Source organism: Lactobacillus sp. ESL0791 (assembly GCF_029433255.1).
Taxonomy (GTDB): domain Bacteria; phylum Bacillota; class Bacilli; order Lactobacillales; family Lactobacillaceae; genus Lactobacillus.
Genome location: NZ_JAQTHU010000001.1, coordinates 1,383,509 through 1,498,851, shown reverse-complemented (window position 1 = coordinate 1,498,851; position 115,343 = coordinate 1,383,509). Strand labels below are relative to the sequence as shown.

Here is a 115,343-nt window from a genome sequence, read left to right as displayed (position 1 = left end):
TTCGCTGTGCTTGAGGCTTTGACAACAAAATACACAAAATGCCCTATTCTTTTTCTCTATCCGCTCATTATCTTCTTTGGATGATGTATAAGCTACCCAAATACCAAAAACCGAACAGAGTGAAATGATGATTTTTAGGAAGATATTAGTTGATTTATCAGACAAATAAATCAGAAAAACTATGCCGATGAGCAGCCATACCCAAAAGCGTTTATACCAAGGCTTATGCGGTTTTTTATTATGCTTTTTTGTTGATACAACGATGTCGCCTTTGTCCTTATTAGTATCTTTAGTTTTTTGGTTTTGCCGCTCTATTTCTGATTTAATATCAGAAAAATCTTTATCTTGATCAAGATAGTTTTTAAAGTCAGCAATTGTGTGATGAGCGGCCCAAGTGTGAGCATTGCTAGGTGATATCGTAAAATTATATTTAGCCAGACAATCTTCACAAATGTAAGCCGACTTTTTAAACTTTAAGTAATGTTCACTGTGCTTGAGGCTTTGACCGCAAAGAGCACATGTTGCGTTATTCTTTTTATCTGATCGACAAATTCCCCATATCCCAAAAACTGCACAGAGTGAGACAATAATTTTTATGAAAATATTAGTTGATGTATCAAACAAATAAATCTGAAAAATTGTTATAATAAGTAGCCATACCCAAAAGCGTTTATACCAAGGCTTGTGCGACTTTTTTTTACGTTTTTTTGTCGCTACATTGGCTCTGTTTTTATTCTCATTTTTATTGCTTTTTTCTGTTTTTCTAGCCATAATCAAAACTTTCTAAACAATTATATTTAATACGTTTTTATTATAAACCATCTATTCTTATAGATTGGAACAAAATTCGTTTTTATGAGGAAAAAATGCTCCTGCTCATTTCAATGCCAGTCTATTAATTTCTGATAGTTGCCTTTGCGATTTTAAGTAAAACTGCTATTGATTTTGTCTTCACATGTTAAGAGTAAAAATTCGTATATTTATTGTATTTAGTTTGTTTAGCAAGTATAATTTTAACTAAATTAGGGAGGGAAAATTATTATTAATTCAAGTAAACGAAAACTAGCTTTAGCCGGCTGGCTGCAGGCCAATGATATAGTTAGCTATAATGTTCCCTTAAAGTTACAAAAATTTATTTTCTTCTATGAATGTGCATGCAAAATAAATGGCAAATTCTATGAATTTGATAGATTAAAGGGATATAAAAATGGCCCTGTTTTTAGTACAGTATGGGGTGATTATACTAGAAACAGGAATCAGTTTGATATATATGCTGATAAAGAGTATAAATCTGAAAATAGAGATTTCATTAACAATGATATTGTTTTAAAAGTCGGCTTTTTTATAAAGACATGTACTGAGCAAGAATTGTCTGATATAACGCATACAATGAATATATGGAAATGCAAAGAAAATAGAATTTTGGCTAATGAATATCAGGTGCCATTAGATGATGAAGATTTCAATTCTTCAGATGCACAATTGATTAATAATATTCTCTCAATTTATCCAATTAAAATGATAAATAATAGTAAAGTGATTTCTATTAAAGATAAAATTTTCATTTTATCTAAAAAAGATGCAGATGCAATGTCTCCACAACAAATGGATACATTACAAGAGCTGGCTGATATACAAGAACTGGAAAATCCAGTACATATTTCTATTGATAATGAAGATAAGAAAGGACGTTTATTAGTTGATTAACCAACAAGATGTTATAACAATAAAATTGCCTTTCCCTAATATTAGTTCTGATCTTGCAGTAACTGCGCATATGTATATATGTGACAAAAGAAATAAAGATGATTATTTTTTTGTAGAGTGTCAAACATTTAGAAATAAATTTTATCATTTACATAATTATATTATTGAGCGAGCAGATATAACCAGAAATCCATTTAAAAATACCTTTTTAATTGATTGTGATAAACTTTTTAATATTAGAAGTGTTTCAATATCAGAAGATTTATTAACACGTAAAAGACGAGATGTATCAGAAGAATTGTTTAACGAAATTGAGAACAAGTTAATCAAAGAAAGTTACTTAATTAACGAAATAGATAGATTAGATGTTTCAAGATTAAATAGGAAAATAAATTTGTTGCCGCGTTAATTTTATAGATGTTCTCCTAACCGGTTTACTATACCAAATAAAAAATAGCTTCCCACATTATAACTTCAGTTAGTTTGGGAAGCTATTTAGTTAATTTGGAATTCAATCACCGCCTACAATGTGGAGCTGAAGTTCGCCTAAAAAATTGTAAGCATTACTATTATAGAATGAATAGTTATAAAACAGGAAATTTCTACGTTAAATTATGATTTTGCGAATCATCATCCATAGTTAAATTACCAACTGTGCTCATTTCGGTTGCTGATAATGGTAAAATGGTAGAAGATTAATAATTTGAAATTTGGAGCAATGAAATGTTAGATAAGAAAAAACAGATTTGGTTTATTGGGATTAAGGGAACAGGTATGGCCTCTTTGGCACTGTTGCTGCATGACCTAGGCTTTAACGTTGCGGGCAGCGACATCACCGAATACACTTTTACACAGGTGCCGTTGGAAAAAGCGGAAATTGAAGTTAAGCCGTTTGCTGCGGATAATATCAAGGCTGCGGGCCAAGTCGTTGTTAAGGGTAATGCCTTTAAGGAAGATAATGTTGAGGTCAAAGCCTGCAAGGAGCAGGGAGTTGAATGGCAGAGCTACCCCGACACGGTTGAGGAAGTGGTGCAGATGCACACCAGCATTGGCATTTCCGGTACACACGGTAAAACTTCGACAACTGGTCTTCTGGCTCATGTCTTGGGCGAGGCTGCGCCGACTTCTTACCTTATCGGTGACGGTGAGGGCAAGGGCGTGCAAAATTCACGCTTTTTCGTTTATGAGGCCGATGAATACCGCCGCCACTTCTTGGCCTACCACCCGGATTACCAAATAATGACCAATATTGATTTTGACCATCCGGATTACTTCAAGGACCAGGCTGATTATACTTCTGCTTTTCAAACCGCGGCCGAGCAAACGAAAAAGGGTCTGTTTGTCTGGGGCGGCAATAAACGCCTGCAGAATCTTAAGGTCACGGTTCCGAAATATACCTATGGCTTTGCTGCTGACAATGATTTTCAGGCGGTGGCGATTGAGCGCAAGACTACCGGTTCGGCATTTGATGTCCTGGCTCATGGTAAAAACATTGGCCGTTTTGCCATTCGTTTATTTGGTGATCATAACATTTTGAATGCCTTGGCCGTAATTGCGGTTGCTTATACCGAACAGATTCCGGTGGAAGACATTCGCAAAGGTCTGCTTACTTATCACGGAGCTAAACGGCGCTTTTCCGAAAAGGACTTCGGTGATATTAATATCATTGACGATTATGCTCACCACCCAACAGAAATGCGGGCAACGATTCAGGCAGCACGGCAGAAGTTTCCGAATAAGCGCTTGGTCGTGGTCTTTCAGCCGCACACATTCTCCCGTACGAAAAAATATGCGGCTGACTTTGAAGAAATTTTACGCGGAGTGGACAAGGCCTATGTTACACCAATTTATGCGTCAACTCGTGAACAGAGCGGTGACATTTCAAGTGAAGATTTGATTGCGCAAATCCCAGGTGCTGAGGTAATTGATTTGGAAAATATTGCCGACTTGACGCAAAATAAGGACAGCGTGATTATTTTCATGGGCGCTGGCGATATTCCGAAGTACGAGGATGCGTTTGAAAAATTGCTGCAAGGATAAAAAGTGTTCAATTTAATATTGCAATTCTCGAAAAAATATTTATGGTCAAATGATCAATATGACATATGTTTTCGTGAAGGACAGTCGTATTTGAAAAGTTGTCATCAAAATTAGAAAATATCAAGACAGGTTCACCACCTGCCTTTTTTATTGTCAATTTTGAATGATTATGAACTAACTTGAACGATTGCTATAGTTTTTTATAACTAAATGATAACTTTAAGCAAAGATAAATTGTATTAGAGATGTAGAAAAATTTACAATAATAATTTAAATATACAAATTCATAGTAAGTAATTTAAAACTACTAAAGTTTTTCTTTATAACTTGATCATAGAAGTACAAAAAGCTTAATAACAAGATAAATTTTAATTATTAACATTATAAAACATGTTGTTATTAATTGTGATTAAATAAGCAATTAGCAATGATGGAATGCTTTAAAATAAATGAAATATTTGTTAATCATAGCAATTATGTTTATAACTATATCCTTATATAAAAATAAATTTATTATACAAATTTTATGCAAAACGCTTAATCTTTTTAATAATCGTTCTATAATATTTGCTATTAAGCTTATTAATAATATTAAGAATTATTCATTGAATAATTCGGAAAGGACGAAATATGTTCGGAAAGAACAATTTTGATGAAAAATTAAGAAGAATGGAAATGCAGGCCAAGAAAGACCGCTTCTCTATCAGAAAATTGGCAATTGGTGCTGCCTCTGTTTTGCTTGGTTTTAGTTTCATGGGAGTAGCCAGCCAAACGGCTAAGGCTGATACGCTTGCTGCTGGTCAGCAGGAAACGGTTGTTGCTAATAAACAGGAAAATGCTAAAGATGTGGCTAATAAGCCTGAATTATCAACTTTTTCGGGTTTAAGTGCCTTTTTACGGGGCGGCAGTGAAGAAGAGAGTAGCGCTAGCGAAAGTAGCACTGCAAGTCAGGCTTCAGGAGCTTCATCAGCAAGCAGTTCAAGTGCAAGCGAAGCTTCAAGCAGCTCACAGGCAAGCGAGGGCAGTCAAAGCTCAAACGCATCACAAGCAAGTACTGGGTCCACTGCTTCACAGGCCAGTCAGGCAAGTAGCAGCGGTTCGGAAGCAAGTGCTGCTTCAACCGGCTCAGTTAGCTCTGACGGCGCACAAAAGATTAAAACCACACACGCAAATGATATTGTGATTCACCACTTATTAGTGGATGCTTATGGCAACAAGACCACAACACCAGTTAAGGGCTTAGGTGACGAAAAAGGTGATACATACATTGATGGTTATATTGGTGATACCAAGACCATTAGTGCGACTGATCCAGAGCAAGTAGCACCAGATGGTTACAAGATTGTTGCGGATCAAAAGAGTGTGACTTGGACCTTTGTCAAAGATCAGAATAAAGAAATAATCTTTTATTATCAGATAGTACCCACTGTACAAGAGAACCCTGGCATAAGCACTAGAGATGACTATACGCCAGCAACAGATTTTACTTGGCAATATAATTCTGATAATACTGCGTATATGAAAAAATTTAATGGCAGTGAGCAATATGTTAATATTCCACCTACTATTGTCAATCCAAGCAATGGACAAACTTATACAGTAACAAGAATTGATGGTAATTATGGTGGTCAGGGTGATGGTACTAGCACTAGTGAGTCTCCTGCTACTCCGAATGGGTTAATCAATAATAGTCAAATAAAATCATTGACAATACCTGGTACGATAAAGACGCTATATTGTGGTACAATTGGTACCCTGCCTAATCTAGAGAGTTTCACTTGGGAAGAAGGAGGAACTACTATTTCCCAATCAATTCAAGATCTAGGTCCTGGAGTTGGAAATTCAGCTAACGATTACTTTTGGGAAGTATTTTGGAATACGCCAAAGTTAGTTCGTTTGTATTTACCATCTACTTTAGTAAATAAGGTGGATCCCAATAGAAGTAGGCCTGACCAAATAAGTACTCTAATTGGACACTCTACATCTCCGTTAGCTCGTTTTAATAATATTGATTATGTTATGAACAACTTTGCTCATATATATTCTGATGATGGTGGGCAAACTGAAACGCCGCTTTCTGCTTATCGTGATATTAATTATTACATTCCCGATGCTAATAATAATTTACAGGATCCAGATATAGTTCAATATACTACGAGTAAAGGTTATCGTCTTCCAACTTCAATTAGTAACGTACAAGGTGCTACTTATGATGCTACAGCTAAGAATTTCAAACTAAATCCGGGAGTTACTTCAATTTCATATGATACTACGATTGATATGTCATCCTTGAATAAGCCTAATAAAGTTCTTAATATAACGCTTGTAATATTTAGAGGCAGCATTGGGGCAAAAGATGCTACATTAAATGTTGGTGATTCATTTAGTTTAGCTAATAATTATGCTGGTGGTACTACTGCTGATGGCAATACAATGTATTGGGATAATTCTGGTGTGAGTGCAACCATAACTGATAGTAGTGGTAATATTGTTCAGCCTAGCCAAGTAACGCAGCACTCTGGTACGTATAATATTAAGTATACTTATACTTATGGCTTTGATGCTGACACAATTCAGTCGAACCAAGCTACAATTACGGTTAATCAAACTAATAATATTACTGTATCATTAATTGATGCGAAAACTGGTACGCTTATTACCAGTATTCAGCCAACGGTACCTAATTTAGTGACTGGCACTTCATTAGATTTAAGTGCAAATAGTACTATTCTTCAATCAGCTATCCCACAAGATTATCACTATGCTTTACCAAACGAATTGTCTAACGGACAGGTGCAACCGGGCAATCCTGTATATGGCGTTAGTCCACAGAATATAAATGTTTATATCAGTAAAGTTACACAAAAGGCGCCAATTAATGTTCATGCAGTTACGATTCCGGGTGATAGCACAGCAGTAGTTCAGGTCCCACAGTTTGCAGATCAAACAAGATGGGGTGAATTTTTAAATACTACCAATAATGTGATGGGCGTCGCATGGTCTAATCCTGCAGATGTAAATATGGCTAATGGACCACTTGATCCGGCTTCAGCAAGTCATAAGGCAAATATTGCAGTTAAATTAAAGGATAATTCTATACAAACAATTAATGCAGACTTAAATGTAGTAGGTGCAACTGATGCTGGAATTACAACAGGCTTTAATAGTAATAGTGATCGTTCTAAAGATGTGGATGATGCAGATGCTAAGGCTGCTGTAAATAGCAGTGCAATTGCTGATTTTGATGTTACGAAATACACTTGGGCTGCAGACGCAAACGATAGTCAATCAGTAGACACAACTTGGAGTAGCAATTCAGAGCAGCCACATGATGCTTATGTTATTGTTCATTATAAAGATGGAACAAAGCAAGCTGTCAAAGTTCAAGTTAAGATTATAAGTCAAAAAGATCAAAATGCTGCAAGTGGGCATGTTGTCGGCCAGAAACAAAACAAGAATATTGGCATGCATGTCAATGAAACAGAAGCTGGTCAAGATGGCGTAGATGCTTTACAAAAAGACCATTGGAATGATTACTTTGATAACACGGATAATGTTGCGTCAATTAAGTGGCACAATCGGCCTACTGTAAGTAGTGCCACAGAAGATGGAGCGCCTGATACGACCGGCTCATTAGATGTAACCTTCAATGATGGCTCAACGACAACAATTACAGGAGTTAGAGTAGACGTTGCAGGTGCTGAGGCAGATGATAATGCTAAGGCTGATTCAGAAATTCCTTTGAATAATGATGCTGGGTCTTATTTAAGCGAGACTTCTAAAGATAAGATTAAGGGCTTTAATCCAACATATTCGTATGCTGATAAAGATGGTAATCCAGTCAGCACACCGAAGCTAAATTATCATGATGGTGAAAAGCAGACGATTTATGTAAAGGTGACTTACCATGACAATAGTAGTAAAGAAACAGGCAGTCAGCTTGTAAGTGTACCAGTAGCAGTAACTAGTCAAGCTGATAAATATAAGTTAACTGGCAATACTATAACTGTTCATGCTAAAGATGATGTATTGAGTGGTACAGTTGGCAAACCAGCTGATGTGTTAGGCGCGACTGATGGAAAAGGCAATGCAGTTAATGCAGGTTCAATAGTTAATGAAGTTGACTGGAATCCAGGTCAAACACTTAATACGGTGGGCTCATCTACAGCAACGGGAACGGCACATTATAATGATGGTACAAGTACTCAAGTAACGTTTCCAGTTAATGTCATTGGTGCAGTAGCTAAACCAAGCAATACAGTATCTAATAAGCCATTAGACAATGATCCAAGCAAGTATTTAGACACAAGTTCACTAAATGGCAGCAAAGAGCAACCAAGTTATACATATGTGGATGCAAATGGTAAAGAGACCACAACACCCCCGACTTTGACATATACTGATGAAAACAAAGGCAAAGAGGATGTAGTTATTCATGTAAACTATTCAGATGGCAGCAAACAGACAATTAAGGTGCCGTTTACGATAGCTAAGCAATCAGACTCATATAGTTTAACGGGTAAGACAATAATTATTCATGTTAGTGATACAGCACAGAATGGGAAAATTGAGCCAGTAAATGATGTTGTTTCAGTATCGGAAGGGACAGCAGCTGTTAATTCTGCTGATACGGTTATTGATCATGTTGATTGGAATGCCAACCAAATCTTTAATAGGATTGGTGATGGTCAATCTGCAACAGGAACAGCAACATTTAAAGATACTACAACAAAGTCATTTGCTTTTAAGGTAAATGTTGTAGGTGCTAAGGCAGATCCAAATGCGACAGTTGATTCAAAGGTTCAGTTGACTGGTGATGGTTCACAGTACTTAGACAGTGATTCCAAGACAGCGATTGGCAACTATAACCCAACATATAAATATACTGATAAAGACGGTAATGCAGTAGCAGCACCTACATTAAGTGCTGCAGACGGCAAGACAGGTCAGAAGATTTATGTGACGGTAACTTATCATAAAGACAGTACGAGTGGAACTGAAACAGGCAAACAAACAGTTGAAGTACCGGTAACAGTAATTGATCAGAGCAGCCAAGCTATTAATAATGTAAGTCAAGCACACGCTATGACTATGCATGTGGGTGAAAATGATACGAGTCAAGATAGTTACCTTGATAACGCACAATGGGGCAGCTACTTTAATAATACAAGCAATGTGAAGAGCATGGCTTGGGCAACTAGGCCGACAGTTACTAGTGCTACTGCGACTGATACCCCAGACACAACTGGTTCAGTGACAATTACGTTTAACGATAATTCCGCTAAGACGTTGACCGGAATTAAAGTAGATGTAGTTGGTGCAAAGGCAGATTCAAATGCAACAGTTGATTCGAAGGTTCAGTTGACTGGTGATGGTTCACAGTACTTAGACAGTGATTCCAAGACAGCGATTGGCAACTATAACCCAACATATAAATATACTGATAAAGACGGTAATGCAGTAGCAGCACCTACATTAAGTGCTGCAGACGGCAAGACAGGTCAGAAGATTTATGTGACGGTAACTTATCATAAAGACAGTACGAGTGGAACTGAAACAGGCAAACAAACAGTTGAAGTACCGGTAACAGTAATTGATCAGAGCAGCCAAGCTATTAATAATGTAAGTCAAGTACACGACATGATAATGCATGTGGGTGAAAATGATACGAGTCAAGATAGTTATCTTGATAACACGCAATGGGGCAGCTACTTTAATAATACAAGCAATGTGAAGAGCATGGCTTGGGTGGCAAGACCAAAGGTTAGTGATATCACAGCAACTAATACCCCAGACACAACTGGTTCAGTGACAATTACGTTTAACGATAATTCCGCTAAGACGTTGACCGGAATTAAAGTAGATGTAGTTGGTGCAAAGGCAGATTCAAATGCAACAGTTGATTCGAAGGTTCAGTTGACTGGTGATGGTTCACAGTACTTAGACAATAGCTCTAAGACAGCGATTGGCAACTATAACCCAACATATAAATATACTGATAAAGACGGTAATGCAGTAGCAGCACCTACATTAAGTGCTGCAGACGGCAAGACAGGTCAGAAGATTTATGTGACGGTAACTTATCATAAAGACAGTACGAGTGGAACTGAAACAGGCAAACAAACAGTTGAAGTACCGGTAACAGTAATTGATCAGAGCAGCCAAGCTATTAATAATGTAAGTCAAGTACACGACATGATAATGCATGTGGGTGAAAATGATACGAGTCAAGATAGTTATCTTGATAACACGCAATGGGGCAGCTACTTTAATAATACAAGCAATGTGAAGAGCATGGCTTGGGTGGCAAGACCAAAGGTTAGTGATATCACAGCAACTAATACCCCAGACACAACTGGTTCAATAACAATTACGTTTAACGATAATTCCACTAAGACGTTGACCGGAATTAAAGTAGGTGTAGTTGGTGCCAGTCATAAAGACGGCAGTGAACTCAATTCTGAGGAACCTGTGCCAACAGATAGTGATAGCTTAGGCAATTATCTTAATACAGGTACAATCAGTGACTGGTCACCGACGTACAGTTTAGTTAAGGCCGACGGCACGCCAGCAACTAGTCCATACTACAATACGACTTGGACATCAGGCAGCCATGAGTCAGAGGATATTTATGTCAAGGTAATGTATCATAAGCCAGGCAGCGGAATGACCGGAGCAGAAGATGGTTTTCAAATTGTAAAGGTTACAATTGGTTTACGGCAACCACCAACACCTGTTACACCTGTAGTTATTACGCCAAAAGGCGGAATGGTATTTGTAAAACGTGGACAACGGTTAACTGCAATTGAAGCCCAACGTGCGATTTCAAATCATGAAGAATTGGATAAGGCAAACGCAAATTATAGTTGGGTTACGCCATTACCTAATACGCAAATGTTAGGAAGCAAAATTGGACATGTTCGCGTATTTTATAAGGGGCAAACAACGATTGTAATGGTAACAGTTATGGTTACTAATTAATGAAAGGGGAAAGTAAAAATAAGTTACTATTTATAGCTTAAGTTTTGAATATGTAAAAAAGCTAATGCAGTTTATGCAACTGTGTTAGCTTTTTTTGTGGGTGCGCCAAGCATGGGCAATAATTAGACGGTGCAAGTCCGTTGTGAGCCATCGTAGTTGGAATTACTAGCTAAAGGCAGGGGTTTCTATCACTAGTTAGACTTTTCAGTGCGTCCAAGGTAAACTGTTGAACCAATGAACAAGAATTGACTATAAGGCCGGTAATAGTGGATAAGGCTGCTAAACAAGCTAATACTACGTGAAACTATTGTAGGTAGAGCCAGCGGTTAAATGACAGGAAAGTTATTGTTCTTACCCGGGGAGGTCTGTTTGACTGATTTTAGCAGCGGTATATTTGCCCAACAAGAACAGTCTGAGCAGTGATGTTCGGTTAGTCAGACAGAAGTTAGCCAAGGTCATAGTAGCTGGTAACAGTGAAGGACCGAACTACAATTATTATCACTTGATTCAGGAAGTGGAGATTGTACGCTCAACACAGAAAACAGAGAAATCTGGCTGCCAGCAAAGAACAGTTATGGAAGAGCAAGGGTATGCAGGAATGTGCAGCACGGTTTCTGGTGAAAGAAGAAGTGATGAACACTCATTACGAGAGAAAGTGCTAGACCGTAATAATTTAAATGCAGCCTACCAACAAGTAAAACGTAATCATGGTGGAGCAGGCATTGATGGTATGACTGTTGATGGCTAATTCACTTATATAAAGGAACACAAGCAGGAGCTGATGCAGCCTGCGTGATGAAACATATAAGCCAAAACCGGTGAAACGGGTAGAAATTCCGAAACCGGAGGGCGGCATGCGCAAGTCTTAACACCAATTCTGGAGCCTGTGTTTTCAGATAATAGTTATGGGTTTCGACCAGACAGAAGAGCTCAAGATGCGGTGCGAAAGTGGTCGAATAATTACAATCAAGGCTATCACTATGTGGTTAGTCTTGACTTAAAAGCCTATTTTGACAATGTTAATCATGACCTGTTGATGAAGTTCCTTGAACAACATGTTTACGATGAATGGATTCTGCACTTGGTACAGAAGTTTTTAATCAGTGGGGTAATGAATGGGCAGATTCTTTGAGAAAACAAAGGGACGCTGCAAGGCAGCAAGCTCTCCTTTCGCGGTGAGTATGTGAAATTGCCATTATATAAACTCTATCAGTTTTAAAATTATAAGAGTCGCGACTTAACACCGACGTCTAATATTGTTATTCATGGATCTCAATGCTTATTATCAAGATCTTGCTCGGGTACTTTTTCCCAATGCGCAAATTATTATTGATCGCTTTCATCTTGTTCAGATGCTTAATCGTTCCTTTAACCAGCTGCGAGTCCAAACCATGAAACAGTATGAACATAGCGACAGCCGTTACAAACTGCTCAAGTTTTACTGGAAGTTTTATTTAAAGCCGGTAGCTGATTTAAAAGGCGATAAACTCAAGTACTATCACCATCTCAAAAGGATGTCTAATCAAGCTTTTATCGTAGATGAGGGACTTGATTGTTCGCCCAAGCTGAGAAACACCTATAATTTCCTGCAAGGCTTTAGTAAAGCATTGAGAACAAAGAATGTGGGACAAATGTTGGAATTACTAGACTGCAAAGAAGATTTAGGTACACAAATGAAGATTACGGTTAAAACCTTCAAACACAATCGCACAGCCGTTCTAAACGCCGCAAGATTTAAGTATGCCAACGGTTGTGTTGAGGGAACTAACCGCAAGATTAAGCAAATAGAGCGGACAGCTTATGGCTATCGAAATTTTGATAATCTAGTAACCAGAATCATGCTGGAATCAAAAAATAGTGTGCTAAAAGAAAACACTTTAAGCAAGATTGCTTAAAGCATTTAAAATCAAATATTATTTTTCATCAACAGCACTTGACGAAGAGCCGTTATTTTCAGGCAAATATCTACCAATTTCCTTATCATCGTGTGGTTATGCATCCAAGAAAATTAGGGTCACCTTGTTTACGTGTCGTTAAATTACTTGCTGTGACCATTATTAAATCTATATATCTTATTTTGAAGTAGTGTTAACACATGTTATTACTAATGTAATAAGGAATCATGTTGATATCAAGATTTGATGGTTTTAAAAAACTTGATTTTAAGCAAATTATCGAAGAAATTTACTGTAATAATAGTTCCAAAATATTTTTGTTCAGTACTTCATGTGCTTTCATGGAAGACTACCGTATTTGAAAAGTTAATATCAAAATTAAGAAATTATAAAAACAGGGTTAACCCCCGTTTTTTTGCTAGTTATGAATGATTTTGAATTATGATGAACGAATTTGAACTATTTATACAAGTATATCTAATTTAATAATAAGAAATAATAGTGTAAAACAAAAATTAATCATGTTGATGATGTAGCAGAAATTTACGGTAATAATTCAAATATAAAAATCTACACTAAGTAATTAAAAAAAGACTAAAGTTAATTTTTATATCTTTATCATTGAAGCAAAAAAGCTTAATTGTAAGACAAATTTTACCAAATATTTTTAAAAGAAACTAACTATTAGTTGCTTATCAGACATAAAAAATATTGTATTGCAGCATTAGTAAATATAATATTTGATATTATTAAATATATTGCTAGTTAGTGTAAGTGTATAAAATATACTTGACAATAAAATACTTTAAAAACAATAAAATTCTTATTAAGTATAGTAATTATATTTATAGCTATATGTTTATATAAATGCAAATTTGTTATGTAAAGTTCATGAAAATTGTTTAATTTTTTAAAGAATCGATTTATAATAGATAACATTAAGACTAGTAATATTTAAGAATCATTCTTTGAATGATCTAGAAAGGACGAAATATGTTCGGAAAGAACAATTTTGATGAAAAACTAAGAAGAATGGAAATGCAGGCCAAGAAAGACCGCTTCTCTATCAGAAAGCTGGCAATTGGTGCTGCTTCTGTTTTGCTTGGTTTTAGTTTCATGGGTGCAGCCAGTCAAACGGCTAAGGCTGATACACTTGCTGCTGGCCAGCAGCAAACGGTTGTTGCTAATAAACAGGTAAATGCTAAAGATGTGGCTAATAAACCTAAATTGTCAACTTTTTCGGGGTTGAGTGCTTTTTTGCGCGGCGGCAGTGAAGAAGAGAGCAGCGCTAGCGAAGGCAGCACTGCAAGTCAGGCTTCGGAAGCCTCCTCAGCAAGCAGTTCAAGTGAAAGCGAGTCCTCAAGCAGTTCGCAGGCAAGTGAGAGCAGCCAGGGATCAAGTACATCACAAGCAAGTACTGGGTCCACTGCTTCACAGGCCAGTCAGGCAAGTTCAGCTGGCTCGGAAGCAAGTGCTGCTTCAACCGGCTCAGTTAGCTCTGACGGCGCACAAAAGATTAAAACCACACACGCAAATGATATTGTGATTCACCACTTGCTGGTAGATGCTGATGGCAATAAGACGACGACACCAGTTAAAGGTCTAGGTGACGAAAAAGGTGATACATACATTGATGGTTATGTTGGTGACACCAAGACCATTAGTGCAACTGATCCGGAACAAGCAGCACCAGATGGTTACAAGATTGTCACTGACCAAAAGAGTGTGACTTGGACATTTGTCAAAGATCAGAATAAGGAAATAACCTTCTATTATCAGATGGTGCCAACTATACAAAGTAATGATAGTTTTTCGAAGCTATATAACAACAAAGTATTGACTAACGCTGGAGCTAAAGCTGGTAGTATTAATGCTGGGCGTGATAGTTCAGGTCAAGTTAAACTAGCATATTTTAATGGGCTAAATGGACCTAATAATGTTCCAATGACTAATTTCGGAGATATAACTTCCAGTGGTGGTAATACTACAGATGTTGGACATGCTCCTTGGGGCATGTCAGTTGAAAATAGAGTTCCAATTTATTTAGTTCCAGGTATTAATATTGTTAAAGGTGATGGTGAACGGCTAGGCTGGCTATGGCAAGATAAGAGTGATGGCAATGATTATCCATTTATAGCTGGTATTAATAATAAATTTGATGGCGCTACGACTGATACTGGGAGTAACTGGCGGTTGTGGTCGGTTACACAAACACCAACCACAGGATTGACCAATGACCCTTCTAATCCTGATAGAAATGCTACAATTACTTTAAAAACCAGTGGTGACTTTAAGTTTGGGACTCAGAATACATATACTTTAGATATCACAATGACATTAAAACCGATTGGTAACATTGTTGATTATAGCCTAAATGTAAGAAATGTAACGGCAATTGATCATCCAGAGAACCCTAATCCAGATTTGCCGGGATTATGGGTTGGTTCAATGTATGATACAGATTTAGGTGATGGATATAATGGACCGGCTAGTGGGACCCCAGGTACAGCAACTACGCCTGCAGATAAAGTGCCTTTCTTTTATACTGGTGCCAATCAAGGACTATATTTAAAGCATGATGGCTATAAATTAAAGCTTGATTATACTGGAAAATATGCACCGACTGGTTGGGCCGCTGGTGACTGTAATCTTGGTTTTAGTAATGTTAATATTACGAGCCCATCCTCATTGGGACAAAAAACTGCAACATTGGCAACCGCAGCAGCTGCTGATACAGCTGCATTTGATAAAGATAGTGATTCCGCGGTTTTAATGATTTGGAATGGTCAAGATCTGCCTAATAATGGTTCGAGAAACTTAGGCTTTCAAATCACAATTGACTCTGAATCAGCTGTTGTACCATCTGTAACAACCGATAAGAAAGGTGATAATTATACTGGACATGATTATACCGTTACCGGAAAAGTAACTTCATTTGATACAGCGCCTGAAGCATATCCGCTTAGATATTTCTATGAAATTGACGGTGATTCTAATACTACAACTGAATTTACTGGCCCTAGTGTAACTACTGCAGGAACATATAATTATAGTGTAACTATCCCGTCTAATAAATTAACTGTTGGTGATACCCACCAGGTATCAATCTTTGTTGAAGATCAGTATGGGAACTATTCTGTTCCTGCTTCAATTAACTTGACTGCTAATGCTGAAGTTAAAACTAAGGATAAAATTTATTATGTTGGTGATGACTTTAATAAATATGATGGCTTTGCAGGCGGAATGAAAGTTGATACTTCTGATATGACTAGTGGTGACATTAGCTCGGTAGTTATCCAAAATTCTTCAGGACAAACAATTTCTGAAAATAATTATGCAAGTATCACTTCTAATCCAGATAAGTATACAGTTACTTATACTTACAAATACGGTAACGGTAGTAAAGGTGGTAGTACAAGTGCTACAGCTAATATTACTGTTATCCCACGTAAATATATTACGATAAATTATATTGATCAAAAGGGTAATGCGATTTTAGCAAATAATTTAACTGGATTAAGCGGCAATTTAACTAGTGGCAAGCATCAGAATTCTTACGGCAGTGACTTTGCTATATCACCAAATGAAATATTGCCAGGCAATCACTCATACTCTTATGTTAATGCGACCGATGTTAGCGGTAATGCAATTGATCTTACTAATATTAAATTCGACAGTGAGAATCATGTCATCAATTTAGTTTATAAGACAGTAAGCTATAATAATACACCAATTACTGTTCATGTAATTGATAATCCTAGTGGAGCAGAAAAAATACCGGAATTTGTAAATCAAGCTAAATGGTCTTCATATTTAGACAATCTTACTAGCAATGCAACAAGTGTTGAATGGGTTAATACAGTAGCAGAAAAGCAAGCTATTCTGTCAAGCATAGGACAAAAATCAGCAAAAATTAAAGTGAATTATGATAATGCTAATGTAATACTTGATAATATTAAATTAAATGTAGTTGGTGCAGAGCCAAATACGGATGCCAAGGCAAATTCAATGCAATCATTGGATCCTGACGCAGGCAAGTACTTGAGTGATGATTCGAAAGGCAAGATTAGTCCATTCAAACCAACATATCATTATATTGACGATAAGGGGAATGAAACTACTACACCGCCAGTATTTGATGCCAGCAAGAATGATGCCAATGGCAAGCAGACATTACATATTAAAGTAGACTATGATGATGAGACATCACAAACAGTAGATGTGCCAATTTCAGTAGAAAGTCAAGCAAGTCAAAATCATGGAAATGTTTTTGTGAAAAATGATGAAGCTAATCCGATCAAAACGCACGTTAATGCTAAGATAACTAACGATGATCTCAAGGGATTGGTAGTAATTGGTTCATTAGTTGAAGGCAAAGATTATAGCCTAAGTTGGGGAAGTACAGTAGATACTTCAGACACAGGCCTTAATAATGGAGAGAAGAATACTAAATATGCAGTCAAGATAACTTATGCAGATAAGACAATTGATACAGCAGATGTTTGGGTCGATGTGGCCGGAGCAACAGATAAGGGTAATCCGACAATATTTAACAGTGGTAGGATTGTTAACAAAGATACAGATGACCAGTCTGCTAAAGATGCTGTAGACAGCAGTAAAGTAAGTGGCTGGGTAGATAAGTTTAGTTGGGCTGCAGATGCAGGCAATACAACTGCTTTAAGCACTAAATGGAATGAAACATCTGGTCAACCGCATGCTGCTTATGTAATCGTTCATTATCTTGATGGCACTACTCAGGCAGTTAAGACGACAGTTCAGATTGACAGTCAGAGTGAGGAGGCAGCGGGAAGATTACGGTTAAAGCAAAACTTTTTGATGCATATTAACCAAAGTGATGCAAGACAAGATTTGTATCTTGATGCAGCTCATCGTGCTGATTACTTTGAAGATACTGCTGCAAATAATAACGATAATATTATGGATAAGATTGCTTCAATGGTATGGACTACTAGACCGAATGTAAGTGTTCCAACAGATATTATTGGCAATCCAGATCATGCAGGCATAATTAGTTTTGTCCCAGATACTACGGGTGTAATAAAAATCACTTTTAAAGATGGGTCAATTTTATCTTTGCCAAATGTTGCTACTGATGTGCTTGGTGCCAGACCAAATTCTGATGCAGTAGCTTATTCAATGGCTTATACTATATTTCCAGTAGAGCCCGCTGCATACTATTTAAATTCATTAACGGTTGACCGCTTCTTTAAGTCAAACTGTAAATTTTTAGATAATGGTAAAGAGGTAGATAATTTAGTCTTAAATGCTAAAAATAATGACTCGAGCGGTAAGCAGATGGTGCATATTAAGGTAACATATGGTGATGACGGTTCTTCTCAGATTGTAAATGTTCCAGTTAAAGTTATCCCAATGAATGAATCGCAGCATGGTCGTGTTCATGCTGACACGATTAAAACGCACGTTAACGCTGATCCAAATAATGGTTTAGCTGATGCGGTTAAGATTGGTCAATTGGTCGAAGGTACAAATAAAGATTATTCATTAAGCTGGTCGACCAATCCAGATTTAACAGCTAATGGATTGGATAATGGTGAGAAGGGTGGTGAGTATCCAGTAAAGATAACTTATGGAGATAATTCTACTGATACAGTAAATGTTAGAGTTGATGTAGTTGGTGCCAGTGGTAGAGCTGGCAATGAGCTCAATTCTGGGCAACCTGTGCCAACAGACAGTGATAGCTTAGGCAATTATCTTAATACAGGTACGATCAGTAACTGGTCACCGACGTACAGTTTAGTTAAGGCAGACGGCACGCCAGCAACTAATTCAGACTACAATACGACTTGGACATCAGGCAGCCATGAGTCAGAGGATATTTATATCAAGGTAATGTACCATAAGCCAGGCAGCGGAATAACCGGAGCAGAAGATGGTTTTCAAATTGTAAAGGTTACAATTGGTTTACGGCAACCACCAACACCTGTTACACCTGTAGTTATTACGCCAAAAGGCGGAATGGTATTTGTAAAACGTGGACAACGGTTAACTGCAATTGAAGCCCAACGTGCGATTTCAAATCATGAAGAATTGGATAAGGCAAACGCAAATTATAGTTGGGTTACGCCATTACCTAATACGCAAATGTTAGGAAGCAAAATTGGACATGTTCGCGTATTTTATAAGGGGCAAACCACGATTGTAATGGTAACAGTTGTGGTTACTAACTAATGAATGAAGGAGAATTTAATGATAAGTAAAAATAATCAAATAGAGCGGTCAAGAAAAGCAAAAATGCAGAACAAAAAAAATCGATTTTCTATTCGTAAATTAACTATTGGCGCAGCTTCTGTCCTGTTGGGTTTTAGTTTTGTGGCTATGAATGAACAAATTGCTAAAGCTGATACAGTTGACGCAAATAATCAAGAGACTAGTACAAAAACTGAAGAGAAATCAACTTCAAATAAGACTGTTCAAAGTAATACTACAAACAACGCCAATCAGACTGTTCAAAGTAATACTACAAACAACGCCAATCAGACTGAGTCTGATTTAACTACTTATAAGGGTTTGCATAGTTTCTTACGTGATGATTCACAAACAACAGATCCTCAAGATAGTAATACAGCTTCTTCATCTGAAGAAGCTGTAACTGGAAAGCACATAGATCATTCAACTGATTCTGGTGCTTTGGCTGATGCAGCAACTGATTTACAAACGGAAATTAGCAAAGGACATGATTTTGTTGCAACTGATTCATATAAGAATACTACAGAGGATAGACAAAAGGGTGTTACTGATGCAATTGCTGATGGACAGACTACCTTAGATAAATACAGCAAATATCTAAGTACCAATAATGATGCTTTCAAAGTTAATGTAATGGATTTAACTGATGCTAAAATAACGATTGGTTCCATGATTACTGCTGCAACAAATACAGTCAGTACACAAGACCTTAATTCTTATGGTGGTTGGGGTCTGCAATTCGCAGATGGAACTTTGACAATTAAGGCAGTTTCCTCATCTAACAGTACAAATGATCAAAGTGAACCGTTTTATAAATTTTTAAATGATCAGGGACTAGATGCGTCCAACGTGACTAAAATTATTATTAAAGATGATAATGGTGGTATTACTCTTAATCAATCTAACAATAATGTTGAAAATAATAGTGGTGTATTTGGTAATTTAACTGGCTTAACGTCAATTGATGGCTTAAAGAATATTAAGCTTGATACATCTAGTACTCAGGGATTGCATGGCTTGTTTGCAAATGACTCTAGTTTAACGAGCTTAGATTTTCATGGTTTTACTTCTGCTGCGAGACTTATTAATGATATGTCTTACATGTTTTACAACACCACAGCACTAAAGACGCTTGATCTTACTGATCTTAGAATTATCGGGTCAAGTACACTTAACGTGGAAAAGATGTTTGAAAATGCTGGTATAGAAGATGGCTTTAAATTAATTCTTGATGCTGGCAGTATCCCAGAGAACGCCGACATTGGTGAAGGTAGAAATTATGTTCGGGCTTTTAATGCCGGTAAAATATATGTAGGCACTCATGATGATAGTACAACAACAGGTTATGATCAAATAGCTGCTTTACAAGGAGCTATTGCAGGTGGAGTGGCTGCCGATACTTATGTTATGAGCAATAAACAGGCAGCTAGTTTAAGATATAGTATTAGCCCTAACAAAGCCTGGGTGGTAAATCTTCATCCAGGACAAAGAAGCGTTAATGTAACAGATTTAGGAAATAATATGTTATCCGGCGATACTTTGAAAAATCTCGAACAAACATCAGATAAAATATTTACGGATAAAAAAATAATTACTGGTTTAAGCTGGATGACTTTCAAAATGACTACTTCGCCTACAACAAATCAAGGGTATAAAGATAATGATGTAGGCACTACCGCTGGGATTACAAATGACGCTACAGGTACAATTCCTTCTACTTCAGTACCTAATCCAGAAGATACTATTAAAATAAATTTTGCTGATGGCACATACACATATATTAGGGTAAAATTTGTAGTTGCTGCTGCAGAACTTAATTCTGATGCTAATCCAATTTCCAGTCAAAAGGATACGACAATATCACCAACTGAAAAGATTGATCCTAATAACCAAAATAATAGTGACTTAGACAAGGCAATATTGAACTATGTTAATATTCCTAATGAATGGAAAAAGATGGATGAAGGTAAAAGTGAAGCAGATCCTAAATACATTAAATACATTACTATATCTAAAGCGGATGGCAACGCTCTTGATCTTGATTGGAGTAGGCTTGCAGGTAGTGACGATGTAAAATCTGAATCTGCTAAGATAACTATTCATTTTACAGATGATTTTGATGCGAATGGTACTATGCAGAGTCCAGGGCAAGAAATTACGGGTAATGTTCAGATAGCCAGCATGGCTAAAAGTAGTGGATTAAGCTTTACTCCTCAGCAAACCTACCCAACAACTAATGCAAGTGGGATTTTAGCCACTGCACAGGTTGAACTTAGTAAAGATCCTAATGCTATTAGCATGATATGGGATCCTTCTGCGCCAGTACCTACATTTACTACATTAGGTTTACATAGCCCTCAAGTTCAAGTAACTTTTAAAGACGGTTCAACTGGACTGAAGACTGTTCCTGTAACAGTGGTTCCTAATCCAGGTGAATCAAATGCTGATCAGATAGTTAAAGAAATAGTGCAAAATAAGCAGGTAGACTTAGAGATTCCACAATATACTGATTTAACTAATGATCACACATTAGCTGCCAGCGTTGCTGCTGGAGTTAACTTGCCCAAGGGTACAACCTTTGCTTGGGATCAAAGTAAGCTGCCAGATACTTATACTAAAGGTACTAAAGCAACTGCCTTTGTAATTGTCACCTCCCCGGATGGTTCGGTGGCAAATGTTCCAGTTAATGTCACAATTGGTGATCCAATAACTCACGATATCAAGTTAAAGCATAATGCCTATCTTTATAACAAACATGGTGAACGTGCAAATGGGATCAGTTTGAAGACTGGATCGGTAATAACAGTTTTTGGTACAAGAGTAATTGATGGACGTAAGTTCTATTTGACTAAAGATGCTGCATACTACATTGCTGTTGGTAACTATAATCCCGTAACCCGTAAGTTGGATAAAACTGCCCTTACTTATAATGGCAAAGGCAAGAAAGTTGTTAGTGCTAAGAAATTCAAAGGAGAGCAGATTCAGACTTATGGTATTCCGGTAGTAATTAAAGGTAAGGAATATTATGCAATTGGTCATAAATGTTACATGCGCAAAGTAAACTTCCCGCCAACTCCGGAATGGGTTGTTCCTAGATTAACAAAACAGGATTTGGCAGATGGTGTAGTGCAAAGACAGTTAAAGAAAAATGCATTTGTTTACACTAACAAATTGAATCGAGCAAATGAAGTTGTTTTGAGTGCTGGTTCAATTATTAAAACTCGTGGCACTAAGACAATTAGTAATCAGCAATACTATGATTTAGGTAACAATATGTACGTTGATGTGCGGAATGTGAAAAGAGGATAATTTGATGACTAGTAAAAATAATCAGAATGAACGCCTGCGAAAGATATCAATGGAGAATAAGCGAGATCGCTTTTCAATCCGTAAATTGGCAGTTGGTGCCGCTTCGATTCTATTAGGTTTCAGCTTTATGGCTGCTAGTGGACAAATTGCAAAGGCTGATACAACTGATCCAAATAGTCAGGAAACAAGTGTTGACAGCAGAAAGCAAACGGTAGATTCTGAAAAGACAGAGACTGCTGTTCAAGATAAAGGTGCAGCAGCAACTGCTAAAGTTTCCAGTGTTAAGAAGTCAAAAACAGATGTAACTACTTACTCTGGGTTGCATGACTTCCTGCGGGATGGTTCAGAAGAAACAGAGCAAACAGAAGGTCAAGGTTCTAGCGCTCCTTCTTCCTCTGAAACAGAACAAACAGAAGGTCAAGGTTCTAGTGCCCCTTCTTCCTCTGAAACTGAAAATACAAATCCAGAACAAGAAACTGGTGCAGAGCAAACACAACCTGCTAGTGCAGAGGATCTAGCAAATGCTGCAAGTGACTTGCAAACAGAAATTGGCAAAGGCAATGATTTTGTCAAGACAGATCCATATAAAGAGGCTGCAGCTGACAAACAGAAGTCAGTAACTGATGCAATTGCACAGGGACAGGCTACTTTAGATAAATATAATAAATTTATTAGCACAAATGATGATAAATTTAAAGTGAGTCTTTTTGACCTAACTGATGCTAAGGTAACAATTGGTGCTATGATTACGGCTGCTACTAATACAGTGGGAGCGCAAACTATTACTAATATAGGTGATGATGATGGTTGGCACTTGGATTATTCAGAGACATCTTCTGGGGATGCAACACTGATTGTAACTAAAGCAAATAATAGTTACAATGGCGTAGTTAATGATAGCACTACGCTTTATGACTATTTAATAAGCAAATTGGGCACAACTAATGGACGTGATTTGATTAGTAAGATTAAAGTAATTGAGTTTGATGAGCCACGTGATAGCTCAGGTAATGCCCAGCTTACACTTGCACAAAGTGGAACAAACTTTGATGGTAATGCTGAAATAATTTATGCACCTGATGATACTCTTCACGAAACTCCTCTTAATGAAACATCTGTTGCTGGACACGGTTTGATTAAGTATGGACAATTAGGACATTTTAAAAATTTAATAAAAATCAAAGGTTTAGAAAATGTTGATATAGGAGCTACTGCAGGTGCTGGTCTTTCTTACCTGTTTAGTGGTGACACTTCTTTAACCGAGCTGAATCTTAGTAACTTTGATACTAGTCATGTAACAAATATGGAAGGAATGTTTGATTATGATATTAAGTTACAAAAGCTGAATTTATTAGGAAAGTTTTCTACCAATAATGTAACCAACATGAGCAATATGTTTGCATATAATTGCAGCTTAACTGATTTGAACCTTACAAATTTCAAAACCGATAGTGTGTCGGACATGAATGCTATGTTTAAGGGGAACTCTAAACTTCAAACTTTGAACTTAGGCTCTGCCTTTAAGACTGGCGGTGTTAAAGATATGTCTTATATGTTTGCGAATAATAATGCTTTAACAACGATTACGACTAGTGCTGGTAATAATAAGCTTGATTTTAATACTGGTATTGTAAAAGATATGTCTTACATGTTTTTTAATGATAGTTCCTTATCTTCTTTGGATCTTGGCGCAAACTTTAATACCAGTTATGTTGGACAAGGTAGCGACAAAGATACTCCTGTTGGCTCTCCTTATCATACGGGAAATGGAATGGCTAGCATGTTTTACGGTATGGCAAAGTTAAAGACATTAAACCTTGGCTCCCAGTTTGACACTAGGCATGTAAAAAACATGTCTAATATGTTTTCAGGCGATAGTGCATTGCAAAGTTTGTCTAATACCCCAGATGGCAAACTTGATTTTGATACAAGTGGGATAGATAATACTGTCGATGATGGTACAGGTATCCCTGCTGACCCTTCGACAGGTGCTCCAGCCACTCCTGGTGTCACTGGTTTGTATGGTATGTTTACGGGTGATGCTGCATTAACGAGTTTAAAACTAGGTCCTAATTTTCAGTCTCATGATATAAAAAATATGGGCGCAATGTTTAATGGGGATAAAGGGCTAAAGGAGTTGACTTTTGATCCTAATTTTAAAGGAGTCGCAGTTTCAGGTTCTTCAGATGCTCCAAATGATATGTCAACTATGTTTAAAGGTCTTTCCTCACTAAAAAGCTTAGATCTTTCAAACTTTGTCTTTCCTAGCTTCATTAATGTTGATGATATGCTTATTGACCTTGGTGATCCTGAGTATTTTGAATTGACACTTCCTGCTGAAAAAATTCCTAATACATGGACTGGAACTACTGTTTTTCCTACCACTACTGTGCCTGAAGCAGCTGGTATTGGACAATTTTCTAGTTATGACCCGTCAACAAGTAGTCGGAATAATAATACTTCAAAAGGTTATATTCGAGCTGTACACAATGCTTCTGGTGGAGGCAATGTGGATGATCCTCAAGGCAACTCTTATACTGGTTCTGCTATAAATAATTTGTATAATTCTACTGGCCCTGGTGATACTTATATTATCGCTGCTGGAGCTAACAATAAAACTTATCTTCCAGACAGTTCTGTTACGCTCACACTTCATGCTGGTCAGAAGACGGTAGATAAAAACTTAGTCAACAGTAAATTGAACTTTATAGTTAAAGATCCACTTACGAATGAAATTCGTCATAAATATAGTGAATCTCAACTTGAAAGCATGCAAGATAAACTGGCTAAAAGTAAGCACGTTATTGAAAGTACTGAATGGCAACCAAATAAAGATCTAGATGATCCATCGGTTGCTTCTAGTAATTCGCTTGGAATGGTGTCGAATGGCAACAATATAGTAACCACAGCAGGAGATATTATTACTCCAGATCCAATTCCTAATGATGGCACTAGTAATAAATATGCTCTTCTTAAGATTAATTACGGCGATGGTACTGTAAAGTACATTAAAGTAACGTTTGATGTAAAGGGTGCTAAGGCAAAATCAAGCACTAAATTCTTTACTAGCAGCTTGACTCCAATTTTAGCTAATAAGCCGTATACATTTTCGAATAATGATGTTGTATCAGATTATATTGATTTAAGTAATATAAATGGACAGCCCGTTGCTCAGCCTACTTCCTATTCTGTTTCAGCTACTGCTAGTGGTACGGGAGATGTTGACATTAAGTGGTCAGAAACCGGTAGTTCTTCTGATTTCCAACCGGGTGGTGATCATGGTGAAGTTGACGCACAAAGAAAAGTCTATGTAACTGTTAACTATGCAGATAACAGTAAACAAGGTATTTTTCCGATAAACGTACCAATTAAAAGTATGGAAAAAGTTAGTCCACTGACAAGTATTAACAATCAACAAACTTATCCGACTGCTAAAAGCACAAATCTTATAACTAATATAAAAGCTAATGCCATAAGTCAAGACAGTAATATTACTGATGTTGTTTGGAGTGATGGTCCTACACTTACACAAGTAGGTACACAATCTGCTTCTGTTAAAGTAAGCTATGCAGATAATTCTTATAAGATTTTACCAGTACTAGTTCAAGTCATTGCTCAACCAAAACCTGGTATTTATGATGACATTGCGCATCAAGGAAATATGGGGGTTCCACAATATACTGATATAGGTAACGACCAACAAGCTGTTAATGATGCTGCTGCTAGTGCATCTGTACCGAACGGAACAACTGCAAGCTGGGGCGACAATACATTGCCTGATACCAACAGCAAAGGTGATAAGGGTTACCACTTTATTAATGTAACTTACCCAGATGGTACCGCGACTTCAATTCCGATTAATGTTAACGTTGGCAATGCTAACATTAAGGATATAACCTTAAAGCACAATGCTTATATTTATGGTGTGGATGGTAAACGAGCAAATGGCATCACCCTGAAAGCCGGTTCAACAGTTACTACTTATGGTACGAAATTGATTAATGGTCGTGAGTTTTATCTGACGAAGGATGCCGATTACTATTTAGCTGCAGGAAATGATAAGCCAGCAGAGCGAAACCTTGTACAGGATGCCAATGCTTACAATAAGAAAGGTAAGAAGCTCAAGACAGTTAAGCACGCGGGAACCAGGGTTAAGACTTATGGTGCACCAATTCTGATTAAGGGTAAGGAATATTACTCAATTGGCAAGAATAGATACATTAGTAAGGACAGCTTCCCGCCAACTTCGGACTCAACGCTCCCGGGCTTAAACAAGGGCAGCCTGTCAACAACAGGGAGTCGGATGCGCTTGAAGAAGAACACTTATCTTTACGATGAGAAAGGTCAACGTGCAAATAGTTTAATCCTGAAGTCGGGTTCAATTATTCAAACGCATGGTTCAATTCAGATTAATGGCAAGAGCTACTATGCTGTTGAGACTGGTGAATACATTAATGCAAAGAATGTTGATGAGAACTGGCTAGGATAGGTTAAGAAAGAGACAATTTTTTGATTGCCTCTTTTTTTTAATGGCTGTTCGTCAAGGTCAGTTGATGAGAAATAATATTTAATTTGAAATACTTTAGGCAATTGCGCTTAAAGTATTTTCTTTTAGCACGGCATTTTTTGTTTCCAACATGATTCTGGTAACCAAATTATCAAAGTTACGGTAGCCGTAAGCTGTTCGTTCAATCTGTTTAATCTTGCGGTTGGTGCCTTCAACACAGCCGTTGGCATATTTCGATGTTGCTGCATTGATTACAGCCTTTTGGTTGCGATTAAAAGTCTTAAGTGTGGTTTTCATTTGCTTTCCTAAATCATCTTTACAGTTTAACAATCTTATCATCTCTTGCTCGTCGTGTGTTCGCAGGGCCTTACTAAAGGTCTGCATCAGTTCATAGGTTGACCGTAACTTGGGGCTGGCATCTAGGCCTTCATCAACGATAAAAGCTTGATTAGACATTCTTTTGAGATGGTGATAGTACTTCAGCTTATCGCACTTTAAATCAGCCACTGGTTTTAAATAAAATTTCCAGTAGAATTTAAGCAATTTATAGCGTTGATCACCAGGTGCAAATTGTTTCATTGTCTGCGTCCGCAGTTGGTTAAACGACCGATTAAGCATCTGAATGATGTGGAAACGATCGATAACGACTAGAGCGTTAGGAAACAGCTCATGGGCAACATCTTGGTAATAAGAATTAAGATCCATGGTAATAGTTTTTACCTGCTTCCTAACAGTTAAAGGAAAATGATTGAAATAAGCGACAATATCTTTCCTTAAGCGAGTTTCTAATACCCGAATAATGCGATGACTGGCACCATCAATGCAAATAAAGTGCAGCTGTCGTCCAACGCCGCGAAATTCATCAACACCTAAATGTGGCGGTAGGTAATCATAATCATTTGCTCGCGGCTGTTTACCGAATTTAGTCAGAACGCGCAATACTGTATGATTAGAAACATTATTAGCCTGAGCAATTTCTTTCATGGAACGATCGGTAGTCAATTCTTGGAGAATCTTTTGTTTGCCAGGTTTAGCAAAAAAACAGCCCTTGTCAACTAATGAACTGCTGGCCAAGAAGGTCTGATGACAATGACGACAAAACAGCCGCTGTTTGTTCAATTTAATCTGCAAAGGGTGAGAAGCGTTGTAAGCAGGATAATGAACCATTGAAAGATAATGCCCATTATGAACTAACGGGCCATGACAAGTGGGACATTGTGTCAGAGGCAATTTAAGTTCAGCGACTAATATTTTAGTAACCTGATCATCAGCTAAATAAAAATCAAAGAAGATAAGATTTTTATCTTTAACATCAAGCAGAAATTTAATAGAATTAGTAAGAGAGGACATGATAAAACTCCTTAAAATCAAGAGATTGTGGTAGATTAACGGATATTAGGGAAGACAGTTTTAGCTGTCCTCTTTTTTTGCCTTTTAAGCAAAAAAATATCCTGTTAATAAGATACCATAAGGGTACTCATCAACAGGATAAATTGTATAGCCGTTATTTTGTGCTTATGCATGAATTAAGCACTTTAGAGTAAATGGCATCTAATAACAGAAATTGTCTTCAACCAAAAAAGCTGGAAACTGTTGTAATAAATACTTTGAAATATATTACTATAGTCTATGGTGATATAACATATATGATGACAAAGTGATTTAGTATTAATTAGATTTTTGTTAAATATAGGAATGTAATTCATAACTATACTTTTATATATATGCAAGTTTATTATGTGAAATTCATACAACTTGTTTAAATTATTAAAGAATCGTTTTATAATAGATAATATTAAGATTAATAGTAATATTAAGAATCATTCTTTGAATGATTCGGAAAGGATGAAAGAAATATGTTCGGCAAGAACAATTTTGATGAAAAACTAAGAAGAATGGAAATGCAGGCCAAAAAAGATCGCTTTTCTATCAGAAAGCTGGCAATTGGTGCTGCTTCTGTTTTGCTTGGTTTTAGTTTCATGGGTGCAGCCAGTCAAACGGCTAAGGCTGATACACTTGCTGCTGGTCAGCAGGAAACGGTTGTTGCTAATAAACAGGTAAATGCTAAAGATGTGGCTAATAAGCCTAAATTGTCAACTTTTTCGGGGTTGAGCGCTTTTTTGCGCGGCAGTAGCGAAGAAGAGAGTAGCGCTAGTGAAGGCAGCACTGCAAGTCAGGCTTCGGAAGCTTCCTCAGCAAGCAGTTCAAGTGCAAGCGAAGCTTCAAGCAGCTCACAGGCAAGTGAAAGCAGTCAAAGCTCAAACGCATCACAAGCAAGTACTGGGTCCACTGCTTCACAGGCCAGTCAGGCAAGTAGCAGCGGTTCGGAAGCAAGTGCTGCTTCAACCGGCTCAGTTAGCTCTGACGGCGCACAAAAGATTAAAACCACACACGCAAATGATATTGTGATTCACCACTTGCTGGTAGATGCTGATGGCAATAAGACGACGACACCAGTTAAAGGTCTAGGTGACGAAAAAGGTGATACTTACATTGATGGTTATGTTGGTGACACCAAGACCATTAGTGCAACTGATCCGGAACAAGCAGCACCAGATGGTTACAAGATTGTCGCTGACCAAAAGAGTGTGACTTGGACATTTGTCAAAGATCAGAATAAGGAAATAACCTTCTATTACACGCAGGTGCCAACAACGCAAACTGATGCAGCTCCAAGCTTTGCACAGCAGTTTAATAATAAGACTACTAGCTATGAATCTCCCGAAAAGAATACGCTTTATGGTGACATTCCTGTTGGGAATGGCATTAGGTTACGATACTTTTTTGGGACGACTCTTGATGCTCCAATTTCAGGTTCTATGGTTAATTTTAATTATACTGCTTCTTGTGCTATACCAAATTATAATTTAATTAGTGTAAGTACAGATAGTACAGGTCAAGTCACAGAGCACCAAATTAATGGTGGTTACGCATATTATTATAATGGAACTTATTATGGAAATATAAGGCTGGGCATTAATGGGGATATAAATACATTAACGAAACCAATATTTATTAGACTGTGGAATATAACTACCACGGGTTCCAAAGGTAATACTTTAGGTGCTAAATTAACTGCATTATGGTCTGCAGATTATAATATCTATGGTAAGATCTATACAATTGATTATACTTCGGTAATGGAGTCTAATGGGGGGCTGATTAATTATAAGACAACAGCGAGAAATGTTACTGGACTGGTTAATGATAATCACACAATTGATGCTGCGAATAATATTAATCATGCCTTTTTTGGATGGAATATGGATACTAAATTTTTAAACAATGATCAGGTTCCCTTGTTCTATATTGGTAACAATCAGGGAATTTATTTAGAGGGTACCTCTGCCGACACAATCAATGGTGTTCATCATAAGTATCGGCTCAACTTTAACTTTAGTGGTCCAATAGCTCCTACTGGTTGGGCAGGTACATATTATCAGTATAGTTATACTAACCCAAAAGTTTTCGGCCCTAGTTTGAGTACTGCTTTAGGTCAAAAAGTACCTAAAGGTCAAAAAGCTCCTGATGCAGGTGCGCTTGCTTTCGGCGATGCTTCTTTAGCTGATGTTCCCAAAGATACTACCGGTGGCGGAGAAACGGTAGATTCTGGTATATTTACAATTTGGGACAGGCAAGACTTATCGGTTGGAGATTCTCAAGATATAGGCTATCAATCTAGTATTGTAGACGAAATGGCCAGTGCTCCTAAGTTAAAGCTGGACCCTAATGGGGAAGATTATCGTGGTAATGAAATTACTATTCATGGAACGGTTACTGAAGAAGATGCTTCCTTAAGAGATAATTTGACGTACACGTATAATATTGACGGTGATTCGAGTACAACTCACTCTTGGTCAGGCCCTAAAGCTGCTGATTTTGTGAATAATGATGCTGGATTTTCGTTTACTGTTCCAGCTCAACCACAGCTAGTGGATGGTAAAGATCACTCAATTACTGTAACTGTTACTGATGCAAATGGAACAGTTGCAACTCAAACTTATGCTTTACGTGCTCCTGCAGCTAGCATAACAGTCCATCACTATTGGATGATGAGTAATGGTGATTTAACTACCGACAAAGTTAAATCAGATACTTATGTGGGTGGTAAAGTTGGACAATCAGTCATCGTTGGTTTAAATGATCCAGATCAGGCTGCACCAACTGGTTATCATTTAGTTCCTGGCCAAAGTGATTTCAAGCAAGTAATGCCGGCTTCAGGAATTGGTGAAGTTGCCTTTTACTATACGGGTAACGCAACACATGATGCTGATAAGAATAATATTATTGTTCACCACGTTTTAAAGGATTCCGGCCAACTTGTTCCTGGCATGAATGATACTAGTGTTAATGGTATTGTAGGTGAAACTGGTATTGTTAAGGCAAGTGACCAGCCAGCACCTCCTGCTGGTTATAGTTTAGTTCCAAACCAAGCAGACCAAGAATTTACATTTCAACCAACAGTTACACAGGATGCTTACGTTTATTATGTAGCGATTGCTGCAAAACAAGGTAGTTCAATTAAAGTTCACCAGGTAACTATCCCAGGTTCTACCCCTGTTCAAGTCCCGCAATTTAGCGGTGATAAGTGGGGCGAGATATTAGATGGTGATTTGAGTCATGTTAAGTCAGTTGATTGGGCCGATCCGATTGCTGTAAATCAGGCTAATGGCATTTTAGCAACTAGTGGTAATAAATCCGCTGATATCAAGGTAACGTTTGATGATGAAACCACATTTTTGATTTCTGGTGCTCCAGTTCAAGTTGTTGGTGCTACAGCCGGTGATGGACAAGAATTTGACAGCAGCACAACGGCAATTTCTAAAGATCAGAGTTTTACTGATTCAAAAGGTTATGCGAATATCAGTGCCTTAAGTGGCATCGGCGATGTTGACCATTACACATTTTCTGACAGTGCTGATGGTAGTACCAATATGAATATTAATTGGAGTACAACAAATGGTACAGGTCAAAAGCAAGGCTATGTTCTTGTTCATTATAAGGATGGCACAGCACAAGCTGTTCCGATTACAATAAAAATTAAGAGTCAATCGGAACAGTCTGGTGAAGGCGATAATAAGTTAAGCCAAAGCAATCCTATGGTAATGCACGTTGGTGAAAGCATATCTGGTCAGGATAAATATGTAAGTGAAGGCAATCGTGATAAGTATTTTAAAAATACAAATAATGTAAGTTCGATTGCTTGGAATAAACGGCCAAATGTTAATCAGACTGGCACAAATACAACGGGGTCAGTAACAGTAGGATTCAGTGATGGCTCAAGCAAGGTCTTAACGGGAATTACTGTTGATGTAGTTGGTGCAGAGCCGAATGCGAATGCTAGTGCCAATTCAATGAAGCCACTGGATCCTAATCCAAGCAAATATTTAAGTGATGATTCAGTAGGTAAGATTAAGCCATTTAATCCAATATATAGTTATGTTGACGATAAGGGCAATGATATTGTTGATGCAAATGGGAAACCTACTAGTCCGACTTTTGATGCAAGTCAGAATGATAAAAATGGTAAGCAGACTGCTCATATCAAAGTAAACTATGATGATGGAACATCACAGATAGTTGATGTGCCAATTTCAGTAACAAGTCAGAAGGATCAGAATAAGAACAATATTAAAGTTAATAATGGTGAAACCAATCCAATTAGGACACACGTTAATGCCGATAAGAATTATGGCTTGAATACTTCAGTTACTATCCCTGGCTTGACAGAAGGAACAGATTACAGCTTGAGCTGGGCAAGTGCACCAGATGTTACAGCAGCTAACTTAACTAATGGAGAAAAGAAAGCTAAGTATACAGTTAATATAACTTATAAAGATAATACAAGTGATACAGCAGATGTTTGGGTAGATGTTGTTGGCGGTGAAAGTTCAGAAGTAACAACCAACTTTAATGTTAAAGACAATGCTGCATTAACAGCTGATAAAGCTAAAGCTGCATTGAGTACAGCAAGTACAACTGCTATAGGCAAATTAGCTAATGGTAAAAATGTAAAATACAGTTGGGCAAGTGATGAGAATGGCACAGCCTTAAATGTAGATACATCAGATAGCGACGGTAAGACAGCATATGTCATTATTGATTATGGTGATGGAACCAAGCAGGCAGTTGCCGTAAATATTCATGTCAAGAGTCAAAAAGAACAACATAGTGGCAAGATCAAAGTTAATAATGATGAGACTAATCCAATTAGGACACACGTTAATGCCAATCAAAATTATGGATTGGACACTTCAGTTGCAATAGATGGTTTGACAGAAGGAAAAGATTATACCTTAAGCTGGTTAGGTGATGCTTTTTCTGTAACGGATGCTAACTTAACTAATGGAGAAAAAGACAGCTAAGTATACAGTTCAAGTAACTTATACGAAGGATAATACAACTGATACAGCAGATGTTTGGGTAGATGTTGCCGGTGGTCAAAGCTCTGGTGTTACAACCGACTTTAATGTAAAAGACAATGCTGCATTAACAGCTGATAAAGCTAAAGCTGCATTGAGTACAGCAAGTACAACTGCTATAGGCAAATTAGCTAATGGTAAAAATGTAAAATACAGTTGGGCAAGTGATGAGAATGGCACAGCCTTAAATGTAGATACATCAGATAGCGACGGTAAGACAGCATATGTCATTATTGATTATGGTGATGGAACCAAGCAGGCAGTTGCCGTAAATATTCATGTCAAGAGTCAAAAAGAACAACATAGTGGCAAGATCAAAGTTAATAATGATGAGACTAATCCAATTAGGACACACGTTAATGCCAATCAAAATTATGGATTGGACACTTCAGTTGCAATAGATGGTTTGACAGAAGGAAAAGATTATACCTTAAGCTGGTTAGGTGATGCTCCGGATGTAACGGATGCTAACTTAACTAATGGAGAAAAGACAGCTAAGTATACAGTTCAAGTAACTTATACGAAGGATAATACAACTGATACAGCAGATGTTTGGGTAGATGTTGCCGGTGGTCAAAGCTCTGGTGTTACAACCGACTTTAATGTAAAAGACAATGCTGCATTAACAGCTGATAAAGCTAAAGCTGCATTGAGTACAGCAAGTACAACTGCTATAGGCAAATTAGCTAATGGTAAAAATGTAAAATACAGTTGGGCAAGTGATGAGAATGGCACAGCCTTAAATGTAGATACATCAGATAGCGACGGTAAGACAGCATATGTCATTATTGATTATGGTGATGGAACCAAGCAGGCAGTTGCCGTAAATATTCATGTCAAGAGTCAAAAAGAACAACATAGTGGCAAGATCAAAGTTAATAATGATGAGACTAATCCAATTAGGACACACGTTAATGCCAATCAAAATTATGGATTGGACACTTCAGTTGCAATAGATGGTTTGACAGAAGGAAAAGATTATACCTTAAGCTGGTTAGGTGATGCTCCGGATGTAACGGATGCTAACTTAACTAATGGAGAAAAAGACAGCTAAGTATACAGTTCAAGTAACTTATACGAAGGATAATACAACTGATACAGCAGATGTTTGGGTAGATGTTGCCGGTGGTCAAAGCTCTGGTGTTACAACCGACTTTAATGTAAAAGATGACGCCGCATTAACAGCTGATAAGGCTAAGGCCGCATTGAGCACAGCAAGTACAACTGCTATAGGCAAATTAGCTAATGGTAAAAATGTAAAATACAGTTGGGCAAGTGATGAGAATGGCACAGCCTTAAATGTAGATACATCAGATAGCGACGGTAAGACAGCATATGTCATTATTGATTATGGTGATGGAACTAAGCAGGCAGTTGCCGTAAATATTCATGTCAAGAGTCAAAAAGAACAACATAGTGGCAAGATCAAAGTTAATAATGATGAGACTAATCCAATTAGGACACACGTTAATGCCAATCAAAATTATGGATTGGACACTTCAGTTACTATCCCTGGTTTGACAGAAGGAAAAGATTATACCTTAAGCTGGGTAAGTGCACCGGATGTTACAGCAAATCACTTAACTGATGGAGAAAAGACAGCTAAGTATACAGTTCAAGTAACTTATACGAAGGATAATACAACTGATACAGCAGATGTTTGGGTAGATGTTGCCGGTGGTCAAAGCTCTGGTGTTACAACCGACTTTAATGTAAAAGATGACGCCGCATTAACAGCTGATAAGGCTAAGGCCGCATTGAGCACAGCAAGTACAACTGCTATAGGCAAATTAGCTAATGGTAAAAATGTAAAATACAGCTGGGCAAGCGATGCGGATGGCACAGCCTTAAATGTAGATACATCAGATAGCGACGGTAAGACAGCATATGTCATTATTGATTATGGTGATGGAACTAAGCAGGCAGTTGCCGTAAATATTCATGTCAAGAGTCAAAAAGAACAACATAGTGGCAAGATTCAAGTTAATAATGGTGAGACTAATCCAATTAGGACACACGTTAATGCCAATCAAAATTATGGATTGGACACTTCAGTTACTATCCCTGGTTTGACAGAAGGAAAAGATTATACCTTAAGCTGGGTAAGTGCACCGGATGTTACAGCAAATCACTTAACTGATGGAGAAAAAGACAGCTAAGTATACAGTTCAAGTAACTTATACGAAGGATAATACAACTGATACAGCAGATGTTTGGGTAGATGTTGCCGGTGGTCAAAGCTCTGGTGTTACAACCGACTTTAATGTAAAAGATGACGCCGCATTAACAGCTGATAAGGCTAAGGCCGCATTGAGCACAGCAAGTACAACTGCTATAGGCAAATTAGCTAATGGTAAAAATGTAAAATACAGCTGGGCAAGCGATGCGGATGGCACAGCCTTAAATGTAGATACATCAGATAGCGACGGTAAGACAGCATATGTCATTATTGATTATGGTGATGGAACTAAGCAGGCAGTTGCCGTAAATATTCATGTCAAGAGTCAAAAAGAACAACATAGTGGCAAGATTCAAGTTAATAATGGTGAGACTAATCCAATTAGGACACACGTTAATGCCAATCAAAATTATGGATTGGACACTTCAGTTACTATCCCTGGTTTGACAGAAGGAAAAGATTATACCTTAAGCTGGGTAAGTGCACCGGATGTTACAGCAAATCACTTAACTGATGGAGAAAAGACAGCTAAGTATACAGTTCAAGTAACTTATACGAAGGATAATACAACTGATACAGCAGATGTTTGGGTAGATGTTGCCGGTGGTCAAAGCTCTGGTGTTACAACCGACTTTAATGTAAAAGATGACGCCGCATTAACAGCTGATAAGGCTAAGGCCGCATTGAGCACAGCAAGTACAACTGCTATAGGCAAATTAGCTAATGGTAAAAATGTAAAATACAGCTGGGCAAGCGATGCGGATGGCACAGCCTTAAATGTAGATACATCAGATAGCGACGGTAAGACAGCATATGTCATTATTGATTATGGTGATGGAACCAAGCAGGCAGTTGCCGTAAATATTCATGTCAAGAGTCAAAAAGAACAACATAGTGGCAAGATTCAAGTTAATAATGGTGAGACTAATCCAATTAGGACACACGTTAATGCCAATCAAAATTATGGATTGGACACTTCAGTTGCAATAGATGGTTTGACAGAAGGAAAAGATTATACCTTAAGCTGGTTAGGTGATGCTCCGGATGTAACGGATGCTAACTTAACTAATGGAGAAAAGACAGCTAAGTATACAGTTCAAGTAACTTATACGAAGGATAATACAACTGATACAGCAGATGTTTGGGTAGATGTTGCCGGTGGTCAAAGCTCTGGTGTTACAACCGACTTTAATGTAAAAGATGACGCCGCATTAACAGCTGATAAGGCTAAGGCCGCATTGAGCACAGCAAGTACAACTGCTATAGGCAAATTAGCTAATGGTAAAAATGTAAAATACAGTTGGGCAAGTGATGAGAATGGCACAGCCTTAAATGTAGATACATCAGATAGCGACGGTAAGACAGCATATGTCATTATTGATTATGGTGATGGAACCAAGCAGGCAGTTGCCGTAAATATTCATGTCAAGAGTCAAAAAGAACAACATAGTGGCAAGATTCAAGTTAATAATGGTGAGACTAATCCAATTAGGACACACGTTAATGCCAATCAAAATTATGGATTGGACACTTCAGTTGCAATAGATGGTTTGACAGAAGGAACAGATTACAGCCTGAGCTGGGTAAGTGCACCGGATGTTACAGCAAATCACTTAACTGATGGAGAAAAGACAGCTAAGTATACAGTTCAAGTAACTTATACGAAGGATAATACAACTGATACGGCAGATGTTTGGGTAAATGTTGCCGGTGGTCAAAGCTCTGGTGTTACAACCGACTTTAATGTAAAAGATGACGCTGCATTAACAGCTGATAAGGCTAAGGCCGCATTAAGCACAGCAAGTACAACTGCTATAGGCAAATTAGCTAATGGTAAAAATGTAAAATACAGCTGGGCAAGCGATGCGGATGGCACAGCCTTAAATGTAGATACATCAGATAGCGACGGTAAGACAGCATATGTCATTATTGATTATGGTGATGGAACCAAGCAGGCAGTTGCCGTAAATATTCATGTCAAGAGTCAAAAAGAACAACATAGTGGCAAGATTCAAGTTAATAATGGTGAGACTAATCCAATTAGGACACACGTTAATGCTGATCAAAATTATGGCTTGGACACTTCAGTTACTATTCCTGGTTTGACAGAAGGAACAGATTACAGCCTGAGTTGGGTAAGTGCACCGGATGTTACAGCAAATCACTTAATTAATGGAGAAAAGACAGCTAAGTATACAGTTCAAGTAACTTATACGAAGGATAATACAACTGATACGGCAGATGTTTGGGTAAATGTTGCTGGTGCCAGTGATAAAGGCAAAGACTACAATAAGCTCAATTCTGAGCAACCTGTGCCAACAGATAGTGATAGCTTAGGCAATTATCTTAATACAGGTACAATCAGTGACTGGTCACCGACGTACAGTTTAGTTAAGGCCGACGGCACGCCAGCAACTAGTCCATACTACAATACGACTTGGACATCAGGCAGCCATGAGTCAGAGGATATTTATGTCAAGGTAATGTACCATAAGCCAGGCAGCGGAATAACCGGAGTAGAAGATGGTTCTCAAATTGTAAAGGTTACAATTGGTTTACAAAAACCACCAACACCTGTTACACCTGTAGTTATTAAGCCAAAAGGCGGAATGGTATTTGTAAAACGTGGACAACGGTTAACTGCAATTGAAGCCCAACGTGCGATTTCAAATCATGACGAATTGGATGGAGCAAATTATAGTTGGGTTACGCCATTACCTAATACGCAAATGTTAGGAAGCAAAATTGGTCATGTTCGCGTATTTTATAAGGGGCAAACAACGATTGTAATGGTAACAGTTATGGTTACTAATTAATGAAAGGGGAAAGTAAAAATAAGTTACTATTTATAGCTTAGGTTTTAAATATGTAAAAAAGCTAATGCAGTTTATGCAACTGTGTTAGCTTTTTCTGTTCTAAACCTGAAAGCTTAGCAAGCATATACTAAGTAAGCACAAAATAACTGGCCGTCTTCTACTAACCCGTTGGTTTTGCGATAATTAGCTCAAGAAATGATTTTTGAGGTGATTTATTTTGGAAGATAAACATGATTTCGTTGAAGTTAAATTAGATAGCCAACGGCCTAAATTGCCGCCCACTAAGGCACTACAATTAGGGATTGGGCAAAATAAAACCGTAATTGTTTATAATCGGATTCAAGATTATATTTTGCAGGCACTTTTAGAGGCGGTCTTTGATCATGATCATTGACTTACATCAAATTGATCGAATCTACCTAGTTTGCGGTAAAACCGATTTACGCAAGGGAATTGATGGACTAATTACGGTTGTCCAGAATCAATTTAAGCTGGATCCTTATTGTAGTAACTTATTTTTGTTTTGCGGTACGCGTAAAGATCGCTTTAAAGGCTTACTATGGGAAAATGATGGCTTTCTATTGTTGTACAAGCGCTATGAGAATGGTCGTTTGCAGTGGCCGAGCAACCAAGATGCTGTGCGGGAACTATCGGCTAAACAGTTAACTGGATTACTGCAAGGCTGGTCATTGGAGCCGACTATTCATCCTTATCAATTGTCATAGAAGGTGCCAGCTGTTATTGCGTAGCGCTTTCATTTATGCTAAACTCCTATTAATTTACTTAACAGGAGTTTTAAGCATGTCTGAAAAAGATCAAGAACTTATCAAAAAAGATCAAGAAATCGCTGAATTAAAAGCTAGAGTCAAAGAATTAGAAGAAATGGTTAAATATTTAACCAAAAAACTTTATGGAACTAAATCCGAAAAGGTTAATCCAGATCAGCTTTCGTTGTTAACGGATGATGATAGTGTTTTTAACTCAGCAGAGCACCCCGCAGACCAAAGCAAAGCCAACAAAACTGATCAGACGTGCACAAAGCCAGCACAGAAGTGTCAAAAAACGTCCAGAGCAGAAGCCTTAAACAGTAAAGTTGAAGTTAAGGTAACTATCCTCAAACCAGACCAGGATCATTGCATCCATGGTCACAAACTAACTAAGGTTGGCTGTAAACTGCTTCAGACTAAGCTGCGCTATGTTCCGGCTAAGTTGGTCAAAGAAGAAATTTATACCGAAATTTATAAGTGCGAAGATGCAGACGATGAGCAAACTATCTTTTATCAAGCTCAAGCAGCTACAGATTTATTTGCCCATAGCTTAGCAACATCAGATTTAGTAGCCGAAATAATTTATGATAAGCTAGCGTTAGGGACACCCTTATACCGGCAACTGCAGAACTGGCAACGCCTAGGCTGGCAGACTAGTAATGCAACTCTAGCCAATTGGGTAATTAATGGTGCTAAGCTTGTCAAACCAGTCTATGATGCAATTCATAAGCATTTGCTGGCACAGCCATATCTTCAAGGTGATGAAACAACTGTCCAGGTCTTGCGTGAAGCAAAGCGTCCAGCCCAGTTCAAGTCATATGCCTGGGTGATGCGAACGGTTGAAAGAGCTAAGCAGGCAGCAGTTTATTATGCTTATAGCCCCACGCGTGCTAGTAGTTTTGCCCAAGAACTATATCAAGGATTCACTGGCGTTTTGCAGTGTGATGGTTATGCTGGTTACAATCTAGTTGCTAGCAAGGCACGAGTTGGCTGCTGGGCTCATACGAGACGAAAATTCTTTGATGCCTTAAAAACTGACGAGCAAGCCCAAGTGCCATTTGACATTATTCAAAAAATGTTCGCTAAAGAATGAATGTGGCAGAATTTACCGGCAGCCGAGCGTTTAACGATGCGGCAAAAAGAACTGCAACCATTACTAGCTGAATTTTGGAAATGTGTGGTAGAAATCAAGGTATTGCCTAAGTCACGTTTAGGTAAAGCCATTGCTTATGCAAATGGACAACAAGAGTATTTAAATCATGTTTTAGATTATGGTGAAGTCGATCTAAGCAACAATACTTGTGAACAAGCAGTCAAGACTTTAGTGATTGACCGCAAGAATTTCCTTTTTAGTACAAGTCCTAAAGGCGCAGAAGCGAATGCAATTTGGTTAACGCTAATTAAAAGTGCGACTGAAAATGGCATAGATGCACTTGCATATCTAAAGCTTTTATTAGAGGAGCTGCCAAAATTAGGAGCTTTTCCCCCAGAAGAAGCATTGAATACATATATGCCATGGGAACAAAAGTCCACAAATCAAGAAGTCGCTTAAGCAGCAGAAAACGCCAAGAAAAGAAGAATCTTGACGCTTTTGTGCTGCTATTTGTATGCCTTCAAGTACGTGTGGTTATTTTGTGCTTACGTTGGAATCATTAGCTGGAGGTAAAATTTTCAGTTTGCCCAAAGCAAACTGCTCCAACCGATGGACAAGAATTGGCTATAAGACCGGTAATAGTGGATAAGGTTGCGCAGCAAACTGAAGTCTGATACTACGCAAAATTATTGCAGGTAAGCCAGCGATTAGGTGACAGGAAAGTTATTGTTCTTACCCGGTGAGGTCTGTTTTACCAGTTTATAATAGACAGGTTAAGTAGTGATACTTAATTGATAGGATAGAAGTTAGTCGAGGTCATAGTAGCTGTTAAAGCAGTGAAGGACCGAATTACAACAAATTGTATCTTATCTAGGAAGTAGAAGTCTGCATAGACAACAGAATGAGGACTACCAATAAAGAGTAGCTCTAGGAGAGTGAGGGTATGTCTGGAGTGTGCAACAGATTTCTGGTGAACAGAAGGATACAGAGACTTGAAGAGAGTAAAATTGTGCGCCGTATACGGAACCATGTGTACGATGGTGTGAGAGGTCGGTAATGTGAATTACCTCTTACTCGATGGTCAAACTTATTCGAGCAATAAGGTGAGGTCATTCTTAAAATATTAATTTAGTAAAATTTAGTGATTTGAGCTTGTTATTTATATCATGATAATATAAAATCTATGGCTTTAAAAATTTAAAATAGTATTCTTGGCTATAATATAAAATATTGTGCTTGTTAACATTTACAAGAATAAGACTAAAATTAAATAACTATTGTCTAATACAGCTTTTTATAAAATCTATCTATTATCTTTATTTATTACGTAGCGTTTATATATAATGTTTAATTTATTTACCAATGGATATATAATTCCTTTAGTTATGATAATTTTATTAATCTTAAAGGAAGTAATTACTTATGACAATAAAAAATAGTGAACAATTAAGGCAAAATTTGCTTCAAGCTAGCAAAGAACGCTTTTCAATTCGTAAATTAAGCATTGGGGCAGCTTCGGTGCTATTAGGATTAAGTTTAGCTGGTGCTGCTGGAGAAACTGCTAAGGCAGACACTGTTGATGTTCCAGGGCAAACACAAGATTCTGATACAAGCAATCAATCAGCAGTCACTACTACAAGTACAAATAATGACCAAGCATCTCCACAAGAGTCAGTTAATCAAGCTTCACAACGACCGATAGTTCCAGAGAAAGGCACACAATCGTCTGCTAAAGATGAAGATGTGACAACAGCACCAGAAAAGGATGCTTCAGCCAAGAGACAAATTACCCCAACGGCTTCACTACAACGTGGAATGCCTATAGTGGATAAGAGTCAAACAAAAGTGGGGACTTGGGACGAGTTTACGGCTGCATGTGCAGATGAAAAAGTGCGTAAAATCACACTGACAAATGACATTTCCGATAAAGGTGCACATTTTGCACACCCTGATCAACCGTCTGTAGATGTCAATGGTTATAAAATAATTGATGCTAATAATAAAACTATTACTAACGAAAATATTAAGTGGTTGGACATTAACGGTGCTAAAAGTCCACTAATTATTCAAAATGCAACAATCGCTATTGGTTCAAGTGACGCAACTTATCGGGTACAAGGTTTTAGTCATGTATATCTAAACGATTCAAAGCTAACCAATTTTGCTACGAATGATCCAACCAGTTTGTCAGGTAAAATCTCATATACAGCGGCAAATAATATGTATGAATGTTTTAAAAATTCTGTTGAAATAGCTCCTGGTTCCCAGATAGATATGAATATTGATGTTTTATCCGATAATCATCCTGAGCTATTGTGTGGTGGTGGTCTAATAATTGGAAATGGTTCAACAGTCAATATCAAGACTCGTGACCAAGAAACTATAGATACGAATGTGTTTGTAATTGGTGATGATGCTAATTTATCAATTGATTCTGATGCATGTTGGCAAGGTGGAAGCTTAATGAACGGAATTGATTTTCAAGTTGGCAATAATGCCAGCTTTTTAATGAATGATTGGCATTATTTTAATTTTCAAACAGATATAAATATTACAGCGACTAATCCGAGATTAATCAAAACTTATGGAGTTATTGTTGGGCATACCGATATTACTGGACAAAATATTGCGGTAAGTGATGGAGAGAATAATTGGCTGCTGAATCGAGCCACTAATCTTAATTTAGGTTCAGGTTCACCTCGACCTGATTTTGCTGGTACTGTTGATGTTACAACCGATGATCCTTATTCAAATTCAGCGGATGAAATCATTACTGACGGTAAGGCCAATTACATTTATGCTGGTTTTAGTGGTGAAAAAGCGTTAGAAGCTTATAATTTAGCAACACCAGTCTCTTCATTTTGGTTAGGAACGGACGTGGATCAAGTGCTTATAAAGTCTGATGCTGGCTTGTATGATGTTAAAGCAAGTCCAATAACTGTCAATAAAGGGCAAAAAATTTCACTTGCAGATTTGACATCCAGTTTAACCTTCATTGATAATCATGGCTTTATTTATACATTGGAGCAATTACAGGGGAAGGGTGGCACAAGACCAATCGTTGTTGATGCTAATTTACTTGCTGGCAAAGTGATGAATAATGATGGTCAACTGGCAAATCTTAATTTCTCAATTGATGACAATGGAAACTTTGTAAGTGATATTAACAGTTTAGATGGCCGTTTGGGCAATATGGTTCTCCGGGTAATGTACGCTGATGGTACGTATGATGATGTACCAGTTAAAGTGACAATTGCGGATAAGACGGCGTAATCTTGTTGCATATTTGAAAACCTAAATATTTTGTAGAAGTCTCTTAGATTTGAACCTAAGAGATTTTTGTTAGGTTAATCAGCATGGGAAGTAAAGAATGAAGAAAAAGAAGTTGCAAATGATGAAGTTGTCGAAAGTTTGGCTTGGAATTAAAAAATTGGGGAAAGCAATAATTATAGGGTTAGAGATAATTTTGATAGCAGCTGCTGTTTTAGTTGATTACTCTAAAGGATCAAAATTTATGGATTTTATATGGGTTGTTCTTAGCTTGACTCTTTTATTGGTAGTAAGCTGGATTTACTTTTATAAATATGAGACATTAGAAAAATTGATGAATACAAGAAAAAGAAATAAATTTGATTATTGAAGCCAATATGAGAAAGGATTGAATTAGATTAGTCTATTAAGATGAAAGGTACAATTGCGTATTTTTTCTGAATTTCATAATTAGAACGGCTGAGTTTAAAAAATTAAAGCCTATAAAACTAGAATACCGATTTTTACTTTTTGTGAAATAAATAATTTGAAAAAGCATGTTACATTTTCGGGTTCTAAATCGTTAGTATTAGTGTAAGACATCCAGCGCGCAGGTTACTTACATAAAATAGCAACATCAAGAATACGAGAGAGGTTTTTACGATGAATTTTGAACTAATAGCTCAGTCAATCCAATATACTTTCAGCAATGCTAAATACAAAGACGGCAAAAAGTCTCGAATTTTTAAAAATGTGCGTGAACAATCCTCAGCTGATAGCTTAGCCAAAGTTGGCAAGGCGATTGCGGGTCTGCAAGATGATGCCTTGAGTGAAGCAACACTGATTCAGAAGCAGGGCATTCAGCTTAGTGAACAAGAATAGTATCATAGCGATAATTGGCAGCAGAAAATAAGGAGATAAAAAATGACAACGACTACTACACTAAAATTAACTTTTTTGAACAGTAAAAACAAAAAGACCAGCTTATCATTTCCGGATGCGGCAGATAATCTGGGCGCAGATGCAGTGCGCTCGGCAATGAACGTGATTTCCGGTGAAAATGTCTTTGAGAAGGAAGAAACTGAATTGTACAAGGTTCCTAAAGCCGCTGACTATATTAAACGGACGGTTACCAGTGTGTTTGATGATCCGCAGGCTGCGGCGGGCGGAGCAGAATAGCCTTTATAGGTTTCTGGTGATTCTTTAAGCAATAAATATTTTAATTTAGCAGTGAATCGATTTTCAACGAATAATTGATTCACTGTTTTTTTGGCTTAAATTTTAAGCAAAGTAATAAATAGACTGATTCTTATTAAATATGTAAAAGACATTTATACAAATACACTTAAGAAATTTTAAAGGTACTCCTTTCAGCTTGTCTGATATAGCTGAATTTTATAAATAGCTTATCATGGATAGCTTATCAGCGTAAACATATTACTTATTTACTATTGCTATAATTTAGCAGTTATTATTTAAGCGATATATCCATAAAATTAATAATTATAATACTAAATTATAAATTTAATATAGCTAACTTATATTCAACTTGATAAATAGCATATTTATTAACTGATAATATAATTATTAGTTTTGCTTCAAAAAATTAATTTATCAAATCCCTATATGACAATGATTTTATCACGTGAATGATTTGCATATTTATTTAAAATCGCTTGCTCAAATTAACTATCTGCTTATATAAATATTTATTTTAAATTAATGCTACAAAATAATGTTTATTATATTTTATTTAAAAAGTTTGGTTTTTACTAAAATAATGGTAATATATATTTATTAAAATTAATTTTAATGATAAAGGAGAATAACATGCTGGGGAAATCGAATTTTAGTGAAAAGCTAAAAACAGTGGAAATGCAGTCTAAAAGGGACCGCTTCTCTATTAGAAAGCTGGCAGTTGGTACAGCGTCTGTTTTAATAGGTTTTAGTTTCATGGGTGCGGCAAGTCAAATGGCTAAGGCAGATACTGTGGGTTCAGGTAGTCAAGAAGCGGATATTGAAGACAGCAGGCAAACCGAAAGCAAGGAAACAGGTCTGAATATTAGTGATAATGCTGGGGCAACAACTAATAGTAAAAAAGCAAACAATGTGTCTAAAGCTGATGTGACCACATATTCAGGGCTAAAGAGTTTCTTACATGATGGCTCGGAGCAAACTGCTTCAACTAAAGAAATTGAAAGTCCAACTGCGGAATCACGTGCTGAAACTAAGTCCGCAGATAGTGCTGCGAATTTGGCTACCGCTGCTACTGATTTGCAAGCCGAAATTAAAAAAGGCAATGACTTTGTCGCAACTGAGCCGTTTAAGCAAGCTGCAGAGGATAGGCAAAAAGCGGTAACAGATGCGATTACTCAGGGCCAGGATGTCTTGGATAAATACAATAAATTCGTTGATACAAATGATGCAGCATTTAAAGTAAGTTTGTTTGATTTAACAGACGCTAAAACAACGATTAGCGTCATGATCACAGCGGCTACAAATAATGTAGATGCACAAATTACGCCAAGAATGGCTTTGCCTAATTTTGGCGGTTGGGCTTTGGACTACAATAATGGTACTTTGAAAATTAATGCTGTTTCTTCTACAAACAAAGTGAATGGCAGTTCATTGTTGACAACATATTTAAGTACGAATGGTGTAAAATTGGCAAGAACAGGTACATTAAGAAAGATAACTTCCCGCCAACTGCAGGAACATCACTTCCCGGCTTGAACAAGGGTAGCCTGTCAACAACTGGCAGCCGGATGCGATTGAAGCACAATGCTTATCTTTATGATGAAAATGGCAATCGTTCAAACAGCCTGATTCTAAATTCGGGTTCAATTATTCAAACACATGGTTCAAAGCAGATTAATGGTCAGACTTACTATGCGGTTGATACCGGTGAATACATCAATACAAAGAATATTGAAGATAACTGGATAGGATAATTACGAGCAAAAAATATTTAAAACGATGTTCGGCAGTATACTGAATGCTGTTTTTGATTATACGGAAAGCAAATTATTTTAAAATTAAATAACTATTTGCCAAAAATTATCAGCATAAAAAATATTTTCTAATTTAAGCTACAATTTGTTGTGCTTTGATTTATAAAAATGTCTTACAAAATAAAGCCATAACTATAATCTTAATCTTAAGACTAGCTGGTAATTAAAGGAATTATTTAATATTATTTTAAAAAGTTGTTTAAATTTTATCAAATTAATGATAATATAAAGATATAATATTTTTAATGAATTTAAATAACATAAATGATAAATTGTTATTTTATAAAAGGATAAAGACAAATCCTTGGGAGGAGGGATAGCCCCAGAATTAAAGAACGGGCGCTAATACATTAAAATTATTTTTACCGTACATGAAAAGGGGCGCTTGCTTATAGTTGCCTCTTTTTTGCTTGTTAATTTTAATTATCATGTTTGAGGGCACGTTTAATATTTTCGTATTATTCCCCGGGAAATTTTAATCATTGCCTTTATATGAACTTAAGACTGCTAGAAAAGAGCAAAAACTGGTAAAATAGGTAAGAGATTAATTTGTTGTATTAAAGGAGAACAAATGGCTGCTAAAAAATTGCTTTTAATTGACGGAAATTCTGTTTCTTTTCGGGCCTTCTATGCCCTTTATCGTCAGCTCGAAGACTTTAAGAATCCTGAAGGCCTTCATACCAATGCCATTTATGCCTTCAAAAATATGCTGGATGTCCTGCTGAAAGACGTAAAGCCAACTCATGTCCTTGTTGCCTTCGATGCTGGCAAGATGACGTTTAGAAACAAGATGTATAGCGACTATAAGGGTGGCCGGCAGAAGACGCCGAGTGAATTGCTGGAACAGCTGCCCTACATTCAGGAAATGCTGCACGATTTGGGCATTGCTACCTACGAACTTAAAAATTATGAGGCCGATGATATTATCGGTACCTTTGTCAATCTGGGTGAGCAAAATGATTTTGAAACCACAGTAGTCACAGGGGACAAAGACTTAACCCAGCTTGCTTCACCAAGCACGACCATTATGGTGACTAAATCTGGGGTTTCTAAGCTTGAGGCCTATACGCCCGAGCACATGATGAAGGTTAATGGAGTTACCCCGACTCAGTTCATTGATATGAAAGCCCTGATGGGGGATAATTCGGATAATTATCCCGGCGTGACCAAGGTCGGTCCCAAGACCGCTTCCCGTCTGATTGCGCAGTATGGCTCAATTGAAAATTTGTATGACCACGTTGATGAGATGAAGAAATCCAAGCTCAAGGAGAATCTGATTAACGACAAGGACACGGCCTTTTTAGCGAAAAAATTAGCAACGATTGATCGGGAGAGCCCCGTTACAATTGGCATTGCTAACGTCAAGCGCCAAGAGATTGATTATCAGAAGCTGCGAGAATTTTATGAACAGATGAATTTCCGAAAATTTTTGAGCGAATTGCAGGTTGATACCGATCAGGATGACACCGCAGCAGAAAAGATTGCCTACACCGTTTTAGATAAAGAAACACTTGCTCAGGTCAAAGCTGCCCCCAGGAAGAGGATTGATTTTTATTTGGGAATGCTAGGTGATAATTATCACCTGGCTGATTTTATTGGTTTCGCCTTGAATATTGCTGGGCAAATTTATGTCAGCCGTGATGTGTCGCTGCTGCAGGAACAACCGCTGAAGCAGATCCTGGAAGATGAACAAGTTGCTAAAAATGTTTTTGACCTCAAGCGGACCATGGTCGGCCTGAACCGTCTGGATATCAAGGTCCACGGCATTGACTACGACATGCTGCTGGCTTCCTACTTGATTAACAATGAGAACAATTCAAATGACGTCGGCGAAATCTGCCACCTATACGATGATTATTCGGTCAAAACCGATCTTGAGGTTTACGGCAAGGGCAAGAGTATGCGTGTTCCTGACGATGATGCCGTGCTTTACAATCACCTGGCATCGATTGTCCAGGCACTGGCTAAATTAAAGGCCATCTTGCTGGCCAAGCTGAAAGACCACGAGCAGGATGACTTGTTTGACAGCATTGAGATTCCGACGGCTCGCGTATTAGCTGTGATGGAAATGAATGGCATGAAGGTGGAGGCTGGCACGCTGATCCAGCTGCAGAATGAATTTGCAGTCAAGCTCAACGAAATGGAAGACAAAATTTATCAGCAGGCGGGTGAGCGCTTCAACCTTAATTCACCTAAGCAGCTGGGTCATATTCTGTTTGAAAAGCTGGGGCTGCCGCCTCTGAAGAAAACCAAAACGGGTTATTCGACATCGGTTGAGGTCCTAAAGCAGCTCAGCACCCAAAGCCCGATTGTCAACGAAATTTTGGATTACCGGCAGATTGCCAAGATTCAGTCAACCTATGTTAAGGGTTTGCTGGATGTGATTCAAAAAGACGGCCGTGTTCATACCCGTTACCTGCAAACTTTGACAGCAACTGGCCGCTTGTCGTCGGTTGATCCCAACCTGCAGAATATTCCGACAAGGACGGAAGAGGGCAAACAGATTAGGAAGGCCTTTGTACCGACCACCAAAGACGGGTATATTTTTTCCTGTGACTATTCACAAATCGAGTTGCGAGTCCTGGCCCATGTTTCCGGTGATGAAAACATGCAGGAAGCCTTTAAGACCGGCTATGACATTCACTCGCACACGGCAATGAAGATTTTTCACCTTGCTTCTCCGGATTTGGTCACACCGCTGATGCGGCGCCGGGCCAAGGCGGTTAACTTTGGGATTGTCTACGGTATTTCTGATTACGGCTTGTCAAAGAATCTGGGAATCAGCCGCAAGCAGGCCAAGGAATTTATTGATAATTACTTTGAGCAGTATCCGCAGATCAAGGATTACATGGATAAGGCCGTACAGGTGGCCCGGGAAAACGGCTATGCCGAAACGATCATGCACCGGCGTCGTTACCTGCCTGACATTCATTCCAAGAATTTTAATGTGCGCTCATTTGCGGAACGGACAGCGATTAATTCGCCGATTCAGGGTTCTGCTGCCGATATTATCAAAATTGCTATGATTAATATGCAAAGAAAGCTGGACGAATTGCACCTCAAGACCAAGATGGTAGTCCAGGTGCACGATGAGTTGATTTTTGATGTGCCTAAGGAAGAGCTGGAAACAATTAAGAAGATTGTTCCAGAAGTAATGCAGTCAGCAGTCAAGCTGGACATTCCGCTGGTTGCGGATTCCGGCTGGGGCCACAATTGGTATGATGCAAAGTAGAGGTAAGAGTTAATGCCAGAGATGCCGGAAGTTGAAACGGTTAGAAGAACGTTGAATCCGCTGATTACGGGTAAAACAATCAAGAAGGTGACGCTGTGGTACCCCAAAATTATTGCCAGCGATCCGAATGAGTTTGCGGCGGTCCTTCCTGGTAAAAAGATTGTAACGATCGACCGTTATGCAAAGTACCTGCTGATTCGTTTGAGCGGCAACCTAACGATTGTTTCACACTTAAGAATGGAAGGAAAGTACCGCCTGACAACGGCATCTGAACCTAAGGACAAACACGACCATGTTCAGTTTGAATTTACTGATGACACAGCCCTGCGCTACAACGATGTACGCAAGTTTGGCCGCATGCAGCTTGTCGAAAGCGGCACAGAAAAAGTTGTCACTGGAATCAGCAAGTTGGGCTATGAACCTAATTCGCCGGAATTTACGGCGGCCTATTTGGCAGCGGGTCTGCGTCGTAAGAAGAAAAATATCAAAAGTACTCTGCTTGATCAGAGCATTGTCGCCGGTCTGGGCAACATTTATGTTGATGAGGTCTTGTGGCGGACAAAAATTCATCCGCTGAGTCTGGCCAATAAGATTCCAGCGAAAAAGGTCAATGAGCTGCAGCACAATATTAATTCTTTGATCGCCCAGGCAATTACCAAGCACGGAACTACTGTCCACACCTATCTTGATGCCAACGGGCAAATTGGCGGTTTTCAGGAAATGCTGCAGGTTTACGGCCATGCAGGGGAACCATGCAGGTTGTGCGGCACGGTTTTAGAGAAAATCAAGGTCGGCGGTCGTGGTACCACTTTTTGCCCTAGCTGTCAGGTGCTTTACAAATGACTTTGGTTTTGGGTCTAACTGGGGGAATTGCCAGCGGCAAGAGCACAGCGGATCGTTTTTTCAGCAGGCAGGGCATACCCGTGATTGACAGCGACCAGATTGCCCACGATCTTTTAAATGTTGGTCAGCCCAGTTGGCAGCAGGTCAAGAAACATTTTGGCAAAGAGTTTCTTAATGTGGACCAAACGGTTAACCGGAAAAAACTCGGTGAGCTGGTTTTTTCGGATCCTAAGCAGCTGCAAGTTTTAAATGAACTGACGCATCCGCTGATTGATCGTGAGCTGGCTGCTGAGATAAAAATGCAGCGTCAAAAAAGGGCGTCCCTTCTTATTGTCGATATCCCACTCTTGTTTGAAGCGGGAATGAGTGCTCAATTTGACGCCACCCTTTTGATTACGGTGCCGCAATCTGTTCAGCTGGCGCGGTTAATGGCACGCAATGGACTTACAAAAGAAGAGGCCCAGGCACGGATTGCCAGTCAGATGCCGCTTTCGGCGAAAGAAGAACTGGCAACATATGTAGTGGTCAACACCGGTACAATAAAAGAATTAGAAGCTAAACTAACACAGTTGTTAAAACAGATAAAAAAGGAGCCATAATTATGGAGTGTCCAAATTGTCATCAGAATGCTTCACGGGTAATTGATTCCCGTCCCAGCGACGAAAATCGCGCAATCAGGCGCAGGCGTGAATGTGAAAATTGCGGCTTCCGCTTCACGACGTTTGAGCGGATTGAAACCAGCCCCTTGCTTGTCATTAAGAATGATGGCACGCGGGAACCCTTTAGCCGCAAAAAAATCTTGCACGGTGTGATGGCGGCGGGGCAGAAGCGCCCAATTACCAGTGAAGAATTTGAACAGCTGGTCAACCATGTTGAAAACAAGGTTAGGAAACTTGGTGTCAATGAAATCTCATCAAAAAAAATCGGTCAATTTGTGATGGATGAACTGGCTGATTTGGATGATGTTGCCTATATCCGTTTTGCCTCGATTTACCGCGAATTTAAAGACATGTCCAGTTTTATGAAGACAATGGAAGACATGATGGTTAAACGGGAGAAGGAAAATTCATAATGTATTCCAATTCTGATCCCAAGCAGCCATTTTTTATTATCAACAAGGTTGCTTTATTTCCAGATGACATTAAAATTTTGATTAAGTTATACCAGCCGCTGGTTGGTCCCGTTGCTTTGTCCCTGTATTTGACTCTGAACGAGGATTTTTCTGCTAATGCCATTTTGTCGGATGCTACGGGTCTTTACCACTTACAGGAGCAGCTTGACTGCAGCCTACCAAACCTCTTTAAGGCACTGCACAAGTTGGAAGCGGTCGGCCTGATCAAAACGCTGCTGCTGAATAATGAAGTCATGGGACAAGTAATCACGTTTGAATTATTAAAGGTGCCATCCGCGGCAGAATTTTTTGCAACTGCGCTTTTATCCAGTCTGCTGAAAGAAAAAGTGGGGGTTAGTTCCTTTAAGAATTTGAGTCATGAATTTGCTAGTCGGTCTAAGGAACAAAAAAATTTGGTTAACGGCTTGAATTCCAGCAGGGATGTTTCGGCCTCATTTATCGATGTGTTCCGTTTGCCCGACCAGGAAGCCATTAATCCATCGGCAGAAGTTGAGCAGGCCGCTAAGGAAAATCAGGTTGAGCAGGTCAAGGAAGCCCAAGTTAACGATCATGCGGTGGTTGACTGGGACTTGATGAAGCAGCAATTTTTGCTTTACCAGATTCCGGAGAAGCAGGTTGAACTGAACAAAAAGCAGATTCAGGGTCTGATGCAGACCTACGGTTTATCGGAGCAGGAATTCGTTGACGAGACACTGCCGTGTCTTCACGGCAGCTACACATTAAATATGCGGGAGATCAGCCAAAGCCTCGCAGAGAATTACCGTTTGACTGGGCGCCGTCAGCAGGTTAAGCAGGAATTGGCAGCACCGTCAGCTAATAAGCAGGATACTTCCGCATTTAATGGAAAAGAGCAAAAGATTCTGCGGTTGGCCCAGACGTTATCGCCGGCCCAATTTTTATATAAAATGAAAAAGGAAAAGGGCGGTTTTGTTTACGCCAGTGAAAACCAGATTATCAATAATCTGCACAACCAATACGGTCTGCCCGCAGATTTAGTCAACATTCTTATCTATACCTGTCTTGGCTTTAACCCCGCTTTATCTGCTAATTTGGCCTACAGCATTGCCAATGACTGGCTGCAGAACGGCGTGAAGACGGCGGATCAGGCGCTAGCGTACGTGACTAAGCGCCGCGAAGGCAAGAACCAGAAACGGAAGGTTTATAATAACTATCATAAGCGGGTCGAAAAGGGCACAGATTGGTCGAAAACGAAGGCTAAAAATGAGGAAAATGTTTCGTCAGAAGAATTAAAACAATTTTTCAAAAACTTGGAAGATAAGAACGGCATGAAGTAGGTGAAATTATGCAGGCAATTGGCAAGATAATCGAAGAAATAAGCAAAAAATATGACTTAGGGGATCCGGCTGCAATCAAACAAAAGGTCTTGGCGGATTCGGATATTCAGGCTTTTATTAAAGAAAATCAAGCGCGGGTTAATGCTGCCATGATTGAGCGCAGCATGGCCAATTTATACAAGTTTTATTCGCAAAAATACGGGCAAAATAAGGCAATGGCCGGGTATCAGGCTGAGCTGTTTTTGAACAACAATGTAATTGATGTTACGTACAAGCCCACCGCTGCCAAAATTGCCAGCGATCATGAGAAAAGCACGAAGAAGCACCTGCAGCTGATTGATTTGCCGCAGAACCTGCATGATGTTCGCTTAAGCCAGGTTGATATTACTCAGGGACGAAGCGAGGCGATTGCCTTGATCAGTCATTTTTTGGATAAATATGGGGAAAAGCCGCACCAAAAAGGCTTGTACTTGTCCGGTAATTTTGGTGTCGGTAAAACCTATCTTTTGGCCGGTTTGGCTAACCAGGTTGCAGCAATGGGCAAGAACGTGATTTTCCTGCACGTTCCGACATTTATTGCCGGCTTATCCAGCCACTTTGAGGACAACAGCTTGCAGGATGAGATTAAACGGGTCGCCGATTGCGATCTGCTGATTTTGGATGACATTGGGGCGGAGACACTGAGCCAGTGGTCGCGTGATGATGTCCTTGGCGTCATTTTACAGGCACGCATGGACAAAGTGCTGCCGACCTTTTTCTCTTCAAATTTAGCGATGAAAGACTTGGAAGATCATTTTAAGGAAACCAAAAATGCCATTGATCCGGTCAAGGCTGCCCGACTGATGGAGCGCGTGCGCTTTTTGGCAAAGGAAGTTGTGGTTGCGGGTGAGAACAGAAGACGATAAAAAATTTATTTGTAGTGATAATTTGTTCGAATAGTTTTTGCTGCTAAATATTTTTTTAAAAAGTTCTTGCATTAAAAATAAATTTGTTTATAATTAGGTTCAATCAATGAACATGATGATTTCGTTTCAGAGAGAAGAACCTAGTTCTGGAAGTTCTTTACTTGAAGTCACCCCACTCATTTGAACTCAAAATTTGAAAAATGGTTGGATCCCATTACCGATCCGTAACGAGGAGGTTAATTTTAACCTTAATTTTGGGTGGAACCACGTTAATGCGTCCCAGTGCTTAGTGCACTGGGACTTTTTTGTTTTTAAAAATATTTGGAGGTAAACATAAATATGAGTTTTTCAGTTACTTTGCCGGACGGCGCAAAGAAAGATTACGAAGAGACTGTTTCTGTTCTAGAAATTGCCAAGGGAATTTCAACTTCTCTTGCCAAGAGCGCAGTTGCCGGGAAAGTTAACGGTCAACTGAAGCCGCTTGACTATCAAATCAGCGGGGATGCAGAAGTTGCCATTGTAACCGATAAGGATGAAGAAGGGTTAGATGTTTTACGGGCAACGGTTGCCTTTGTGTTTGAGGCTGTTGCCAAGAAGGCTTATCCTGAACTTCGTTTTGGCGAGCATGCAGCTGATAAAGATGGTTTCTTTGTCGACACCGACAAGGAAAATCAAATCAAGATTAACGAGTTGCCACAGCTGGAAAAAGCTTTGCAAAAAGCCGTTAAGAGCGGCGAAAAAATTGAATATGGTGAAATGCCTAAGAGTAAACTTGAAGATCTTTTCAAGGATGATCCATACAAACTCGCTTTATTAAAAGACGAAAAAGATCCGGTTGCGGTTTATAAGCTGGGCGACTTCGTTGATTTCGGCTTCGCAGCCCTTTTGCCAAATACCGGTAAAATTAAACAGTTCAAGCTTTTGTCGGTTGCCGGTGCTTACTGGCAGGGCCAATCATCTAACCCGATGCTGCAGCGAATTTCCGGAACGGCCTTCTTCAAGAAAGCTGATCTGGATGCCGACCTGAAGCGGCGTGAGGACATTAAGGAGCGCGATCACCGGACAATCGGCCGTGACCTTGACCTCTTCTTCGTTGATCCGAAAGTTGGTGCCGGCTTGCCATACTGGATGCCGAAAGGAGCAACAATTCGCCGCGTCATCGAGCGCTATATCATCGACAAGGAAGTTGCCTGGGGCTACCAGCACGTTTACACGCCAGTACTGATGAACCTCGATGCTTACAAGACTTCCGGCCACTGGGCACATTACCGTGACGATATGTTTCCGCCAATGGACATGGGTGACGGCGAAATGCTGGAAATACGGCCGATGAACTGCCCGTCCCATATTCAAATTTACAAGCACCACATTCGTTCTTACCGGGAACTGCCAATCCGAATTGCCGAACTGGGAATGATGCACAGATATGAAAAATCCGGTGCCTTGTCAGGCTTGCAGCGGGTGCGAGAAATGACCCTGAATGATGGTCACACCTTCGTTGCACTTGATCAAGTCAAATCTGAATTTTCTCGAACATTGAAATTAGTGCTGGATGTCTACAAGGACTTTGACATTAAGGACTATTACTTCCGTCTGTCATACCGTGACCCGAAAAACACCAAGAAGTACTTTTCTAACGACGAAATGTGGGAGAGAAGCCAGTCAATGCTGAAAGAGGCCATGGATGACCTGGGACTTGACTATGTTGAGGCCGAAGGTGAAGCTGCCTTCTACGGACCAAAATTAGACATTCAAACCAAGACGGCTTTGGGTACCGACGAGACGATGTCAACGATTCAATTAGACTTCCTGCTGCCAGAACAATTTGAGCTGACTTATGTTGGTCAAGACGGTGAAGACCACCGGCCGGTAATGATCCACCGCGGAATTGTCGGCACGATGGAAAGATTTATTGCTTACCTGATTGAAATATACAAGGGCGCCTTTCCAACATGGCTGGCACCGGTTCAGGTTGAGATCATTCCGGTTAACCCTGATGCCCACAGCGATTACGCTAAGAAGGTCCGCGACGAACTGAATAAGCGCGGTTTCCGGGCTGAGGCAGACCTGCGAAATGAAAAACTGGGCTACAAGATTCGCGAATCGCAAACCCAAAAGATTCCGTACACCTTGGTTCTGGGTGATAAGGAAATGGAAAGTAACGGAGTTAATGTCCGCCGTTACGGTACTGAAGAAGAAATTTCCAAGAGTATGGCCGAATTTATTAAGGAAATCGACCAGGATGTTAAGTCATATTCAAGAGAAAAATAAAATAATTTAGGTAAAATAATTAATTTGTGAAAATGTATTAGTCACTTACAACACTTTTAAATTTAAAAAATCTGTTAATATTTGCACGTCGAGTTACAACTGTAGTGTGGACGGTATGCTCTATTGGATTTTAGCTAGCTGAGTGTTTCAATCTGATACTTAAATTTAATGCTTTTATATAAGGAGAAATTTATGTCGATGATCGAATTCCGCAACGTGCAGAAATTTTACGGTAAATTCCACGCTTTGCATGATATTAATTTAACAATTGATCAGGGTGAAACCGTTGTTTTAATCGGGCCTTCTGGTTCCGGGAAAAGCACCTTGATTCGCACAATTAACGGCCTGGAGTCGATTGAGGGCGGGAAGTTAATCGTTAACAACCGTGATTTGGCCGATCCCAAAACCAATGCCAACCTTTTGCGTCGGGATGTGGGGATGGTGTTCCAGCATTTTAACCTTTACGCTAATAAAAGTGTTTTGGAAAATATTATGCTGGCACCGCGGATTGTCAGCCACATGCCTGAAACCGAAAATAAGAAGCAGGCACTTGAGCTGCTTGAAATGGTTGGACTGAAAGACAAGGCGCAGAATATGCCGTCCCAGATTTCGGGCGGGCAGAAGCAGCGGGTCGCCATTGCGCGCTCGCTGGCCATGCATCCCAAGCTATTGTTATTTGATGAGCCAACCTCGGCGCTTGATCCCGAGATGATTGATGAGGTGCTGCAGGTTATCAAGAAGGTAACAACGGCTAGCGAGATGACCTCGTTGATCGTGACCCACGAAATGGGTTTTGCCAAGGAAGTGGCAAACCGGGTGATCTTTATGGATGAGGGCCGGATTGTTGAAGACGATGACAGTTCAGCGTTCTTCAAGCAGCCGCAGACACAGCGGGCCCAGCAATTTTTGAGTAAAATCATTGCGCACTAGGGAGGCCCATTATGAAGAAAAATTTTTGCTTGCTTTCCTTACTGTTCAGTGTCTTGCTGCTTGTGGGCTGCGGCCGAAGCGTGACCGATGAGTCGGCGTTAAAAACGGTTCGCCAGTCTAACACGATTACCTGGGGCGTTGAGGGTGATAAAAAGCTCTTCAGCCTAATTGATGTCCGTGATGACCAGGTCAAGGGTTTTGACATTGACATGGCCAAAGCTGTGACCCGCGAGGTTTTAGGACCTAAGGGCAAGGTAAAGTTTATTTTAGCAACCTCCCAGTCGCGGATTCCTTTGCTTAAAAACGGCAACGTTGACGCGGTAATTGCCACAATGACAATTACGGCGGAACGGGAAAAAATAATTGATTTTTCTCATTCTTACTTTAATGCCGGAAAAACCTTGCTGGTTCCCAACGATTCCAAGATAAAGAACGTTCATGATCTGAACGGTAAAACGGTGATCGGAATTTTGGGCGACAATTCTGTTGACGTGGTCAAGCGCTTTGCGCCCAAGGCCAAGGTGATTGCCATGCAGGATTACGGTCAGGCGGTTTCAGCTCTAAAGTCGCATCAGGGTGATGCTCTGACCAGTGACAACGGCGTACTTTACGGCTTAGCTGCCGAAAATCCTTCTTTGAAGGTCTGCGGTGGTACATTCACCAAGGAGCCATACGGGATTGCGGTTAACAAACACCAGCGCGGCTTTGAAGCGGCGGTTAACCGTGCGGTCATTAAAATTCAGCGCAGCGGTGAATATAACCGCTTGATTAAAAAGTGGTTCGGCCAGGTACCGGGCTTTAACTATCGGAGGTTGTATTACAAATGATTAATATTTTTGAACATTTTAGCAATCAGTTGCTAGTTGGTTTTGGCTGGACGCTCTTGTCGAGTCTGATTGCCCTAGTCTTTAGCTTAGTGTTTGGTATTTTGCTGGCAGTGTTAGAGGTATTACCCAATAAAGTAGCTAATGTCTTGGGTCACGCCTATGTTGAGCTTTTTCGCAACATTCCTCTGTTGATTATTGTCATGTTTTTCTATTTGATTGTTCCGAAATATTTTACCCAATTGAATGGTTTTACTGCTGGCACAATCGGTTTGTCTCTTTATACGGCGGCATTTATCGCCGAGATAATTCGCTCAGGTATCCAGTCGGTAGCAGCGGGGCAGATGGAGGCGGCCCGGGCAAACGGAATGACTTACGTTCAGGCAATGCGTTATATTGTTTTTCCGCAGGCTTTCAAAATTGTGGTGCCGCCTTTAGGCAACCAGTTTGTTAACCTGATCAAGGATTCTTCAATTCTGGCCTTTGTTGCCGGTTTTGACCTGATGTACCAAGCTAATGCGATTGCTTCAACCACCTTTGACACGATCAATACTTACCTGGTGATCGGTGTCTTGTATCTGGTGATTACCATGCCGCTTAGTTATTACATGAAACACTTGGAAAGAAACTTGGCTTAGGGGGACTGAACAATGCAAACTTGGCTTAACGCTTTATCATGGATTAATATCCGCTTTTTACTCAAGGGGCTGGGCATCACACTTTATATTTCTGTGATTGCCATCATTTTAAGTTTTGTCTTGGGTTCGATCTTGGGCATCATTCGCTATGCGAAAATCAAATATGTTTCAGCCGTTGTCGGCTTTATCATTGACTTGGTGCGCAATTTACCCTTGCTGCTGATTATTTTCTTTACCTACTTTGGTTTACCCAATTTTGGCTTTCGGCCGGATGCCATTTTAGCGGCAATCATTGCTATGACCGTGTTTGAATCAAGCATGATCGCTGAAATTGTCCGCTCGGGAATTCAGTCGGTGCCGTTGGGACAAATAGAAGGGGCGCGCTCAAATGGTCTAACCTACGTTCAGGCCCTGTGGCACATTGTTCTGCCGCAGGCTTACCGGCACATGATTCCGACCCTCATTGGCCAGTTCGTGTCATTGATTAAGGACACGTCACTTGCAACCATCATTGTGGTTCCGGAACTGCTGCAGCACGCGCAGGTAATTTATGGGCAGAATGCCAATTATATCTTGCCGATGTTTGCGGCACTCGCGCTGCTGTATTTCATCGTCTGTTTTACCATCTCAATGGCGGGCAGCTATCTTGGCAGGCACATGGCGTAGATTTAAGCTAACTGACATTTGACAATTTAGTAAAAAACGTGTAACATATCTTTTTAGTTGAGAACAAGAAGAAGCTTCCCGCTTCTCGCCTACGTTAAATAAACCTCTAGGCTGATCAATTTTCGTTGATAAAAGGCGGGCCGTGTTAGTCCGTCTTTTACTTGTCCTCAAATTAACATGGAGGTGAAGAGTCATACCAAAGAATTTGATTTTAAACGATCGGATTCGCGCACGCGAACTGCGTTTAATTAATGAAGATGGTGAGCAGGTCGGCGTTGTAACCAAAACCGAGGCTTTACGGCAGGCAGATGTTGCCGGATTAGACTTAGTTTTGATTTCGCCTAATGCCAAACCACCCGTTGCCCGGATTATGGACTACAGCAAATATCGCTTTGAGCAGCAAAAGAAGCTCAAGGAATCGCGCAAAAAGTCTAAGACTGTCAGTGTGAAAGAAATTCGTTTGAGTCCGACGATTGAGGGCAATGACTTTGATACCAAATTAAAGCATGTGCAAAAGTTCATCACTAAAGAAGGAGCTAAAGTACGTGTTTCGATTAGGTTCAGGGGTCGTGCAATCACTCATAAGGAATTGGGCCGTGATGTACTCGAAAAGATGGCCGAAGCCACATCGGATATTGCTACTGTTATTAGCAAGCCGAAGATGGAAGGACGTTCAATGTTTTTGATGCTTGCGCCAAAGAGTGATAAAAACAAAAAATAGTTAATTGGAGGAATAAATTATGCCAAAAATGAAAACTCACCGTGCTTCTGCAAAGCGGTTTAAGAAAACAGCTAGTGGTGAATTAAAGCGTCATCACGCATTTACTGGTCACCGTTTCCACGGTAAGACCAAGAAGCAACGTCGTCATTTGAGAAAGGCTGCATTAGTTTCACGCAGCGACTTGAAACGCATCAAACAGATGGTTTCTCAAATGCGTTAATTATCATTGTGAACGATATAGTAGCGATATTAGGAGGAATTTCAGATGCCAAGAGTTAAAGGTGGAACAGTCACACGTAAACGTCGTAAGAAGGTTATGAAGCTTGCCAAGGGTTACCGTGGCGCAAAGCATATGCAATTTAAGGCTGCAAGTACACAATTATTTGTATCTTACAAGTATGCCTTCCGTGACCGTAGAAGACGTAAGAGCGACTTCAGAAAATTATGGATTGCCAGAATTAATGCTGCAGCAAGACAGAACGATATTTCGTATTCGAAATTAATGCATGGCCTAAAATTGGCTGGTGTTGACATTAACCGTAAGATGCTGGCTGATATTGCATATAACGATTCAGAAACATTTACGCAATTAGTTACAACTGCTAAAAAGGCTTTAAACTAATTTAAAATGGCGCTTTTAGCGTCATTTTTTTATGCCAGTTTTTGCTCACAAATTTTACGGCTTTTATGTTAAACTTATTTAAAAGGAGGGTTGGCAATGGATTTTAATTTAGGTAAATATTTTCCAGATTTGGCTAAAAAATTTGGAAAAATCAATAATTGCTATGAAAAATTAGTTAAAGAGTTATATGGACCGGTTGAAATTAATTCGCCCGTAATTGGTGGATTTACCAACCAAGATTGGCAGAATATTGGTAATGACCTGAGGCGTAGTATTTTGTCTTATGAAAAAGAAAAATAAAGATTCCGAGGATAAGCAAATAGAAACTGCTGCTGATTTAGATGAAGCTGCTGAAATTAAAAAATTAGATAAAGAAATAGCGGATAAAATCAAAGTAGATCCTAAAATTTCGCCTAAAGAAAAAGCTAATCTTTTGCAGCGAACTATTAGAATTACAGCTGGGCCACTACCAGATCCTGAAATATTAGCTGCATACCAAAAGATATATCCTAAGGCTGCAGAAAAGATTATTGATAATGCGATGGAAGAATCTAATCATCGGAGAAAATTAGAAACTGATCGACAAAAAAGAAGAGGGAAATTAGCTTGGTTAATTTTATTGATCTTCTTTGCTTTAATAATAGCTTTTTTATGTTTTTCTTATAGCTTATTAGTCAGCGATCATGAAGTTTGGGGTTCTATTTTCGGTGTTGCCGGTATTGGAGGATGTATTGGTGCTTTTAAATTATTCTTTAAAAGTATTGATATTCTGTCCGGAAGTTACAATACTAATAAAAAAACTCAAAAATAATTTTATTAGCTGCTTTAGAGACTAATTTCTCTAAAGTTGCTTTTTTCTATGAAACAGATTTAAAGTTATCCAAATAAATTTGTCCAATATTGCTTTAATGATATACTTTTATAATGGATATTGTGAAATGAATTACGGGTGAATGACTAATGAAGGGAAATAAATGTTATTTCGACCAAAATATACGATTGACACTATTTATCATTTAAATGTGGCGCAATTGCAGGAACTGGGGATAAAAGCGGTGTTTTCGGATTTAGATAATACCCTGCTTGCCTGGAACGAATTCGAGACTGCTAAAAAGATGGATCAGTTTAACCAGGTCTTAGCACAAGCGGGAATTAAGCTGGTGGTAATTTCGAACAACAACGCCCAACGGGTTGGCAAAGTGCTTGACCCTTATCACATTAGTTTTGTAGCTAAATCAAAGAAACCTTTGCCGTTTGCCTTGACTAAAAAAAGGCAGGAACTGGAATTACAGCCAGAAGAGGTAATGATGGTAGGTGACCAGTTGATTACCGACATTCAGGCCGGAAATTTAGCCGGCGTTGAAACGGTTCTCGTCGAACCCTTGATCGAAACCGATAAGTGGAATACCCGGATTAACCGTTTCTTTGAAAAAATTATTTTTTTCTTTTTGGCTTTGTCACACCGGGTAACTTTTAAGGAGACTTTGAAAAATGGCTGAAGAAATTATGTGTATCGGCTGCGGAGCGGTTTTGCAGTCAAGCAACGCAGATGCAGCGGGTTTTTTGCCTGCAAGTGCGCTTAAAAAGGCGCAGGAAAACCCTGAAAATGATGTTTACTGTCAACGCTGTTTCCGTCTGCGTCATTATAATGAAATTATGCCTGTCAAGGTTGATAATGATGATTTTTTGGCATTGTTGAATTCAATTGCCAGTAAAAAGGCATTGGTGGTTAACGTGGTTGACCTGTTTGATTTTTCCAATTCCCTTATTTCGTCGCTTAAACGCTTCATCGGCAAGAACGATTTTATTCTGGTGGGCAACAAGTTTGACCTGTTTCCGCTAAATTCGCGGCAGAGTAAAATTAAGGACTGGATGCGTCAGGAAGCCAACCGTGTTGGTCTGCGGCCCAAGAAAATCTTTTTGGTCAGTGCTGCCAAAAAGAAGAATTTAGCTGAGCTAATTTCTTATCTGGGTAAGCAATCTCGAGATAAGGATGTTTATTTTGTGGGAATGACAAATGTTGGCAAGTCAACGCTCATTAATGCTATCATTGATGAACTGGGTGATGTTCAAGATCTAATCACTACCTCACGTTTTCCTGGGACGACGCTTGATAAAATTGAAATTCCGCTTGATAATGGGCACTTCTTAGTTGATACTCCGGGGATCATGACAGAGAACCAACTGGCAACGCACCTTGATGCCAAAGATTTGGCGCTTGTGTCGCCCAGAAAGCCACTCAAGCCCGTTACATATCAGTTAAAACCTGGTAATACCTTGTTTTTGGCAGGTCTTGGCCGGATAGATTATTTAAAGGGTGCACCTGCGAGTTTTACCGTTTATGCGGCACGTGATCTTTATTTGCACCGCACGAAAACAGAGAATGCGGATGAATTTTATGCTAAACATCTTGGCGAATTGCTTGTGCCGCCGAGTGATCCAGATAAAATCGGGCCATTAAAGGGTCAGGAATGGCATACAGAAGGTAAGAGTGATTTGCTTTTTGGCGGCATTGGCTTTGTGACGGTTCCGGCAGATTGTGTCGTTAAAACTTATACACCGGATGGCGTTGGCTTAGGAATTAGACGCGCATTAATTTAGGGGTCATGTTGATGAATAGTTATTCTAAGTGTGTTGAAAATAAACCGGTTGTTAAAGTACAGAAAGAGGAAGTTAGCCAGCAGCAAAAACGGCAGATTGGCCTGATAATCGGCAAATTTGATCCGGTTCATAATGCTCAGTTGCTGGCAGCCCAGCAGGTAATGTGCAAACTTAATTTAGATGAAATTTGGTTTGCGGCGGCCGGTAATGATTGTGCTGCATCTTTTCACGACCGAATTTGCATGCTGGAACTGGCAACGCATACCAACCGCGCGTTCAAAGTCAATGCTTTTGAACTGCTGCATAAGGGCCCAGCTTATGTTACGGATGTTTTGGAATATCTTCAGCAGAAGTGGTCTGCTAACCGCTATTATTTAATTATGGGCAGTGACCAAATTAGCCAGCTGCCGACTTGGCGCAAGCCGGATGTGCTTGCGCGTATAGCAACCTTGGTTGGGGTGCAGCGACCGAATTATCCGGTTAAGGCACAGTATCCGCTTATTTGGGTGGATGTGCCTGCCTTTGATATTTCGGGAACAGCTGTCCGCCAGGCTTATCGGACAGGTGGCTCTTTGCGTTACCTTGTACCCGATCCGGTAATCGAATATTTGCAGAAAAAGGGGCTTTATCATGACTGAGTTAGTTTTTAAGAAAACTTATTCACCGCTTTCCAGCAGTGAAATAATCGCAAAAGAAAAAAGCAACATGGATGAGCAGCGGTTTGCCCATTGTGTGCGCGTCAGCAGCACAGCCCAGAAATTGGCTGAACTTAATGGTTATGACCAAGACAAGGCCGCTTTAGCCGGTTTTGTGCATGATTATGCCAAGCAGGTACCTGTGAGTGAATACCGTGAGGTCATCAAGACGCAGGGCTTTGACCCGGATTTACTTAACTGGAACCGGGCAATCTGGCACGGCATAGTCGGGACTTATTTTATTAAACGGGATTTGCAAATTACCGATCCGGAAATTCTAACCGCGGTTGACCGGCACACAACCGGCGATGTACAGATGACAACGCTGGATAAAATTGTTTTTATGGCCGATTTTATTGAACCCGGTCGTGATTTTCCCGGTGTTGAAGAGGCAAGGAAAATAACTTTTGCCAATCTTGACCAGGGCGTGGCATTTCAGCTTGCTCATAGTCTGGAATTTTTGGTAGAAAAAAGAAGCAAAATTTACCCACGGACGTTTGCGGCTTATAATGTATGGAGTGTTGAGGAAAATTAAGGAGAACAATTTGAAAAATAAAGAAGTGTTAGCTTTCACACTAAAGGCAATTAGTGACCGTCATGGTGAAGACACGGAGGCCTATGATATGCAGGGCATCAGCATTTTGGCTGATTATTATGTGATTACTAGTGCTGGCTCGAACAGGCAGCTGCACGCGATTGTTAATGCGATCATTGATGAGGCACATAAAAATAACTTCACGAATTACCGGATCGAAGGCGGCCGCGATTCCAACTGGCTGCTGCTCGACTTAGGCGATGTTGTTGTCAATGTCTTTACGGAAGAGGCACGTGATTTTTATAATTTAGAAAAATTATGGGCTGACGGCAAGCGGCTGGAAATCAAGGAAGATTAACCAAAAATGAGTGTAGTTGGTGTCATTGCTGAATTTAATCCCTTTCACAGCGGCCACGAATTTTTACTGAATCAGGCGCGATTGCTCGCGGGCAGTAAGTCGCCAATTGTGGTGCTGATGTCGGGTAATTATGTCCAGCGCGGCGAAATGGCAATTATGGACAAGTGGAGCCGGGCACAGGCGGCCCTTTCATGTGGTGCCGACCTAGTATTTGAGTTGCCCTTTTCAACGGCGGTTCAACCCGCTGATTTTTTTGCCTTAGGCGGTATTGACCAACTGGCAAAATTGGGTGTAACCGATCTTGTATTTGGTGTAGAAGATGCCAGTCTTAATTTTAGTTATTTGGGCAAAAAGATTGCACAAATTCCGCCCAGCCACATGGATTTTAATGACTATAGCCAGACATATTCCACGCAATACAACGAAATGGTTGTTAATGAAATTGGCAGTGAAATCAATGAGCCTAACGCGATTTTGGGACTGGCTTATGCGGTGGCCAATCACAACTTGGGGGCGCCGCTTACTTTGCATCCGGTCAACCGAATTGGTGCTAGGCACGATGATCTATTGACGCGTACCGGGGTTATTCAGAGTGCGACCGCGATTCGGAACATCATTGTTCAGGAAACAGGCCTGGAACAGTTAAAGGCTTGGCTGCCCAAGGGGGAAGTTGCCGCTTTAAAAAAGCAGCCGCTGTATCCCAACTGGAATTTATTATTTCCTTATCTGAAGTACCGGCTTGAGTCCGCTTCAATTAGTGAACTGCGGGGAATTTACCAGATGAGTGAGGGCCTTGAATATAAAATGAAGCAAGAGATTCACCTGGCTCATGATTTTACCGAATTTCTGCGGCGCGTGAAATCCAAGCGCTATACCTATTCACGCCTGCGCCGGCTGAGTCTGTATACGCTGCTGAATGTTACTCAGGAAGATATGCTGCGCAGTTTTGACCAGGAGGCGCTGCTGCTTCTTGGCTACAGCAAGCTGGGGCAGCAATATCTCAAGGAAATCCGTAAAACAACGACAGCGGATATTATCTCGAAGGTTGATAAGAAAAATAGTAAAGCAGGAACAATGCGGCTGCAAATTCGTGTTGACCGCTTGTTTGAACAATTAATGAAGGCCGACCAGAATTTTGGCCGCCGGCCGGAGGGAGAATAGCATGTTGACGATTAATTTTTCGCAAATTAAAAAAAGTGCGGCGCCGCTGATCCATCTTGAACAAGAGCTGGAAATTCGTCCTGAATTTTTAGCCCGGAGCAAGAATTTACTTATTTCTGCTAAAAATGTGCGGGTGAGTGCTGATTTGTTTTATAACGAGCCATTTGTGACTGGTGATTTTCATGTGCTTGCTGATTTGGTTGTTCCGTCAAGCCGCAGTTTGACACCGGTAGAATACCATGAAGATTTTCATTTTTCGGAAAACTATAGTGAACGGGATGCGACCAAGGATGAGCTTGAGGAGGATAGCTTGCCAATTGTCAAAGTCGACAATGATCGAATTGATCTGCAGACCGCAATTGAGGACAACATTTTACTGAATATTCCGGTGACCATTCTCACTCCTAAAGAAGAAGCAGCCAACATTTTTCCGGAAGGTGATGGCTGGGAAGTCGTTTCCGAAGCAGATTTTATTAAGGGCAAGGAAAACCAGGTGAATCCGGCTTTTGCGCAGTTAAAAGTGCTTCTTAACCAGGATAAAAGTCAGGGTCAAAAGCGGAAAAAGTAAAGATAAATTTAAGATGGTCGTGAATAGACAAGGTGCTGGACTAAAATCTTGTTTTAAACTCATTTTTAAAGTATCCTTTAATTGTAAAAGAAGTATTTTTAATATGATTTTATTACAAGTAATTGACTTAATTTTTTTATGAGGAAATGATTTAAATGGCAAAAATTTTAATTATCGAAGACGAAAAGAATTTGGCACGCTTTGTCGAATTAGAACTGAAACATGAAAAATATGAAACGGTAGTTGAGGGGAATGGCCGCAAGGGCTTAGAAGAAGCGTTAAACAATGATTTTGATGCGATTTTGCTTGACTTGATGCTGCCCGACCTTAATGGCTTAGAGATTGCCCGTCGTGTCCGCCAGGAAAAGACGACACCCATCATCATGATGACGGCACGTGATTCTGTGATTGACCGAGTTTCTGGTCTTGATCACGGTGCGGATGACTATATTGTTAAGCCGTTTGCAATTGAAGAGTTGCTGGCACGCCTGCGTGCGGTATTGCGCCGTGTTAAGATCGAAAAGAAGACCACGGAAAGTACAATCGAAAAGAAGGTTATCAAGTTTAAAGATCTGACGATTGAAACGGCTAACCGGATTGTGCGCCGCGGTGATGGCAAGGCGGTTGACCTCACTAAGCGTGAATATAACCTATTGATGACCTTGATTGAACACAAAAATAACGTGGTCACAAGGGAAGAACTGCTTAACAAGATCTGGGGACCCGAGTCCAATATTGAAACCAACGTCGTTGAGGTTTATGTTCGCTACCTGCGCAACAAAATTGATGTTCCGGGCCGTATGTCCTACATTAAGACCGTTCGTGGTACAGGCTACATGGTAAGAGATGAGGACGATGAAAAAGAGTAAAGCTAGTAAAAAAGATGAAAAAGAGACCAAGCACTCTTCACTGATAATCCGTGGGGTCAGTATCGTTGCAATGACGATTATGGTCTCTTTTATTGTCTTTTCATTTATTATTTATACAGTTGTCAGTCAGCAGTCGCTGACCCAGCAAAAAGAAATGACGGCCAGTGATTTAACCGAACTGGATCAGCGGCTAAGTCAGATTAAGGGAGAACTTCAGATTGCCAATGTGGTGCCGTCGCTTACGCCGACGACCAGGCGGGCGCTGCAGGGAGAGCCTGAAATTAGTGATGACAATCATTACCGGGATGCCTTTAATGATAACTTGTTTTCGTTTCTTTCTAATCCCGACATTACGGTAGTCGTGTATAACAAGCATGATGAAATTGCCTTTAGCAACGGTAACGGACCGATACCTGCCTACCAAAAATTTAAGGGCGACTGTCAGGTCAAGAAAGTACGTCAGGGTAATCGTGATGTCCTTCTAACTTATAAAAAGGTTAGGTATAAGCGTGACGGCAAGCTGACCGGTTATATCATTATTGCCAATCGCATGTCCTATTATAATGGACTGATGAAAAAACTGCTTTACTGGATGAGTGTGGTTTCGGTAATTGCAATCGTTGTTTTCGTGGCCATTGCGTTTATCATTGTCAGCAACATTGTTAAACCGATTAAGGAAATGTCCAAAGTGGCGCGGGAAGTAAACGATGATCCAAACAGCAGCATCCGGATTCGTGATTTTCACCGCAGTGACGAGCTGGAAGAGCTGGCTACTTCCTTTAATCAAATGTTGGACCGCATGCAGGGGTATATTGATCAGCAAAAGGAATTTGTGGGGGATGTCTCGCACGAGCTGCGTACGCCCGTGGCGGTGATTGAGGGGCATCTAAACATGCTTGAACGCTGGGGCAAGAACGATCCGCAAATTTTGGATGAATCGATTAAGGCTTCTTTGCAGGAAACTAAAAGAATGCAGCATTTGATTCAGGAAATGCTCGACCTAACGCGGGCCGAGCAGATTAACGTGCAGTACCCCAACGCAGTTACAAACGTCACTGAGGTCTTAAAACGGGTAGTCGGTGATTTGCGGCTGGTTCACAAGGACTTTGAAATTGGTCTTGATGTAGATGACTTGCCGCCAAAGACCGAGATTCAAATTTATCAGGGGCACTTGGAGCAGTTATTGGTAATTTTAATTGATAACGGCATTAAATATTCAACTGACCGCAAGCAGATCAATATCTCGGCTGGCCTTTCGCAAAGGGATGTCAGCATTATTGTGCAAGACTTTGGTGAAGGCATTTCCCAGGATGAACAGGATAAGATCTTTAACCGTTTCTATAGGGTAGACAAGGCAAGAACGCGGGAAAAGGGCGGCAATGGCCTAGGTTTATCAATTGCCAAAAAACTGGTTACCAGCTATCATGGCAAAATCAGCGTTGATTCGGTTGAGGGTCAAGGCAGTCAGTTTAAGATGGTTTTCCCGGCTCTGTCTGAAAAAGAGGCGGCAAGGCTGAAAGAACGTTCAGGCAAAACCGAACAAGAATAATTAAAAAAAGCTATTCCAATAAAGGAATAGTTTTTTTAACGCTTAATAGTTAATGTCTTCGCTGCTGCTTGCCTTTATTGCGGTTGCGCAAGTTTTGGTGCAGCTCCTGATTTTGTTTTTTAACTTCAGGATTTACCTTATTTTCGCTGAACAACGCGTCAATTTTGGCCTGGGTAACAATTTCTTTAATTGGCTGCTCTTTCAATTCTTTTTCAACGTTCTTCTTGACTCTAGGCATGATGATATAAGTGACAATCACTTGCTGGATTAGAGAAAAGAAGTTGCCGGCGGCCCAATAGAGCGCAACCGAGCCCGATACCGTCAGTGAAATGAATAGGGTCATAATTGGGTTCATCAGCAGCATAGACTGCATCTGCTTTTTTTGTTCCTTAGGGATGCCCACCATTGATAGGTAGCTTTGCGCGAGAGCAAACACGGTTGCGATGATTGCCACTAATAGCGACCGTTCACTGAGCGAGATGCCCAAGAATTTTGAATTTGCCAAAACCCGTGAATACATCACAGCCTGGTAAATTCCGATCATGATTGGCATCTGGATCAGCAGGGGCAGACAGCCCATGCCGCCGGTCAGGGAAAGATTGTTTTTGGAATAAAGTTCACGCTGCCAAGTAGCCAGGGTCATCTGCTGGTCTTGGGTCATGTCTTTGCGCTTCATGGCGTTTTGAATCAGCAGCATTTGCGGCTGCACCCTGGCCATCTTTTCCTGCTGGGTGGTGCTCTTTTTTTGCTGGTTAAGCATCAGTGGCAACAGGATAGTCCGGACAACCAAGGTCATTAAGATGATGGCCCAGCCGGCACCGTTTGTGCCGCCGATGATGCGGTAGCACTGCAGCATGATGTTTTGCAGCGGCTTGCCGATCCAGGTAAAAATCCAGCCGTAAAAACCGCCACTCGGCGGAGTATAGGCAGAGGTTTTATGTGTTGCACAACCCGTTACAATTAACATGACTGCCACAACCAGGACAGCCGTTCCGATAAATTTGCGATATTTTTTCATTTACTTCACCACGTCTAATCTAAGTTAACCTCTAATATGATACATGAAAGTCATGCATCTTTTCCACATTAGTCAGCTTTTCTTTCTTAATTTTTGTAATTTTGGCAAAACGGGAGATATTTTGCGGCAAATCCCTGATAAATAGATCTACTTTATTTTTGTCAGCCTGTAAAACTACGGTCACGCTGCCATCAAAATTATTTTTAACCGATCCCGGTAAATGCAAATTTTGCGCAAAACTTTGCACGCTCCAGCGAAAACCGACGCCTTGCACGATCCCGGTAATCGTCAGCTGCCAGGTTTCCGGAAAGTCTTCGTTTTGTCCATTGTCTTTTTCTTGTTCGCGCCCTTTACCAAAAAATTTCATTTTGCTACCTCTCTATGTCACTATAATGATTTTAACATTTTAAAAATTGTAAATCTTACTTTAAAATATAATTTATCGAGGAGGTTGAAAAATGCAACAAATTAGTTCAGTTAATAATCAGTTAATTAAAGATTTGGCCAAGTTAAAGCAGAAAAAGTACCGTGAGGAAAGAGGCCAATATTTGGTTGAAGGCTTTCATCTGGTACAAGAGGCGTTAAAAGCCAATATCAAGTTCACTTACCTGCTTGGAACGCAAGAAGCGCTGAATAAACTGGAAGAAGAAACGGGTCTTGATCTTGAAGGACGCAAAATTATTTTGGTTAACAAGGCAATTGTTCATCATCTGCGTGCGGCAAAAGACTCCCAGGAAATTTTTATGGTTCTAAAGATTGCTCAACCAAAAGAATTTCCGTTTAATTATGGCAAATGGGTGTTGCTTGATGACTTAGCCGATCCCGGCAATGTCGGGACAATCATCAGGACTGCCGATGCGGCGGGTTTTGATGGCGTTATTTTGTCGCCGCAAAGCGTTGACTTATATAATCCTAAAACGCAAAGGGCAATGCAGGGCAGCCAGTTTCACCTTAAACTGCTTATCCATGATTTGATGGATGCTGTTGCAGCATTTAAAAATGCCGCGATTCCTGTTTATGCCAGTATGCTTGATGCAAATGCCAAAAAGCTGGCTGATTTTTCACAAGTGCCGCAGCTGGGGTTAGTTATTGGGAATGAAGCACACGGCGTCAGCCAGAAAATTGCTTCTCTAGCCGATGAGCAGCTGTATATTCCAATTAAAGGTCAGGCCGAGTCGCTCAATGCGGCAGTGGCAGCAGGGATAATGATTTACCATTTTGCATAAGAGTAAAAGCACTTGTTTTTAGTAAGCAAATTTCTTATAATAATTTTATTACAAAAATGTCTTAAATAGGGTAGCAGAAAGGAATTTATAGAATGGTTCAAGGTGTAATAGAAAAAAATAAGAAAACTTGTGGTTGTCCGCCTCAAGACTATGAATTGTGTGAGCACTTTATTAATGCTTTTCAGGTAATCGGCAAGAAGTGGAACGGGTTAATTATCAGTTCACTGTGTGATACGAAGTATATGCGTTTCAAAGACTTGGCACGGTGTATTAGCTCATGTTCAGATCGGGTTTTAGTTGAACGGCTGAAAGAGTTGGAGAAAGAAAAAATTGTTAAACGTTCGGTGAATGGTGAAACAAAAATTATTTCTTATGGGTTAACCAAAAAAGGTGCAGAATTAAAGCCTGTTTTTGACCAAATTCATCATTGGGCAGACAGGTGGGTATAATTACTTGTTATTTTTATATTAATATATATAAATTGTAATACCCTTTTATAAGCAAATTGCTTATAAAAGGGTATTTTGTTTGTTAAATATAAAGTTTTCTTTTTATAATATTAAACTTATTTGTTTATTATTTGCTTTATCTTATGATATAATTAATTTGTAAGAAATAAATGTATGTAAATATAGAATTAGCTTTAATGTATTAGACTGTTATGTGAAGAGAATTATGACAAAAAAAAGACATAAGAAACTTTTAAAGAAAAATCAAGTAACTGAAAAGGAAAAAGCAAATGCTCGTAACTGGCTGGCTGCTGGAATTGGCGGTTTACTTGGCGGGATGCTTGGTACACAAAATACCGTGCATGCTGCTGATGTTACTGTGCCCAAAGTTAAGGTTAACAATGCCAAAACTTTGGTAGGCGCACAATCTGCTACAATTCCTGCATCTCAGAGTGTCAGCAAAAATACTGATAGTTCACTTGATAATGAGGTGCAATCACAAAGCACTGCAATTTCTGTTTCTACTACTGCTACCTCCTCTTCTTCTGCAGCAATTAAACCATCAGAAAATACGCAATCTGCTGCTTTCACGTCACAAAGTACTAATAGTAAAGTAACTAATTCGGCTAATCAGCGTACGGCAACATCGCAGGAGTCTGCAGTTTCTGCTTCTGTTACAGTTTCTGCTTCTGCTATCTCTTCTTCTGCAGTCAAAGCTTCTTCACAATCTGCCACTGCTTCTGCATCTCAAAGCACGAGCAGCCTGTCTACCAGGGCGACAGAAGAAAATTCCAATAAAGTATTAACCAGTGCTGCTGCTTTAGGTTTAACCGATGATGACAGTATAAGTCAAAGCAAATCGCTCCTGGTCCAGGGCAATAGTTTTTCTAGTGAAAATTCAAGTTTAACTTCTAGAAATGCTTCAATGTATGAATCAATATCAAAAATTTATTCTTTAAATTTATCTAGTGAAACTGATCCTGCACTTATTACTTCTACCAACGATAGCATCTTAGCTTCACGAAGTGATAGTAATGTACTAGTGAATTCAATTCAAACTAGTCAAAATAGAAGTCAAGATAGTAGTAAAAGTGCTTCAACAAAGCAGAGCACAAGCTTGTCAAAATCAGCTAGTTTGCGACAGCAAATTTATTCTGTTTATTCATCGACATTTAAAACTTGGGTCCAGTCTACTATAAATTCAGATAGTAACTCCATTGCCCTTGCTCAATCAAAGCCGCAATCTAATCCCTCATTAAGTAACAGTCAAAGTCGTTTTTATAGCAGTTTGGCAAGTTATGATTCCAGTTCAATGAATTCTTTAATGAACTACTGGATCTCATCGTCCATGTCTCTTTATGACAGTAAACTTGCGAAGTCAAGCCGTTCAGCTGTATCTTCGATCATTGCCTCACAATCCGATGCTGCGGATAGTTCTCTTTCAGTTTTAGCTTCGCAGAACTCAAGTTTAAGAAAAGATTATGAATCGCTCAGTAATACTCCTACTCCAGCTGTCTCCAAGAACAAATCAACATACACTTCATTATCAATGCAGGATAGTTCTGGTCACCAAATTGCTTCACAATCTGATGCTGCTAGTTTATCGCAAGTAAACGATCCCGTTGCTTATAATTCGGCTAGTGCTAGCATGCAGGCATCATTAGATTCAAGTGAAGAATTTATCAATTCGGTCTCAGCAAGCATGAATACTAGTCAAAATGCTTCAAAGAGTAATGTTGAAGTAAGTAATAATAATTCTTCAATACTGGCTTCTTTAAGCACCCGTTATAGTGAAAATTCCAATGAATCTAATTCAAATCTCTACACTCAAGCTTCAGCTAATATGAGTGCTTCTTGGAGTAATGAGAGTTTATTTACACCAGCTTTGTCTGCCGGCATTTCCAATTCCCAGAATTCTAGTTTGACGAGCGACTTGTCAGCCATGAATTCTTCAGTATCTGCCAAGAACTCAAAATATACTAGTGATTCTCGGTCAAATTCGCAATCAGCAAGTTTAGTTGCGGCCTCTGCTTCTAGGTATTATAGTAATCTTTCTAGTAGCAACAGCAGTCTGCATTCGTATGTTTCCAGTGTAAATTCCAGCAATATAGCCGTAATACAGGATTCTACCGTTTTAGCCTCAGCGAGCGCAAGTTTGTCCGGTCTTGAGAGCACTAACGCTTCAATCAATGCTTCTCATGAAGTAAGTAATAGTAAGAGTAATTCAGTTGTTGATTCTTGGGCTGCGTCTTCAAATGTGAGTCAAAGTATTTCATCTAGTTCGGCTAGTAGAGCTCAAAGCTCAGATTCACAAATAATAGGCGAAATTCCTGCGAACAGTAGATTATCTATCTCGACTTCGTTTGCTAATTCACGGTCAATTTCAACTGTTTTAGCGAGTGGGTCAGCAAGTTTATCGGCTAATGCATCCCTCTCGGAGGCAGTTAGTGCTTCAATATCTGTGATTATCTCTCAAAATACGAGCTTATCTTTAGACAATATAAAGCTTAGCCAGTGGCTTTCAGCAAGCTTGAGTGACTCAGAGAGCAACAGCAAGTCAACAAGTACGTCAGTCAGTGAATCAGAGAGCGACAGCAGATCAATAAGCGACTCAGCCAGTTTGGACTCAGACAGTCTGTCCGAGCTCGACAGTGCATCGACAAGTGCGTCAGTCAGTGAATCAGAGAGCGACAGCAGATCAATAAGCGACTCAGACAGTTTGGACTCAGACAGTCTGTCCGAGCTCGACAGTGCATCGACAAGTGCGTCAGTCAGTGAATCAGAGAGCGACAGCAGATCAATAAGCGATTCAGCCAGTTTGGACTCAGACAGTCTGTCCGAGCTCGACAGTGCATCGACAAGTGCATCAGTCAGTGAATCAGAGAGCGACAGCAGATCAATAAGCGATTCAGCCAGTTTGGACTCAGACAGTCTGTCCGAGCTCGACAGTGCATCGACAAGTGCATCAGTCAGTGAATCAGAGAGCGACAGCAGATCAATAAGCGACTCAGCCAGTTTGGACTCAGACAGTCTGTCCGAGCTCGACAGTGCATCGACAAGTGCGTCAGCCAGTGAATCAGAGAGCGACAGCAGATCAATAAGCGATTCAGCCAGTTTGGACTCAGACAGTCTGTCCGAGCTCGACAGTGCATCGACAAGTGCATCAGTCAGTGAATCAGAGAGCGACAGCAGATCAATAAGCGACTCAGCCAGTTTGGACTCAGACAGTCTGTCCGAGCTCGACAGTGCATCGACAAGTGCGTCAGTCAGTGAATCAGAGAGCGGCAGCACATCGACAAGTAGATCAGAATCTGGCAGTACATCCGAGAGCGGCAGCACATCGACGAGTAGATCAGAATCTGGCAGCACATCGACGAGTAGATCAGAATCTGGTAGCACATCCGAGAGCGAAAGCACATCGACGAGTAGATCAGAATCCGGCAGTACGTCGGAGAGCGGTAGCACATCTGAGAGTGAAAGCACATCGACAAGTAGATCAGAATCTGGCAGTACATCCGAGAGCGGCAGCACATCGACAAGCAGATCAGAATCTGGTAGCACATCCGAGAGTGGCAGCACATCGACGAGTAGATCAGAATCTGGCAGTACGTCGGAGAGTGGCAGCACGTCAGAAAGCGAAAGCACATCAACAAGTAGATCGGAATCTGGCAGTACGTCGGAAAGTGGCAGCACATCGACAAGCAGATCAGAATCTGGCAGTACATCCGAGAGCGAAAGCACATCGACGAGTAGATCGAGAAGCTGATCAGAATCAGTACATCGGAGAGCGGCAGCACATCGACGAGTCAGAATCCGGTAGATCAGAAGGTAGCACATCAGAATCGACAAGCAGCACATCCGGGCAGCACATCCGAAAGTACATCAGACAATCAGATCAGAATCTGGCAGCATCTGGCAGTACATCGACAAGTGGCAGAATACACATCGACAAAGCAGAATCTGGCAGTACATCAGAATCTGGTAGTACGTCGGAGAGCGGCAGCACATCACGAGCAAGCAGAATCTGGAATCTGGCAGCACATCGACGAGCAGATCAGAAATCGAAAGCACATCGACAAGTAGATCAGAATCTGGCAGTACATCGGATACGCACATCGACGGAGATCAGAATCTGGCAGCACATCGACAGCACATCGACGAGCAGATCAGAATCTGGTAGCACATCAATCGACAAGTAGATCAGAATCTGGCAGTACATCGGAGAGTGGCAGCACATCCGAGAGCGAAATCGCAATCGACGGTAGATCAGAATCTGGCAGCACATCCGAGATCGACAGTACATCAGAATCCGGCAGCACATCAGAGAGCGGCAGCACATCGACAAGCAGATCAGAATCTGGCAGCACATCCGAGAGTGGCAGCACATCGACGAGTAGATCAGAATCTGGCAGTACATCGGAGAGTGGCAGCACATCGACGAGCAGATCAGCCGGCAGTACGTCAGAGAAAAGCACATCGACAAGTAGATCAGAATCTGGCAGTACATCGGAGAGTGGCAGCACATCGACAAGTAGATCAGAATCTGGTAGCACGTCAGAAAGCGACAGCACATCGACGAGTAGATCAGAATCTGGTAGCACGTCAGAAAGTGGCAGCACATCGACAAGCAGATCAGAATCTGGTAGCACATCCGAGAGTAGCAGCACATCGACGAGCAGATCAGAATCTGGCAGTACGTCGGAAAGTGGCAGCACATCGACGAGTAGATCAGAATCCGGCAGTACGTCGGAGAGTGGCAGCACGTCAGAAAGCGAAAGCACATCGACAAGTAGATCAGAATCTGGTAGCACGTCCGAGAGCGGCAGCACATCGACGAGTAGATCAGAATCTGGCAGTACATCCGAGAGTGGCAGCACGTCAGAAAGTGAAAGCACATCGACAAGCAGATCAGAATCTGGCAGTACGTCCGAGAGCGGCAGCACATCGACAAGCAGATCAGAATCTGGCAGTACATCCGAGAGTGGCAGCACATCGACGAGCAGATCAGAATCTGGCATCTCCGGTAGCACATCAGAAAGCGAAAGCACATCGACAAGGATCAGAATCTGGCATCCGAGAGCGGCAGATCACGAAGATCAGCAGCACATCCGAGAGTGGCAGCACATCGACAAGTAGATCAGAATCTGGCAGTACATCCGAGAGCGGCAGCACATCGACGAGTAGATCAGAATCTGGCAGTACATCCGAGAGTGGCAGCACGTCCGAGAGCGAAAGCACATCGACAAGTAGATCAGAATCTGGCAGTACGTCGGAAAGTGGCAGCACATCTACGAGTAGATCAGAATCTGGCAGCACATCCGAGAGTGAAAGTACATCGACAAGCAGATCAGAATCCGGCAGTACGTCAGAGAGCGAAAGCACATCGACAAGTAGATCAGAATCTGGCAGTACATCCGAGAGCGAAAGCACATCGACGAGCAGATCAGAATCTGGCAGTACATCCGAGAGCGGCAGCACATCGACAAGCAGATCAGAATCTGGTAGCACATCCGAGAGCGGCAGCACATCGACGAGCAGATCAGAATCTGGCAGTACGTCCGAGAGTGGCAGCACGTCAGAAAGCGAAAGCACATCAACAAGTAGATCGGAATCTGGCAGTACGTCGGAAAGTGGCAGCACATCGACAAGCAGATCAGAATCTGGCAGTACATCGGAGAGTGGCAGCACATCGGAGAGTGGCAGCACATCGACGAGCAGATCAGAATCTGGCAGTACATCGGAGAGTGGCAGCACATCGACGAGCAGATCAGAATCTGGTAGTACATCGGAGAGTGGCAGCACATCGACGAGCAGATCAGAATCCGGCAGTACGTCAGAGAGCGAAAGCACATCGACAAGCAGATCAGAATCTGGCAGTACATCGGAGAGTGGCAGCACATCGACGAGCAGATCAGAATCTGGTAGCACGTCAGAGAGCGAAAGCACATCGACAAGCAGATCAGAATCTGGTAGCACATCCGAGAGCGGCAGCACATCTACGAGCAGATCAGAATCTGGTAGTACATCGGAGAGTGGCAGCACATCTACGAGCAGATCAGAATCTGGTAGCACGTCAGAAAGTGGCAGCACATCGACAAGTAGATCAGAATCTGGTAGCACGTCAGAAAGCGAAAGCACATCGACGAGCAGATCAGAATCTGGCAGTACATCGGAGAGCGAAAGCACATCGACGAGCAGATCAGAATCTGGCAGTACATCGGAGAGTGGCAGCACATCGACGAGCAGATCAGAATCTGGCAGTACATCCGAGAGTAGCAGCACATCGACGAGTAGATCAGAATCCGGCAGTACATCCGAGAGTGGCAGCACATCGACGAGCAGATCAGAATCTGGTAGTACATCCGAGAGTGGCAGCACATCGACGAGCAGATCAGAATCCGGCAGTACGTCCGAGAGTGGCAGCACATCGACGAGCAGATCAGAATCCGGCAGTACGTCAGAGAGCGAAAGCACATCGACAAGCAGATCAGAATCTGGCAGTACATCCGAGAGTGGCAGCACGTCAGAAAGTGAAAGCACATCGACAAGCAGATCAGAATCTGGCAGTACATCCGAGAGCGAAAGCACATCTACGAGCAGATCAGAATCTGGCAGTACGTCAGAGAGCGAAAGCACATCGACAAGCAGATCAGAATCTGGCAGTACATCGGAGAGTGGCAGCACATCGACAAGTAGATCAGAATCTGGTAGCACGTCAGAAAGCGAAAGCACATCGACGAGCAGATCAGAATCCGGCAGTACGTCAGAGAGCGAAAGCACATCGACGAGTAGATCAGAATCTGGCAGTACATCGGAGAGTGGCAGCACATCGACGAGCAGATCAGAATCTGGTAGCACGTCAGAGAGCGAAAGCACATCGACAAGCAGATCAGAATCTGGTAGCACATCCGAGAGCGGCAGCACATCTACGAGCAGATCAGAATCTGGTAGTACATCGGAGAGTGGCAGCACATCGACGAGTAGATCAGAATCTGGTAGCACATCCGAGAGCGAAAGCACATCGACGAGTAGATCAGAATCCGGCAGTACGTCGGAGAGTGGCAGCACGTCAGAGAGCGAAAGCACATCGACAAGTAGATCAGAATCTGGCAGTACATCCGAGAGCGGCAGCACATCGACAAGCAGATCAGAATCTGGTAGCACATCCGAGAGTGGCAGCACATCGACGAGTAGATCAGAATCTGGCAGTACGTCGGAGAGTGGCAGCACGTCAGAAAGCGAAAGCACATCAACAAGTAGATCGGAATCTGGCAGTACGTCGGAAAGTGGCAGCACATCGACAAGCAGATCAGAATCTGGCAGCACATCGGAGAGCGGCAGCACATCGACGAGCAGATCAGAATCTGGCAGCACATCCGAGAGTGAAAGTACATCGACAAGCAGATCAGAATCTGGCAGTACATCGGAGAGTGGCAGCACATCGACAAGCAGATCAGAATCTGGTAGTACGTCGGAGAGCGGCAGCACATCAACAAGCAGATCGGAATCTGGCAGCACGTCAGAAATCGAAAGCACATCGACAAGTAGATCAGAATCTGGCAGTACGTCGGAAAGTGGCAGCACATCGACAAGTAGATCAGAATCTGGTAGTACATCCGAGAGCGAAAGCACATCGACGAGTAGATCAGAATCTGGCAGTACATCGGAGAGTGGCAGCACATCGACAAGCAGATCAGAATCTGGCAGTACATCCGAGAGCGGCAGCACATCGACGAGCAGATCAGAATCTGGCAGCACATCGACGAGTAGATCAGAATCTGGCAGCACATCCGAGAGTGGCAGCACATCGACGAGTAGATCAGAATCTGGCAGTACGTCGGAGAGTGGCAGCACGTCAGAAAGCGAAAGCACATCAACAAGTAGATCGGAATCTGGCAGTACGTCGGAAAGTGGCAGCACATCGACGAGTAGATCAGAATCTGGCAGCACATCCGAGAGTGAAAGTACATCGACAAGCAGATCAGAATCTGGCAGTACATCGGAGAGTGGCAGCACATCGACAAGCAGATCAGAATCTGGTAGCACATCCGAGAGCGGCAGCACATCGACAAGCAGATCAGAATCCGGCAGTACGTCGGAGAGCGGTAGCACGTCAGAAAGCGAAAGCACATCGACAAGCAGATCAGAATCTGGCAGCACGTCAGAAAGCGGCAGCACATCTACGAGTAGATCAGAATCTGGTAGCACGTCAGAAAGTGGCAGCACATCGACGAGTAGATCAGAATCTGGCAGTACATCCGAGAGCGGCAGCACATCGACAAGCAGATCAGAATCTGGTAGCACATCCGAGAGTGGCAGCACATCGACAAGCAGATCAGAATCTGGTAGCACATCAGAAAGTGAAAGCACATCGACGAGCAGATCAGAATCTGGTAGCACATCCGAGAGCGGCAGCACATCGACAAGCAGATCAGAATCTGGCAGCACATCCGAGAGCGGCAGCACATCGACGAGCAGATCAGAATCTGGCAGCACATCCGAGAGTGGCAGCACATCGACAAGCAGATCAGAATCTGGTAGCACATCAGAAAGTGAAAGCACATCGACGAGCAGATCAGAATCTGGTAGCACATCCGAGAGCGGCAGCACATCGACAAGCAGATCAGAATCTGGTAGCACATCAGAAAGTGAAAGCACATCCGAGAGCGGCAGCACATCGACAAGCAGATCAGAATCTGGCAGCACATCCGAGAGCGGCAGCACATCGACGAGCAGATCAGAATCTGGCAGTACGTCCGAGAGTGGCAGCACGTCAGAAAGCGAAAGCACATCAACAAGTAGATCGGAATCTGGCAGTACGTCGGAAAGTGGCAGCACATCGACAAGCAGATCAGAATCTGGCAGTACATCCGAGAGCGAAAGCACATCGACGAGTAGATCAGAATCTGGTAGCACATCCGAGAGCGGCAGCACATCGACGAGTAGATCAGAATCTGGCAGTACGTCGGAGAGCGGTAGCACATCTGAGAGTGAAAGCACATCGACAAGTAGATCAGAATCTGGCAGTACATCCGAGAGCGGCAGCACATCGACAAGCAGATCAGAATCTGGCAGTACATCGGAGAGTGGCAGCACATCGACGAGTAGATCAGAATCTGGCAGCACATCCGAGAGTGAAAGTACATCGACAAGCAGATCAGAATCTGGCAGTACATCGGAGAGTGGCAGCACATCGACAAGCAGATCAGAATCTGGCAGCACGTCAGAAAGCGGCAGCACATCTACGAGTAGATCAGAATCTGGTAGCACGTCAGAAAGTGGCAGCACATCGACGAGTAGATCAGAATCTGGTAGCACATCCGAGAGCGGCAGCACATCGACAAGCAGATCAGAATCTGGTAGCACATCAGAAAGCGGCAGCACATCTACGAGTAGATCAGAATCTGGTAGCACATCAGAAAGTGAAAGCACATCGACGAGCAGATCAGAATCTGGTAGCACATCCGAGAGCGGCAGCACATCGACAAGCAGATCAGAATCCGGCAGTACGTCCGAGAGTGGCAGCACATCGACGAGTAGATTAGAATCTGGCAGCACGTCAGAAAGCGAAAGCACATCGACAAGCAGATCAGAATCCGGCAGTACGTCCGAGAGCGAAAGCACATCGACGAGCAGATCAGAATCTGGCAGCACATCGACGAGTAGATCAGAATCTGGCAGCACATCCGAGAGTGAAAGTACATCGACAAGCAGATCAGAATCCGGCAGTACGTCCGAGAGTGGCAGCACGTCAGAAAGCGAAAGCACATCGACAAGCAGATCAGAATCTGGCAGTACATCGGAGAGTGGCAGTACATCGGAGAGCGAAAGCACATCGACGAGCAGATCAGAATCTGGCAGTACATCGGAGAGTGGCAGCACGTCCGAGAGCGAAAGCGCATCGACGAGTAGATCAGAATCTGGCAGCACATCCGAGAGTGAAAGTACATCGACAAGCAGATCAGAATCCGGCAGCACGTCAGAGAGCGAAAGCACATCGACAAGCAGATCAGAATCTGGTAGCACATCCGAGAGCGGCAGCACATCTACGAGCAGATCAGAATCTGGTAGTACATCGGAGAGTGGCAGCACATCGACGAGCAGATCAGAATCCGGCAGTACGTCAGAGAGCGAAAGCACATCGACAAGCAGATCAGAATCTGGCAGTACATCGGAGAGTGGCAGCACATCTACGAGCAGATCAGAATCTGGTAGCACGTCAGAAAGTGGCAGCACATCGACAAGCAGATCAGAATCTGGTAGCACATCCGAGAGTAGCAGCACATCGACGAGCAGATCAGAATCTGGCAGTACGTCGGAAAGTGGCAGCACATCGACGAGTAGATCAGAATCCGGCAGTACGTCGGAGAGTGGCAGCACGTCAGAAAGCGAAAGCACATCGACAAGTAGATCAGAATCTGGTAGCACATCCGAGAGCGGCAGCACATCGACGAGCAGATCAGAATCCGGCAGTACGTCCGAGAGCGGCAGCACATCGACGAGTAGATCAGAATCTGGCAGTACATCCGAGAGTGGCAGCACGTCAGAAAGCGGCAGCACATCGGAGAGTGGCAGCACGTCCGAGAGCGAAAGCGCATCGACGAGTAGATCAGAATCTGGCAGCACATCGACGAGCAGATCAGAATCTGGTAGCACGTCAGAAAGCGGCAGCACATCGACAAGTAGATCAGAATCTGGCAGTACATCGGAGAGTGGCAGCACGTCCGAGAGCGAAAGCGCATCGACGAGTAGATCAGAATCTGGCAGCACATCCGAGAGTGAAAGTACATCGACAAGCAGATCAGAATCCGGCAGCACGTCAGAGAGCGAAAGCACATCGACAAGCAGATCAGAATCTGGTAGCACATCCGAGAGCGGCAGCACATCTACGAGCAGATCAGAATCTGGTAGTACATCGGAGAGTGGCAGCACATCGACGAGCAGATCAGAATCCGGCAGTACGTCAGAGAGCGAAAGCACATCGACAAGCAGATCAGAATCTGGCAGTACATCGGAGAGTGGCAGCACATCGACAAGTAGATCAGAATCTGGTAGCACGTCAGAAAGCGACAGCACATCGACGAGTAGATCAGAATCTGGTAGCACGTCAGAAAGTGGCAGCACATCGACAAGCAGATCAGAATCTGGTAGCACATCCGAGAGTAGCAGCACATCGACGAGCAGATCAGAATCTGGCAGTACGTCGGAAAGTGGCAGCACATCGACGAGTAGATCAGAATCCGGCAGTACGTCGGAGAGTGGCAGCACGTCAGAAAGCGAAAGCACATCGACAAGTAGATCAGAATCTGGTAGCACGTCCGAGAGCGGCAGCACATCGACGAGTAGATCAGAATCTGGCAGTACATCCGAGAGTAGCAGCACATCGACGAGTAGATCAGAATCTGGCAGCACATCGGAGAGCGGCAGCACATCGACGAGTAGATCAGAATCTGGCAGCACATCCGAGAGTGAAAGTACATCGACAAGCAGATCAGAATCTGGCAGTACATCCGAGAGTAGCAGCACATCTACGAGCAGATCAGAATCTGGTAGCACATCGGAGAGCGGCAGCACATCTACGAGCAGATCAGAATCTGGCAGTACATCGGAGAGTGGCAGCACATCGACAAGCAGATCAGAATCTGGCAGTACATCGGAGACTGGCAGCACATCGACGAGCAGATCAGAATCTGGCAGTACATCGGAGAGCGAAAGCACATCGACAAGTAGATCAGAATCTGGCAGTACGTCGGAAAGTGGCAGCACATCGACGAGTAGATCAGAATCTGGCAGTACGTCAGAGAGCGAAAGCACATCGACAAGCAGATCAGAATCTGGTAGCACGTCAGAAAGCGGCAGCACATCGACAAGTAGATCAGAATCTGGCAGTACATCGGAGAGTGGCAGCACGTCAGAGAGCGAAAGCGCATCGACGAGTAGATCAGAATCTGGCAGCACATCCGAGAGTGAAAGTACATCGACAAGCAGATCAGAATCCGGCAGTACGTCAGAGAGCGGCAGCACATCCGAGAGTGGCAGCACATCCGAGAGTGGCAGCACATCGACAAGTAGATCAGAATCTGGCAGTACATCGGAGAGCGGCAGCACATCGACAAGCAGATCAGAATCTGGTAGCACATCCGAGAGTGGCAGCACGTCAGAAAGTGAAAGCACATCAACAAGCAGATCAGAATCTGGCAGTACATCCAAGAGCGAAAGCACATCGACGAGCAGATCAGAATCTGGTAGCACATCTGAGAGTGGCAGCACATCGACAAGCAGATCAGAATCTGGTAGCACATCTGAGAGTGGCAGCACATCGACAAGTAGATCAGAATCTGGTAGCACGTCGGAGAGCGAAAGCACATCGACGAGTAGATCAGAATCTGGCAGTACATCCGAGAGTGGCAGCACATCGACAAGCAGATCAGAATCTGGTAGCACGTTAGAAAGCGAAAGCACATCAACAAGTAGATCAGAATCTGGCAGTACGTCGGAAAGTGGCAGCACATCGACGAGTAGATCAGAATCTGGTAGTACATCCGAGAGCGAAAGCACATCGACAAGCAGATCAGAATCCGGCAGTACGTCGGAGAGCGGCAGCACATCAACAAGCAGATCGGAATCTGGCAGCACGTCAGAAAGCGAAAGCACATCGACAAGTAGATCAGAATCTGGCAGTACGTCGGAAAGTGGCAGCACATCGACAAGTAGATCAGAATCTGGCAGTACATCGGAGAGTGGCAGCACATCGACGAGCAGATCAGAATCTGGTAGCACATCTGAGAGCGAAAGCACATCGACAAGTAGATCAGAATCTGGCAGTATATCAGTAGTATTGAGCAGCAACCTGAGTTCTCAAGTTTCGGGCGGTTTAAGTGTGCCAGGAACGCCAACTGGTGATGGTTTGATTTCAAATATTTATTCCAATAGTTATAATAACGATAATGTACCGCCGTTTTCATCGGATTCAATTAATTTTGGCAATAATAATTCTGTGCTTCATGATGGTGTAATAAGGAAACTACACCATAATGCATATATTTATAATAGTGCTGGTAAACGTGTCGGTACTCTGATTCTTAAAAAGAAGATTATGATTAGAACTTTCGGAAGAAAAATTTTAATTAATGGCAGATATTTCTATCGTATTAGTGATCATTATTATTTAGCTGCTGGCAATTTTGTTGGGTTTGAAAAAGGAACCACGCATAATGCTTATATCTACAATAAAAAAGGGAAGCGTGTTGGTAAAACTGACATTAAAAAAACCAAAGGATTTAAGACTTACGAAACCATTATGGTAAAGGGCCGCAAATTCTATAATATTCGTCATGGTAAATATATTGCTGCTGGGAATTTTATTGGTAAAGATAAAAAGTTGCATAACAATGCTTATGTTTACAATGGACAGGGTAAACGAATTGGTAATAAAGTTCTTAAGAAAGGTACAAAAGTTAAAACTTACAGTATTAAAAAGATTGGCGGCAGATACTTCTGTTACATAAGAAATGGCGAATTTTTACTACTTAAAAATTTTAAAAAGGGTTAAATTTTAACCATTTTAGCAGTTGTGCTTGCTGGTCTTAGTGAATTCAGTAAGGAAAAATTGCCTACTATTTTTGTAAATATACTTGCAAGTTAATTCAAAATGCATTATTCTTATACTTAATTACGAATTACTAAGACTAGTAACAAGGCGTTGTTAGCAGAGAGGCTTTCTTAGCAGCTGAAAGGAAAGCTGAAGAACAAATTGTGAATTTCATCTTAGAAGTAGAATCTAATCCATTCCGGTATTTCACCGTTAACGAAAAGCGAAAGTGTGGGCCTTTGATGGTTCAAACTAGGGTGGTACCGCGTAGCTTCGTCCCTGAGAGGGGACGGAGCTTTTTTTTGTTGAAAGGAAAAATTAATGGACTTATTTGATAGGCTAAAAGAGCTTCGGGAACGAGGACTGGCTGAGATAGCCAAGGCAAATGATGAGAAAAATCTGAATGATGTGCGGGTTAAGTTAATCGGCCGCAAGGGTGAACTGACGGAAATTTTGCACTCAATGAGTGAGGTTGCGCCCGAAAGAAGACGCGAGGTCGGCCAAAAGGTAAACAATCTGCGTGACTTGTTTAATAACAAGCTTGATGACGCCAAGGATAATATTGTTCAGACTTTGGTAGAGCAGCGGCTCGAAGAAGAAAAGATTGACGTTACTCTGCCCGGCAGAAGAATGCACATGGGTTCGGAGCACCCGATTAACATTATCCTAGATGATTTAGAAGAGTATTTTATTGGCATGGGCTATGAGGTGGTTCAGGGACCGGAAATTGAAACCGACCATTACTGCTTTGAAATGATGAATCTGCCTAAGGATCATCCGGCACGTGACATGCAGGCAACTTTTTATATTGATTCGGAAAATCTGCTTAGATCGCAAACGTCCGGTGACCAAGCGCGGGTATTGGAAAAGCATGATTTTACTAAGGGCCCCTTGAAGATGGTTGGCCCGGGTAAGGTTTACCGCCGTGATGACGACGATGCCACCCATTCTCACCAGTTTATGCAAATGGAAGGCCTGGTTGTTGACCGCCATATTACGATGGGTGACTTAAAAGGGACGTTGGAAATGATTGCTCGTCACATCTTTGGTCAGGATCGCGAGACACGTCTTCGTCCAAGCTATTTTCCGTTCACCGAGCCGTCGGTTGAAATGGACGTTAGCTGTTTTAATTGTGATGGCAAGGGCTGCCCAATCTGCAAGTTTACCGGTTGGATTGAAGTTTTAGGGGCCGGCATGGTGCATCCGAATGTCTTGGAAAATGCCGGGGTTGATTCAAAGAATTATAGCGGCTTTGCATTTGGTGTCGGCTTAGACCGGTTTGCTATTTTGAAATATGGAATTGATGATATTCGTGATTTTTACACCAATGATATTCGGTTCCTAGGACAATTCCGTAAGGAGGAAAGATAATGCTCGTTTCATATAATTGGCTGCAGGATTTTGTAAAATTGGATGAGGATCCTAATAAGTTAGCAGAAAAGATTACCCGTCACGGAATTGAAGTTGCTGGGGTTGCGCATCCGGCTGCAGGGTTAAAAAAGATCGTTGTCGGCCATATCATTGACTGCCAAAAGGTTGAGGGTACCCATTTAAACGTTACCCATGTTGATGTTGGTCAGGATGAGCCGGTGCAGATTGTCTGTGGTGCACCAAATGTGGCAGCAGGCCAAGATGTCATCGTTGCCCTGAATGGCGCGCGTATTGCCGATAATGTCAAAATTAAAAAGAGTAAAATGCAGGGCTTAGAGTCCAACGGCATGATCTGCTCATTACAGGAAATTGGCTTTAACGAAAGTATTGTTCCGCAAAAATATGCTGACGGCATCTATGTCTTTTCAAGTGATGCCGAGGTAAAGCCTGGCGATGAAGCATTTAAGGCACTGGGCATGGACGACTATATTTTTGACTTTGACATTACGCCCAACCGTGCGGATACCCTGTCAATGGATGGTTCTGCTTACGAAGTCGGAGCAATTGTTGACAAACCAGTAAAGGTGGAAGACGTTACACTGAAGGAAGACGGTCCCGATTGGACTAGTGAACTTAGTGCCGATGTTGATCCTACGCTGGCACCGCGAGTTTATTTGCGCAAGGTTACTGGGGTTAAAATTGCCGACAGTCCTCTGTGGATGCAGCGGCGTTTGTGGAATGCCGGTATCCGCCCAATCAACAATGTAGTTGACGTAACTAACTACATCATGCTGCTGACGGGTCAGCCTATGCACACTTATGATGCTAAGACTTTTACCACCGGCAAATTTGTTGTTCGCAAAGCCGCTGTTGGTGAAAAGCTGACTTTGTTAAATGAAAAAGAAGTTGACCTTGATCCTAACGATATTGTCATCACTGACGGTGAAAAGCCGGTAATGATGGCCGGAGTTATGGGCGGTCTCAACTCAGAGATTACCGATGAGACAACCGATGTCATTTTGGAGTCCGCAATTTTTGATCCGACGTTGATTCGCAAGACTGCCTTGCGCCACGCTAACCGGACCGAGGCTTCAAGCCGCTACGAAAAAGGGGTCAACTGGGATAATACTGAAAAAGCTTTAAACATGGCCGCTTTGCTTTTGCGCAATGATGCCTCGGCCACGATTGATACTGGTATCATCAAGGCCAGCGACGAGCAGCTTAAGCCGGTAGTGGTAGAAACTACGATTTCTTACATTAATAATGCTTTGGGTACCGCAATTTCTGCTGAAGAAATGAAGCATATTTTTGACCGGCTTAATTTTAATTGTCAAATTAATGGTGACAAGCTGGTAGTTGATATTCCTAACAGAAGGTGGGACATTGCCATTCCGGCGGACTTGGTTGAAGAAGTTGGCCGTCTGTATGGCTATGATAATATCAAATCAACCCAGCCGGTGCTGGCGGAAACCCAGGGAGGATATTCGGCAGAAGAAAAAATGTTGCGCCGGATTAAAAAAGTGGTTCAGGGCCAAGGCATGACGGAAGCAATTTCGTATTCTCTAACCTCGCCTGAAAAAGCGGTGCTGTTTACCAAAGAGCCGAAATCAATTGCTCAAGTGGAAATGCCGCTTAATTCCAGCCGTTCAACGATGCGGCAGAACTTGATGACCGGTTTGGTTGATGCTGCCAGTTATAACATGGCCCGTAAGCAAAACAGCTTGGCCTTTTACGAACAAGGACGAGTTTATGATCATGAAGGCGGCAAGTTCAACGAACATGAACATTTGGCTACACTGTATTCCGGTAAGATGTTTGCCGAAAATTGGCAGCACCAAAACCAGGATATTGACTTTTACTTCGTTAAGGGCCAACTGGCTAACTTGTTTGCATCGATTGGAATTGATGATCATCAAGTTGTATACAAAGCCGAGATCATTCCGGGAATGCACCCGACAAGGACGGCTGGGATCTACCTTCAAGGTCAGTATCTCGGGATGATCGGGATGATTGCCCACGCAGTAACCTTGACAGACAAGGCTTTGAGTGGCGCAGAACTATATGGTTATGAACTCAATTTGGACGCAATTATTCCGTTAATCCCAACCAAGACGGTGGCGCAACCAGCACCGAAATTCCCTGCAATCGAGCGTGACTTGTCAATTTTGGTTGATGAAAAAGTAAATAACCAGAAAGTTGAAGATATTATTCGTGCAAATGGCGGCAAATATTTGGTCAGACTGCGTGTCATTGATGTTTACCAGGGCTCACATATTGAAAACAATAAAAAGAGCCTGGCTTATAACCTGACTTTCTTAAACAAAGAGGATACTTTGACGGATGAGGTCGTCAACAAGGCAATGACCAACATTACCGGCCATCTTGAAGAAGAGATTGCAGCAAAAATTCGTTAAGGGTTGACTTTATCCTCGGAAATAAATAAGATAAGACAGTGCAAAAAGAAAATTAAACTTTAAGGAGTAGAAATTTTATGCCTGAAAAATCATATCCAATGACTGCTGAGGGTAAAGAAAAACTTGAGGCAGAATTAAAAAATTTAAAATTAGTCAAACGACCGGAGGTTATTCAGCGAATTAAGGTCGCGCGTTCCTATGGCGACCTGTCTGAGAACTCCGAGTATGATGCCGCTAAGGATGAGCAGAGTCACCTTGAGGACCGTATCAACGTGGTTGAAGAAATGCTAAAGTATGCACACGTTGTTGATGCTAATGCCAGTGATCCCGATGAAGTTGCCGTTGGTAAAACGGTCACCTACACCGAGGTTGGTGAGGATGATCCGGAAACTTACACGATTGTCGGGAGCGATGAATCGGATCCGTTAAACGGAAAAATTTCCAATGATTCGCCGATTGCTCAAGCCCTGCTGGGCAAGAAAAAGGGGCAAACAGTGACAATCACTACACCCGGCGGCAAGTTTGATGCGGTCATCAATAAAGTTGAGGACTAATGGAAAGACAGCAAGAAGCTGTCTTTTTTATTATCTATCGTTAGATAATAAAAATCTTAATTATCAGTTGCTAATTACTCCTTTAAAATTTTATAATAATAATGATTGTCTTTTTAAAAGGCAGGATACGTGCAAAGTGCGAAAAAACGTTGAAATTGCGCAATTTTTTAGAAAATAGAGAATATTATGAAAAATGCTGTTATTGCCGAATATCTTATTAAAATAAATGAACCACAACATAATGTAACTAAAAGTTCAGTCGATCTTAATAAACTTTCATATCGGCTAACAAATTCGGTGAGTAAATTTGGGGTTGAAACTGATATCTTAGTTAATTTTAAAAATACGCAAAATTTAGCGCCACTGGTGAAGGCAATTTATCTTGAACCTTTCGGGCATTATCCCAAGAAAGGATTGAAACTGTATTTTGCCAGATGGGAATTGGCGTATGAATATTTACTGCAACATAATGAAATTGAGCAGGCTGCACTGGTGGATATTGGAGATGTGGAGATGATGAATTATCCCTTTACAAAGATTGATGATAATATTTTGTATATTGGGGATGAATATAACGATCTTAATACCTATATTGTGCAAGATGATGCTAAACCAAATTATGTGACAGATTTTATCAAGCGAAATAAGCATTTGCAGCTGCTTAATGCTGGCATTCTTCTTGGTACAAGGGCGGTTTTGCTTGAATTCTTAGGAATTTTTATGAAATTGTATACCGATGATACTGTTCAAGAATATTTGGGACAGGGTGATACTCATTTTGGTAATTTTGAAATGGCAATAGTCAATTATATTGCCTACAATTTCTTTTCCGGACGCTTATGTCATGGTCGTAAAGTTTCTTCAAAGTTTATGTATAACGATCGTTTGATAAAGTCTTGGTTTAAACATAAATAATTTATAAAGGTAAAATTAATGACAGAGGAAGAAATGTTGGCAATCTGCACAGGGCATGATTTTGTCTGTAAAAAAGGTCGACCGGAAATAACGATTTTTATGGGACATAGTAATGCTATTTTAATGATTAGATTTAATTCTGATCATACGCTGGAATTTCCGTCGCATATAGATTTCTATCCACGTGAGCGTCACTGGCATTGGGATCAAAAAAATCAATGTATTCTCTTTACTGACAAAGACGATAAAAAGGTAATTTCGCGCTATTCAGCACCAATTATTGAAAAAAATTACTATATTTCATTAAAGTGTTTAACTGAACCCAACGTAAGATATGTAGCTTACTTAGCGTTTGATATGACTTTTGAAGTAAGTCCGCAGTCTTCTGTTAGTTGGCAAACGGTATTGTTTACCGACAAACAAAAATCAGATGGAGAACAAGCTAAAATAAATTCGTATGTTATTTCTAAACAAGCTGAGACAGTTTGGCTTGACGATCGAGATGAGTGGCAGTTGTTAGATGCTGCCTGGGAAAAAATTGTTAACAATAGTAAGTTGAAAAACGTATGTATTTTGTTAAACGGAGCACCAACTGAAACTGACAACTTATTTAGTAATAAATTGCAATTAAATGTGGACGATACGGAATTACAATTTATAGCCGGTAATCGCCAAGACGTTTTATCGATTTTGTCACAAATGTTAGTTAGACATAACCAGCAGATTATGACAGCAAACGGGTGCTTATCTCCGGTAAAAATGATTAAGGATATTTTACTGTAACAACCAAGAGTAAAATTTTCAAATTTATTGAAAGATACAAAAAAATGATTTTGGTAATGAAATTTATTCCCAAAATCTTTTTTTAATGTATAGTATTTTATTAGTTATGATTTGTGAAGTAGCGGTAATCCTTACTCTTATCATAAATAACCCCGCGAGCATTTTCGCCGTTAGAAATTGAAAATTCTGCCTCAGGGTAGTTGGTATGAATGCGGTCAATCATGAAGTCCCGTAGCATTTGGTTGTTAGCAAGAACTGAACCGGTTAAAGCAATTTTCATCGGCTTCGGCTTCTCGTAGCGGTCAAGACCATTGATGATGTCGCGTGCTAAAAGCAGCGCCTGTTCATGAATTACCGCGGTAGCATCCTTGTCGCCGCTGTCAGCCAGCTTAGCAACATTAACGGCCATGGCGGCAACTTCTGCTGGCACTAATTTATAAAATTTAGCGGTAGCGTCGGAGATATTATCAACTTTGAATAAGTTGTTGAATAGGGGGATGAGTGCATTTTCTTCGCGTTTGTCCCAACTGAGCAGGGCCGACTTCATGGCACTGACAACGATTGCGTAGCCTGATCCCTCATCACCAAGCAGGCTGCCATAACCGCCCGTGGTAATAATGCTGCCCTTCTGAAGGCCGTTAAACACCGAACCGGTTCCCGCAATCACGAGCCCGCCATCTTCGCCCTTAAGCCCATTATATAGAGCCAAAAGCGAATCAGTAATTGCCCTTGTCGGCAAGTTGCCAATTTTGGAAGAAATTGTTGCTGCCACCAGCGGGGCATTACCGACAACAGACAGTCCTGCAATGCCGCATAAAACTCGCATGCAGTCACCGTCGATTTCGTTGATTAATTCGTTAATCGCATCTGCGATATTGCCAATGCCGTGCTCATAATCAGCATTTATTTGTCCTGGGCCGCTTTCTGCGCGATTAAGCTCCCTGCCAGCCGTATCGTAAGCAATCGCGGTGGTATGGGTACCACCAGCATCAACGCCAATTTGATATTTAAGTGTCATGATGATCTTCTTTCTCTTTATTATCTAACAAATTTTTTCACTTTTATTTTATTACAAATTGTCAGGTCAAAGACAATTATTAAAAAAATGTTTAATAACTTGTATCTTAAAATTTACCAAAACTCTCGGTCTAGTCATAGAATTGCCCGCAGCTTTTTGTTAAAATGACTACAGTTTGAGCGAGGATTGATTTACGTGAAATATTTAAAGAAAAATAGGGGGACTGGATCGCGAGAACAGTCCGCAACGCCGATCAGAATGAAAATAATTCTTGGGGTGATTTTTGTATTATTTGCCACTTTAATTGGACAATTGGCATACTTGCAAATCGGTTATGGCTCGCGTTTTAAATCAGAAGTGCAAAAGTCAAGTTCAACCATTGTGTCCAGTCAAGTTCCCCGCGGAATTATGTATGACAGTCGGGGCCGTATCCTGGTGGGCAATCGCGCCAGCAACGCAATTACCTATACTAAGGGTGCTTCAACGTCTACCGATCAGATCTACCAAATTTCGACAACTTTAAGCAACTACATTACGTTAAGCGATGAAAAGCCGACACAAGTGCAGGAAATAAATTATTATTTGGGCAATTCGGATAACGCGCTTAGGGAAGAGGCCAAGTTGCCCAAGTCTGTTCAGGCTAGTGAGGATGAAGATTATAAGACAGACCAAATAGTTGCTCAGGTAAAAAAAGAGGGACTTAAGTTTACGCCGCGGCAAAAAACTGCTGCCTTGATTTTTAATAAGATTTCGGGTGCATATACTCTATCAACAATTTACGTCAAAAATAAGGACTTAACCAACAAGGAAATTGCCAAAGTGGGGGAGCACCTGGCTGACCTGCCGGGTGTCGGCATCGGCACGGATTGGCAGCGGGAGTATCCCAACGGTTCTTCAATTCAAAGTATTATTGGCTCAGTTTCAACGGAAAAGGCGGGGCTGCCCAGTGATAACTTGCAATACTACTTAACCAATGGTTACTCGCGTAATGATCGGGTCGGCACCTCATACCTGGAACAGGAATATGAACCGCTTTTGCGGGGGACAAAGACGACCAGCGAAGTTATTACCAAGGACAATGGTGATATCCAGGATACTAAGACCATTTATCAGGGCCAGGCTGGTGCTAGTTTAATGTTGACACTGGATGCCGCTTATCAAAAAAAGGTGCAGGCAACTCTAAAGCAGGTTTATGCATCAGCTATCGGTTCTGGTGCTGCCAAATATTCGAATGGTGCTTACGCGATTGCAATGAATCCGCAGACGGGTGCTTTGCTGGCGGTGGCCGGAATTAATCGCGATCCCAACAAGAACAAAACAACCGATAATGCTCTGGGGGTTATCAACCAGGCTTTTGTCATGGGATCGGCAGTCAAGGGGGCCACGGTCAGCGGCGGATTAATCAATCACGTTATTACACCGACGGATAACACGTTTCCAGATACGGCTATTTACTTGCCGGGTTCGCCGATTAAAAAATCGGTCTATCCGTTAAATACTTTTGGTGCACTTGATGCGGAAACCGCACTTGAGGTTTCCAGTAACATTTACATGATGCACTTGGCAATGAAGTGGGTACATGCAAAATATGTTCCCAAGGAGTTTATCAGCATGCCCGACAACGCGTTTAATGTTTTGCGGCGCAATTTTAATATGTTTGGTCTAGGACAAAAGACCGGAGTTGACCTGCCTGGCGAGATTTCGGGGATTCAGGGTAAGTCCTTTAACGCTCAAGGACAGATTCTTTCTGGTTCGGTTCTTGACCTTTCTTATGGCAACTATGATGCTTATACACCGATTCAGATGGTGCAGTATGTGTCGACGATTGCTAATGGCGGTTACCGGATGCAGCCATACATTGTGCAGTCAATTGGCCGCACTTCAACCAATGGTCAGCACATCTATACCGGTTACAACAAGCAGCCGAATGTGCAGCTACGGATTCCGTGGACACCAGATGAACTGGATGTTGTCCGTCAAGGTTTTTACCGGGTTGTTCATGGGACTAACGGCTGGGGCACGGCCCACAAACTAAAAGATGTTAAGCCGCAAATTGCCGGGAAGACGGGAACGGCGGAAACTTTTTACTATGATCCTGATAACCCTAATCAGAAGAATCCGCCGGCAGTAGTCAATGCTACTTTTGTTGGTTATGCCCCGGTAAACAATCCCGATTTGGCAATTGCAGTTGTCTTTCCTGGTCTTGACCCGGAGGGCGAGGGTTCATATACCTTGCAGGTCGCAAAAGAAATGGTTCAGGACTATTATAAATTGCATAAACAGTAAAAAATACTCATTAGACTAGCCAAAACTCAAGAAAAATGCTATTCTAATACAGTCAGAATAAAAATTTGTAGGTGGTGAAAGAAATGGCAGATAACATCATTTTGGAATGCACCGAATGTGGTGACAGAAGTTACTTATCTAAGAAAAACAAGCGTAAGCATCCGGAACGTTTAAGTTTGAAGAAGTATTGTCCAGTTGAAAGACACACAACGCTTCATCGTGAAACTAAGTAATAAAACCAAAATAGCAGGGTTGTTTATGCCTGCTATTTTTTGCTGTTTGGAAGAAAAATGGATAAGAAAGATTTACGTAAAAAACAGATAAAACTTTTAGCAGAATATGCCAAAAGTGCCAAAAAGGACGAAGAAGATCAACTTTTGCTTGAGCAGCTTATGGGGAGCGACCTGATTAAAAACAGCCGCTCAATCGGTGTTACCGCGTCACTGCCAAGTGAGGTCGATACCTCCCGACTGATTGCCCGCCTGTGGGATCAAGGCAAGGATGTTTACTTGGCAAGGGCAAATAATGATCACGAGCACACCCAGGATTTTGTTTACTACACCTATATGACCAAATTGAAAAAGTCCCGCTTTGGTGTCAAGGAAGTTGACGATGCGACAGCGCCGATTAATAACGAATTGGACTTGATTGTGGTCCCGGGCCTAGCATTTGCGCTTGACAGCCACCAGCGGCTTAACTTTGGCGGCGGCTACTATGACCGCTTTTTGGCAAAGCACCCCGCTAGCCAAACGGTGGCACTGGTCAATTCAAAGATGAGTTTTCAAACTGCTGTATGGCCGGTTGAAAAAACAGATGTCCCGGTGCAGACAATCATTTTGCCCGACCAAATTTTACGAGGTTAATTAATGAATCAAAGAATGCGGTTAAAAGACAGCTGGGCAACAATCCTGATTTTAGTGGTGTTGCTCGTGGCTTTCTTAATTGAGACCTTTACCGGCGGCTCGGAAAATAATTATGTTTTACTCAAAATGGGCGCAATGAGCAACTATGCAATTGCGGCTGGCGGCCAGTGGTGGCGGCTTTTTACCGCCCAGTTTTTGCATATTGGGATACTGCACCTGGTTTCAAATGCGGTAATTTTTTATTACATGGGCCAATATCTGGAACCGATGATGGGGCACCTGCGTTTTCTTTTTGTTTATCTCTTAGCTGGCGTCGGCGGTAACTTGTTTAGCTTTGCTTTTGGTGATGACCGGGCAATTAGCGCGGGGGCATCGACCGCAATTTTCGGTCTGTTTGGCGCAATGGTGGCAATTGGGCTGCGTAACCGGGCCAACCCGATGATTTCCTATTTGGGCCGTCAGGCCTTTTGGCTGGCGCTGATCAATATTGCATTAGATATTTTTGATCCGGGAATTGACTTGCAGGGGCACCTTGGCGGGCTTATCAGCGGTTTTCTGCTGGCAATTGTCATGGGCGACAAAATGGTGCAAAAATATAGTGTTAAATGGCGTGTGCTGGCAGGAGCGGTCTTGCTTTTATACATTGTTCTGACTGTCAGAATGGGAATGGTAATTAATTTCTGATGAAAACCTTGTATGATGTGCAGCAACTGCTGGAAAAATACGGTGTGCTTGTTCATGTCGGCAAGCGAATTTGGGACATTGAATTAATGGCTCTGGAATTGGATAACATCAACCATGCGGGTCTGCTTGACCGACACGATTACCTGGTTGCCAAGCTGATTCTGCAGCGTGAGTATGAACGTGAGGAGCGGGCCAAAAAAGCATAGCCGACAGTTTGATTTGAGAGTATGATATAAAGTGAGTATTTTTAGAGGAGAGAATTTGCAGCAATGAGCCAATTTATCATTATTTTAGATGTTGTACTGGTAGCAATTATTTTAGGCTTTGTCGGCGTTTGGGCGTGGAATAAAATTCAGGCCAAGCGTTTGGGTAACAATGGCTTGGATAATGACGGCTTTAAGGCTGGCATGCGCAAGGCGCAGATTGTTGATTTACGTGAAAAAGAACCGTTTAAGCGTAAGCACATTGACGGCGCAAGAAGCCTGCCATATACAATGATTAAGTACCAATACAGTGAATTGCGCCCTGACTTGCCGGTTTACCTTTATTCGGATTCGTTGACGGTGACACTGCGTGCGGCCAGGTTTTTGAAAAAGAAGAAATTCACTTCAATTTATTGGTTAAAGGATGGGTTTGATGAATGGGATGGTCGCACCAAGGCATCTAAATATTAAATAAAGAAACATTTTGGGACTCCGCTGAAATGTTTTTTTAGTTTATGATTAACTAGTTGATTAAAAAGGATATGAGTATGCAAAAGGTATTAGCGCTTGTTGGTCCGACGGCAATCGGCAAAACTAGTCTGGCAATTAAACTAGCCCAAGAATTGAATGCGGAAATTGTTTCCGGTGATTCCATGCAGGTCTATCGCGAAGTCAGCATCGGGACGGCAAAGGCAACTTCTGAGGAACAGGCAGCGGTTAAGCACTATCTGGTTGATACCCAGTCGGTTTTTACGGAATTTTCGGTCAAGGACTTTGTTGACGAAGCTACAAATGCAATTGCAGTGATTGCCCAGAAGAAAAAACTGCCGCTCATAGTCGGCGGAACCGGTTTTTACGTTAATGCCCTGCTCAATGAAATGCAGCTGGGTGAAAAAAATCAGATTAATGCTAGGTCTTCACCGATTTATGAAAAGTATTTGGCGGCTAATGGTCCCAATAAATTATGGCAGCTGCTGGAAGAAAGGGATCCAGCAGCCGCCGCGAAGATTCCTGTAAATAATTCGCGGCGTGTTTTGCGGGCACTGACGGTGATTGAACGCACAGGGCAGAAATTTTCCGCGCAGCAGCAGGAGATTTTACCCCGTTATGATTACCTAATCATTGGGCTGAATTCTGACCGGCAGGAAATTTACCGCCGGATTAATTTGCGGGTTGACCAAATGCTGCAGGAAGGACTTCTTGCTGAAGCCAAATTTATCTATGACCACCGGCAGGATGAACACCAAATCTTGCAGGCAATTGGTTACAAGGAATTTTTTCCGTATTTTGCCGGGGAAAAGGACTTGGCTGCTTGTGTTACCGCATTAAAAACGGCTTCGCGGCGTTATGCCAAGCGGCAACTAACATATTTTCGGCACCAGTTGCCGGTCATATGGTTTGATCCCTTAAATGACACCATGTGTGAACAAAAGATTTTAATGAAAGTTGAGGAATGGCTAAATGAATAATTGGCCGGAAAAATTACAAGAAATCGTTAAAGAAGTGGACCAGCAGATTGCTCCTCAGCTGGCAAAAATTGATGATAATGTGCTTTATAACCAAAATAAAGTGCTTGAGGCGTTTAAAGACCAGCAGGTTTCGGAATCAGATTTATTAGGAACTTATGGTTACGGCTCCGATGACAGCGGGCGTGAAAAGTTAGAGCGAATTTATGCAGAGATTTTTCATACAGAAGACGCACTGGTACGGTCGCAGTTTGTTTCGGGGACGCACACACTGGCTGCAGCACTTGCCGGTAATCTGTTTCCGAGCGAAGAGTTAACCTATCTGACAGGGATGCCCTATGATACAATGCAGCAGGTAATCGGCATTGCTGGCGATAAACGCGGCAGTTTGCTGAGTTACGGCGTCAAGTTTTCTTACGTTCCCCTGAAAGACGGTGATATTGACTACGATGCTGCCCGGAATTTGCTGACAGAACACCAGCCAAAGGTAGTTGCGATTCAGCGTTCACGCGGTTATGATCCGCGCCAAAGTTTTACGATTGCCAAAATTAGGCCGATGATTGCCATGATCAAAGAGGTCAGCCCCAAGAGCATTATTTTTATTGATAATTGTTACGGCGAGTTTTCCGAAAAACATGAGGCGACCGAATATGGCGCCGATATTATGGCGGGTTCGCTGATTAAAAATGCCGGCGGCGGCATTGCTAAGGTCGGCGGCTATGTTGTCGGCAAGCATGAACTGATTGAAAATACCGCTGCCCGCCTGACCGCTGCCGGAATTGGCCGCACCGAGGGAGCTAGTTTGAATAATAATATGGATTATTACGAAGGCTTGTTTATTTCTCCGAACGTTACTGGCAGTGCGATCAAGGGCATGATTTATTCTTCTGCCTTGTTAGAAAAAATGGGTGTGGAAGTTTCACCGCATTGGAATGAAGAACGAACAGATCTGATTCAGACAGTTATTTTTCATGATAAGGATAAGATGATTAAGTTTGCCCGTCTGCTTCAAGCAAATTCTCCGGTTAACTCCTTTGTTGAGCCGGTTCCGAGTCACGACAGCGGCTATGAAGACAAGGTTGTGATGGCAGATGGAACTTTTGTCGAGGGGTCAACCGTGGAATTTTCTGGGGACGGTCCAATTAGGCCACCGTACGCAATTTATATGCAAGGTGGGCTGACTTTTGCCCATGTTAAGATTGCCATCACCAACGTGGTTAACGAAATGTTTTTTAAAGATAAAAATTAAGTAGACCAATTTGACTTTTTACATATGCTCTGCTATTGTAATAATCAAGTTCTAAGCAAATTTTAGGACTGTACCAATTTTGTGTTTAGTTAGGCTAGATAGGTGAAAAATTAATGAGTAAAACAATTACTGCAGAGGATATTAAACAAAGCGTGACGGATAACGATGTGCGCTTTTTACGCTTAGCGTTTACCGATATTAATGGGACTTTGAAGGCGGTTGAAGTGCCGACAAGTCAGCTTGATAAAGTTTTGAGTAATGATATCCGTTTTGATGGTTCTTCAATTGATGGCTTTGTGCGTCTGGAAGAGAGCGACATGGTTTTATATCCGGATTTTTCAACCTGGGCGGTGTTGCCGTGGACCGATAATCATGGCGGTAAAATTGGCCGCTTGATTTGTTCGGTACATATGACCAACGGTGAGCCGTTCACCGGTGATCCGCGCAATAATTTGAAACGGGTTACCCAAGAAATGAAGGAGATGGGCTTTTCCGCTTTTAACATTGGCTTTGAAGCCGAGTTCCATCTGCTTAAATTGGATCAGGATGGTAATTGGACGACTGAAGTGCCCGATCATGCGTCATATTTTGACATGACATCAAACGATGAAAGTGCCGCATGCCGGCGCGATATTGTGGAAACGCTGGAAAGTATCGGCTTTGAGGTTGAGGCGGCCCACCATGAAGTAGGTGACGGGCAGCAGGAAATTGACTTTAAGTTCGACAATGCCTTGGCTACGGCCGACCGGGTGCAGACCTTCAAGATGGTTGTCCGTGAAGTTGCTAAAAAGCATGGCTTATTTGCAACCTTCATGGCCAAACCGTTGCAGGGTCAAGCTGGCAACGGGATGCACACCAACATGTCGCTGTTTAAGGGTGACAAAAATACTTTCTATGACAAGGATGGCCAATTTCATTTGTCGAAAACGGCGCTGTATTTCTTGAATGGTATTTTGGAACATGCACGGGCAATTACTGCTGTTGGCAACCCAACGGTTAATTCCTATAAACGGCTTATTCCTGGCTTTGAAGCACCGGTTTACATTTCCTGGGCAGCTAAAAATAGGTCACCGATGGTGCGGATTCCGTCGGCCGAGGAACTAAATACTCGCTTAGAGATGCGCTCAGCTGACCCAACGGCTAACCCATATTTGCTTTTGGCAGCATGTCTTGCTGCTGGTCTTGCCGGCATCAAGGAGAAAAAGCTGCCGATGAAGCCGATTAGCTCAAATCTGTTTGAAATGACAGAAAAGGAACGGGAAAAGCTAGGCATCAAGCCATTACCATCAACTTTGCACAATGCTCTCAAAGCCTTTAAGGATGACCAGCTGATTCAAGATGCTTTAGGTAAGCATTTGACACAGAGTTTTGTATGCTCGAAAGAGTTAGAATGGGCGCAATACACGCAAACTGTCTCTGATTGGGAACGCAACCGCTATATGGGTTATTAAAAAATAAGAATATAATCTTTTAAAGAACATCTGAATATTCAGGTGTTTCTTTTTTGCCTAAAAAGCATGTCTTTCGTACCTTATACTTTTTGTTAATTATAATAGAAACTGAAAATTATTTTTGCGGTTTAACAGCCAATAGAGTAAGTGCTAAAATTAAAAAAGATTGTTTGGGAGGAATAAAAGTGACGAAAAGCAAGGGCAAAATTTATACCAAAGATGTAATTTTAGTGATGGCGGCATCGTTTTTCTTCATGTTTAGCACGATGTTTGTTAATCCGCTGATTAACGGCTACGCCAAAAGTTTGGGTGCAAGCGGCGCTTTTGCCGGCTTGATTGTTGGCATTATGAGCATTGCTGCCATGTTTTTACGGCCGGTAGCAGGAAATTTAACCGATAAATTTTCTAAGTATCGTTTGTCCCTAATTGGCGGGATTTTGATTTTTATCGGCATCCTTGGCTATATTTTTGCTCCTGCCAGTGGCTGGCTCCTTCTTTTTCGCTTGATTAACGGTGCCGGCTACGTTCTGTGCACGGTCTGCATGACTACTTGGCTGGCATTCTTGGTGCCGCGGCAGCATGTCGGGAAGGCGATGGGTTTTTACGGGCTGATGAACGCCTTGGCAATGGCGGTTGCACCGGCGCTGGCCATTAGTATTTATCAAAAAATCGGCTACCGGACCGCGATCATTGCTTCGGCTGTTTCGTCACTGCTAATGATTGTTGCCATTCAGTTTGTTGGCAATCATGCGCAGCCGATCAAAAAAGAGCAGGCGGCAAACAAGACAAAGCATTTTAAAATCATTGAATGGAACGTTTTACCGGTGGCCATGCTCACAACACTTTTTGCTTTGCCGTATTTCTCAACGCAGGCTGACCTTGTAACTTATGTTGAACAGCGGCATTTGCACATCGCCGTTGGTTCATTCTTTCTAATCTATGCCGTAATTTTACTAGTAATTCGGATTGGTTTGAAAGATTTGTTTGATACCGTGCGTTTTGGCGTCTGGTTCTGGCTCAGCACGGTTGCGACCGCATTCTATATTCTTTGTCTTGCCTTGATGAAAAATAATTGGCAGATGATGCTGGGGGCAGCTGGAATGGCTGTCGGCTACGGTGTCATCTATTCGGTTTTGCAGTCAACGGCGCTGCTGCTTGCGCCAATTAGTGAGCAGGGCTTAGCCAGCAGCACTTTTTATTTAGGCTTAGACATTGGGATGTCGCTGGGGCCAATTCTATCGGGCATCGTTGACAGTATCCTCCCGGTAAAATTCTTTTATCCAGTGGAGCTGGTGTTAATTCCATTGATGATTATTGTTTACCTGTGTTACCGCAAACGCTTGAATGCGGCAATCAAACAGCATTAAAGTATATTGCATAAAAAAGCTCATTAAGATGGTTATTCGTCTTAATGAGCTTTTTTAATTTTGAGCTGTATAATTTATTTAAATCTAAGTTGATTCTTTTCGATTATTGGATTTAATTTACTAGATTCTTTTTTCAATTTCACTAGAAGAACGGTAATTATCGAAAAAGATTCATAATATTCTTCTAAAGTTTATTGAATATTGTCAATTAAATTTCTTACCCCATGCCCACGGATCTTGGTGCCAAGTTTTTAAAGCTTCATATTGGTTAGAGCTGATATAATTCAGCTCTTTTTCTTTAGCTAATAATTCGGGATAGGAAAGTAGAGGCGCAAAGGGAACATTTGCTTTTGCAAAATTATTTTTGGCATCTGGCAGATAATAGGTAAAAATTGAGCTGACACCAATGACATTTCCGCCTTCATTTTTGGTTGCCTGAACAGCATTTAAAACCGAACCGCCAGTCGTAATTAAATCGTCGATTAACACAATCTGGTCTTGTTTATTGAAGCGACCCTCAATTTGTCTGCCCTTGCCATGATCCTTCGGCTTCGGCCGAACATAAATCATCGGTAGTTGCAATTTGGCAGCTACCCATGCGGCGTGGGGAATCCCGGCAGTTGCTACCCCACCGATAATTGAAACCTTGGGGAATTTTTCTTTGATCAGTTTAGCCAAGTCACTGGCAATCCAGTCGCGCAGGTCGGGATAAGAAACCGTTAAGCGCAAATCGGTGTAAACCGGTGACAGCATTCCACTGGCATAAGTAAAAGGTTTATCCGGTGAAATAGTGATAATTTTTTCTTCAATTAATTTAGCAATAATTTCTTCCTGATGCATTTTAATTAAACTCCTTTTTGATTGCTTGGTAGGCTGCTTGGGGGTCGCTGGCTAAGGTAATCGGGCGGCCAACAACGATGGCGCTTGCGCCTAATTCTTTGGCTTTTTTCGGTGTGGTTGTTCGTACTTGATCATCATTGGCGCTGCCTTCGGGCCGAATTCCAGGGGTCACATAGAGGAAATCATTGCCGACTTCCTGGCGCAGTTTTGTTACTTCCAGAGGTGAACAAATCACTCCGTCTGCGCGTGCTTTTTTGGCGGTTTTAGCTAGGCTGATTACTTGGTCAGTCATTTCAAGTGAGCAATTTTGTTCGTATTTTAAAATCGTGTCGGAAATTGAGGTCAGTTCGGTGACCGCAAGCAATTTAGGAACACTTTGGTTATTCGGGGTTCCGGCAATTAACCCGTCCTTAGCGGCACCGATCATTTGGCTGCCGCCAAGGGCATGAACAGTTATGCAATAAACACCCAATCCTGCCAGTTGTTTGGCACCGTTATATACGGTATTGGGAATGTCGTGCAGTTTGAGATCAAGAAAAATTTTGTAGCCTTGTGCAACCAATTTTTTAACAACCTGGCTGCCAGAATTATAAAAAAGTTCCATCCCAATCTTGAGATAGGTTTCTTGCGGCGCACCTAATTTAGGCAAAATGCGGTTTAATTTTTCTTCGTCATCTAGATCTAAGGCAACAAAAACTGGTTTTTCCATAAATCCTCCAAATAAAAAATCTACTTGAGCACAGAGAGGGCCGAAGTAGACTTCTAGTTTGATTCTAAGTTAAAGTTAACTTGCGGTCTCTCTGTACCGTTTAAAGTTTGCTGTTATTGAGAATACCATTAGTAAAACTAAAATTCAAATTTTTTTATTTTGCCCGTGTCTGGGAAAAAATTCAAATCAAAAAGGAATGTTAGAATAAAAAACTAACATTCCTTTTCTGATACAATCTTTTGTCTGGATTACACTACAAAAAGTTACAAACTTTAAAGATATTTACAATAATATTTTTGAAAAGCATAGTTTTTTCCCAGACACAATTTTGTTAAAAATAAGTACCTACTGTGGTACAATTACGAATAAGGAGCTGATATTATGGAAGCCGTAGCATTTACAGAATTTAGGAAGAACCTAAAAAGTTATATGACAGATGTTAATGATAATTCGTCAACTATTTTGATTACCAGTCACAACAGCACTAAGAACTCAGCTGTTTTATTATCTAAAACGGATTATGACAATATGATAGAAAATCTTAAAATTATGAGCGATTCAAATTTAATGGAGAAAATTAAACAAGGGAATGCGCAAATTGATGCTGGGAAAGCAAAGTACTATGAATTAATTGATAATTAAGGCATGGACAGATCAGGGCTGGAACGATTACATGTATTGGCACGATCTTAATGACAAGACAATTATTAAAAAATATTAAAAAAATTAATAAGCTAATAAGAGATATTGATCGTCACCCTTACAAAGGACTGGGGAAACCAGAACCGTTAAAATATATCACCAGTAAAAATGTTTGGTCGCGTAGAATTACACAAGAACATCGTCTCATTTATAGAATAGAAGGAGATACTATCTATGTTTTGTCTGCAGCTAAACATTATGAGCATTAGCTGTTAGTAAAAGCAGATAAGCATTTTTGGGATTAAATCGGAATATCTGACCAATGTTTTCTTAAATTTACAAAATTATATTGATTATGTAATGTAAAGGAAGCAGCCGATAATAAGCGAATAAAAAATTTAAAATTCAAATTTCTATTTTAAAATTCCGCAAAGACATGTACAATAATTGCAAAATAAACGAATGACAGTGAGCATTCATTTTGGAGGAAATTATGACAAAAATTAGCGTGAAATTACCAGGACTTGAATTAAAGAATCCTTTGATGCCAGCAAGCGGCACTTTTGGTTTTGGCGATGTTCCGGCTGCCAAAAAGTTTGACCTGAACGAGTTAGGAGCACTAGTAATAAAAACGACGACCCCAAAGGCGAGAAAGGGTAATCCGCAGCCGCAGATTGCCGTGTTAGATGACAGTGTTTTAAATTCGGTCGGCTTGACCAATCCTGGAGTAGACGCAGTTGTTGCAGAAAAATTGCCGGCGCTGCGTCAGCAATATCCCGATTTACCAATTATTGCCAGTGTTGGTGCCGGCAGTGAAGCTGGATATCTAGAAGTAGCACAGAAACTTGCGGCCTCTAACTTAATCAATGCTTTGGAAATCAACGTCTCTTGTCCTAATGTGGCTAAAGGCGGGATGGCTTTTGGCATTCATCCAGAACTGGTCGAAAAATTGACGAAAAAAATCAAGGCTATCGTTGCTGTTCCAATTTATGTCAAATTAACGCCTAATGTGACCGATATTACGGAAATTGCGCGGGCCGCGGAAGCGGGTGGTGCCGATGGCTTATCACTGATCAATACGGTTTTAGGGATGCGCATTGATATTAAAAGCAGAAAGCCGCTTCTTGGTAATAACATGGGTGGCCTATCGGGATCTAGTGTTAAAGCAATTGCACTTCGCATGGTCAATCAAGTTCATCAGGCGGTTTCTCTGCCGCTAATTGGGATGGGCGGAATCAGCAGTGCCGAAGATGTTGTTGAATTTATGTTGGCTGGTGCTAGTGCGGTAGCCGTCGGCAGCGCGCATTTTCACGATCCGCTTGCTTGCCCGCACATTGCAGCTGATTTAACCGAATTACTTGACCAATTGCATGTGAAGGATATTAACGAACTTGTCGGTCAAGTGGAATTTAATTGAGTTTTTGGTTGACAAGTAAAATAAGACCAAGTATATTTAAAACTAATCAATGTCCTTTGAAATTAGTCCTGTGAGGCTAGCAAGGAAAAGTAACTAAAGTTATTTTATGACTTATACTGCTCCTACTCACAAGCGGATTAGGAGTATTTTTATGGGCAGAATTGGAGGTAACAATGGCAAAAGAAATTTGGGATGCTTTGGCAATGAAGCGGGCACTCACGCGAATTACTTACGAGATTATTGAGCGTAATCGTGGAACGCAGGATCTGGTTCTAATCGGTATTAAGACGCGCGGCATTTATCTCGCACAGCGAATTCATGACCGGATTAAAAAACTGGAAGGCGTCGATGTTCCCGTAGGTCAGCTGGATATTACCCTTTATCGGGATGATCGGCATGATGCGAGCTTGAAGCAGGATCCTGTTGTCAATTCGACAGAAATTGACGTAGAAATCAATGATAAGCACGTGATTTTGGTTGATGACGTGATCTATACCGGACGCACGATTCGCGCGGCAATGGATGCGTTAATGGATGTTGGTCGCCCAAGTTCGATTGCGGTTGCAGTTCTAATCGACCGTGGTCACCGCGAGTTGCCAATTCGGGCCGATTTTGTCGGAAAAAATATTCCAACCTCTTCCCAAGAACAGGTTGCGGTCAACGTGCAGGAAGTTGATGGCAGGGATGCCGTTGAACTGAGAGCACTACCAGAATAAAAACATAAAATTAATTCAACCATTTAATTGACTCCAGAGAGGGCCAGAACGGTTGTGCTTTTTCTGATATTATTTTTTAGAAGAAGGAGCCGCTTGTACGCCTAGAGCAATTAAATGCCCTAGGCTTATTTTTTTAGAAAGAAGTAAAAATGAGAGATTATCAGCTAGTTTCATTACCGCATTTTGTCAGTGTCGAAGATTTGCAAGTTGCCGAGGTTCAAGCCTTGATTACCCGAGCCGAGTATTTTAAACGGGGCGGAGCAGTTCTGCAGCTAACCCATCCGGTTTATGCGGTTAACATGTTTTTTGAAAATTCCAGCCGTACCCACACCAGCTTTGAGGTGGCTGAACGCAAACTTGGTTTAACGGTTATCCCCTTTGATGCAGCGCATAGCTCCGTTAACAAGGGTGAAACTCTGTATGATACCTCGTTAACGATGGCATCGTTAGGAATTGATCTTGAGGTGATTAGGCATTCCGAAAATAATTATTACGAGCAGTTAATTCATCCAGAACAAAATCAACACTTGAATATCGGAATTGTCAATGCAGGTGATGGCAGCGGCCAGCACCCTTCGCAATGTTTGCTGGATATGATGACAATTTATGAGCATTTTGGTCATTTTGCAGGGCTGAAAGTGGCAATTGTTGGTGATATTACAAATTCCCGTGTCGCTCGCAGCAACATGGAACTGCTGCATAAATTAGGCGCACAGATTTACTTTTCCGGTCCAAGTTACTGGTATAACCAAAAGTTTGACGAATATGGCAAATATGTTGCGCTTGATGACATCCTTGAAAAAGTTGATGTGTTAATGCTGTTACGGGTGCAACACGAACGCCACAGCGGCGATTTAAACGAGCGCAAATTTGATCAAGCCGCCTATCACGCTGATTATGGCATTAATAAAAAACGTTATGACCGCTTGCAAGAAAATGCAATTATTATGCACCCGGGTCCAATTAATCGCGGCGTTGAATTAGCTAGCAGTTTGGTTGAAGCACCCAAGTCAATGTTTGCCAGGCAAATGCACAATGGCGTCTTTATGCGGATGGCGATGCTCGAAGCAGTTTTACGGGGACGAAAATTAGGAGGCTTATGCTGATGGCGACAGTGATCAAACATGGCTTAGTTTTTCAAAATGGGCGGTTATTACATACTGACGTTCTAATTGCTGACAAGCAAATTCAAACTTTGGGCAACAATCTAACTGCGGAACACATAATTGACGCTAGCAACTTGTTAGTTAGCCCTGGCTTAGTTGATTTGCATGTTCATTATCGCGATCCCGGGCAAACTTATAAAGAAGATGTGATTACGGGCTCGCTCGCTGCTGCCCGCGGCGGTTTTACGACGGTAGGTGCAATGCCCAATGTGCTGCCGGTTCCAGATACACCGGCTTTAATGAGTAAAATGGTGCAAAATAATCAAACCAATGGCCGCGTTCATATTTTGCAGTACGGGCCCATTACCAAAAATGAAGATACAGATGAGCTGCCAGACTACGCTGCTTTGAAACAAGCCGGTGCCTTTGCCTTAAGTAATGATGGCAAAGGCGTGCAGAATGCCCAAACGATGTATTCGGCAATGCAGCAAGCCAGGGAAAATCAACTGCTGGTTGCAGTGCACGCACAAGATGATTCACTGTTTAATCACGGCGTTGTTAATGAGGGCCCGGCTGCTGAGAAGCTAGCGTTACGACCGATCAGCGAATTAGCGGAAACCACGCAAATTGCTCGTGATTTATTACTAGCTCAGAAAACGGGTGTCCATTATCATGTTTGCCATGTTTCGACTAAAACCAGTGTTTGTCTGATTCGTATGGCAAAAAAGCAGGGAATTAATGTTACCTGTGAAGTCGCGCCGCATCATCTGCTTTTGACCGAAGATGACCTTGTAAGTGATGATGCTTATTACAAGATGAATCCGCCCCTGCGCACTAAAAATGACCAAGCAGCTTTAATTGCGGGCCTTCTTGACGGCACAATTGATATGATTGCGACCGACCATGCACCACACGCGTTACAGGAAAAAACTGGCGGCATCGCTAAGGCGGCCTTTGGCATAACCGGCAGTGAAACGGCCTTTAGCGAGTTGTATACCAAATTTGTTAAACCGGGCATTTTTACCTTAACAGAATTGCTTAACTGGCTGACGATTAAGCCGGCGCAGGTTTTTGGCCTGAAAAATGCTGGCATGCTTGAACCAGGCATGCCAGCGGATCTAGCTATCTTCGACCTTGCGCATGTTAAGCGAATTAAGGAGCAGGATTATTGCTCTAAGGCGATTAACTCGCCGTTTACTGGGGATGAAGTTTATGGGCAAACAGTGTTAACCATGGTTGCTGGCAAAATTGTTTACCAAAAGGAGCAAGCTTAATGCGTTACTTAATTTTAGAAGATGGCAGTATTTATCAAGGCGCAGGTTTTGGTGCAGAGCTTGAAACCAGCGGTGAGGTAGTTTTCACAACGGGGATGACCGGTTACCAAGAGGCGATTACTGACCAGTCTTATGCGGGACAAATCCTGGTTTTTACTAACCCCTTGATTGGCAATTATGGGGTTACCTTAGCTGATTATGAATCGCTGAAACCTGGGATCAAAGGCGTAATTTGTCATCAATTAGCCCGTCGTCCTGATAGTTGGCGCATGCAGGCCAGCCTGCCGCAGTTTTTGGAGACTCTGGGGATACCTGGAATTCAGGGTATTGATACCCGGGCTTTAGTGAAAAAATTGCGGGTTCACGGGACTTTGCGGGGCAAAATTGCCGCTTCTGCAGCTGATGCTACTGCAATCGTTAAAGAATTGCAGCATTTACCGGCAATGCATAACATTATCAAACAAGTATCTACCAAAACTGCTTATCCAGTGCCGGGTGCTAAACGCAATATTGTGGTAATTGATTTTGGCCTTAAACATAGTATTTTGCGGGAGCTCAGTAAGCGTGACTGCAACTGCATTGTGTTACCGGAAAGCGCAACAGCTGCGCAGGTTTTAGCCTATCATCCAGATGGCGTGCTGCTGTCAAATGGTCCGGGTAATCCTGAAGACATGCCCCAAGCGGTTAAAATGGTGCAGGAGGTTGAGCAACATGCGCCCTTAATGGGCATTTGCATGGGTCACCAAATTTTTGCTCTGGCTAATGGCGCAAGAACTTACAAGATGAAGTTTGGCCACCGCGGTTTTAATCATCCTGTGCGGGAGATTGCGACCGGCAATATTGGTTTTACTTCGCAAAATCATGGTTATGCTGTTAAGGCAGATTCAGTTGATCCAGCACAACTGCTTATTACACATGTCGAAGTTAATGACGGGACCGTTGAAGGCCTGCAGCATAAACATTATCCGGCGTTTTCGGTGCAGTTTCATCCGGACGCAACGCCGGGGCCGCATGATGAAACATCGTTATTTGATTACTTCATGCAAGTGATTGACCAGAGAAAGGAAGGCTAAAGATATGCCTAAACGAACAGATATTCATAAAATTATGGTTATTGGCTCGGGCCCGATTATCATTGGTCAGGCCGCGGAATTTGATTATTCCGGCACCCAAGCCTGTCTGGCACTCAAAGAAGAAGGTTACGAGGTGGTGCTGGTTAATTCAAATCCAGCAACGATCATGACCGACACAGAAATCGCAGACAAAGTATACCTTGAGCCACTGACTTTACCCTCGTTAACGCGGATTATTCGTCAGGAATATCCCGACGCAATTTTGCCAACATTAGGCGGTCAGGTTGGTTTAAATATGGCACTAGAGTTAGCCAAAAGCGGCATTCTTGATGAATTAAAAATTGAACTTTTGGGAACTAAATTGGCTTCGATTGAACAGGCTGAAGATCGCGAAAAGTTTAAGGAATTATGTCAAAAACTGGGTGAGCCGGTCCCACCATCAAAAAACATTAATAATGTGGCCGCTGCTTTAGCGTTTGGTGATGAAATTGGTTATCCGATTATTGTCCGGCCGGCTTTTACCATGGGCGGCACCGGCGGCGGTATTTGCAAGAACCGTGAGGAACTAGCGCATGTTGCAAAAAATGGCTTGGAATTGTCGCCAGTTACCGAGTGTTTGATTGAGCAATCAATTGCCGGCTATAAAGAAATTGAATTTGAGGTGATGCGCGATCATGATGATAACGCGATGATTGTCTGCTGCATGGAGAATTTTGATCCGGTGGGAATTCATACGGGAGATTCGATTGTCTTTTCACCCTCGCAGACCCTATCTGACAGAGAATACCAGATGCTGCGCGACTGTTCATTGCGCTTGATTCGTGCACTTAAAATTGAGGGCGGGTGCAACGTGCAGCTGGCACTTGATCCCAATAGTTTTAATTATGATGTGATTGAGGTTAATCCGCGGGTTTCACGATCTTCTGCTTTGGCTTCCAAGGCAACCGGCTATCCGATCGCCAAGATGGCCGCTAAGATTGCCGTTGGCCTAACTTTAGATGAAATTAAAAATCCGGTCACTGGCACAACCTTTGCGGAATTTGAACCAGCGCTTGATTATGTTGTCTGCAAAATTCCCCGCTGGCCCTTTGACAAGTTTCCCCGCGCTGACCGAACTTTGGGAACACAAATGAAGGCAACGGGGGAGGTAATGGCTATTGGTCGAACGGGCGAAGAGGCCTTGCAAAAAGCTGTTCGTTCACTAGAAATCAGTGAAAAAGATTTGTTTTCTGAAGAAGCTCATGCTGCAAGCGATGAGGATTTAGAAAATAAATTGGTTAAGGCCCAGGATGATCGACTTTTTTACCTAGCTGAGGCTTTTCGCCGAGGCTATAAGATTAGTGATTTGCATGAGTTGACGAAGATTAACTTTTACTTTTTGGATCTTGTGGCACATTTAATTGAACTAGAAAAAACAATCACAGAAAATGCGGGTAACCTGGAAATTTTAAAAGAAGCCAAAAAGTATGGTTTTAGTGATGAGACGATTGCACGCTTGTGGCGGAAAACACCCGCGGAAGTGCGTAAGCTGCGGCAACAAAACAAGATTATTCCAGTTTATAAAATGGTTGACACATGTGCTGGCGAATTTGCTTCACATACACCGTATTTTTATTCAACTTATGATGAAGAAAATGAAAGTCGAAAAACGGATAAAAAATCTGTCCTGGTGATTGGTTCTGGGCCTATCAGAATCGGTCAAGGTGTCGAATTTGATTACGCAACTGTTCACTGTGTTAAAGCTCTGCAGCAACTGGGTTATGAAGCGATTGTTATCAATTCCAATCCGGAAACAGTTTCGACCGATTTTTCGATTTCTGATAAACTTTATTTTGAGCCTTTGACATTAGAAGATGTGCTCAATGTTTGTGACCTTGAGCAGCCAGAAGGGGTGATTATTCAGTTTGGTGGACAAACCGCAATCAATCTGGCAGCAGGTCTTGAGAAGAATGGCATTAAGATTTTGGGTACCAGTGTTAAGGATTTGGATCGAGCTGAGGACCGTGAACTATTTGACGAAATTGTTAAAAAGTTAGGCTTGAAGCAGCCACAAGGAATCACGGCTACCAGTCATGCTGGTGTCTTGGCAGCGGCAGCTAAATTGGGCTATCCGGTTTTAGTGCGGCCAAGCTACGTTCTGGGCGGACGGGCAATGGAAATTGTCTATGATCAAAGTGAACTGGAAAAATATCTGCGTGAACATGCGGATATTGCGCAGAGTCACCCAATTTTGATTGATGATTACCTTGACGGTAATGAGTGTGACGTTGATGCAATTTGCGACGGAGAGCGCGTCCTCATTCCCGGGATCATGGAACACATTGAGCATGCCGGCGTCCATTCGGGTGACTCAATGGCGGTTTATCCGGCGCAGACTTTTACGCGCAAAATTGAAGATAAAATTGCTAAAATCACCAAGGAATTGGCTCTGGCTCTCAATTGCCGCGGCATCATGAATATTCAATTTATTGAACGCAATGGTGAAATCTATATTATCGAAGTTAACCCGCGGGCCAGCCGAACCGTGCCGTTTTTGAGTAAAATTACCGGCATTGAAATGGCGCAAGTGGCAACTAAGGTAATTATGGGCCAAAGCCTGCAAGAACAGGGCTATGAAGATGGCCTGGCGCCTGAACCAAAATTAATCAGCGTTAAGGCACCGGTCTTTTCTTTCAGCAAGCTGGCCGATGTTGACAGTTACTTAGGGCCGGAAATGAAATCGACGGGTGAGGTCATGGGTAGTGATTATTCTTATCCGAAAGCCTTATTTAAGGCATTTGCTGGCGCCAATATGAAAATTCCGGATAACGGCAGTGTGCTGCTGACAATTGAGGATCAAGATAAAGAAAAAATTTTACCGCTGGCAGAGCGTTTTGCCAAAGTAGGGTACCGAATTTTTGCGACCAAAGGTACAGCTGCCTTTTTACATCAAAATGGTCTGCATGTTACAGTATTAGCTAAGATTCATGAAAATGATGATCGTAATTTGCTAACTAGTTTAAAGAGCGGCAAGATTGATTTGGTAGTTAACACGATGGGACATGATGTGGCGCAAAATTCCGATGGCTTTGTGATCAGGCAAACTGCGATTCAACAGAATGTTCCACTTCTTACCAGTTTGGATACGGTGGCCGCATTATTAACAGCGTTAGAAAATCGGGGCTTAAGCGCGGTCAGTTTGAAGTAGAAAAGCAATTCTGTCTTTATTGCTTTTGTATAAATGAAAGAATTTACTTCTTATAAAATAGTTATTAGGAAGTAAAGCTTATGACTAAAATTAATAAAGTTGTTTCTTTAGGGCATAATAATTATGTTGTTTTAACCAAAGATATTTTACAAAAAACAGGATTGACTGCAGGCTCCAAAGTTAGTATTAGCACAGAAAAAAGGAATGGGCATGTTGCAGTTATAATTGAACCGCTGAGTTCGCCTACTTTGGCTGAAAAATATGCTAAATATCACGGTACACCAACAAGCTATGAATATTCTGACGGCCTGCATGATTGGCAAAATGCTAAACTAAAAGGGAAAGAGCTTTTATGATGAACCCGCTCAGAAATCTCATGATGAGGAATTAGAGAGATAATGGGTGTAATAATTATGCACATGATTTTAAAATAGCTCTAAAAGACTTATACGGCGTTTTAGAGCTATTTGCTTTTGCTGTGAGATAGGGCTTAAATTAAAAATATCGTGTTGCGCTATATTAAGAAAAAGACAAAAATTATCATGAAAAAATCAATTATCAATAAATAGCAACAGTTTCTGTTGCTATTATTACTCTTAGTTCAATGTACTAACTATCGTTACCAATTCAACAATTACTGTCTTAGCTAAAGCACATAAAGCTAAAAAAACATCGCATAAGTAAATCCCAAATTCAATGGATGTTTAATCAGCCTACTAAATCTAAATGGCAAAGAGCTAATAGTCACTACAATGTACCTAAAATCAAGAACTTTACTAAAGCCATCCAAAACAAATATTATTTAATGGGTGGTCGCTGGAACAAAACTAACTTAACATTCAATGATAGTGCTTTACCTTCTAACCAACAATTGTTAGCCGAAGATGCTATTAATAAAATTAATGCTTTAGGTATTTTACACTTAACCAAAACTGCTAAAAAAGCAAATATAACTATTATTAATAAAGTTTTAACGGATGAAACTGAATTAGGTCGAGCTGAAACACCTAAATCTGATCAGCCCGAATATAAAAACTTAGATCATATTTATACAGCTACTATCAAAATAAATAATAATTATATCAAACAAAATGCTGAAACTAACTACAATAACTATTATGAACAAAACATTGCTCACGAATTAGGTCATGTCTTTGGATTAGATCACGATGCTGATCAAAGTGATAACACAATGTCAGCTTTTGGATCACCATTTACAGGCACTTATAAAATTGATAAAGATTACATTACTAGATTAGCCTTACTATATCAAAATTAATCATATTAAAGTGTCTGGGAAAAAACTCAAATCAAAAAGGAATGTCAGAATAAAAAACTAACATTCCTTTTCTGATACAATTTTAATAATTGCTCTTAAACAATATTTTAAAAAAATAGTTTTTTCCCAGACACTTTTTTTGTTGTATAATTCGACTTACAAAGTAACAAATATTAACTTGAAGGGGGTTTTTACGTGAAAGTTAATAATCTAATTAAGCACATAGTTATAAGTACCATGTTAATTTTGCCTATTGCTGGAGTAGCTACAATGAATAATAATGTTCAGCAAGTACAGGCGAGTAAAAAGTATCCATTGTTTACCTTTCCTAAAAAAATAAGAGGTAAGTGGTATTATGTAAGTAAAAAGGGCAAAGTAGGTATTGATAGATTTACAAAGCATACTTATAACGGTGTTAAAGTTTATAAAGATTCACCTAAATTAACCCCGTTGCTAAACAAGTATGGTTGGACTGAGAAAAAATTTATGCTAGGTTCTAAACGTGGTAGTGCCATTTATTTTGGATACCCACAAGTAGACGAATGGTATATGAAAAAAAGTGGGGATCATATTCAGATAGGAATGAATGGTCCAACTTGGAACGAATACCGTAGTTTAGCCAAAGCCAAAAAGCATCCAGTAAAATATTTTTAAAAGCTAATAATCTGTAGGTTTGTTTAGATTATCATTACTATTTAATAATTATTTATTTGATGGTTAACATGATATAATGAATTCGTAAAATACATAATAATTAAGATTTGAGAGCCATGCCTTGTTAATAGCTGATTGCTATTTTTGTATTTTATTTACATTCTCGATTGGATTGCAGCATTTAAGAGTAGTGTCTGGGAAAAAACTAGATACGAAAAGGAACGTTAGTTTTTAATATTAACGTTCCTTTTTGGATATAAATAATTAATCGGATTATGCTACAAAAAACTTATCTAAGTTAAAAATAATTCCAGCAGCATTCGATTTTTATAGATGTGTTTAAAGCATATCTATAAAAATTAGAGTTTTTTCTCAAACACTTTTTGATACAATCTTTTGTCTAGATTACACTACAAAAAGTTACAAAATTTAAAGATATTTACAATAATATTCGACTTTAGTAATTACTCTTAAACAATTTCCGAAGAAGTCTATAGTTTTTCTAACAACGTTACTTTAAACTCCTCTGTCTCCAACTAGAGAAATATTTTAAAATTATTTCTAACCCTAAAGTTGCGATTATGACAATAATTGGGGTAAATTCAATTCGGTATCTGCCCTGAATCTCAATTAGTAAATGAGCAGCAGCGTAGGCAAACATTACTAATAAAAGAAGACAAAATTCTGGTTTAATCTGCTTACCTAGACAGCTTATGGCACCGAAAAATGCCAAAAGTATTTGAAAAGAATTGATTGCAAAGGCGAGTAGTAATAAAAAATTAAAACTTCGTTTACTGTGATTTTTATAAAATAGTGAGAAACCTAAACTGTTAGATGGATAGGACCACATTGACCAAAATTTTTTAATGAACAAAGATAGCCATAAATGATGTTTGTTTAAGTGGTTAATATTTTGTTT

88 protein-coding genes, 2 pseudogenes and 1 other annotated feature (2 of these 91 running past the window's edge) are annotated in these 115,343 nt (G+C 41.1%); of the genes and pseudogenes, 77 read left to right on the top strand and 13 right to left on the bottom strand.

Annotation, left to right across the window (positions count from 1 at the left end; translation table 11 throughout):
- Nucleotides 1–771: the beginning of an SHOCT domain-containing protein gene (locus PT285_RS07320; RefSeq protein WP_277149194.1), read on the bottom strand. It extends 780 nt beyond the left edge of the window; only the first 771 of its 1,551 coding nucleotides appear in the window; the start codon lies at nt 769–771; the stop codon falls past the left edge of the window.
- 651 nt (nt 772–1,422) lie between these two features.
- Between PT285_RS07320 and PT285_RS07315 the strand changes: the two genes are divergently transcribed.
- The 10 genes from PT285_RS07315 (at nt 1,423) to PT285_RS07270 (ending at nt 26,649) form a co-directional block, all read left to right on the top strand.
- Nucleotides 1,423–1,707 (top strand): hypothetical protein, encoded by a 285-nt coding sequence (locus PT285_RS07315; RefSeq protein ID WP_277149192.1) that lies wholly within the window; start codon nt 1,423–1,425, stop codon nt 1,705–1,707.
- On the top strand, nt 1,700–2,116 hold the full coding sequence (locus tag PT285_RS07310; protein ID WP_277149190.1) for a hypothetical protein: 417 nt from the start codon (nt 1,700–1,702) through the stop codon (nt 2,114–2,116). Before PT285_RS07315 ends, PT285_RS07310 begins: the two co-directional genes overlap by 8 nt.
- 314 nt (nt 2,117–2,430) lie before the next feature.
- The gene (gene murC / locus PT285_RS07305; protein ID WP_277149188.1) at nt 2,431–3,747 is read left to right on the top strand and encodes a UDP-N-acetylmuramate--L-alanine ligase; all 1,317 of its coding nucleotides are present in this window, start codon (nt 2,431–2,433) and stop codon (nt 3,745–3,747) included.
- A 630-nt stretch (nt 3,748–4,377) separates the two neighbouring features.
- Nucleotides 4,378–10,728, top strand: a complete 6,351-nt coding sequence (locus PT285_RS07300; protein WP_277149185.1) for a Rib/alpha-like domain-containing protein — start codon at nt 4,378–4,380, stop codon at nt 10,726–10,728.
- 394 nt (nt 10,729–11,122) lie between these two features.
- Entirely contained in the window at nt 11,123–11,476 is a 354-nt protein-coding gene (locus PT285_RS07295) for a hypothetical protein (RefSeq protein WP_277149183.1), read from the top strand.
- Nucleotides 11,477–11,614: 138 nt separating this feature from the next.
- Nucleotides 11,615–11,860 carry a reverse transcriptase domain-containing protein gene (locus tag PT285_RS07290; protein ID WP_277149181.1) on the top strand — a complete coding sequence of 82 codons (246 nt, stop codon included), beginning with the start codon at nt 11,615–11,617 and terminating at the stop codon, nt 11,858–11,860.
- Between the two features lie 133 nt (nt 11,861–11,993).
- Entirely contained in the window at nt 11,994–12,623 is a 630-nt protein-coding gene (locus tag PT285_RS07285) for a transposase (RefSeq protein ID WP_277149179.1), read from the top strand.
- Between the two features lie 993 nt (nt 12,624–13,616).
- Nucleotides 13,617–18,833: a Rib/alpha-like domain-containing protein gene (locus PT285_RS07280; protein WP_277149177.1), complete on the top strand. Its 5,217-nt coding sequence runs from the start codon at nt 13,617–13,619 to the stop codon at nt 18,831–18,833.
- 18 nt (nt 18,834–18,851) lie between these two features.
- Nucleotides 18,852–22,160 (top strand): SLAP domain-containing protein, encoded by a 3,309-nt coding sequence (locus PT285_RS07275; RefSeq protein WP_277149175.1) that lies wholly within the window; start codon nt 18,852–18,854, stop codon nt 22,158–22,160.
- A gap of 4 nt (nt 22,161–22,164) precedes the next feature.
- Entirely contained in the window at nt 22,165–26,649 is a 4,485-nt protein-coding gene (locus PT285_RS07270; protein WP_277149173.1) for an SLAP domain-containing protein, read from the top strand.
- 93 nt (nt 26,650–26,742) lie between these two features.
- Here the strand turns inward: PT285_RS07270 and PT285_RS07265 are convergent, their stop codons facing one another.
- Entirely contained in the window at nt 26,743–28,017 is a 1,275-nt protein-coding gene (locus PT285_RS07265) for an ISL3 family transposase (protein ID WP_277149171.1), read from the bottom strand.
- A 506-nt stretch (nt 28,018–28,523) separates the two neighbouring features.
- On the opposite strand from PT285_RS07265, the gene PT285_RS07260 reads away from it, so the two are divergent.
- The 38 genes and pseudogenes from PT285_RS07260 (at nt 28,524) to PT285_RS07075 (ending at nt 68,619) form a co-directional block, all read left to right on the top strand.
- A complete protein-coding gene (locus tag PT285_RS07260; RefSeq protein ID WP_277149169.1) occupies nt 28,524–33,032 on the top strand; it encodes a Rib/alpha-like domain-containing protein in 4,509 nt (1,502 codons plus the stop codon).
- A complete protein-coding gene (locus tag PT285_RS07255) occupies nt 33,013–34,143 on the top strand; it encodes a Rib/alpha-like domain-containing protein (RefSeq protein WP_277149167.1) in 1,131 nt (376 codons plus the stop codon). Before PT285_RS07260 ends, PT285_RS07255 begins: the two co-directional genes overlap by 20 nt.
- Nucleotides 34,124–35,248 (top strand): Rib/alpha-like domain-containing protein, encoded by a 1,125-nt coding sequence (locus tag PT285_RS07250; protein ID WP_277149165.1) that lies wholly within the window; start codon nt 34,124–34,126, stop codon nt 35,246–35,248. The genes PT285_RS07255 and PT285_RS07250 overlap by 20 nt, the downstream gene beginning before the upstream one ends.
- Nucleotides 35,229–38,084 (top strand): Rib/alpha-like domain-containing protein, encoded by a 2,856-nt coding sequence (locus PT285_RS07245; RefSeq protein ID WP_277149163.1) that lies wholly within the window; start codon nt 35,229–35,231, stop codon nt 38,082–38,084. The genes PT285_RS07250 and PT285_RS07245 overlap by 20 nt, the downstream gene beginning before the upstream one ends.
- A gap of 217 nt (nt 38,085–38,301) precedes the next feature.
- Entirely contained in the window at nt 38,302–38,478 is a 177-nt protein-coding gene (locus PT285_RS07240; protein WP_277149161.1) for a hypothetical protein, read from the top strand.
- Nucleotides 38,468–38,809, top strand: a complete 342-nt coding sequence (gene tnpB, locus PT285_RS07235; protein WP_277149159.1) for an IS66 family insertion sequence element accessory protein TnpB — start codon at nt 38,468–38,470, stop codon at nt 38,807–38,809. The genes PT285_RS07240 and tnpB overlap by 11 nt, the downstream gene beginning before the upstream one ends.
- A gap of 76 nt (nt 38,810–38,885) precedes the next feature.
- Nucleotides 38,886–40,403: pseudogene (locus tag PT285_RS07230) on the top strand (IS66 family transposase).
- A gap of 963 nt (nt 40,404–41,366) precedes the next feature.
- Complete coding sequence (locus tag PT285_RS07225) at nt 41,367–43,217, top strand: YSIRK-type signal peptide-containing protein (RefSeq protein WP_277149157.1); 1,851 nt, start codon at nt 41,367–41,369, stop codon at nt 43,215–43,217.
- Between the two features lie 97 nt (nt 43,218–43,314).
- Nucleotides 43,315–43,584 (top strand): hypothetical protein, encoded by a 270-nt coding sequence (locus PT285_RS07220; protein ID WP_277149155.1) that lies wholly within the window; start codon nt 43,315–43,317, stop codon nt 43,582–43,584.
- 272 nt (nt 43,585–43,856) lie between these two features.
- Entirely contained in the window at nt 43,857–44,075 is a 219-nt protein-coding gene (locus tag PT285_RS07215) for a DUF1659 domain-containing protein (RefSeq protein ID WP_277149153.1), read from the top strand.
- Between the two features lie 42 nt (nt 44,076–44,117).
- Nucleotides 44,118–44,372: a DUF2922 domain-containing protein gene (locus tag PT285_RS07210; RefSeq protein ID WP_277149151.1), complete on the top strand. Its 255-nt coding sequence runs from the start codon at nt 44,118–44,120 to the stop codon at nt 44,370–44,372.
- Nucleotides 44,373–45,023: 651 nt separating this feature from the next.
- Nucleotides 45,024–45,926 (top strand): YSIRK-type signal peptide-containing protein, encoded by a 903-nt coding sequence (locus PT285_RS07205; protein WP_277149149.1) that lies wholly within the window; start codon nt 45,024–45,026, stop codon nt 45,924–45,926.
- Nucleotides 45,923–46,144 (top strand): SLAP domain-containing protein, encoded by a 222-nt coding sequence (locus PT285_RS07200; protein ID WP_277149146.1) that lies wholly within the window; start codon nt 45,923–45,925, stop codon nt 46,142–46,144. The genes PT285_RS07205 and PT285_RS07200 overlap by 4 nt, the downstream gene beginning before the upstream one ends.
- Nucleotides 46,145–46,775: 631 nt before the next feature.
- Complete coding sequence (gene polA / locus PT285_RS07195; RefSeq protein WP_277149143.1) at nt 46,776–49,436, top strand: DNA polymerase I; 2,661 nt, start codon at nt 46,776–46,778, stop codon at nt 49,434–49,436.
- 12 nt (nt 49,437–49,448) lie between these two features.
- Nucleotides 49,449–50,279: a bifunctional DNA-formamidopyrimidine glycosylase/DNA-(apurinic or apyrimidinic site) lyase gene (gene mutM / locus PT285_RS07190; RefSeq protein WP_277149141.1), complete on the top strand. Its 831-nt coding sequence runs from the start codon at nt 49,449–49,451 to the stop codon at nt 50,277–50,279.
- Complete coding sequence (gene coaE / locus PT285_RS07185; RefSeq protein WP_277149139.1) at nt 50,276–50,878, top strand: dephospho-CoA kinase; 603 nt, start codon at nt 50,276–50,278, stop codon at nt 50,876–50,878. The genes mutM and coaE overlap by 4 nt, the downstream gene beginning before the upstream one ends.
- 2 nt (nt 50,879–50,880) lie before the next feature.
- The gene (gene nrdR / locus PT285_RS07180) at nt 50,881–51,351 is read left to right on the top strand and encodes a transcriptional regulator NrdR (protein WP_277149137.1); all 471 of its coding nucleotides are present in this window, start codon (nt 50,881–50,883) and stop codon (nt 51,349–51,351) included.
- The gene (locus tag PT285_RS07175) at nt 51,351–52,706 is read left to right on the top strand and encodes a DnaD domain protein (RefSeq protein ID WP_277149135.1); all 1,356 of its coding nucleotides are present in this window, start codon (nt 51,351–51,353) and stop codon (nt 52,704–52,706) included. The genes nrdR and PT285_RS07175 overlap by 1 nt, the downstream gene beginning before the upstream one ends.
- Before the next feature lie 8 nt (nt 52,707–52,714).
- Nucleotides 52,715–53,611: a primosomal protein DnaI gene (gene dnaI, locus PT285_RS07170; RefSeq protein WP_277149133.1), complete on the top strand. Its 897-nt coding sequence runs from the start codon at nt 52,715–52,717 to the stop codon at nt 53,609–53,611.
- A gap of 339 nt (nt 53,612–53,950) precedes the next feature.
- On the top strand, nt 53,951–55,882 hold the full coding sequence (thrS, locus tag PT285_RS07165; RefSeq protein WP_277149131.1) for a threonine--tRNA ligase: 1,932 nt from the start codon (nt 53,951–53,953) through the stop codon (nt 55,880–55,882).
- Nucleotides 55,883–56,074: 192 nt separating this feature from the next.
- Nucleotides 56,075–56,812, top strand: a complete 738-nt coding sequence (locus PT285_RS07160) for an amino acid ABC transporter ATP-binding protein (RefSeq protein ID WP_277149129.1) — start codon at nt 56,075–56,077, stop codon at nt 56,810–56,812.
- An 11-nt stretch (nt 56,813–56,823) separates the two neighbouring features.
- On the top strand, nt 56,824–57,639 hold the full coding sequence (locus tag PT285_RS07155) for a transporter substrate-binding domain-containing protein (protein WP_277149127.1): 816 nt from the start codon (nt 56,824–56,826) through the stop codon (nt 57,637–57,639).
- Nucleotides 57,636–58,274, top strand: a complete 639-nt coding sequence (locus PT285_RS07150; protein WP_277149125.1) for an amino acid ABC transporter permease — start codon at nt 57,636–57,638, stop codon at nt 58,272–58,274. The genes PT285_RS07155 and PT285_RS07150 overlap by 4 nt, the downstream gene beginning before the upstream one ends.
- A gap of 12 nt (nt 58,275–58,286) precedes the next feature.
- Nucleotides 58,287–58,940 (top strand): amino acid ABC transporter permease, encoded by a 654-nt coding sequence (locus PT285_RS07145; RefSeq protein ID WP_277149123.1) that lies wholly within the window; start codon nt 58,287–58,289, stop codon nt 58,938–58,940.
- Nucleotides 58,941–58,999: 59 nt separating this feature from the next.
- Nucleotides 59,000–59,108 (top strand) — a sequence feature (ribosomal protein L20 leader region).
- A 37-nt stretch (nt 59,109–59,145) separates the two neighbouring features.
- Nucleotides 59,146–59,661, top strand: a complete 516-nt coding sequence (infC, locus tag PT285_RS07140) for a translation initiation factor IF-3 (protein ID WP_277149121.1) — start codon at nt 59,146–59,148, stop codon at nt 59,659–59,661.
- 19 nt (nt 59,662–59,680) lie between these two features.
- Complete coding sequence (gene rpmI / locus PT285_RS07135) at nt 59,681–59,881, top strand: 50S ribosomal protein L35 (RefSeq protein ID WP_277149119.1); 201 nt, start codon at nt 59,681–59,683, stop codon at nt 59,879–59,881.
- 45 nt (nt 59,882–59,926) lie between these two features.
- The gene (gene rplT / locus PT285_RS07130; RefSeq protein ID WP_277149117.1) at nt 59,927–60,283 is read left to right on the top strand and encodes a 50S ribosomal protein L20; all 357 of its coding nucleotides are present in this window, start codon (nt 59,927–59,929) and stop codon (nt 60,281–60,283) included.
- A gap of 96 nt (nt 60,284–60,379) precedes the next feature.
- Entirely contained in the window at nt 60,380–60,583 is a 204-nt protein-coding gene (locus PT285_RS07125) for a hypothetical protein (RefSeq protein WP_277149116.1), read from the top strand.
- Nucleotides 60,567–61,094 carry a DUF2335 domain-containing protein gene (locus PT285_RS07120; protein WP_277149114.1) on the top strand — a complete coding sequence of 176 codons (528 nt, stop codon included), beginning with the start codon at nt 60,567–60,569 and terminating at the stop codon, nt 61,092–61,094. Before PT285_RS07125 ends, PT285_RS07120 begins: the two co-directional genes overlap by 17 nt.
- A 163-nt stretch (nt 61,095–61,257) precedes the next feature.
- Nucleotides 61,258–61,782, top strand: coding sequence for a YqeG family HAD IIIA-type phosphatase (locus tag PT285_RS07115; protein ID WP_277149112.1), 525 nt, complete (start codon nt 61,258–61,260; stop codon nt 61,780–61,782).
- Nucleotides 61,775–62,884, top strand: coding sequence for a ribosome biogenesis GTPase YqeH (yqeH, locus tag PT285_RS07110; RefSeq protein WP_277149110.1), 1,110 nt, complete (start codon nt 61,775–61,777; stop codon nt 62,882–62,884). Before PT285_RS07115 ends, yqeH begins: the two co-directional genes overlap by 8 nt.
- 11 nt (nt 62,885–62,895) lie before the next feature.
- Complete coding sequence (gene nadD / locus PT285_RS07105) at nt 62,896–63,522, top strand: nicotinate (nicotinamide) nucleotide adenylyltransferase (RefSeq protein ID WP_277149108.1); 627 nt, start codon at nt 62,896–62,898, stop codon at nt 63,520–63,522.
- Nucleotides 63,515–64,114 carry a bis(5'-nucleosyl)-tetraphosphatase (symmetrical) YqeK gene (yqeK, locus tag PT285_RS07100; RefSeq protein WP_277149106.1) on the top strand — a complete coding sequence of 200 codons (600 nt, stop codon included), beginning with the start codon at nt 63,515–63,517 and terminating at the stop codon, nt 64,112–64,114. Before nadD ends, yqeK begins: the two co-directional genes overlap by 8 nt.
- The gene (rsfS, locus tag PT285_RS07095) at nt 64,089–64,472 is read left to right on the top strand and encodes a ribosome silencing factor (RefSeq protein ID WP_374211469.1); all 384 of its coding nucleotides are present in this window, start codon (nt 64,089–64,091) and stop codon (nt 64,470–64,472) included. Before yqeK ends, rsfS begins: the two co-directional genes overlap by 26 nt.
- Before the next feature lie 6 nt (nt 64,473–64,478).
- Nucleotides 64,479–65,633: a nucleotidyltransferase gene (locus PT285_RS07090; protein WP_277149102.1), complete on the top strand. Its 1,155-nt coding sequence runs from the start codon at nt 64,479–64,481 to the stop codon at nt 65,631–65,633.
- Nucleotide 65,634: 1 nt separating this feature from the next.
- Nucleotides 65,635–66,201, top strand: a complete 567-nt coding sequence (locus tag PT285_RS07085) for a DUF177 domain-containing protein (protein WP_277149099.1) — start codon at nt 65,635–65,637, stop codon at nt 66,199–66,201.
- 155 nt (nt 66,202–66,356) lie between these two features.
- On the top strand, nt 66,357–67,070 hold the full coding sequence (locus tag PT285_RS07080; protein ID WP_277149098.1) for a response regulator transcription factor: 714 nt from the start codon (nt 66,357–66,359) through the stop codon (nt 67,068–67,070).
- Nucleotides 67,057–68,619 (top strand): ATP-binding protein, encoded by a 1,563-nt coding sequence (locus tag PT285_RS07075; RefSeq protein WP_374211468.1) that lies wholly within the window; start codon nt 67,057–67,059, stop codon nt 68,617–68,619. Before PT285_RS07080 ends, PT285_RS07075 begins: the two co-directional genes overlap by 14 nt.
- A gap of 49 nt (nt 68,620–68,668) precedes the next feature.
- Here the strand turns inward: PT285_RS07075 and yidC are convergent, their stop codons facing one another.
- Together yidC and PT285_RS07065 are read right to left on the bottom strand one after the other, a co-directional pair.
- Complete coding sequence (gene yidC, locus PT285_RS07070; protein ID WP_277149094.1) at nt 68,669–69,637, bottom strand: membrane protein insertase YidC; 969 nt, start codon at nt 69,635–69,637, stop codon at nt 68,669–68,671.
- Nucleotides 69,638–69,668: 31 nt separating this feature from the next.
- Entirely contained in the window at nt 69,669–70,004 is a 336-nt protein-coding gene (locus tag PT285_RS07065; RefSeq protein ID WP_277149092.1) for an acylphosphatase, read from the bottom strand.
- 91 nt (nt 70,005–70,095) lie between these two features.
- Between PT285_RS07065 and PT285_RS07060 the strand changes: the two genes are divergently transcribed.
- Together PT285_RS07060 and PT285_RS07055 are read left to right on the top strand one after the other, a co-directional pair.
- Nucleotides 70,096–70,863: an RNA methyltransferase gene (locus PT285_RS07060; protein WP_277149090.1), complete on the top strand. Its 768-nt coding sequence runs from the start codon at nt 70,096–70,098 to the stop codon at nt 70,861–70,863.
- 92 nt (nt 70,864–70,955) lie between these two features.
- The gene (locus PT285_RS07055) at nt 70,956–71,312 is read left to right on the top strand and encodes a helix-turn-helix domain-containing protein (RefSeq protein WP_277149088.1); all 357 of its coding nucleotides are present in this window, start codon (nt 70,956–70,958) and stop codon (nt 71,310–71,312) included.
- Between the two features lie 2,472 nt (nt 71,313–73,784).
- Here the strand turns inward: PT285_RS07055 and PT285_RS07050 are convergent.
- The 5 genes from PT285_RS07050 to PT285_RS07030 are packed head-to-tail and all read right to left on the bottom strand — an operon-like array spanning nt 73,785 to nt 84,161.
- Nucleotides 73,785–75,161 (bottom strand): hypothetical protein, encoded by a 1,377-nt coding sequence (locus PT285_RS07050; RefSeq protein WP_277149086.1) that lies wholly within the window; start codon nt 75,159–75,161, stop codon nt 73,785–73,787.
- A 33-nt stretch (nt 75,162–75,194) separates the two neighbouring features.
- Nucleotides 75,195–75,428 carry a hypothetical protein gene (locus PT285_RS07045; protein WP_277149084.1) on the bottom strand — a complete coding sequence of 78 codons (234 nt, stop codon included), beginning with the start codon at nt 75,426–75,428 and terminating at the stop codon, nt 75,195–75,197.
- Nucleotides 75,397–75,531, bottom strand: coding sequence for a hypothetical protein (locus PT285_RS07040; protein ID WP_277149081.1), 135 nt, complete (start codon nt 75,529–75,531; stop codon nt 75,397–75,399). Before PT285_RS07040 ends, PT285_RS07045 begins: the two co-directional genes overlap by 32 nt.
- Nucleotides 75,497–76,330 (bottom strand): hypothetical protein, encoded by an 834-nt coding sequence (locus PT285_RS07035; RefSeq protein WP_277149080.1) that lies wholly within the window; start codon nt 76,328–76,330, stop codon nt 75,497–75,499. Before PT285_RS07035 ends, PT285_RS07040 begins: the two co-directional genes overlap by 35 nt.
- Nucleotides 76,331–76,343: 13 nt before the next feature.
- Nucleotides 76,344–84,161 (bottom strand): hypothetical protein, encoded by a 7,818-nt coding sequence (locus PT285_RS07030; protein WP_277149078.1) that lies wholly within the window; start codon nt 84,159–84,161, stop codon nt 76,344–76,346.
- Nucleotides 84,162–84,192: 31 nt separating this feature from the next.
- On the opposite strand from PT285_RS07030, the gene PT285_RS07025 reads away from it, so the two are divergent.
- The 6 genes from PT285_RS07025 (at nt 84,193) to PT285_RS07000 (ending at nt 90,940) form a co-directional block, all read left to right on the top strand.
- Entirely contained in the window at nt 84,193–84,864 is a 672-nt protein-coding gene (locus PT285_RS07025) for an SLAP domain-containing protein (RefSeq protein ID WP_277149076.1), read from the top strand.
- A 360-nt stretch (nt 84,865–85,224) separates the two neighbouring features.
- A complete protein-coding gene (pheS, locus tag PT285_RS07020; RefSeq protein WP_277149074.1) occupies nt 85,225–86,274 on the top strand; it encodes a phenylalanine--tRNA ligase subunit alpha in 1,050 nt (349 codons plus the stop codon).
- Nucleotides 86,274–88,688, top strand: a complete 2,415-nt coding sequence (gene pheT, locus PT285_RS07015) for a phenylalanine--tRNA ligase subunit beta (RefSeq protein ID WP_277149072.1) — start codon at nt 86,274–86,276, stop codon at nt 88,686–88,688. The genes pheS and pheT overlap by 1 nt, the downstream gene beginning before the upstream one ends.
- A 77-nt stretch (nt 88,689–88,765) precedes the next feature.
- Complete coding sequence (gene greA, locus PT285_RS07010; RefSeq protein WP_277149070.1) at nt 88,766–89,242, top strand: transcription elongation factor GreA; 477 nt, start codon at nt 88,766–88,768, stop codon at nt 89,240–89,242.
- 186 nt (nt 89,243–89,428) lie between these two features.
- On the top strand, nt 89,429–90,157 hold the full coding sequence (locus PT285_RS07005; RefSeq protein ID WP_277149068.1) for a hypothetical protein: 729 nt from the start codon (nt 89,429–89,431) through the stop codon (nt 90,155–90,157).
- Nucleotides 90,158–90,175: 18 nt separating this feature from the next.
- On the top strand, nt 90,176–90,940 hold the full coding sequence (locus PT285_RS07000; RefSeq protein WP_277149066.1) for a hypothetical protein: 765 nt from the start codon (nt 90,176–90,178) through the stop codon (nt 90,938–90,940).
- A gap of 100 nt (nt 90,941–91,040) precedes the next feature.
- Here the strand turns inward: PT285_RS07000 and PT285_RS06995 are convergent, their stop codons facing one another.
- Entirely contained in the window at nt 91,041–91,958 is a 918-nt protein-coding gene (locus PT285_RS06995; RefSeq protein ID WP_277149064.1) for an N-acetylglucosamine kinase, read from the bottom strand.
- A gap of 195 nt (nt 91,959–92,153) precedes the next feature.
- On the opposite strand from PT285_RS06995, the gene PT285_RS06990 reads away from it, so the two are divergent.
- From PT285_RS06990 to PT285_RS06945, 10 genes are all read left to right on the top strand, one after another.
- Nucleotides 92,154–94,244: a penicillin-binding protein 2 gene (locus tag PT285_RS06990; RefSeq protein ID WP_277149062.1), complete on the top strand. Its 2,091-nt coding sequence runs from the start codon at nt 92,154–92,156 to the stop codon at nt 94,242–94,244.
- Nucleotides 94,245–94,327: 83 nt separating this feature from the next.
- Nucleotides 94,328–94,477, top strand: coding sequence for a 50S ribosomal protein L33 (gene rpmG / locus PT285_RS06985; protein ID WP_081945351.1), 150 nt, complete (start codon nt 94,328–94,330; stop codon nt 94,475–94,477).
- 57 nt (nt 94,478–94,534) lie between these two features.
- Nucleotides 94,535–95,107 (top strand): 5-formyltetrahydrofolate cyclo-ligase, encoded by a 573-nt coding sequence (locus PT285_RS06980; protein ID WP_277149054.1) that lies wholly within the window; start codon nt 94,535–94,537, stop codon nt 95,105–95,107.
- Between the two features lie 3 nt (nt 95,108–95,110).
- Nucleotides 95,111–95,791: a rhomboid family intramembrane serine protease gene (locus PT285_RS06975; protein ID WP_277149052.1), complete on the top strand. Its 681-nt coding sequence runs from the start codon at nt 95,111–95,113 to the stop codon at nt 95,789–95,791.
- Complete coding sequence (locus PT285_RS06970) at nt 95,791–95,997, top strand: YqgQ family protein (protein ID WP_277149050.1); 207 nt, start codon at nt 95,791–95,793, stop codon at nt 95,995–95,997. Before PT285_RS06975 ends, PT285_RS06970 begins: the two co-directional genes overlap by 1 nt.
- Before the next feature lie 63 nt (nt 95,998–96,060).
- A complete protein-coding gene (locus tag PT285_RS06965) occupies nt 96,061–96,465 on the top strand; it encodes a rhodanese-like domain-containing protein (protein ID WP_277149048.1) in 405 nt (134 codons plus the stop codon).
- A 77-nt stretch (nt 96,466–96,542) separates the two neighbouring features.
- Nucleotides 96,543–97,463, top strand: coding sequence for a tRNA (adenosine(37)-N6)-dimethylallyltransferase MiaA (gene miaA / locus PT285_RS06960; protein ID WP_277149046.1), 921 nt, complete (start codon nt 96,543–96,545; stop codon nt 97,461–97,463).
- A complete protein-coding gene (locus PT285_RS06955) occupies nt 97,456–98,709 on the top strand; it encodes a methionine gamma-lyase family protein (RefSeq protein ID WP_277149044.1) in 1,254 nt (417 codons plus the stop codon). The genes miaA and PT285_RS06955 overlap by 8 nt, the downstream gene beginning before the upstream one ends.
- A 113-nt stretch (nt 98,710–98,822) precedes the next feature.
- Nucleotides 98,823–100,160, top strand: coding sequence for a type I glutamate--ammonia ligase (gene glnA / locus PT285_RS06950; protein ID WP_277149042.1), 1,338 nt, complete (start codon nt 98,823–98,825; stop codon nt 100,158–100,160).
- A 185-nt stretch (nt 100,161–100,345) separates the two neighbouring features.
- Nucleotides 100,346–101,527, top strand: coding sequence for an MFS transporter (locus PT285_RS06945; RefSeq protein WP_374211467.1), 1,182 nt, complete (start codon nt 100,346–100,348; stop codon nt 101,525–101,527).
- 204 nt (nt 101,528–101,731) lie between these two features.
- Here the strand turns inward: PT285_RS06945 and pyrE are convergent, their stop codons facing one another.
- On the bottom strand, nt 101,732–102,367 hold the full coding sequence (pyrE, locus tag PT285_RS06940) for an orotate phosphoribosyltransferase (protein ID WP_277149040.1): 636 nt from the start codon (nt 102,365–102,367) through the stop codon (nt 101,732–101,734).
- 1 nt (nt 102,368) lies between these two features.
- A complete protein-coding gene (gene pyrF / locus PT285_RS06935) occupies nt 102,369–103,076 on the bottom strand; it encodes an orotidine-5'-phosphate decarboxylase (protein WP_277149038.1) in 708 nt (235 codons plus the stop codon).
- Between the two features lie 381 nt (nt 103,077–103,457).
- Here pyrF and PT285_RS06930 point away from each other — a divergent pair, with 381 nt between their 5' ends.
- The 11 genes and pseudogenes from PT285_RS06930 to PT285_RS06880 all read left to right on the top strand — a co-directional run bounded on the left by PT285_RS06930 (nt 103,458) and on the right by PT285_RS06880 (nt 114,424).
- Entirely contained in the window at nt 103,458–103,718 is a 261-nt protein-coding gene (locus tag PT285_RS06930; protein WP_277149036.1) for a type II toxin-antitoxin system Phd/YefM family antitoxin, read from the top strand.
- Nucleotides 103,711–103,987: pseudogene (locus PT285_RS06925) on the top strand (Txe/YoeB family addiction module toxin). The gene PT285_RS06930 and the pseudogene PT285_RS06925 overlap by 8 nt, the downstream one beginning before the upstream one ends.
- A 224-nt stretch (nt 103,988–104,211) precedes the next feature.
- A complete protein-coding gene (locus tag PT285_RS06920) occupies nt 104,212–105,135 on the top strand; it encodes a dihydroorotate dehydrogenase (RefSeq protein ID WP_277149034.1) in 924 nt (307 codons plus the stop codon).
- Nucleotides 105,136–105,308: 173 nt separating this feature from the next.
- Nucleotides 105,309–105,851, top strand: coding sequence for a bifunctional pyr operon transcriptional regulator/uracil phosphoribosyltransferase PyrR (gene pyrR, locus PT285_RS06915; RefSeq protein WP_277149032.1), 543 nt, complete (start codon nt 105,309–105,311; stop codon nt 105,849–105,851).
- A 149-nt stretch (nt 105,852–106,000) separates the two neighbouring features.
- Nucleotides 106,001–106,957 (top strand): aspartate carbamoyltransferase catalytic subunit, encoded by a 957-nt coding sequence (locus PT285_RS06910; protein ID WP_277149030.1) that lies wholly within the window; start codon nt 106,001–106,003, stop codon nt 106,955–106,957.
- Nucleotides 106,957–108,231 (top strand): dihydroorotase, encoded by a 1,275-nt coding sequence (locus PT285_RS06905; protein ID WP_277149028.1) that lies wholly within the window; start codon nt 106,957–106,959, stop codon nt 108,229–108,231. Before PT285_RS06910 ends, PT285_RS06905 begins: the two co-directional genes overlap by 1 nt.
- Nucleotides 108,231–109,304 carry a glutamine-hydrolyzing carbamoyl-phosphate synthase small subunit gene (carA, locus tag PT285_RS06900; RefSeq protein ID WP_277149026.1) on the top strand — a complete coding sequence of 358 codons (1,074 nt, stop codon included), beginning with the start codon at nt 108,231–108,233 and terminating at the stop codon, nt 109,302–109,304. The genes PT285_RS06905 and carA overlap by 1 nt, the downstream gene beginning before the upstream one ends.
- 4 nt (nt 109,305–109,308) lie before the next feature.
- A complete protein-coding gene (gene carB / locus PT285_RS06895) occupies nt 109,309–112,491 on the top strand; it encodes a carbamoyl-phosphate synthase large subunit (RefSeq protein WP_277149024.1) in 3,183 nt (1,060 codons plus the stop codon).
- Between the two features lie 80 nt (nt 112,492–112,571).
- Nucleotides 112,572–112,847 carry a hypothetical protein gene (locus PT285_RS06890; protein WP_277149022.1) on the top strand — a complete coding sequence of 92 codons (276 nt, stop codon included), beginning with the start codon at nt 112,572–112,574 and terminating at the stop codon, nt 112,845–112,847.
- Between the two features lie 344 nt (nt 112,848–113,191).
- A complete protein-coding gene (locus tag PT285_RS06885; protein ID WP_277149020.1) occupies nt 113,192–113,770 on the top strand; it encodes a reprolysin-like metallopeptidase in 579 nt (192 codons plus the stop codon).
- A gap of 195 nt (nt 113,771–113,965) precedes the next feature.
- Nucleotides 113,966–114,424, top strand: coding sequence for a hypothetical protein (locus tag PT285_RS06880; protein WP_277149018.1), 459 nt, complete (start codon nt 113,966–113,968; stop codon nt 114,422–114,424).
- 511 nt (nt 114,425–114,935) lie between these two features.
- On the opposite strand, the gene PT285_RS06875 is transcribed toward PT285_RS06880, so the two are convergent.
- Nucleotides 114,936–115,343, bottom strand: partial view of a hypothetical protein gene (locus tag PT285_RS06875; RefSeq protein WP_277149016.1) — the end only. The gene runs 1,062 nt beyond the window's last position; 408 of the gene's 1,470 nt are visible here — the last part of the coding sequence; its start codon lies beyond the right edge, outside the window — the gene reads right to left on this strand; the stop codon is at nt 114,936–114,938.

What these genes read in the sequence shown, in the direction of transcription:
- PT285_RS07080 (WP_277149098.1), top strand. Translation starts at nt 66,357, where the DNA reads ATGGCAAAAATTTTAATTATCGAAGACGAAAAGAATTTGGCACGCTTT.
- PT285_RS07120 (WP_277149114.1), top strand. Translation starts at nt 60,567, where the DNA reads ATGAAAAAGAAAAATAAAGATTCCGAGGATAAGCAAATAGAAACTGCT.
- PT285_RS07075 (WP_374211468.1), top strand. Translation starts at nt 67,057, where the DNA reads ATGAAAAAGAGTAAAGCTAGTAAAAAAGATGAAAAAGAGACCAAGCAC.
- yqeK (WP_277149106.1), top strand. Translation starts at nt 63,515, where the DNA reads ATGACTGAGTTAGTTTTTAAGAAAACTTATTCACCGCTTTCCAGCAGT.
- polA (WP_277149143.1), top strand. Translation starts at nt 46,776, where the DNA reads ATGGCTGCTAAAAAATTGCTTTTAATTGACGGAAATTCTGTTTCTTTT.
- PT285_RS06955 (WP_277149044.1), top strand. Translation starts at nt 97,456, where the DNA reads ATGAATAATTGGCCGGAAAAATTACAAGAAATCGTTAAAGAAGTGGAC.
- PT285_RS07250 (WP_277149165.1), top strand. Translation starts at nt 34,124, where the DNA reads ATGGAGAAAAAGACAGCTAAGTATACAGTTCAAGTAACTTATACGAAG.
- PT285_RS07055 (WP_277149088.1), top strand. Translation starts at nt 70,956, where the DNA reads ATGGTTCAAGGTGTAATAGAAAAAAATAAGAAAACTTGTGGTTGTCCG.
- PT285_RS07255 (WP_277149167.1), top strand. Translation starts at nt 33,013, where the DNA reads ATGGAGAAAAAGACAGCTAAGTATACAGTTCAAGTAACTTATACGAAG.
- nadD (WP_277149108.1), top strand. Translation starts at nt 62,896, where the DNA reads ATGAATAGTTATTCTAAGTGTGTTGAAAATAAACCGGTTGTTAAAGTA.
- PT285_RS07225 (WP_277149157.1), top strand. Translation starts at nt 41,367, where the DNA reads ATGACAATAAAAAATAGTGAACAATTAAGGCAAAATTTGCTTCAAGCT.
- PT285_RS07160 (WP_277149129.1), top strand. Translation starts at nt 56,075, where the DNA reads ATGTCGATGATCGAATTCCGCAACGTGCAGAAATTTTACGGTAAATTC.
- PT285_RS06920 (WP_277149034.1), top strand. Translation starts at nt 104,212, where the DNA reads ATGACAAAAATTAGCGTGAAATTACCAGGACTTGAATTAAAGAATCCT.
- PT285_RS07115 (WP_277149112.1), top strand. Translation starts at nt 61,258, where the DNA reads ATGTTATTTCGACCAAAATATACGATTGACACTATTTATCATTTAAAT.
- yqeH (WP_277149110.1), top strand. Translation starts at nt 61,775, where the DNA reads ATGGCTGAAGAAATTATGTGTATCGGCTGCGGAGCGGTTTTGCAGTCA.
- PT285_RS06890 (WP_277149022.1), top strand. Translation starts at nt 112,572, where the DNA reads ATGACTAAAATTAATAAAGTTGTTTCTTTAGGGCATAATAATTATGTT.
- pyrE (WP_277149040.1), bottom strand. Translation starts at nt 102,367, where the DNA reads ATGCATCAGGAAGAAATTATTGCTAAATTAATTGAAGAAAAAATTATC.
- PT285_RS06905 (WP_277149028.1), top strand. Translation starts at nt 106,957, where the DNA reads ATGGCGACAGTGATCAAACATGGCTTAGTTTTTCAAAATGGGCGGTTA.
- pheT (WP_277149072.1), top strand. Translation starts at nt 86,274, where the DNA reads ATGCTCGTTTCATATAATTGGCTGCAGGATTTTGTAAAATTGGATGAG.
- yidC (WP_277149094.1), bottom strand. Translation starts at nt 69,637, where the DNA reads ATGAAAAAATATCGCAAATTTATCGGAACGGCTGTCCTGGTTGTGGCA.
- thrS (WP_277149131.1), top strand. Translation starts at nt 53,951, where the DNA reads ATGAGTTTTTCAGTTACTTTGCCGGACGGCGCAAAGAAAGATTACGAA.
- carB (WP_277149024.1), top strand. Translation starts at nt 109,309, where the DNA reads ATGCCTAAACGAACAGATATTCATAAAATTATGGTTATTGGCTCGGGC.
- PT285_RS07300 (WP_277149185.1), top strand. Translation starts at nt 4,378, where the DNA reads ATGTTCGGAAAGAACAATTTTGATGAAAAATTAAGAAGAATGGAAATG.
- PT285_RS07150 (WP_277149125.1), top strand. Translation starts at nt 57,636, where the DNA reads ATGATTAATATTTTTGAACATTTTAGCAATCAGTTGCTAGTTGGTTTT.
- pyrF (WP_277149038.1), bottom strand. Translation starts at nt 103,076, where the DNA reads ATGGAAAAACCAGTTTTTGTTGCCTTAGATCTAGATGACGAAGAAAAA.
- pyrR (WP_277149032.1), top strand. Translation starts at nt 105,309, where the DNA reads ATGGCAAAAGAAATTTGGGATGCTTTGGCAATGAAGCGGGCACTCACG.
- PT285_RS07000 (WP_277149066.1), top strand. Translation starts at nt 90,176, where the DNA reads ATGACAGAGGAAGAAATGTTGGCAATCTGCACAGGGCATGATTTTGTC.
- PT285_RS07145 (WP_277149123.1), top strand. Translation starts at nt 58,287, where the DNA reads ATGCAAACTTGGCTTAACGCTTTATCATGGATTAATATCCGCTTTTTA.
- carA (WP_277149026.1), top strand. Translation starts at nt 108,231, where the DNA reads ATGCGTTACTTAATTTTAGAAGATGGCAGTATTTATCAAGGCGCAGGT.
- PT285_RS07265 (WP_277149171.1), bottom strand. Translation starts at nt 28,017, where the DNA reads ATGTCCTCTCTTACTAATTCTATTAAATTTCTGCTTGATGTTAAAGAT.
- rpmG (WP_081945351.1), top strand. Translation starts at nt 94,328, where the DNA reads ATGGCAGATAACATCATTTTGGAATGCACCGAATGTGGTGACAGAAGT.
- PT285_RS07245 (WP_277149163.1), top strand. Translation starts at nt 35,229, where the DNA reads ATGGAGAAAAAGACAGCTAAGTATACAGTTCAAGTAACTTATACGAAG.
- PT285_RS07260 (WP_277149169.1), top strand. Translation starts at nt 28,524, where the DNA reads ATGTTCGGCAAGAACAATTTTGATGAAAAACTAAGAAGAATGGAAATG.
- PT285_RS07065 (WP_277149092.1), bottom strand. Translation starts at nt 70,004, where the DNA reads ATGAAATTTTTTGGTAAAGGGCGCGAACAAGAAAAAGACAATGGACAA.
- mutM (WP_277149141.1), top strand. Translation starts at nt 49,449, where the DNA reads ATGCCAGAGATGCCGGAAGTTGAAACGGTTAGAAGAACGTTGAATCCG.
- PT285_RS06885 (WP_277149020.1), top strand. Translation starts at nt 113,192, where the DNA reads ATGTTTAATCAGCCTACTAAATCTAAATGGCAAAGAGCTAATAGTCAC.
- PT285_RS07090 (WP_277149102.1), top strand. Translation starts at nt 64,479, where the DNA reads ATGAGTGTAGTTGGTGTCATTGCTGAATTTAATCCCTTTCACAGCGGC.
- PT285_RS06930 (WP_277149036.1), top strand. Translation starts at nt 103,458, where the DNA reads ATGGAAGCCGTAGCATTTACAGAATTTAGGAAGAACCTAAAAAGTTAT.
- PT285_RS06995 (WP_277149064.1), bottom strand. Translation starts at nt 91,958, where the DNA reads ATGACACTTAAATATCAAATTGGCGTTGATGCTGGTGGTACCCATACC.
- PT285_RS07210 (WP_277149151.1), top strand. Translation starts at nt 44,118, where the DNA reads ATGACAACGACTACTACACTAAAATTAACTTTTTTGAACAGTAAAAAC.
- PT285_RS07270 (WP_277149173.1), top strand. Translation starts at nt 22,165, where the DNA reads ATGACTAGTAAAAATAATCAGAATGAACGCCTGCGAAAGATATCAATG.
- rplT (WP_277149117.1), top strand. Translation starts at nt 59,927, where the DNA reads ATGCCAAGAGTTAAAGGTGGAACAGTCACACGTAAACGTCGTAAGAAG.
- PT285_RS06980 (WP_277149054.1), top strand. Translation starts at nt 94,535, where the DNA reads ATGGATAAGAAAGATTTACGTAAAAAACAGATAAAACTTTTAGCAGAA.
- miaA (WP_277149046.1), top strand. Translation starts at nt 96,543, where the DNA reads ATGCAAAAGGTATTAGCGCTTGTTGGTCCGACGGCAATCGGCAAAACT.
- PT285_RS07085 (WP_277149099.1), top strand. Translation starts at nt 65,635, where the DNA reads ATGTTGACGATTAATTTTTCGCAAATTAAAAAAAGTGCGGCGCCGCTG.
- PT285_RS07285 (WP_277149179.1), top strand. Translation starts at nt 11,994, where the DNA reads ATGGATCTCAATGCTTATTATCAAGATCTTGCTCGGGTACTTTTTCCC.
- PT285_RS07125 (WP_277149116.1), top strand. Translation starts at nt 60,380, where the DNA reads ATGGATTTTAATTTAGGTAAATATTTTCCAGATTTGGCTAAAAAATTT.
- PT285_RS07280 (WP_277149177.1), top strand. Translation starts at nt 13,617, where the DNA reads ATGTTCGGAAAGAACAATTTTGATGAAAAACTAAGAAGAATGGAAATG.
- PT285_RS07205 (WP_277149149.1), top strand. Translation starts at nt 45,024, where the DNA reads ATGCTGGGGAAATCGAATTTTAGTGAAAAGCTAAAAACAGTGGAAATG.
- PT285_RS06975 (WP_277149052.1), top strand. Translation starts at nt 95,111, where the DNA reads ATGAATCAAAGAATGCGGTTAAAAGACAGCTGGGCAACAATCCTGATT.
- PT285_RS07035 (WP_277149080.1), bottom strand. Translation starts at nt 76,330, where the DNA reads ATGCCAGATTCTGATCTGCTCGTCGATGTGCTGCCACTCTCGGATGTA.
- PT285_RS07155 (WP_277149127.1), top strand. Translation starts at nt 56,824, where the DNA reads ATGAAGAAAAATTTTTGCTTGCTTTCCTTACTGTTCAGTGTCTTGCTG.
- PT285_RS06970 (WP_277149050.1), top strand. Translation starts at nt 95,791, where the DNA reads ATGAAAACCTTGTATGATGTGCAGCAACTGCTGGAAAAATACGGTGTG.
- PT285_RS07175 (WP_277149135.1), top strand. Translation starts at nt 51,351, where the DNA reads ATGTATTCCAATTCTGATCCCAAGCAGCCATTTTTTATTATCAACAAG.
- rsfS (WP_374211469.1), top strand. Translation starts at nt 64,089, where the DNA reads ATGTATGGAGTGTTGAGGAAAATTAAGGAGAACAATTTGAAAAATAAA.
- nrdR (WP_277149137.1), top strand. Translation starts at nt 50,881, where the DNA reads ATGGAGTGTCCAAATTGTCATCAGAATGCTTCACGGGTAATTGATTCC.
- PT285_RS07220 (WP_277149155.1), top strand. Translation starts at nt 43,315, where the DNA reads ATGAAGAAAAAGAAGTTGCAAATGATGAAGTTGTCGAAAGTTTGGCTT.
- tnpB (WP_277149159.1), top strand. Translation starts at nt 38,468, where the DNA reads ATGATCATTGACTTACATCAAATTGATCGAATCTACCTAGTTTGCGGT.
- rpmI (WP_277149119.1), top strand. Translation starts at nt 59,681, where the DNA reads ATGCCAAAAATGAAAACTCACCGTGCTTCTGCAAAGCGGTTTAAGAAA.
- murC (WP_277149188.1), top strand. Translation starts at nt 2,431, where the DNA reads ATGTTAGATAAGAAAAAACAGATTTGGTTTATTGGGATTAAGGGAACA.
- coaE (WP_277149139.1), top strand. Translation starts at nt 50,276, where the DNA reads ATGACTTTGGTTTTGGGTCTAACTGGGGGAATTGCCAGCGGCAAGAGC.
- PT285_RS06965 (WP_277149048.1), top strand. Translation starts at nt 96,061, where the DNA reads ATGAGCCAATTTATCATTATTTTAGATGTTGTACTGGTAGCAATTATT.
- PT285_RS07040 (WP_277149081.1), bottom strand. Translation starts at nt 75,531, where the DNA reads ATGTACTGCCAGATTCTGATCTACTTGTCGATTGATGTGCTACCAGAT.
- PT285_RS07215 (WP_277149153.1), top strand. Translation starts at nt 43,857, where the DNA reads ATGAATTTTGAACTAATAGCTCAGTCAATCCAATATACTTTCAGCAAT.
- greA (WP_277149070.1), top strand. Translation starts at nt 88,766, where the DNA reads ATGCCTGAAAAATCATATCCAATGACTGCTGAGGGTAAAGAAAAACTT.
- PT285_RS06910 (WP_277149030.1), top strand. Translation starts at nt 106,001, where the DNA reads ATGAGAGATTATCAGCTAGTTTCATTACCGCATTTTGTCAGTGTCGAA.
- PT285_RS07275 (WP_277149175.1), top strand. Translation starts at nt 18,852, where the DNA reads ATGATAAGTAAAAATAATCAAATAGAGCGGTCAAGAAAAGCAAAAATG.
- dnaI (WP_277149133.1), top strand. Translation starts at nt 52,715, where the DNA reads ATGCAGGCAATTGGCAAGATAATCGAAGAAATAAGCAAAAAATATGAC.
- PT285_RS07045 (WP_277149084.1), bottom strand. Translation starts at nt 75,428, where the DNA reads ATGTGCGTATCCGATGTACTGCCAGATTCTGATCTACTTGTCGATGTG.
- pheS (WP_277149074.1), top strand. Translation starts at nt 85,225, where the DNA reads ATGGACTTATTTGATAGGCTAAAAGAGCTTCGGGAACGAGGACTGGCT.
- glnA (WP_277149042.1), top strand. Translation starts at nt 98,823, where the DNA reads ATGAGTAAAACAATTACTGCAGAGGATATTAAACAAAGCGTGACGGAT.
- PT285_RS07005 (WP_277149068.1), top strand. Translation starts at nt 89,429, where the DNA reads ATGAAAAATGCTGTTATTGCCGAATATCTTATTAAAATAAATGAACCA.
- PT285_RS07060 (WP_277149090.1), top strand. Translation starts at nt 70,096, where the DNA reads ATGCAACAAATTAGTTCAGTTAATAATCAGTTAATTAAAGATTTGGCC.